This is a genomic window from Janibacter massiliensis (assembly GCF_900289115.1).
Taxonomy (GTDB): Bacteria; Actinomycetota; Actinomycetes; order Actinomycetales; family Dermatophilaceae; genus Janibacter_A; species Janibacter_A massiliensis.
Genome location: NZ_LT985196.1, coordinates 114,218 through 223,647 on the forward strand (window position 1 = coordinate 114,218; position 109,430 = coordinate 223,647).

At 72.0% G+C, this 109,430-nt stretch carries 124 protein-coding genes, 1 pseudogene and 1 riboswitch (2 of these 126 running past the window's edge); of the genes and pseudogenes, 31 read left to right on the plus strand and 94 right to left on the minus strand.

What is annotated here, in order from left to right:
- The 6 genes from DAA34_RS00510 to DAA34_RS00535 all read right to left on the minus strand — a co-directional run.
- On the minus strand, positions 1 to 1,751 hold the 5' portion of the coding sequence (locus DAA34_RS00510) for a glycosyltransferase family A protein (RefSeq protein ID WP_106817152.1). The gene continues 1 nt to the left of window position 1, outside the view; only the first 1,751 of its 1,752 coding nucleotides appear in the window; its start codon is at positions 1,749 to 1,751; the stop codon is cut by the window's left edge — 2 of its three bases fall inside, at positions 1 to 2.
- Between the two features lie 4 nt (positions 1,752 to 1,755).
- On the minus strand, positions 1,756 to 3,792 hold the full coding sequence (locus tag DAA34_RS00515) for a glycosyltransferase (RefSeq protein ID WP_106817153.1): 2,037 nt from the start codon (positions 3,790 to 3,792) through the stop codon (positions 1,756 to 1,758).
- Positions 3,793 to 3,795: 3 nt separating this feature from the next.
- Complete coding sequence (locus DAA34_RS00520; protein WP_106817154.1) at positions 3,796 to 4,851, minus strand: NAD(P)-dependent alcohol dehydrogenase; 1,056 nt, start codon at positions 4,849 to 4,851, stop codon at positions 3,796 to 3,798.
- A 43-nt stretch (positions 4,852 to 4,894) separates the two neighbouring features.
- Entirely contained in the window at positions 4,895 to 5,668 is a 774-nt protein-coding gene (locus tag DAA34_RS00525; protein WP_106817155.1) for a ParA family protein, read from the minus strand.
- Between the two features lie 104 nt (positions 5,669 to 5,772).
- Positions 5,773 to 6,669 carry a RecB family exonuclease gene (locus DAA34_RS00530; RefSeq protein WP_106817156.1) on the minus strand — a complete coding sequence of 299 codons (897 nt, stop codon included), beginning with the start codon at positions 6,667 to 6,669 and terminating at the stop codon, positions 5,773 to 5,775.
- A complete protein-coding gene (locus DAA34_RS00535; protein WP_325027404.1) occupies positions 6,650 to 7,486 on the minus strand; it encodes a PHP domain-containing protein in 837 nt (278 codons plus the stop codon). Before DAA34_RS00535 ends, DAA34_RS00530 begins: the two co-directional genes overlap by 20 nt.
- Before the next feature lie 48 nt (positions 7,487 to 7,534).
- On the opposite strand from DAA34_RS00535, the gene DAA34_RS00540 reads away from it, so the two are divergent.
- On the plus strand, positions 7,535 to 9,025 hold the full coding sequence (locus DAA34_RS00540) for an aminopeptidase P family protein (RefSeq protein WP_106817157.1): 1,491 nt from the start codon (positions 7,535 to 7,537) through the stop codon (positions 9,023 to 9,025).
- Positions 9,026 to 9,075: 50 nt separating this feature from the next.
- Here DAA34_RS00540 and metB read toward each other — a convergent pair whose 3' ends face one another.
- From metB to DAA34_RS00575, 7 genes are all read right to left on the minus strand, one after another.
- Positions 9,076 to 10,287 carry a cystathionine gamma-synthase gene (gene metB, locus DAA34_RS00545; protein ID WP_199847386.1) on the minus strand — a complete coding sequence of 404 codons (1,212 nt, stop codon included), beginning with the start codon at positions 10,285 to 10,287 and terminating at the stop codon, positions 9,076 to 9,078.
- Positions 10,288 to 10,368: 81 nt separating this feature from the next.
- Positions 10,369 to 10,487: riboswitch (SAM riboswitch) on the minus strand.
- Between the two features lie 125 nt (positions 10,488 to 10,612).
- A complete protein-coding gene (locus tag DAA34_RS00550) occupies positions 10,613 to 11,185 on the minus strand; it encodes a general stress protein (protein ID WP_106817158.1) in 573 nt (190 codons plus the stop codon).
- A gap of 80 nt (positions 11,186 to 11,265) precedes the next feature.
- Positions 11,266 to 12,465, minus strand: coding sequence for an acyl-CoA dehydrogenase family protein (locus DAA34_RS00555; protein WP_106817159.1), 1,200 nt, complete (start codon positions 12,463 to 12,465; stop codon positions 11,266 to 11,268).
- 115 nt (positions 12,466 to 12,580) lie between these two features.
- Positions 12,581 to 13,429 carry a L,D-transpeptidase family protein gene (locus DAA34_RS00560; RefSeq protein ID WP_234354044.1) on the minus strand — a complete coding sequence of 283 codons (849 nt, stop codon included), beginning with the start codon at positions 13,427 to 13,429 and terminating at the stop codon, positions 12,581 to 12,583.
- 105 nt (positions 13,430 to 13,534) lie between these two features.
- Complete coding sequence (locus DAA34_RS00565) at positions 13,535 to 14,203, minus strand: L,D-transpeptidase family protein (RefSeq protein ID WP_106817160.1); 669 nt, start codon at positions 14,201 to 14,203, stop codon at positions 13,535 to 13,537.
- 129 nt (positions 14,204 to 14,332) lie between these two features.
- Complete coding sequence (locus DAA34_RS00570; RefSeq protein ID WP_106817161.1) at positions 14,333 to 15,202, minus strand: HpcH/HpaI aldolase/citrate lyase family protein; 870 nt, start codon at positions 15,200 to 15,202, stop codon at positions 14,333 to 14,335.
- Between the two features lie 5 nt (positions 15,203 to 15,207).
- Positions 15,208 to 16,311 (minus strand): HpcH/HpaI aldolase/citrate lyase family protein, encoded by a 1,104-nt coding sequence (locus DAA34_RS00575; protein ID WP_106817162.1) that lies wholly within the window; start codon positions 16,309 to 16,311, stop codon positions 15,208 to 15,210.
- Between the two features lie 119 nt (positions 16,312 to 16,430).
- Here DAA34_RS00575 and DAA34_RS00580 point away from each other — a divergent pair, with 119 nt between their 5' ends.
- From DAA34_RS00580 to DAA34_RS00590, 3 genes are read left to right on the plus strand one after another with little or no spacing between them, the layout of a single operon-like run.
- Positions 16,431 to 17,777, plus strand: a complete 1,347-nt coding sequence (locus tag DAA34_RS00580; protein WP_106817163.1) for a magnesium transporter MgtE N-terminal domain-containing protein — start codon at positions 16,431 to 16,433, stop codon at positions 17,775 to 17,777.
- The gene (locus DAA34_RS00585) at positions 17,770 to 18,330 is read left to right on the plus strand and encodes a DUF1003 domain-containing protein (protein ID WP_106817164.1); all 561 of its coding nucleotides are present in this window, start codon (positions 17,770 to 17,772) and stop codon (positions 18,328 to 18,330) included. The genes DAA34_RS00580 and DAA34_RS00585 overlap by 8 nt, the downstream gene beginning before the upstream one ends.
- 59 nt (positions 18,331 to 18,389) lie before the next feature.
- On the plus strand, positions 18,390 to 19,532 hold the full coding sequence (locus tag DAA34_RS00590; RefSeq protein WP_106817165.1) for an Mrp/NBP35 family ATP-binding protein: 1,143 nt from the start codon (positions 18,390 to 18,392) through the stop codon (positions 19,530 to 19,532).
- A 46-nt stretch (positions 19,533 to 19,578) separates the two neighbouring features.
- Here the strand turns inward: DAA34_RS00590 and DAA34_RS00595 are convergent, their stop codons facing one another.
- From DAA34_RS00595 to sigE, 4 genes are read right to left on the minus strand one after another with little or no spacing between them, the layout of a single operon-like run.
- Positions 19,579 to 20,004, minus strand: a complete 426-nt coding sequence (locus DAA34_RS00595; protein ID WP_106817166.1) for a Sec-independent protein translocase family protein — start codon at positions 20,002 to 20,004, stop codon at positions 19,579 to 19,581.
- Positions 20,005 to 20,018: 14 nt separating this feature from the next.
- Entirely contained in the window at positions 20,019 to 21,263 is a 1,245-nt protein-coding gene (locus DAA34_RS00600; protein ID WP_106817167.1) for a S1C family serine protease, read from the minus strand.
- Between the two features lie 55 nt (positions 21,264 to 21,318).
- Positions 21,319 to 21,702: a hypothetical protein gene (locus DAA34_RS00605; RefSeq protein ID WP_106817168.1), complete on the minus strand. Its 384-nt coding sequence runs from the start codon at positions 21,700 to 21,702 to the stop codon at positions 21,319 to 21,321.
- Positions 21,702 to 22,325, minus strand: a complete 624-nt coding sequence (sigE, locus tag DAA34_RS00610; protein ID WP_106817169.1) for an RNA polymerase sigma factor SigE — start codon at positions 22,323 to 22,325, stop codon at positions 21,702 to 21,704. The genes DAA34_RS00605 and sigE overlap by 1 nt, the downstream gene beginning before the upstream one ends.
- 123 nt (positions 22,326 to 22,448) lie before the next feature.
- On the opposite strand from sigE, the gene DAA34_RS00615 reads away from it, so the two are divergent.
- Positions 22,449 to 23,081 (plus strand): O-methyltransferase, encoded by a 633-nt coding sequence (locus DAA34_RS00615; RefSeq protein ID WP_106817170.1) that lies wholly within the window; start codon positions 22,449 to 22,451, stop codon positions 23,079 to 23,081.
- 10 nt (positions 23,082 to 23,091) lie between these two features.
- Here the strand turns inward: DAA34_RS00615 and DAA34_RS00620 are convergent, their stop codons facing one another.
- Both DAA34_RS00620 and DAA34_RS00625 read right to left on the minus strand, forming a co-directional pair.
- A complete protein-coding gene (locus tag DAA34_RS00620) occupies positions 23,092 to 23,472 on the minus strand; it encodes a hypothetical protein (protein ID WP_106817171.1) in 381 nt (126 codons plus the stop codon).
- A 145-nt stretch (positions 23,473 to 23,617) separates the two neighbouring features.
- Positions 23,618 to 23,791 carry a DUF3117 domain-containing protein gene (locus tag DAA34_RS00625; protein ID WP_106817172.1) on the minus strand — a complete coding sequence of 58 codons (174 nt, stop codon included), beginning with the start codon at positions 23,789 to 23,791 and terminating at the stop codon, positions 23,618 to 23,620.
- 143 nt (positions 23,792 to 23,934) lie between these two features.
- Between DAA34_RS00625 and DAA34_RS00630 the strand changes: the two genes are divergently transcribed.
- Entirely contained in the window at positions 23,935 to 24,741 is an 807-nt protein-coding gene (locus DAA34_RS00630) for an enoyl-CoA hydratase/isomerase family protein (RefSeq protein WP_106817173.1), read from the plus strand.
- Here the strand turns inward: DAA34_RS00630 and DAA34_RS00635 are convergent.
- From DAA34_RS00635 to dapE, 4 genes are read right to left on the minus strand one after another with little or no spacing between them, the layout of a single operon-like run.
- Positions 24,728 to 25,195, minus strand: a complete 468-nt coding sequence (locus DAA34_RS00635; RefSeq protein ID WP_106817174.1) for an SRPBCC family protein — start codon at positions 25,193 to 25,195, stop codon at positions 24,728 to 24,730. The two genes, DAA34_RS00630 and DAA34_RS00635, sit on opposite strands and share 14 nt — an antisense overlap.
- On the minus strand, positions 25,146 to 25,514 hold the full coding sequence (locus tag DAA34_RS00640) for a DivIVA domain-containing protein (RefSeq protein WP_199847387.1): 369 nt from the start codon (positions 25,512 to 25,514) through the stop codon (positions 25,146 to 25,148). The genes DAA34_RS00635 and DAA34_RS00640 overlap by 50 nt, the downstream gene beginning before the upstream one ends.
- Positions 25,504 to 26,268 (minus strand): LOG family protein, encoded by a 765-nt coding sequence (locus DAA34_RS00645; RefSeq protein WP_234354045.1) that lies wholly within the window; start codon positions 26,266 to 26,268, stop codon positions 25,504 to 25,506. Before DAA34_RS00645 ends, DAA34_RS00640 begins: the two co-directional genes overlap by 11 nt.
- A 17-nt stretch (positions 26,269 to 26,285) precedes the next feature.
- Complete coding sequence (gene dapE, locus DAA34_RS00650; RefSeq protein WP_106817175.1) at positions 26,286 to 27,392, minus strand: succinyl-diaminopimelate desuccinylase; 1,107 nt, start codon at positions 27,390 to 27,392, stop codon at positions 26,286 to 26,288.
- Between the two features lie 70 nt (positions 27,393 to 27,462).
- Here dapE and dapD point away from each other — a divergent pair, with 70 nt between their 5' ends.
- Positions 27,463 to 28,395 carry a 2,3,4,5-tetrahydropyridine-2,6-dicarboxylate N-succinyltransferase gene (gene dapD / locus DAA34_RS00655; RefSeq protein WP_106817176.1) on the plus strand — a complete coding sequence of 311 codons (933 nt, stop codon included), beginning with the start codon at positions 27,463 to 27,465 and terminating at the stop codon, positions 28,393 to 28,395.
- Positions 28,396 to 28,409: 14 nt separating this feature from the next.
- Positions 28,410 to 29,285 (plus strand): hypothetical protein, encoded by an 876-nt coding sequence (locus tag DAA34_RS00660; protein ID WP_106817177.1) that lies wholly within the window; start codon positions 28,410 to 28,412, stop codon positions 29,283 to 29,285.
- Positions 29,286 to 29,345: 60 nt separating this feature from the next.
- Here DAA34_RS00660 and DAA34_RS00665 read toward each other — a convergent pair whose 3' ends face one another.
- The 3 genes from DAA34_RS00665 to fdxA all read right to left on the minus strand — a co-directional run bounded on the left by DAA34_RS00665 (position 29,346) and on the right by fdxA (position 32,247).
- A complete protein-coding gene (locus tag DAA34_RS00665) occupies positions 29,346 to 30,644 on the minus strand; it encodes a citrate synthase (protein ID WP_106817178.1) in 1,299 nt (432 codons plus the stop codon).
- 144 nt (positions 30,645 to 30,788) lie between these two features.
- A complete protein-coding gene (dapC, locus tag DAA34_RS00670; RefSeq protein ID WP_106817179.1) occupies positions 30,789 to 31,910 on the minus strand; it encodes a succinyldiaminopimelate transaminase in 1,122 nt (373 codons plus the stop codon).
- A 10-nt stretch (positions 31,911 to 31,920) separates the two neighbouring features.
- Entirely contained in the window at positions 31,921 to 32,247 is a 327-nt protein-coding gene (fdxA, locus tag DAA34_RS00675) for a ferredoxin (RefSeq protein WP_106817180.1), read from the minus strand.
- 21 nt (positions 32,248 to 32,268) lie between these two features.
- On the opposite strand from fdxA, the gene DAA34_RS00680 reads away from it, so the two are divergent.
- The gene (locus tag DAA34_RS00680) at positions 32,269 to 32,523 is read left to right on the plus strand and encodes a hypothetical protein (protein ID WP_234354046.1); all 255 of its coding nucleotides are present in this window, start codon (positions 32,269 to 32,271) and stop codon (positions 32,521 to 32,523) included.
- A gap of 18 nt (positions 32,524 to 32,541) precedes the next feature.
- On the opposite strand, the gene DAA34_RS00685 is transcribed toward DAA34_RS00680, so the two are convergent.
- Entirely contained in the window at positions 32,542 to 33,102 is a 561-nt protein-coding gene (locus DAA34_RS00685) for a 4'-phosphopantetheinyl transferase family protein (protein WP_158707539.1), read from the minus strand.
- Between the two features lie 23 nt (positions 33,103 to 33,125).
- Here DAA34_RS00685 and DAA34_RS00690 point away from each other — a divergent pair, with 23 nt between their 5' ends.
- The 4 genes from DAA34_RS00690 to DAA34_RS00705 are packed head-to-tail and all read left to right on the plus strand — an operon-like array spanning position 33,126 to position 39,364.
- Positions 33,126 to 35,762, plus strand: a complete 2,637-nt coding sequence (locus DAA34_RS00690; RefSeq protein ID WP_106817182.1) for an AMP-binding protein — start codon at positions 33,126 to 33,128, stop codon at positions 35,760 to 35,762.
- A 20-nt stretch (positions 35,763 to 35,782) separates the two neighbouring features.
- Positions 35,783 to 36,808: an iron ABC transporter substrate-binding protein gene (locus DAA34_RS00695; protein ID WP_106817183.1), complete on the plus strand. Its 1,026-nt coding sequence runs from the start codon at positions 35,783 to 35,785 to the stop codon at positions 36,806 to 36,808.
- A complete protein-coding gene (locus DAA34_RS00700; protein WP_106817184.1) occupies positions 36,792 to 38,333 on the plus strand; it encodes an ABC transporter permease in 1,542 nt (513 codons plus the stop codon). Before DAA34_RS00695 ends, DAA34_RS00700 begins: the two co-directional genes overlap by 17 nt.
- Positions 38,330 to 39,364: an ABC transporter ATP-binding protein gene (locus DAA34_RS00705; protein ID WP_106817185.1), complete on the plus strand. Its 1,035-nt coding sequence runs from the start codon at positions 38,330 to 38,332 to the stop codon at positions 39,362 to 39,364. Before DAA34_RS00700 ends, DAA34_RS00705 begins: the two co-directional genes overlap by 4 nt.
- A gap of 3 nt (positions 39,365 to 39,367) precedes the next feature.
- Here DAA34_RS00705 and DAA34_RS00710 read toward each other — a convergent pair whose 3' ends face one another.
- The 17 genes from DAA34_RS00710 to DAA34_RS00795 form a co-directional block, all read right to left on the minus strand.
- Complete coding sequence (locus tag DAA34_RS00710) at positions 39,368 to 41,173, minus strand: VanW family protein (protein WP_106817186.1); 1,806 nt, start codon at positions 41,171 to 41,173, stop codon at positions 39,368 to 39,370.
- A 3-nt stretch (positions 41,174 to 41,176) separates the two neighbouring features.
- On the minus strand, positions 41,177 to 41,686 hold the full coding sequence (locus tag DAA34_RS00715; RefSeq protein ID WP_106817187.1) for a flavin reductase family protein: 510 nt from the start codon (positions 41,684 to 41,686) through the stop codon (positions 41,177 to 41,179).
- A complete protein-coding gene (locus DAA34_RS00720; RefSeq protein ID WP_106817188.1) occupies positions 41,683 to 42,555 on the minus strand; it encodes a PIG-L family deacetylase in 873 nt (290 codons plus the stop codon). Before DAA34_RS00720 ends, DAA34_RS00715 begins: the two co-directional genes overlap by 4 nt.
- Positions 42,552 to 44,273, minus strand: coding sequence for an ABC transporter substrate-binding protein (locus DAA34_RS00725; RefSeq protein ID WP_106817189.1), 1,722 nt, complete (start codon positions 44,271 to 44,273; stop codon positions 42,552 to 42,554). The genes DAA34_RS00720 and DAA34_RS00725 overlap by 4 nt, the downstream gene beginning before the upstream one ends.
- A gap of 19 nt (positions 44,274 to 44,292) precedes the next feature.
- Positions 44,293 to 46,188, minus strand: coding sequence for a translational GTPase TypA (gene typA / locus DAA34_RS00730; protein ID WP_106817190.1), 1,896 nt, complete (start codon positions 46,186 to 46,188; stop codon positions 44,293 to 44,295).
- Positions 46,189 to 46,229: 41 nt separating this feature from the next.
- Entirely contained in the window at positions 46,230 to 46,781 is a 552-nt protein-coding gene (locus DAA34_RS00735) for a (deoxy)nucleoside triphosphate pyrophosphohydrolase (protein WP_325027405.1), read from the minus strand.
- A complete protein-coding gene (locus DAA34_RS00740) occupies positions 46,688 to 47,776 on the minus strand; it encodes an ABC transporter ATP-binding protein (protein ID WP_106817191.1) in 1,089 nt (362 codons plus the stop codon). The genes DAA34_RS00735 and DAA34_RS00740 overlap by 94 nt, the downstream gene beginning before the upstream one ends.
- On the minus strand, positions 47,773 to 48,855 hold the full coding sequence (locus DAA34_RS00745) for an ABC transporter ATP-binding protein (RefSeq protein WP_199847388.1): 1,083 nt from the start codon (positions 48,853 to 48,855) through the stop codon (positions 47,773 to 47,775). Before DAA34_RS00745 ends, DAA34_RS00740 begins: the two co-directional genes overlap by 4 nt.
- Positions 48,856 to 48,871: 16 nt before the next feature.
- Positions 48,872 to 49,876: an ABC transporter permease gene (locus DAA34_RS00755; RefSeq protein ID WP_234354047.1), complete on the minus strand. Its 1,005-nt coding sequence runs from the start codon at positions 49,874 to 49,876 to the stop codon at positions 48,872 to 48,874.
- A gap of 145 nt (positions 49,877 to 50,021) precedes the next feature.
- Positions 50,022 to 51,746 carry an ABC transporter substrate-binding protein gene (locus DAA34_RS00760; RefSeq protein ID WP_106817193.1) on the minus strand — a complete coding sequence of 575 codons (1,725 nt, stop codon included), beginning with the start codon at positions 51,744 to 51,746 and terminating at the stop codon, positions 50,022 to 50,024.
- A gap of 76 nt (positions 51,747 to 51,822) precedes the next feature.
- On the minus strand, positions 51,823 to 52,830 hold the full coding sequence (locus tag DAA34_RS00765) for an ABC transporter permease (protein WP_106817194.1): 1,008 nt from the start codon (positions 52,828 to 52,830) through the stop codon (positions 51,823 to 51,825).
- A 257-nt stretch (positions 52,831 to 53,087) separates the two neighbouring features.
- Positions 53,088 to 53,780 carry a hypothetical protein gene (locus DAA34_RS00770; protein ID WP_106817195.1) on the minus strand — a complete coding sequence of 231 codons (693 nt, stop codon included), beginning with the start codon at positions 53,778 to 53,780 and terminating at the stop codon, positions 53,088 to 53,090.
- Between the two features lie 65 nt (positions 53,781 to 53,845).
- Positions 53,846 to 55,981 carry a 4-alpha-glucanotransferase gene (gene malQ / locus DAA34_RS00775; RefSeq protein ID WP_106817196.1) on the minus strand — a complete coding sequence of 712 codons (2,136 nt, stop codon included), beginning with the start codon at positions 55,979 to 55,981 and terminating at the stop codon, positions 53,846 to 53,848.
- Between the two features lie 27 nt (positions 55,982 to 56,008).
- Positions 56,009 to 56,866 (minus strand): alpha/beta fold hydrolase, encoded by an 858-nt coding sequence (locus tag DAA34_RS00780; RefSeq protein WP_106819621.1) that lies wholly within the window; start codon positions 56,864 to 56,866, stop codon positions 56,009 to 56,011.
- A 104-nt stretch (positions 56,867 to 56,970) separates the two neighbouring features.
- Positions 56,971 to 57,363: a cupin domain-containing protein gene (locus DAA34_RS00785; RefSeq protein ID WP_106817197.1), complete on the minus strand. Its 393-nt coding sequence runs from the start codon at positions 57,361 to 57,363 to the stop codon at positions 56,971 to 56,973.
- Positions 57,360 to 58,340 (minus strand): alpha/beta fold hydrolase, encoded by a 981-nt coding sequence (locus DAA34_RS00790; protein WP_158707540.1) that lies wholly within the window; start codon positions 58,338 to 58,340, stop codon positions 57,360 to 57,362. The genes DAA34_RS00785 and DAA34_RS00790 overlap by 4 nt, the downstream gene beginning before the upstream one ends.
- 43 nt (positions 58,341 to 58,383) lie before the next feature.
- The gene (locus DAA34_RS00795) at positions 58,384 to 58,842 is read right to left on the minus strand and encodes a CehA/McbA family metallohydrolase domain-containing protein (protein WP_158707541.1); all 459 of its coding nucleotides are present in this window, start codon (positions 58,840 to 58,842) and stop codon (positions 58,384 to 58,386) included.
- Between the two features lie 232 nt (positions 58,843 to 59,074).
- Between DAA34_RS00795 and DAA34_RS00805 the strand changes: the two genes are divergently transcribed.
- Positions 59,075 to 59,419 carry a hypothetical protein gene (locus DAA34_RS00805; RefSeq protein WP_158707542.1) on the plus strand — a complete coding sequence of 115 codons (345 nt, stop codon included), beginning with the start codon at positions 59,075 to 59,077 and terminating at the stop codon, positions 59,417 to 59,419.
- A 62-nt stretch (positions 59,420 to 59,481) separates the two neighbouring features.
- On the opposite strand, the gene DAA34_RS00810 is transcribed toward DAA34_RS00805, so the two are convergent.
- Positions 59,482 to 60,096, minus strand: coding sequence for a DUF4304 domain-containing protein (locus DAA34_RS00810; protein ID WP_158707543.1), 615 nt, complete (start codon positions 60,094 to 60,096; stop codon positions 59,482 to 59,484).
- A gap of 127 nt (positions 60,097 to 60,223) precedes the next feature.
- Between DAA34_RS00810 and DAA34_RS00815 the strand changes: the two genes are divergently transcribed.
- The gene (locus tag DAA34_RS00815; RefSeq protein ID WP_106817203.1) at positions 60,224 to 60,958 is read left to right on the plus strand and encodes a HEAT repeat domain-containing protein; all 735 of its coding nucleotides are present in this window, start codon (positions 60,224 to 60,226) and stop codon (positions 60,956 to 60,958) included.
- 311 nt (positions 60,959 to 61,269) lie between these two features.
- The gene (locus DAA34_RS00825) at positions 61,270 to 61,716 is read left to right on the plus strand and encodes a histidine phosphatase family protein (protein WP_158707544.1); all 447 of its coding nucleotides are present in this window, start codon (positions 61,270 to 61,272) and stop codon (positions 61,714 to 61,716) included.
- Positions 61,717 to 62,031: 315 nt separating this feature from the next.
- Here the strand turns inward: DAA34_RS00825 and DAA34_RS00830 are convergent, their stop codons facing one another.
- Positions 62,032 to 62,631 (minus strand): cadmium resistance transporter, encoded by a 600-nt coding sequence (locus DAA34_RS00830; protein WP_106817206.1) that lies wholly within the window; start codon positions 62,629 to 62,631, stop codon positions 62,032 to 62,034.
- On the minus strand, positions 62,628 to 62,987 hold the full coding sequence (cmtR, locus tag DAA34_RS00835; RefSeq protein WP_106817207.1) for a Cd(II)/Pb(II)-sensing metalloregulatory transcriptional regulator CmtR: 360 nt from the start codon (positions 62,985 to 62,987) through the stop codon (positions 62,628 to 62,630). Before cmtR ends, DAA34_RS00830 begins: the two co-directional genes overlap by 4 nt.
- A gap of 190 nt (positions 62,988 to 63,177) precedes the next feature.
- Between cmtR and DAA34_RS00840 the strand changes: the two genes are divergently transcribed.
- From DAA34_RS00840 to DAA34_RS00850, 3 genes are read left to right on the plus strand one after another with little or no spacing between them, the layout of a single operon-like run.
- Positions 63,178 to 63,765, plus strand: a complete 588-nt coding sequence (locus DAA34_RS00840) for a recombinase family protein (protein ID WP_106817208.1) — start codon at positions 63,178 to 63,180, stop codon at positions 63,763 to 63,765.
- Between the two features lie 7 nt (positions 63,766 to 63,772).
- Positions 63,773 to 65,176: a Mu transposase C-terminal domain-containing protein gene (locus DAA34_RS00845; RefSeq protein ID WP_106817209.1), complete on the plus strand. Its 1,404-nt coding sequence runs from the start codon at positions 63,773 to 63,775 to the stop codon at positions 65,174 to 65,176.
- On the plus strand, positions 65,173 to 65,991 hold the full coding sequence (locus DAA34_RS00850; protein WP_106817210.1) for an AAA family ATPase: 819 nt from the start codon (positions 65,173 to 65,175) through the stop codon (positions 65,989 to 65,991). Before DAA34_RS00845 ends, DAA34_RS00850 begins: the two co-directional genes overlap by 4 nt.
- A gap of 281 nt (positions 65,992 to 66,272) precedes the next feature.
- Here DAA34_RS00850 and DAA34_RS00855 read toward each other — a convergent pair whose 3' ends face one another.
- Together DAA34_RS00855 and DAA34_RS00860 are read right to left on the minus strand one after the other, a co-directional pair.
- A complete protein-coding gene (locus DAA34_RS00855) occupies positions 66,273 to 66,677 on the minus strand; it encodes a type II toxin-antitoxin system VapC family toxin (RefSeq protein ID WP_106817211.1) in 405 nt (134 codons plus the stop codon).
- Positions 66,670 to 66,924: a prevent-host-death protein gene (locus DAA34_RS00860; RefSeq protein ID WP_106817212.1), complete on the minus strand. Its 255-nt coding sequence runs from the start codon at positions 66,922 to 66,924 to the stop codon at positions 66,670 to 66,672. Before DAA34_RS00860 ends, DAA34_RS00855 begins: the two co-directional genes overlap by 8 nt.
- A 141-nt stretch (positions 66,925 to 67,065) precedes the next feature.
- Between DAA34_RS00860 and DAA34_RS00865 the strand changes: the two are divergent.
- Positions 67,066 to 67,366: pseudogene (locus DAA34_RS00865) on the plus strand (integrase core domain-containing protein); the annotation flags it as partial.
- 326 nt (positions 67,367 to 67,692) lie between these two features.
- Here DAA34_RS00865 and ychF read toward each other — a convergent pair.
- Both ychF and DAA34_RS00875 read right to left on the minus strand, forming a co-directional pair.
- Entirely contained in the window at positions 67,693 to 68,802 is a 1,110-nt protein-coding gene (gene ychF / locus DAA34_RS00870; RefSeq protein WP_106817213.1) for a redox-regulated ATPase YchF, read from the minus strand.
- Between the two features lie 48 nt (positions 68,803 to 68,850).
- Positions 68,851 to 69,387, minus strand: coding sequence for an NUDIX domain-containing protein (locus DAA34_RS00875; RefSeq protein WP_106817214.1), 537 nt, complete (start codon positions 69,385 to 69,387; stop codon positions 68,851 to 68,853).
- Between the two features lie 64 nt (positions 69,388 to 69,451).
- On the opposite strand from DAA34_RS00875, the gene DAA34_RS00880 reads away from it, so the two are divergent.
- Positions 69,452 to 70,402 carry a DUF389 domain-containing protein gene (locus tag DAA34_RS00880; RefSeq protein ID WP_106817215.1) on the plus strand — a complete coding sequence of 317 codons (951 nt, stop codon included), beginning with the start codon at positions 69,452 to 69,454 and terminating at the stop codon, positions 70,400 to 70,402.
- Positions 70,403 to 70,440: 38 nt separating this feature from the next.
- Positions 70,441 to 71,673: a DNA recombination protein RmuC gene (locus DAA34_RS00885; protein WP_106817216.1), complete on the plus strand. Its 1,233-nt coding sequence runs from the start codon at positions 70,441 to 70,443 to the stop codon at positions 71,671 to 71,673.
- On the opposite strand, the gene DAA34_RS00890 is transcribed toward DAA34_RS00885, so the two are convergent.
- On the minus strand, positions 71,654 to 72,715 hold the full coding sequence (locus DAA34_RS00890) for a 4-hydroxy-3-methylbut-2-enyl diphosphate reductase (protein WP_106817217.1): 1,062 nt from the start codon (positions 72,713 to 72,715) through the stop codon (positions 71,654 to 71,656). The two genes, DAA34_RS00885 and DAA34_RS00890, sit on opposite strands and share 20 nt — an antisense overlap.
- A 152-nt stretch (positions 72,716 to 72,867) precedes the next feature.
- Here DAA34_RS00890 and pabB point away from each other — a divergent pair, with 152 nt between their 5' ends.
- The 3 genes from pabB to DAA34_RS00905 all read left to right on the plus strand — a co-directional run bounded on the left by pabB (position 72,868) and on the right by DAA34_RS00905 (position 76,002).
- A complete protein-coding gene (gene pabB / locus DAA34_RS00895; protein ID WP_234354048.1) occupies positions 72,868 to 74,379 on the plus strand; it encodes an aminodeoxychorismate synthase component I in 1,512 nt (503 codons plus the stop codon).
- Positions 74,380 to 74,458: 79 nt separating this feature from the next.
- Positions 74,459 to 75,709, plus strand: a complete 1,251-nt coding sequence (gene xseA / locus DAA34_RS00900) for an exodeoxyribonuclease VII large subunit (protein ID WP_106819623.1) — start codon at positions 74,459 to 74,461, stop codon at positions 75,707 to 75,709.
- Positions 75,710 to 75,720: 11 nt separating this feature from the next.
- Positions 75,721 to 76,002 carry an exodeoxyribonuclease VII small subunit gene (locus DAA34_RS00905; RefSeq protein ID WP_106817219.1) on the plus strand — a complete coding sequence of 94 codons (282 nt, stop codon included), beginning with the start codon at positions 75,721 to 75,723 and terminating at the stop codon, positions 76,000 to 76,002.
- 7 nt (positions 76,003 to 76,009) lie between these two features.
- On the opposite strand, the gene DAA34_RS00910 is transcribed toward DAA34_RS00905, so the two are convergent.
- The gene (locus tag DAA34_RS00910; RefSeq protein ID WP_106817220.1) at positions 76,010 to 76,591 is read right to left on the minus strand and encodes a DUF4245 domain-containing protein; all 582 of its coding nucleotides are present in this window, start codon (positions 76,589 to 76,591) and stop codon (positions 76,010 to 76,012) included.
- A 132-nt stretch (positions 76,592 to 76,723) separates the two neighbouring features.
- Between DAA34_RS00910 and glpX the strand changes: the two genes are divergently transcribed.
- On the plus strand, positions 76,724 to 77,755 hold the full coding sequence (gene glpX / locus DAA34_RS00915; protein ID WP_106817221.1) for a class II fructose-bisphosphatase: 1,032 nt from the start codon (positions 76,724 to 76,726) through the stop codon (positions 77,753 to 77,755).
- A complete protein-coding gene (locus tag DAA34_RS00920; RefSeq protein ID WP_234354049.1) occupies positions 77,752 to 78,681 on the plus strand; it encodes a carbohydrate kinase family protein in 930 nt (309 codons plus the stop codon). The genes glpX and DAA34_RS00920 overlap by 4 nt, the downstream gene beginning before the upstream one ends.
- Here DAA34_RS00920 and DAA34_RS00925 read toward each other — a convergent pair.
- Positions 78,651 to 79,412 (minus strand): SDR family oxidoreductase, encoded by a 762-nt coding sequence (locus DAA34_RS00925; protein ID WP_106817222.1) that lies wholly within the window; start codon positions 79,410 to 79,412, stop codon positions 78,651 to 78,653. The genes DAA34_RS00920 and DAA34_RS00925 overlap by 31 nt on opposite strands.
- A gap of 65 nt (positions 79,413 to 79,477) precedes the next feature.
- On the opposite strand from DAA34_RS00925, the gene DAA34_RS00930 reads away from it, so the two are divergent.
- Both DAA34_RS00930 and DAA34_RS00935 read left to right on the plus strand, forming a co-directional pair.
- A complete protein-coding gene (locus tag DAA34_RS00930; protein ID WP_106817223.1) occupies positions 79,478 to 81,196 on the plus strand; it encodes a fumarate hydratase in 1,719 nt (572 codons plus the stop codon).
- A gap of 2 nt (positions 81,197 to 81,198) precedes the next feature.
- Entirely contained in the window at positions 81,199 to 81,825 is a 627-nt protein-coding gene (locus DAA34_RS00935) for a carbonic anhydrase (RefSeq protein WP_106817224.1), read from the plus strand.
- Positions 81,826 to 81,846: 21 nt separating this feature from the next.
- Here the strand turns inward: DAA34_RS00935 and glmM are convergent, their stop codons facing one another.
- A complete protein-coding gene (gene glmM, locus DAA34_RS00940; RefSeq protein ID WP_106817225.1) occupies positions 81,847 to 83,196 on the minus strand; it encodes a phosphoglucosamine mutase in 1,350 nt (449 codons plus the stop codon).
- A gap of 138 nt (positions 83,197 to 83,334) precedes the next feature.
- Here glmM and DAA34_RS00945 point away from each other — a divergent pair, with 138 nt between their 5' ends.
- Complete coding sequence (locus DAA34_RS00945; RefSeq protein WP_106817226.1) at positions 83,335 to 84,471, plus strand: glutamate--cysteine ligase; 1,137 nt, start codon at positions 83,335 to 83,337, stop codon at positions 84,469 to 84,471.
- A gap of 84 nt (positions 84,472 to 84,555) precedes the next feature.
- Here the strand turns inward: DAA34_RS00945 and rpsI are convergent, their stop codons facing one another.
- Positions 84,556 to 85,062, minus strand: a complete 507-nt coding sequence (gene rpsI / locus DAA34_RS00950) for a 30S ribosomal protein S9 (protein ID WP_106817227.1) — start codon at positions 85,060 to 85,062, stop codon at positions 84,556 to 84,558.
- 32 nt (positions 85,063 to 85,094) lie between these two features.
- Positions 85,095 to 85,538 carry a 50S ribosomal protein L13 gene (gene rplM, locus DAA34_RS00955; protein WP_106817228.1) on the minus strand — a complete coding sequence of 148 codons (444 nt, stop codon included), beginning with the start codon at positions 85,536 to 85,538 and terminating at the stop codon, positions 85,095 to 85,097.
- A gap of 204 nt (positions 85,539 to 85,742) precedes the next feature.
- On the opposite strand from rplM, the gene DAA34_RS00960 reads away from it, so the two are divergent.
- On the plus strand, positions 85,743 to 86,312 hold the full coding sequence (locus DAA34_RS00960) for an ArsR/SmtB family transcription factor (protein WP_234354050.1): 570 nt from the start codon (positions 85,743 to 85,745) through the stop codon (positions 86,310 to 86,312).
- A gap of 244 nt (positions 86,313 to 86,556) precedes the next feature.
- On the opposite strand, the gene truA is transcribed toward DAA34_RS00960, so the two are convergent.
- From truA to fusA, 37 genes are all read right to left on the minus strand, one after another.
- A complete protein-coding gene (truA, locus tag DAA34_RS00965) occupies positions 86,557 to 87,528 on the minus strand; it encodes a tRNA pseudouridine(38-40) synthase TruA (RefSeq protein WP_106817230.1) in 972 nt (323 codons plus the stop codon).
- Between the two features lie 92 nt (positions 87,529 to 87,620).
- A complete protein-coding gene (gene rplQ / locus DAA34_RS00970) occupies positions 87,621 to 88,223 on the minus strand; it encodes a 50S ribosomal protein L17 (RefSeq protein WP_106817231.1) in 603 nt (200 codons plus the stop codon).
- Positions 88,224 to 88,287: 64 nt separating this feature from the next.
- Positions 88,288 to 89,328: a DNA-directed RNA polymerase subunit alpha gene (locus tag DAA34_RS00975; RefSeq protein ID WP_106817232.1), complete on the minus strand. Its 1,041-nt coding sequence runs from the start codon at positions 89,326 to 89,328 to the stop codon at positions 88,288 to 88,290.
- Positions 89,329 to 89,473: 145 nt separating this feature from the next.
- The gene (rpsD, locus tag DAA34_RS00980; RefSeq protein WP_106817233.1) at positions 89,474 to 90,082 is read right to left on the minus strand and encodes a 30S ribosomal protein S4; all 609 of its coding nucleotides are present in this window, start codon (positions 90,080 to 90,082) and stop codon (positions 89,474 to 89,476) included.
- A 30-nt stretch (positions 90,083 to 90,112) separates the two neighbouring features.
- On the minus strand, positions 90,113 to 90,511 hold the full coding sequence (rpsK, locus tag DAA34_RS00985; RefSeq protein WP_106817234.1) for a 30S ribosomal protein S11: 399 nt from the start codon (positions 90,509 to 90,511) through the stop codon (positions 90,113 to 90,115).
- 81 nt (positions 90,512 to 90,592) lie between these two features.
- On the minus strand, positions 90,593 to 90,964 hold the full coding sequence (rpsM, locus tag DAA34_RS00990) for a 30S ribosomal protein S13 (RefSeq protein ID WP_106817235.1): 372 nt from the start codon (positions 90,962 to 90,964) through the stop codon (positions 90,593 to 90,595).
- Between the two features lie 249 nt (positions 90,965 to 91,213).
- Entirely contained in the window at positions 91,214 to 91,327 is a 114-nt protein-coding gene (rpmJ, locus tag DAA34_RS00995) for a 50S ribosomal protein L36 (protein WP_006592630.1), read from the minus strand.
- Between the two features lie 84 nt (positions 91,328 to 91,411).
- Positions 91,412 to 91,633: a translation initiation factor IF-1 gene (gene infA, locus DAA34_RS01000; RefSeq protein WP_048549119.1), complete on the minus strand. Its 222-nt coding sequence runs from the start codon at positions 91,631 to 91,633 to the stop codon at positions 91,412 to 91,414.
- Positions 91,634 to 91,816: 183 nt separating this feature from the next.
- Complete coding sequence (map, locus tag DAA34_RS01005) at positions 91,817 to 92,665, minus strand: type I methionyl aminopeptidase (protein ID WP_106817236.1); 849 nt, start codon at positions 92,663 to 92,665, stop codon at positions 91,817 to 91,819.
- A 5-nt stretch (positions 92,666 to 92,670) separates the two neighbouring features.
- A complete protein-coding gene (locus DAA34_RS01010) occupies positions 92,671 to 93,243 on the minus strand; it encodes an adenylate kinase (RefSeq protein ID WP_106817237.1) in 573 nt (190 codons plus the stop codon).
- Entirely contained in the window at positions 93,243 to 94,556 is a 1,314-nt protein-coding gene (gene secY / locus DAA34_RS01015; protein WP_106817238.1) for a preprotein translocase subunit SecY, read from the minus strand. The genes DAA34_RS01010 and secY overlap by 1 nt, the downstream gene beginning before the upstream one ends.
- Positions 94,557 to 94,745: 189 nt before the next feature.
- Positions 94,746 to 95,246: a 50S ribosomal protein L15 gene (gene rplO / locus DAA34_RS01020; RefSeq protein ID WP_106817239.1), complete on the minus strand. Its 501-nt coding sequence runs from the start codon at positions 95,244 to 95,246 to the stop codon at positions 94,746 to 94,748.
- A gap of 2 nt (positions 95,247 to 95,248) precedes the next feature.
- A complete protein-coding gene (gene rpmD / locus DAA34_RS01025) occupies positions 95,249 to 95,431 on the minus strand; it encodes a 50S ribosomal protein L30 (protein WP_106819627.1) in 183 nt (60 codons plus the stop codon).
- Positions 95,431 to 96,120 carry a 30S ribosomal protein S5 gene (rpsE, locus tag DAA34_RS01030; RefSeq protein WP_106817240.1) on the minus strand — a complete coding sequence of 230 codons (690 nt, stop codon included), beginning with the start codon at positions 96,118 to 96,120 and terminating at the stop codon, positions 95,431 to 95,433. Before rpsE ends, rpmD begins: the two co-directional genes overlap by 1 nt.
- A 43-nt stretch (positions 96,121 to 96,163) precedes the next feature.
- On the minus strand, positions 96,164 to 96,538 hold the full coding sequence (gene rplR, locus DAA34_RS01035; RefSeq protein WP_106817241.1) for a 50S ribosomal protein L18: 375 nt from the start codon (positions 96,536 to 96,538) through the stop codon (positions 96,164 to 96,166).
- A 3-nt stretch (positions 96,539 to 96,541) separates the two neighbouring features.
- Positions 96,542 to 97,078, minus strand: coding sequence for a 50S ribosomal protein L6 (gene rplF / locus DAA34_RS01040; RefSeq protein ID WP_106817242.1), 537 nt, complete (start codon positions 97,076 to 97,078; stop codon positions 96,542 to 96,544).
- A gap of 12 nt (positions 97,079 to 97,090) precedes the next feature.
- Positions 97,091 to 97,489: a 30S ribosomal protein S8 gene (rpsH, locus tag DAA34_RS01045; protein WP_106817243.1), complete on the minus strand. Its 399-nt coding sequence runs from the start codon at positions 97,487 to 97,489 to the stop codon at positions 97,091 to 97,093.
- Positions 97,490 to 97,581: 92 nt separating this feature from the next.
- The gene (locus DAA34_RS01050; protein WP_106817244.1) at positions 97,582 to 97,767 is read right to left on the minus strand and encodes a type Z 30S ribosomal protein S14; all 186 of its coding nucleotides are present in this window, start codon (positions 97,765 to 97,767) and stop codon (positions 97,582 to 97,584) included.
- A 1-nt stretch (position 97,768) separates the two neighbouring features.
- Positions 97,769 to 98,344: a 50S ribosomal protein L5 gene (gene rplE, locus DAA34_RS01055; RefSeq protein WP_106817245.1), complete on the minus strand. Its 576-nt coding sequence runs from the start codon at positions 98,342 to 98,344 to the stop codon at positions 97,769 to 97,771.
- A gap of 5 nt (positions 98,345 to 98,349) precedes the next feature.
- Entirely contained in the window at positions 98,350 to 98,691 is a 342-nt protein-coding gene (rplX, locus tag DAA34_RS01060) for a 50S ribosomal protein L24 (RefSeq protein WP_106817246.1), read from the minus strand.
- A 2-nt stretch (positions 98,692 to 98,693) separates the two neighbouring features.
- Positions 98,694 to 99,062: a 50S ribosomal protein L14 gene (gene rplN / locus DAA34_RS01065; protein ID WP_106817247.1), complete on the minus strand. Its 369-nt coding sequence runs from the start codon at positions 99,060 to 99,062 to the stop codon at positions 98,694 to 98,696.
- Between the two features lie 116 nt (positions 99,063 to 99,178).
- Positions 99,179 to 99,499 (minus strand): 30S ribosomal protein S17, encoded by a 321-nt coding sequence (gene rpsQ / locus DAA34_RS01070; protein WP_106817248.1) that lies wholly within the window; start codon positions 99,497 to 99,499, stop codon positions 99,179 to 99,181.
- The gene (gene rpmC / locus DAA34_RS01075) at positions 99,496 to 99,732 is read right to left on the minus strand and encodes a 50S ribosomal protein L29 (protein ID WP_106817249.1); all 237 of its coding nucleotides are present in this window, start codon (positions 99,730 to 99,732) and stop codon (positions 99,496 to 99,498) included. Before rpmC ends, rpsQ begins: the two co-directional genes overlap by 4 nt.
- Entirely contained in the window at positions 99,732 to 100,151 is a 420-nt protein-coding gene (rplP, locus tag DAA34_RS01080; RefSeq protein ID WP_106817250.1) for a 50S ribosomal protein L16, read from the minus strand. The genes rpmC and rplP overlap by 1 nt, the downstream gene beginning before the upstream one ends.
- Positions 100,151 to 100,972: a 30S ribosomal protein S3 gene (rpsC, locus tag DAA34_RS01085; protein WP_106817251.1), complete on the minus strand. Its 822-nt coding sequence runs from the start codon at positions 100,970 to 100,972 to the stop codon at positions 100,151 to 100,153. Before rpsC ends, rplP begins: the two co-directional genes overlap by 1 nt.
- Positions 100,972 to 101,349 carry a 50S ribosomal protein L22 gene (gene rplV, locus DAA34_RS01090; RefSeq protein WP_106819629.1) on the minus strand — a complete coding sequence of 126 codons (378 nt, stop codon included), beginning with the start codon at positions 101,347 to 101,349 and terminating at the stop codon, positions 100,972 to 100,974. The genes rpsC and rplV overlap by 1 nt, the downstream gene beginning before the upstream one ends.
- 26 nt (positions 101,350 to 101,375) lie before the next feature.
- Positions 101,376 to 101,657, minus strand: coding sequence for a 30S ribosomal protein S19 (gene rpsS, locus DAA34_RS01095; RefSeq protein ID WP_106817252.1), 282 nt, complete (start codon positions 101,655 to 101,657; stop codon positions 101,376 to 101,378).
- 15 nt (positions 101,658 to 101,672) lie between these two features.
- Complete coding sequence (rplB, locus tag DAA34_RS01100) at positions 101,673 to 102,509, minus strand: 50S ribosomal protein L2 (protein ID WP_106817253.1); 837 nt, start codon at positions 102,507 to 102,509, stop codon at positions 101,673 to 101,675.
- A 28-nt stretch (positions 102,510 to 102,537) separates the two neighbouring features.
- The gene (rplW, locus tag DAA34_RS01105; RefSeq protein WP_106817254.1) at positions 102,538 to 102,837 is read right to left on the minus strand and encodes a 50S ribosomal protein L23; all 300 of its coding nucleotides are present in this window, start codon (positions 102,835 to 102,837) and stop codon (positions 102,538 to 102,540) included.
- The gene (gene rplD / locus DAA34_RS01110; RefSeq protein ID WP_106817255.1) at positions 102,834 to 103,481 is read right to left on the minus strand and encodes a 50S ribosomal protein L4; all 648 of its coding nucleotides are present in this window, start codon (positions 103,479 to 103,481) and stop codon (positions 102,834 to 102,836) included. The genes rplW and rplD overlap by 4 nt, the downstream gene beginning before the upstream one ends.
- Position 103,482: 1 nt before the next feature.
- The gene (gene rplC, locus DAA34_RS01115; protein ID WP_106817256.1) at positions 103,483 to 104,142 is read right to left on the minus strand and encodes a 50S ribosomal protein L3; all 660 of its coding nucleotides are present in this window, start codon (positions 104,140 to 104,142) and stop codon (positions 103,483 to 103,485) included.
- A 13-nt stretch (positions 104,143 to 104,155) separates the two neighbouring features.
- Entirely contained in the window at positions 104,156 to 104,464 is a 309-nt protein-coding gene (rpsJ, locus tag DAA34_RS01120; protein ID WP_012867945.1) for a 30S ribosomal protein S10, read from the minus strand.
- A gap of 379 nt (positions 104,465 to 104,843) precedes the next feature.
- The gene (locus DAA34_RS01125) at positions 104,844 to 106,148 is read right to left on the minus strand and encodes a YihY/virulence factor BrkB family protein (RefSeq protein WP_106817257.1); all 1,305 of its coding nucleotides are present in this window, start codon (positions 106,146 to 106,148) and stop codon (positions 104,844 to 104,846) included.
- Between the two features lie 118 nt (positions 106,149 to 106,266).
- Positions 106,267 to 106,884: a hypothetical protein gene (locus DAA34_RS01130; protein ID WP_106817258.1), complete on the minus strand. Its 618-nt coding sequence runs from the start codon at positions 106,882 to 106,884 to the stop codon at positions 106,267 to 106,269.
- A 187-nt stretch (positions 106,885 to 107,071) separates the two neighbouring features.
- Positions 107,072 to 107,722 (minus strand): hypothetical protein, encoded by a 651-nt coding sequence (locus tag DAA34_RS01135; protein WP_106817259.1) that lies wholly within the window; start codon positions 107,720 to 107,722, stop codon positions 107,072 to 107,074.
- A gap of 180 nt (positions 107,723 to 107,902) precedes the next feature.
- Entirely contained in the window at positions 107,903 to 109,096 is a 1,194-nt protein-coding gene (tuf, locus tag DAA34_RS01140) for an elongation factor Tu (protein WP_106817260.1), read from the minus strand.
- Between the two features lie 128 nt (positions 109,097 to 109,224).
- Positions 109,225 to 109,430 carry the 3' end of an elongation factor G gene (gene fusA, locus DAA34_RS01145; RefSeq protein ID WP_106817261.1) on the minus strand. 1,912 nt of this gene lie beyond the right edge of the window, so only the last 206 of its 2,118 coding nucleotides appear in the window; the start codon falls outside the window, past its right edge; its stop codon occupies positions 109,225 to 109,227.

Here is a 109,430-nt window from a genome sequence, read left to right on the forward strand (position 1 = left end):
CAGACCTCGACGTGCTCGCGCGGGTCGCCGAAGAAGGCGACGTGCCCGGCCCGGTTCATCAGCGCCGTGTCGGCGATGGGCCACGTGTGGGCGTGCCGGTCGACGCCGCGGACGGACACGAAGTTGAACCGGTCGCCCGACCACGTCCGCACCCCGGCCTCCGTGGCGCGGGTGAGGATGTCGGTGTCGACGGCGCGCGGCAGGTCGCCGAAGCGCAGGTCCGTGACGACGTCCCGGTCGAGGATGATCGTCCCGCCCTGGACGAGCTTCTCGAAGCGGTGCTCGGCGTACGGGAACCGCAGGACGACGGCGCCGGAGCTGCGCAGCCACGTGTAGTGCGCCCACTTCCCCACGATCCCCGCCCCGGAGTGGGTGAAGCAGTCGAGCAGGTCGGTGAGGTAGTGCCGGCCGTAGAAGTTGTCGTCATCGACCTTGGCGACGTACTTCCCGTCGCTCGCATCGACGCCGAGGTTGAGGCACGCGCCGAGGGTCAGCTCCTTGTCGGCCGCGATGACCTCGACGTTCGTCACGCCCTTGGCCCGCAGGTCCTTGCGGACGGCGGCCGGGTCGAGGTCGAGCCCGTGGAGGACGAGGACGAGCTGGACCGTCCCGTTCGCGTGCTCGGCCTGGCGCAGGACGTTCTCGGTGACGTTGTCCAGCTCGTGCGCGCGGTTCGTCGAGACGACGAGAGAGACGTCCCGGCAGACGTGGGAACCGGTGATCGCGGCGTCCTGCTCGATGACGTGCGCGCGGTGGCCGAGGGTGTGACCGGTGCGGGCCGCGCGCGCGGCGACGAGGGCCTCTCGCTCGACGACCTCGTCCTGCCACAGCCGGGCGATGACGTCGAGCCGCAACGCCTCCTCGTCGTCGGCGAGCGTCACGTGCGGCCGCAGGCGAGCCGGGAGCAGGGGTGCGGTCGCGGAGTCGACGACGATCGAGGTCCCGGCCATGGCGGCCTCGACGACGGACCACGCGAGGCCGGGGTGCCCACCGGTCGCGGCGACGGCGCGGTAGTGGCCGAGCACCGGGCGGTCGCCGGGCAGGTCGTCGATGGAGCGGACGACGCGGGCATCGAGCCGATCGGCCGGCGCCGGGGCGTACGTCGCGACGTCGGGTCGCTCGCCCGCCACGAGGGCGATGCCCTCCTCGCGGTGCGCCAGGCGCCCGACGTGCCGGGGCGCGTGGATCTCCGGGGCGGCGGCCGGCGGAAGGAAGGCGGTCGGCAGCCCCGAGACCTCGGCCCACTGCGTCGCGCGGGCCTCGTCGTCGACGTAGAGCCGGATGCCCTCGCGGCGCTCGGTGTCCGCCAGGAGCGCCTCGAGGGCCTCGGGGTCCCACTCGTGGAGCGCGGCCTCGGTGGACCACAGCGCGACGGGCACCCCGGCGGCCCGGGCGCGGGCGATGAGGTGGACGACGGTCGTCAGGGTCGCGGTGGCCGGGGCCGCGCCGCGCAGCTCGACGAGGAAGAGATCGGCGCGCTCGACCGCGTCGACCCCTTGGAGGACGAGCACCTCCGTGACGTCCCACCGGCCGCGCAGCCCGACGGCCAGCCGGGGGGTGGCGCACACGGCAGCGGAGACCCGGGTCTCGCCGGACGGGGGTGTCGGAGCGTCGGCCTTCGCCTCGACGCGGCGGCGCCGGCGCGAGGCCGCCCAGCCGCTGCGCTGCCCCGCCGTCGCGTCCCGGACGGCGTCCCGCACCCGGCGGGCGGGGCCGACGAGCGGGTCGGGGACGGACGAGCGCAGCGACATCGGTTCAGCTCCTCAACGGCGGGGACTCCAAGGATGACAGGTGCGCCTGCACGACCCGGACGGTCTCGGCCGGGGTGTCGCCGGGTCCGCACCACGCGAGCGGCGTGGCGACGGCCCAGCGGCCGAGCTCGGTCTCGACGGACTCGCGGGTCCAGGCGACCGGCACCCGCCCGACCCGTGCCGACCCCGGGTCGCGGACGACGACGGCGTCCGCGGTGAGCGAGGGTGCCACGCGGCCCGTGGCGACGCAGGCGGGGGTGCGGACGTGCACGAGTCGGGCATGGCCGTCGGCCTCCGGCTCGACGACGACCAGTCGCCCATCGTCGACGAGCGCCTGCACGTCCGACCGGATCATCACGCGGTGCCGGCGCAGGCGGGCCTCGTTCTCGCGCGGCAGGAGCCCGACCCGCAGGCCGGCGTCCGCGAGCCCCCGGAGGATCCCGGCGAGGGCGCCGGGGGCGTCCATCGTGTCGGCCGGGTCGTCGACGAGAACGACGTCGAGGTCGAACGGCGCGTCGGTCACCCACGTCCGGGGCAGGGCGAAGCGGCGCTGCCCCGAGCCGTCGAGCCGCGGCCACACGCCAGCCCCGCCGTCGGCCTCCCGAGCGGCGACCTCCCCCGCGCCGCCCGCCACCGCGGTGGGCGGGCCCGCGGGGAGCCGTCCGTGCCAGGCGCGGTACGCCGACTGGTGGACGATCCACGGCGCGCGGGCCCAGCCCACCCGGAAGTCGGCCCGCGACAGCGAACCCTCCCGCAGCCGGGTGATGCTGAGGACCTCGTCGACGACGTGCCGCCCGCCGGGGTACCGGCGGTCGATGCGTTCCTGGAGCTCGGCGTCCCCGCCGCGGCGGGCCGAGTCGAACCAGCCGATCGCCTCGTGGACCTCCCGCCGGACGAGGGTGCTCGAGGCGTTGACGCGGGTGGCGGGGTAGCCCAGCCACGTCGTCCGCAGGTCGGGAAGGGCTCGCAGCGCGCCCGACTCGGTCGCGACGACCGCGGGGTCGTCGAGCATCGGCAGGACCTGGCGCTCGACCCGCTCGGGGTGGTTCCAGTCGTCGGAGTCGAGGTTGCCCAGGAGGTCTCCGGTCGTGGCCGCGAAGCCGGCGTTGCGGGCCGCGAAGGCGCCGACGTTCCGCGGCAGGTGGAGCACCCGGCAGCCGGGGACGATCGCCGCGGCCTCCTCGACCGCCGAGGCGCCCTCCGGCGAGGACCCGTCGTCGACGAGGACGACCTCGAGGTCGGGCCAGGTCTGGTCGCGCAGCGAGGCCATCGCGGTCGCGAGGAAGGGGCCCGGCTCGTGCGTGCAGACGACGATGCTCACCCGCGGCACGTCCCGGCCGGCGGCGGTGAGCTCCGCAGCCAGGGCGTCCCGCCGGGCGGCCACGACGTCGGCGGGGGCGGTGAGCCGGTCGAAGGCGGTGTCCTCGGGGCCGGTCGGCTCGCGCAGCGCGGGGACGATCCGGCCGGTCGCGGCCCACCCGGCCGTGAGCAGGTGCCACCACGCGTCCGGGTCGCCCCCGGCCTGCGGGTGGGCGACGTCGGCCCGCAGCGCGCGGACCGAGTCCTCCTCGAGGCGGGTCAGCGCGGGCAGGTCCCGGGCGAACCGGTCGGCCGCCCCGGCGAGGACGAGGCCGTGGGCGTGGAGCAGCTGCTGGCGGGCGGTGAGCCGTCGGGCACCGTCGCGGTCGACGACCTCCGCGAGGATCGCGAACCCCTCGTCCGCGCGGTCGTCGGAGACGGCGAGGACCTCACCGAGCGCTGCCCGCCAGTGGACGGCCCCGGTGCGTCGGGCGAGGAGCTCGACCGCGTCCCGGGCGATCGCCGAGCGGGTGCGCAGCGCGGTCGCGACGAGCGCCTCGCTGCCGGTGATCTCCGCGCCGCGGGCGTACCCGGCGACGAGTCGGTCCGCGCCGGTCGTCCGCGCCCCGCGCACGAGCGCCGCCGGAGGCGCGAGCACGCGGGTGCGGTCGACGGGATCACCGCTCGCGAGGAGACCGACGGCCTGGCGGCCGAGGGCGAGGAGCCGGGCGGGGCTCGGCACGGATCAGGACCCGATCGTCGAGGTGTCGATGACGTACCGGTAGCGGACGTCGCCCGCGACGACCTTGTCGTACGCCTCGGTCACCTCGTCGGCGGTGATGACCTCGATCGTCGCGCCGATGCCGTGCTCGGCGCAGAAGTCGAGCATCTCCTGCGTCTCCTGGATGCCGCCGATCATCGACCCGGCGACGACCTTGCTCTGCCCGATGACCGCGCTGGGCGGGAAGGCGTAGTCGTCGTTCGGCAGACCGACGTTGACGAGGACGCCGAAGGGCTTGAGCAGACCGAGGAGCCCGCCCAGGTCGAGGTCGGCGCTCACCGTGTTGAGGATGACGTCGAAGCTGCCCCGCAGTGCCTTCATCGACGCCTCGTCCTTGGTCGAGACGTGGTCGCTCGCACCGAGCTCCCGGCTGTCGTCGGCCTTGTCGAGGCTGCGGGAGAGGACGGTGACCTGCGCGCCCATCGCGGCGGCGATCTTCACCCCCATGTGGCCCAGGCCGCCCATCCCCACGACGGCGACGGTCGAACCGGGGCCGACACCCCAGCGCTGCAGCGGGGCGAAGGTGGTCACGCCCGCACACATGAGCGGGGCGGCGACGTCGAGCCCGATCCCCTCGGGGATCCGGCAGACGAAGCGCTCGTCGACGACGATCTGCTGGGCGTACCCGCCCTGGGTGATCGCACCCTCGCCGCGCTTGGGGTCGGGGCTGTTGTACGTGAACGTCGCACCCCTGCGGCAGAACTGTTCGGCGCCGTTCTTGCACTGCTCGCACTCGCCGCAGCTCTCGACCATGCAGCCGACGCCGACGCGGTCACCGACGCCGTGCCGCGTGACGGCCGAGCCGACGGCCGAGACCGTGCCGGCGATCTCGTGCCCCGGGGTGAGGGGGTACCGGATCTCCCCCCACTCGCCCCGGACGGTGTGGATGTCCGAGTGGCAGATGCCGGCGAAGGCGATGTCGATGAGGACGTCGTGCTCGCCGACGTCGCGCCGTTCGATCGTGCCCTGCTCGAAGGCGGCGTCGGGTCCGGGTGCCTGCAGCGCGAGGGTCGTCATCATGCGAGCAGACTCTCACGGTGCGCCGACAGCGGGAGCCCCGCCGTCAGAGCCGCGGCAGGAGGCCGGTCGCGACCTCGCGGTAGGCGATCGCCCCCTTCGAGCGTCGCGAGGTCGACAGGATCGACCGGCCGATGGCGGGGGCCTCGGCGAACCGGACGGTGCGCGGGATCGGCGGGTCGAGGACCGGCACCCCGTACCGCCCCCCGAGGTCGGCGAGGACCTCCCGCGCGTGGCTGCTGCGCCCGTCGTACATCGTCGGGAGGATCCCCCACACGGTGAGCTTCTTGTTGAGCAGGCGGCGGACGTCGGCGACCGTGTCGAGGAGCTGGCCGACGCCGCGGTGGCTGAGCATCTCGCACGACATCGGGATGATGAGCCCCTGGCTGGCGGTGAGGGCGTTGAGGGTCAGCACCCCGAGCGAGGGGCTGCAGTCGACGAGGATGACGTCATAGTCGCCGAGCACCTCGTCGAGGGCGCTCTGGAGCGCGTACTCCCGACCGGGCCGTGGGAGCAGCTGGGCCTCGGCCCCCGCGAGGTCGATCGTGCTCGGGACGAGATCGATCCCCTCGTCGCAGCCGATGATCGTGTCGGCGAGCGCGCACTGCCCGAGCAGCGCCTCGTTGATGCTCGTCTCGACGAGGTCGGGGTCGACCCCGAGGCTGAAGGTCAGCGACGCCTGGGCGTCGAGGTCGACGAGCAGCACCCGCTTGCCGCCCTCGGCGAAGGCCGCACCGAGCGAGGCGGTGCTCGTCGTCTTCGCGACGCCGCCCTTCTGGTTCGCGACGGAGACGACGACCGCCTTCTTCTTCCGCGCCACGTGGCCACCCTTCGTTCTCGGACGGGCGCCCCGTGGCGCCGTCGCCCCGACGATCCTGTCACCCGGAGGCAACCTCCGCACCCATGCCGCGTGATCCGTGGAGCTCAGGCCGGGTTGTCCGCCTCGTCGAGGTCGGGCAGCCCGGCCCAGTCCGGGTGCTCGGGGCCGACCGCCTGCCCCTCGGGGCAGTGAGCTCGGACGTCGCACCACCGGCACAGCGGGGATGGGTTCGGCTCGAACATCGCCGACTCGCTCCCCGTACGGGCGTGGTCGGCATCGGCCCGTCCGGCGTCGGTCGCGATCTGTCCGGCTTGGGCGACCTTCCTCGCGAGCGAGTCGTCGGTGTGCTCGTGACGGACGACGGTGCCGCTCGGGACGTGGTGGAGCTCGACCGCGACGCACCGGCGACGGAACATCTTCCACACCGCCGCGGCGTACAGCGCCAAGGGCAGGGACGTCCGCGCCTCGTCCTCCCCCGGCGGGGTCCGGCCCGTCTTGTAGTCGACGACGACGAGCTCCCCGTCGCGGTCGTCCAGCCGGTCGATCCGCCCGAACATCCGCAGCGTCCGGGTCCGGTCGACGAAGGCGACGGACCGTTCGACCCCGAGCGGCTCGACGTGCGGGTCGACCCCGGCGAGGTAGTCCGCGACCCAGCGCATCGCCGCGGACCGGTGGCGCGCCGACTGGTCGAGGTCGAGGAAGCCGACGTCGCTCCACCCCTCCCGGACCAGGCGCGCCCCCGCCGACGGGGTCCGGTCGACGACCGACAGGTCCCACCAGTCCCGCAGCGCGTTGTGGATCGTCACGCCGACCGCGGTGTGCGCCCGCTGCGCGCGACGCTCGGGCCGGGGCCGGTCGAGGTAGACGAGCCGGTAGCGGCGCGGGCAGTCGAGGAAGGTCGTCAGGCGGCTGGGCGACCCGCCCCACGTCGGAGCCGGGACGCCCTCGAGCGGGAGCGCCTCTCCCCCGCCGGCCGGGACCTCAGCCTCCGACGAGCCCACGGATCGCCTCGAGGACCTCGGGCTCGGTGGTGTGCTCCGCGAGCCGGTTGTGCTTGCCGGTCCCGTGGTAGTCGCTGCTGCCCGTCACCAGGAGGCCGAGCCCCGCGGCCAGCTCGCGCAGCCGCCGGCGGTCGGCCTCGTCGTGGTCGCGGTGGTCGACCTCGATGCCCGCCATCCCGGCGGCGGCCATCTCCTCGATGAGCCGCTCCTCGTGCCGGTGCCCACGGGAGACCGCGAACGGGTGCGCGATGACCGCCACCCCGCCGGCGGCGCGGACCACCTCGACGCCACGGACGGCAGGGATCGCGTAGTGATGGACGTAGTACGGGCTGTCGGTGCCGAGCATCCGCGCGAACGCCTCGTCCCGGTGCCCGACGACGCCCGAGGCGACGAGCGCGTCGGCGATGTGCGGACGCCCCGGGGTCGCCCCCGGGCCGATCTGCGCGGTGACCTCGTCCCAGCTGATCGGGATGCCGTCCTCGATCATGAGCTCGACCATCCGCTCCAGCCGGGTCTCCCGGGAGGTGCGGGCCTTCGCGAGCTCGGCGACGAGCTCGGGGTGCTCGGGGTCGAGGTGGTAGCCGAGCAGGTGCACGCTGCGCCCGTCGTCGGTGCAGGACACCTCGATCCCGGGGACGATCTCGATCCCGACGCGCTCGGCCTCGGTCTGCGCGTCGGCCCAGCCGAGCGCCGTGTCGTGGTCGGTGACGGCGAGGACGTCGACCCCCGCGGCCGCCGCCGCACGGACGAGCTGCGCCGGCGAGTCGGTGCCGTCGCTCGCGCTCGAGTGGCTGTGGAGGTCGATCACGGGGCGCACCCCCCGCACCCTACGGCCGCGCTCCCCCACCCGTGCCACGATGAGCCGATGAGCGAGGAGCAGACCCAGGCCGACAACCGCCCACGCCCGACGACCGATCAGTTCCGGGAGTTCGTCGCGCAGGACTGGGCTCCTCGGCCGCCGGGGGCTTCGACCGCGGACGAGGTGGCCGCGTACACCCCGGCCCGCCGCGATGCCCTCTCCCAGCGGTTCCCCGGGGATCGTCTCGTCGTGCCGGCCGGCGGGCTCAAGGTCCGCAGCAACGACACGGACTACGTCTTCCGGCCGCACTCGGCGTTCGTCCACCTCACCGGGTGGGCCGCCGACGCCGAGCCCGACGCCGTGCTCGTCCTCGAGCCGCGCGAGGACGCCGGGCACGACCCGGTCCTCTACTTCCGGCCGATGGCGCCGCGGGAGGACGAAGAGTTCTTCGCCGACCCCCGGTACGGGGAGTACTGGGTCGGCGTCCGACCGACGCTGGAGGACCTCGCCGTGCGGCTCGGCATCGAGACCCGGCACCTGTCCGAGCTCGACGCCCACGTCGGCAAGGACGCCGGTGCGACGACGGTCCGGCTCGTCCGCGACGCCGACCGGGAGCTGACGCAGCGGCTCGACGGGGTCCGCGTGCAGGAGGGGGCGGACCAGGAGTCCTTGGCCGAGGCCGACGACGCGCTCGCCGCCGCCTGCAGCATCCTGCGCCTGACGAAGGACGCGTGGGAGGTCGGGCAGATGCAGCGGGCCGTCGACGCCACGAAGGTCGGCTTCGAGGCGGTCATCGCCGACCTGCCGGAGGCGGTGCGCCGCGGCCGCGGCGAGCGCTGGGTCGAGGGCGTCTTCGGCCTGCACGCCCGGCACGAGGGCAACGGGGTCGGGTACGACTCGATCTGCGCGGCCGGCGACCACGCGAACACGCTGCACTGGATCAAGAACACCGGCGAGCTGCGCGAGGGCGACCTCCTGCTGCTCGACGCCGGGGTCGAGGTCGACTCGCTGTTCACCGCGGACGTCACGCGCACCCTGCCGGTGTCGGGACGGTTCAGCGACGCCCAGCGGGAGATCTACGACGCGGTGCTCGCCGCGCAGGAGGCCGGGATCGCCGCGGCCCGCCCGGGCAACCGGTTCAGCGACGTCCACGCGGCGGCGATCCGGGTCATCGCCGAGCACCTCCACGCCTGGGGCCTGCTGCCCGAGGGCGTCGACGTCGAGGGCACGCTCGACCCGTCGACCGGCCAGTACCACCGGCGGTGGATGGTCCACGGCACGAGCCACCACCTGGGCATCGACGTCCACGACTGCGCGCTCGCCACGCGCGAGGAGTACATGGACGCCGAGCTCGTCCCCGGCATGGTCCTCACCGTCGAGCCCGGGCTCTACTTCAAGGCCGACGACCTCAAGGTGCCCGAGCGCTTCCGCGGGAACGGGGTGCGGATCGAGGACGACGTCGTCATCACCGAGGACGGCTGCCGCAACCTCTCGGCGGACTTCCCCCGGACGGCCGACGACGTCGAGGCCTGGATGGCGCGGATCCAGTCCCGCTGACCTGCTCGGCGACCGCTGAGTCCGCGGCGAACCAGAGCAGCCGAACCGGCTCAGGTCGTCGCGTCGGCCGCGCGGTCGAGCGCCGCGACGAGGTCGGCGACGAGGTCGGCGGGGTCCTCGATCCCGATCGAGAAGCGCAGCAGGCCCTCGCCGATCCCGGCCGTCTCCCGCGCCTCAGCGGTCATCGACGCGTGGGTCATCGTCGCCGGGTGCGCGACCAGCGACTCCACCCCGCCGAGGGACTCGGCGAGGCTGAAGTAGCGCAGCCCGTCGAGGAACGCCCGGACCGCCGGCTCGCCCCCGGACAGCTCGACGCTGAGCATCGCGCCGAACCCGTCCTGCTGCCGGGCGGCGATCTCGTGACCGGGGTGCTCGGGCAGGGCAGGGTGGTTGACCCGCGCGAGCGCCCGGTGCCCGCGGATCGCCTCGAGCACGGCAGCCGTGTTCTCCTCGTGCTGCCGCAGCCGGACGTGGAGGGTCCGCAGGCCCCGCAGCGTCTGGTAGCTGTCGAACGGGCTGCCGGTGAGGCCGAGGACGTTGGCCCACCACGCCATCTGCTCGTGCAGCTCGGCGGTCGCGCTGACCACCGCGCCGCCGACGACGTCGCTGTGCCCGTTGAGGTACTTCGTCGTCGAGTGGACGACCACGTCGCAGCCGAGCTCGATCGGCCGCTGCCACACCGGGGACAGGAAGGTGTTGTCGGCGACGACGAGCGCCCCGACCTCCTTCGCGGCGGCGGCGACCTTCGCGACGTCGGTGATCCGCAGCAGCGGGTTCGAGGGGGTCTCGAGCCAGACGACCTTCGGGGCCTGCTCGGCACCCAGCGCGGCGGCGACGGCCTCCTCGTCGGTGAAGTCGACGCTGATGACGGTGAAGTGCTCCTTCGCGCCGAGCGAGTCGAAGAGGCGCCACGTGCCGCCGTAGCAGTCGTGCGGGAGCAGGACGGTGCCCCCGGGCGACAGGAGGGCGTGCACGGCGATGGTGATCGCGCCCAGGCCCGTCGCGGCGACGACGCCGCCGGCCCCACCCTCGAGGTCGGCGAGCGCGTCGCCGAGCAGGTCCCGGGTCGGGTTGCCGCTGCGGGTGTAGTCGTACTTCCGGGGTTCGGCGAAGTCGGCGAACGTGAAGTTGCTCGACAGGTGCAGCGGCGGCACGACCGCGCCGAACTGCGTGTCGGACTCCAGCCCCGAGCGGACGCCGCGGGTCATGCCCGAGCCGCGGGTCGCGTCAGTGGTGGTGGGGTTCGTCTCGCTCGTGGTCATCGGGTGCACCTTTCCGTGGTTCGAGGGGCGCCTCGACCTGCGGGTACCGGGTGCATCGCGACGACCGCGGGGGCCGCTCGCGATCCATCTGCCGGCCGGTCCGAGGACCACCGCAGGACTTGGCACCGTGACCGCGGATCGCTCCGCGGGTGGTTGCCCCGGCGTCGTCGGGCCTGTCCCTCAGCCGGTCGTGATGGATGTCGGGAGCACCGTACAACCGGCACCACCCGCAGGCGAAACCCGGGTCCGGCACCCGGACACACCAGCAGACGGCGAGGCCCCGCGCGCCGTGGTGGCGTGCGGGGCCTCGTCACGGGTCGGCCGGTCAGACCCGCGGCTGGCCCGGCCCCCCGGACTGCTGCGGCCGGGCGGCCTCCTGGGCGGCCCGGATCCTCTCCTGCGCCGCCGCCCGAGGGTCGAGCTTCGCGAGCAGCTCCCGGCCCATCGCCGCGTGCTTGTGCTCGGTGAGCACCTCGTACCGGGTGGCGACGACCTGGCTGACCGACGTGAAGTCACGGCGGCCGCGGGTCACGGCATAGCCGATCGCCGCCCAGACGATGCCGAAGACCGCACCGGTGAGCACGGTCGACAGCAGGATCGCGAGGATCGGGCCCTCGTCGAAGAGCGAGAGGATCACACCGATGAACAGACCGAGCCACATGCCCGACAGCGCGCCACCGGCGATGACGGAGCCCCACGTCAGCCGGCCGGTGACCCGCTCGATCTGCTTGAGGTCGGTGCCGACGATCATCACGTCGGCGACGGGGAACTCGTGGTCGGCGAGGTGGTCCACCGCGCGCTGGGCGTCCTCGTAGGCGTCGAACACCCCGAGGCTCATGGGGTAGGCGAGGCGGAGACGGGAGGTCGGCAGGGACGCTGCGGTCGTCTGGGCGGTCATGCCCCGATCCTCTCAGAGAACGTCGGAACCCCGCACCGTTCGGTGCGGGGTTCCGACGTCCGGGGCTCCGGCGTGCGGGCTCAGCCCTTGAGCTTGTAGTCCTTGAGCAGCGCCTTGCCGATGATCATCTTCTGGATCTCCGCCGTGCCCTCACCGATGAGGAGCATGGGCGCCTCACGGTAGAGCCGCTCGATCTCGTACTCCTTCGAGTACCCGTAACCACCGTGGATGCGGAAGCTCTGCTCGACGACGTCGGCGCAGTACTCGGCGGCGAGGTACTTCGCCATCCCGGCCTCGAGGTCGTTGCGCTCGCCGCGGTCCTTGAGCTTGGCGGCCTTGACCATCATCTGGTGCGCGGCCTCGACCTTCGTGCCCATGTCGGCGAGCCGGAAGAGGATGCCCTGGTGCTCGGCGATCTTCTTGCCGAAGGTCTCGCGCTGCTGGGCGTAGGAGATGCCGAGCTCGAACGCACGACGGGCCAGGCCGCACGCGCGCGCGGCGACGTTGACGCGACCGACCTCGACGCCGTCCATCATCTGGTAGAAGCCCTTGCCCGGCTCGCCGCCGAGGATCTGGGCCGTCGTGGTCTTGTGGCCCTCGAGGACGAGCTCGGTCGTGTCGACGCCCTTGTAGCCCATCTTCGCGATCTTGCCCGGGACGGTGACGCCCTGCGCGGTCTCACCGAAGCCCGACTCCTTCTCGACGAGGAACGTCGTCATGTTCTGGTGCGGCCGCTCGCCCCCGAGGTCGGTCTTGACGAGGACGGCGACGAGGTTGGCGGAGCCACCGTTGGTCAGCCACATCTTCTGGCCGGTGATCGTCCACTCGTCGCCCTCGCCCTGGACGGCCTTGGTCCGGATGCCGGCAACGTCGGACCCCAGGCCCGGCTCGGACATCGAGAACGCGCCCCGGATCTCACCCGTGGCCATGCGGGGGAGGTAGCGCTGCTTCTGCTCGTCCGTGCCGTGCTTGAGGAGCATGTAGGCCACGATGAAGTGGGTGTTGATGATCCCGGAGACGCTCATCCAGCCGCGGGCGATCTCCTCGACGCACAGCGCGTAGGTGAGGAGCGACTCGCCGAGACCGCCGTACTCCTCGGGGATCATCAGGCCGAAGATCCCCATCTCCTTCATCGCCTCGACGATCTCGGTGGGGTACTCGTCCTTCGCCTCGAGCTCCTGGGCGACGGGAATGATCTGCTCCTCGACGAACTCCCGGACGAGCTTGATCAGCTCGGTCTGCTCCTCGGTGAGGCCGTCGGTCGTCTGCAGTCGGGACATGCGGTGGTTCGCCGCCTTCGGGTCGGGGATGGGGCTGCCTACCAGTATCCCGCGTCGACCGCGGCCATCGGAAGGCTCCCCGCGGTGACATCGACCACCGCCAGGCCCCGGGGCGTCAGTCGTGGACGAGCACCCGGCTGCCGACCGGCATGAGGTCCTTCGCCCAGATCATGTCCATCGCCGCGTTGCTCAGCCGGGCGCAGCCGTGCGAGGCGGGGTACCCGGGGATGTACGGGGCACCGTGCACCGCGTACCCGCCGTTGAAGTAGCGCGGCCGGTACAACGTCCCGAGCGGCCCCGTGTCCGGACCGTTCACCGTGCGACCGACCCGGTAGTCGCCCCGGGGGGTGTACGCGACCCGGGTCTCGCCCTGACTGACGTACGTCTCGCCCGAGGCCGTGCTCGTGTTGAACGTCATGGCGACGCGGCCGTCGCGGACGACGAGCAGCAGCTGGGAGCTGATGTCGATCTCGACGAGATCGCCCGAGGCCGTCGTCGTCGGGCGGACGCCCTCGGCGAGCGCCTTCATCGTCTTGCTGCCGGCCACCCCGTCGGGCGCGAGGTCGGCTGCCTTCTGCAGCGCGAGCACCGCCTGGGAGGTCAGCTCGCCGTACGTGCCGTCGGCCTTCCCGTTCCAGTACCCGAGCTCGGTCAGACGCTTCTGCAGGCGGATCACCCGGGCCCCGCGGTCGCCCGGCCCCAGCGGCGTGCGGCCGACCGTCGTCGCGGGTGGGGATGCCTGGACCTCCGGGACGTCGCCGCCGGTGGACGAGGTCGACGACGTCCCGGTCGGGCTCGAGGTCCCCGTGATGCGGTCCCATGCGGCAGCGTCCGTCGATGTGCTGCCCGCGACGGCCGCGCCGCCGATCCCGACGCCCACGGCAAGCGCTCCCCCGAGCGCAGCCTTCGCCAGCCGTGCCGTCATCCCCATGATGAATCCGGTCCCCTCGTCCTGCCCGGGCATGCCCCGTCGTCCAGTATCACCCGATCCGACGCCGACGCGCCGCATCCGGTTGCCCGGGCGGCCCCGGTCGTTGCCGACCTGTGACCGCGCCCGGGGGTCGACCGGTCAGTAGATCCAGATCTGGCGGCCGATCGGCGCGAGGTTGTGCGCCCAGATGAAGTCGATCGCCTTGTTGTGCAGGCGGGCGCACCCGTGGGAGGCCGGGTAGCCGGGGATCGAGCGCGACCCGTGGATCGCATAGCCACGGTAGAAGTACCGCGGCCGCCACAGGGTCCCAAGCGGCGACCGGTCCATCCCGTTGATCGCGCGCTGGAAGCGCCAGCGCCCGACCGGCGTCGGCGTGCTCGGCGCTCCGGTGCTCGTGTTGAAGACCCACGCGACGCGACCGTTGACGACCGCGATCATCACCTGGCGGCGCTTGTTGACCTCGATGATGCTGCCGCTCTTGGTCCGGGCGACCGGTCGGGTGATGCTGTCGAGCGCCCGCCACGTCGCCGGGCCGCAGATGCCGTCTCGGGTCAGGCCCCGCATCTTCTGGAACGCCATGACCGCCTGCGCGGTCGTCGTGTCGAAGTAGCCGGGGTAGCGCCGGTCGAGCCAGTAGCCGTGGCTGTAGAGGCGCCACTGGAGCTTGCGCACCCACTGGTTGCGCGAGCCGACGCGCAGGGTGGGGCGGGTGACGGCGGCCGCGGGATCCATCCCGGTCGCGACGAGCGCGCCGGTGACGGTGGCAGCGCCAGCCCCGCGCAGGAGGACTCGACGGGACAGGCTCATGGCGGTCACTTCTCTCGATCGGCTCAGGACGGGTACTCGGTTGCGGCCGTCCACCCCGTCGGACGCGGCAGCGGCCGGTCCGGCGGCACCGTCAAGGATGCCACGAACCGGCCGCTGCGAGGGGCGCGGTCAGGCCGTGCGCGAGATGATCGCCTCGTGGGTCGCGAGCACGCGGCGGGCGATGTCGACGTGGAGGTTCTCGATCATCTTGCCGTTGTAGGTGACGACGCCGGTGCCGGCGCCCGCCTCCCACGCCTGCAGGATCCCGCGGGCCTCCTCGACGTCCTTCTCGCTCGGGGCGTAGGTCTCGTTGCAGACCTCGACCTGGCCGGGGTGGATGAGCGTCTTGCCGTCGAAGCCCATCTCGCGGCCCTGCCGGCACTCGGCGGCGAAGCCCTCGGCGTCCTTGACGTCGTTGTAGACGCCGTCGAGGATCGCGACCCCGGCCTCGCGGGCGGCGAGCAGCGCCCACGAGAGCGACGTGATCAGCGGGGTCCGACCCGGGACGTGCGCGGCCTGGAGCTCCTTGACGAGGTCGTTCGTCCCCATGACGAGGACGGCGAGCCGGTCGGAGGCGGCGGCGATCTCGCGGGCGTTGAAGATCGCCTGCGGGGTCTCGACCATCGCCCACAGCCTCGTGTGCTCGGGCGCGCCGGCCTGCTTGATCGCGGCGACGAGCTGGCGGACCTCGTCCGCGGTCCCGACCTTCGGCACGACGATCCCGGCGGGGCCGGCCTTCGCGGCCGCGGCGAGGTCCTCGTCGTGCCACTGCGTGCCGATCCCGTTGATCCGGATCGTCAGCTCGCGCTCGCCGTACTCGCCGGAGGTGACGGCGGCGCAGGCGGCCTCTCGGGCGGCCGGCTTGTCGTCCGGCCCGACGGCGTCCTCGAGATCGAGGATGAGCGCGTCGACCGGGAGGGTCTTGGCCTTCTCCAGGGCGCGGGCGTTGCTGCTCGGCATGTAGAGGACCGAGCGGCGGGGGGTGTACTCGTTCGTCATGGCGCTCAGCCCTTCGCGTTGTCGGTGTTCTCGGTGGTCTCGGGCGTCGCGTAGAGCTCCGCCAGCTCGGGGTCGTTGGCCGACAGTCGGTCGGCGAGCTCGAGGATGACCAGGCACTGCTTGAGGCTCGCGTCGTCCTCCATCTTCCCGTCGAGCATGACGGCGCCGGTCCCGTCACCCATCGCCTCCTTGACGCGGCGGGCGTGCGCGACGTCCTCGGCCGAGGGGGAGAAGACCTTTTTCGCGATGGCGATCTGCACGGGGTGGAGGGTCCACGTGCCGACGCACCCGAGGAGGAAGGCGTTGCGGAACTGGTCCTCGCACGCGACGACGTCCTTGATGTCCCCGAACGGGCCGTAGTACGGGAAGATCCCGTGCATCGCGCACGCGTCGACCATGCGCGCGATCGTGTAGTGCCACAGGTCCTGCTGGAAGACGGTGCGCTCGGCGTCGTACTGCGGGGCGCCGTCCGCGTCCTTCGGCGGGTCCTGGCGAACGAGGTAGCCGGGGTGGCCGCCGCCGACGCGCGTCGTCTTCATCCGCCGGTCGGCCGCGAGGTCGGCCGGGCCGAGCGAGATGCCCTGCATCCGGGGGCTCGCCCCGCAGATCGCCTCGACGTTCGCGACACCCCGCGCCGTCTCGAGGATCGCGTGGACGAGGATCGGCCGCTGCAGGCCCGCCTTCGCCTCGAGCTGGGCCAAGATCCGGTCCACGTAGTGGATGTCCTCGGGGCCCTGGACCTTCGGGACCATGATCACGTCGAGCTTGTCGCCGATCTGCGTGACGAGCGTCGTGAGGTCGTCGAGCACCCACGGGCTGTCCAGCGCGTTGACCCGCGTCCACAGCTGGGTGTGCTCGCCGAAGTCGGTCGCCTTGGCGATGTCGACGAGGCCCTGCCGGGCCGCCTCCTTCTTGTCGGCCTTGACGGCGTCCTCGAGGTTGCCCAGGAGGACGTCGACGGTCCCGATCATGTCCGGGACCTTCGCGGCCATCTTGGGGTTGCTCGGGTCGAAGAAGTGGATCATCCGGCTCGGGCGGGCCGGCACCTCTCGGACCGGTGCCGGAGCACCCACCGCGAGGGGGGCGAAGAAGTCCTTGGCGCTGCGCATGGTCGACCTTCCGGTGCGGGGACGAGGATCCGCTCGAACGTAGCAGCGCACCCGCGCCGCCCGCCGTGACGGCCCGCACGGCGGACCGCTCGACTTGCGCGCGTCGTTAGCCTTGCCGCGTGAGCGCCCCCACCCGTGTCTACGTCGCCAGGCTGGCCAGCCTTGACGTCTTCGACCCGCTCGGGGACCGCGTCGGCCGGGTCCGGGACGTCGTCGTCACCTTCCCGCCGAAGCGCCGCCCGCGGGTCATCGGGCTCGTCGTCGAGGTCCCCGGACGTCGCCGGGTCTTCGTCCCCATGACGAGGGTGACCTCGGTCGAGGGCGGCCAGGTCATCACGACCGGGCTGGTGAACATGCGCCGGTTCGAGCAGCGGCGCACCGAGACCCTCGTCCTCGCGGAGCTCGTCGAGCGCCCCGTCACCGCCCTCCAGGACGGCGAGCTCGTCGCCGCGACGGTCGAGGACGTCGCGATCGAGCGTGGCCGGACGCGGGACTGGGAGATCGTGCGGGTGTTCTGCCGCCTCGGGCGCTCGCGCACGACGCTGTCGCGGCTCTCCCGGCGGCGTGGCGACACCTTCGTCGTCCCGGTCGAGGACGTCACGGGCCTCGCCGCGACCCCGGGCCAGCAGTCCGCCGACCGGCTCATCGAGTCGTGGGGCGACCTCAAGCCCGCCGACATCGCCGAGCAGATCCACGACCTCTCGCCGCAGCGCCGCGCCGAGGTCGCCGCCGCGCTCGACGACGACACGCTCGCCGACGTCCTCCAGGAGCTGCCGGAGGACGACCAGGTCGAGATCATGGCGACCCTCAAGCAGTCCCGCGCCGTCGACGTCCTCGAGGCGATGGAGCCCGACGACGCCGCCGACCTCCTCTCCGAGCTCACGCCCGAGAGCGCCGAGAGCCTCCTGCGTCTCATGGAGCCGGCCGATGCCGGCTCGCTGCGCCGCCTGCTGTCGTACGACGAGAACACCGCCGGCGGTCTCATGACGACCGAGCCGGTCATCCTCGGCCCGGACGCGACCGTCGCGGAGGCGCTCGCCGTCGTCCGGCGCGAGGAGATCTCCCCCGCGACGGCCGCGGCCGTGTACGTCTGCCGGGCGCCGCACGAGACCCCGACGGGCAAGTACCTGGGGATGCTCCACATCCAGCGTCTGCTCCGCGAGCCGCCGCACGCCGCGGTCGGCGACTTCCTCGACAAGGACATCGAGCCGGTCGCCGTCGACGTCCGCATCGGCGAGGTCACCCGGACGCTCGCGACGTACAACCTCGTCTCGCTGCCCGTCGTCGACGAGGACCAGCGCCTGCTCGGCGCGGTGACGGTCGACGACGTCCTCGACCACATCCTCCCCGAGGACTGGCGCGAGGACCGGCACGAGGAGATCTCCGAGGACGACATCGACCCCGACCAGGACGAGCCGGGCGCGGCGCCCGCGCGGGACGGAGCGAGCGTGGTGACCCGTGGCTGACCGTCCCTCCTCCCGGCTCGACCAGCCGCTGCCCACCCGTCGGCGGTTGATCCGGCGCCCGTCGGTGTTCTCCGAGGAGGCCTTCGGGGTCCTGTCCGAGCGGTTCGCGCGCTTCATGGGGACCCCGACCTTCCTCATCTGGATGTCGGTCTTCGTCGTCGTGTGGCTCGCGTGGAACACCTTCGCGCCGGAGTCGGTCCAGTTCGACCCGCGCTCGCTCAACTACACCCTGCTCACGCTCATCCTCAGCCTGCAGGCGAGCTACGCCGCGCCGCTCATCCTCCTCGCGCAGAACCGGCAGGACGACCGCGACCGGGTCGCCATGGAGAGCGACCGCGTCCAGGCCGAGCGCAACCTCGCCGACACCGAGTTCCTCACCCGCGAGGTCGCCGCGCTGCGCCTGGCCCTCCGTGATGCCGCCACCCGCGACTTCGTCCGGTCCGAGCTGCGCTCGCTGCTCGAGGAGATGGAGGAGCGTGGCCTCGAGGTCCGCCGTCGCGAGGGCGTCGAGGACGGGACCTCGGACACGCCGGAGAGTCGCGACCCGCGCTGAGCGTCCGCACCCCCGGGGTCGGGCCGGACGGTGGACCCGGACGACCTACGATGGCCGCCATGCCCGAGTCGACCGTTCCCACCCAGGACCAGCTGCACGCGGCCCTCGCGACCGTCATCGATCCCGAGATCCGCAAGCCGATCACCGAGCTGGGGATGGTCGAGAGCGCCGAGGTCGACGCCGACGGCCGCGCCACCGTGAAGATCCTCCTCACCGTCGCCGGCTGCCCGATGAAGCAGACCCTGACGAAGGACACCGAGGCCGCCGTGCGTCGCCTGCCCGGGGTCACCGACGCCACCGTCGAGCTCGGGGTCATGGACGAGGAGCAGCGGGCCGCCCTGCGTCAGCACCTGCGCGGTGGCCAGGCCGAGCGCGAGATCCCCTTCGCCAAGCCCGGCTCCCTCACCCGCGTCTACGCGATCGCCTCCGGCAAGGGCGGCGTCGGCAAGTCCTCGATCACGGCCAACCTCGCGGCCGCGCTCGCCGACGAGGGGCTCAAGGTCGGGGTCGTCGACGCCGACGTCCACGGGTTCTCGATCCCCCGGATGCTCGGGGTCGAGCACCGGCCGACGCAGGTCGACGACATGATCCTGCCGCCCGTGGCCCACGAGGTGAAGGTCATCTCGGTCGGGATGTTCGTGCCCGGCAACCAGCCCGTCGTCTGGCGCGGCCCGATGCTGCACCGCGCGCTCCAGCAGTTCCTCGCCGACGTCTTCTGGGGCGACCTCGACGTCCTGCTGCTCGACCTCCCGCCCGGCACGGGGGACATCGCGATCTCCGTCGCCCAGCTCATCCCGGGGGCCGAGATCCTCGTCGTCACGACCCCGCAGCAGGCCGCGGCCGAGGTCGCCGAGCGTGCCGGGTCGATCGCCGTCCAGACCCATCAGCGGATCGTCGGCGTCGTCGAGAACATGTCGTGGCTCGAGCTCCCGGACGGCTCGCGGCAGGAGATCTTCGGCGCCGGCGGCGGTCAGCGCGTCGCCGAGTCCCTCACGCGGACGATCGGCGCGGACGTGAGCCTCCTGGGCCAGGTCCCGCTCGACACCCGCCTGCGCGAGGGCTCCGACACCGGCACCCCCGTCGTCCTGGGCGACCCGACGAGCCCGGCGGCGGTCGCCCTGCGCGGCGTGGCCAAGGGCCTGGCCCAGCGCTCCCGTGGCCTCGCGGGACGCTCGCTCGGGCTCTCCCCCAGCGGCCGCTGATCAGCGGCCGCCGCACGCGCGGCGCGCCGTCCCGTGACTCGAGGCCTCAGGTGGCCTCGATGTCGTAGGGCACCGCGAGGTCGGGGTCGTACGACGTCGACCGCGTCGGCACCGCGTGCGCGGCGGCGTCGTCATCCGCGTCCTGCGCCGACATCCCCGTGGCCCCCGCGGTCGCGGCGGTCCCGACGGCCGTCGCTCCGACAGCCGTGGCCCCGGGCGATGGCTCGAGGAGGGCCTCTCGGACGATCCGACGCGGGTCGTACTGGCGCGGGTCGTACTGGCGCCAGTTGATGTCCTCGAACTCCGGACCCATCTGGTCCTTGATCTGGCCCTTGGCGTCGTTGGCCATGTCCCGGACCCGCACGACGAGCCGGGCGAGCTTCGCGGCGTACTCCGGCATGCGCTCGGGGCCGAGGACGACGACGGCGAGGACGACGAGGACCACCATCTCCCAGCCGTTCATGCCGAGCATGCGCGTGTTCTCCCTCAGTCGCCGGATGCCTCGAGGGTCATCTTGACATCCTTCTCGGCACCCCCGCGCCGGATGGTCAGGGCGACGGTCTCCCCGACCTTCCGCGAGCGGATGAGCACGACGAGCGCGTCGGGGCTCGAGACCGGCCGGCCCTCGAAGGCGGTGATGACGTCCCCCGGCTCGATGCCGGCCTTGGCCGCCGGCCCGGACGCCTCGACGGCCTCGGGGCGGTCGAGGACCCGGACGCCCTCCCCGGAGTACTGGAGATCGAGCTGCACGCCGATGACGGGGTGCACCGCCCTGCCCGTACGGATGAGCTCATCCGCGATGCGGACGACCTGGTCGCTGGGGATGGCGAACCCGAGGCCGATGCTCCCGCCCTGGCCGCCCGAGGCGCTCGGCAGCTGGGCGATCGCCGAGTTCACGCCGATGACCCGACCGTCCATGTCGAGCAGCGGGCCACCGGAGTTGCCCGGGTTGATCGCCGCATCGGTCTGGATCGCGTTGAGGTACGAGCGGTCGTCGTCCCGCCCCGCGGTCACGGGACGGTCCAGCGCGCTCACGATCCCGGAGGTGACCGACCCCGACAGCCCCAGCGGCGCACCGACGGCGACGACCTCGTCGCCGACGACGACGTCGGAGGATCGTCCCATCGTCACCGGCTGCAGCCCCTCCGGGTCGACCTCGAGGACCGCGAGATCGTAGGAGGCGTCGCGACCGACGACCTTCGCATCGAGCTGCTCGCCCTTCGAGGTCTGGACGGTGACCCTCCCGCCGTCCGCCGCCGCGGCGACGACGTGGTTGTTGGTCACCACGTGCCCCTGCCGGTCGAGGACGAAGCCGGACCCGACGCCCTGCTCCCCCGATCCGCTCGCCCGGATGGTCACGACGCTCGGGACGACCTCATCGGCGATCCGCGCCACCGACCCGGCGGTGCTGGACCCGGCGCCGGACGGCCGCCCGGACGCCACGCTGACGCTCGTCGTGCCGGCGTCGTCGTCCTGGTCCTCCAGCCAGCCGCCGGTGTACCCGCCGAGCAGGCCGGCGACCGTCGCCGAGGCGACGGCCATCGTCAGCGCGCCCGCCCAGCCCGGGCCGCGTCGTGCGCGGGGCGCCGCGGTGGCGCGCGCGGGCGGCGTCGAGGTCGCGTGCGCGGGCGGCGTGGAGGGTGCAGGCTCGGTCACCGGCAGCGGCGTCGTCGCGCCGGTGGGGATCTCCTGCGTGGGGTCGTGCGGGCGGGGCTCGTCAGTCTCGGGCACGGGGCGATTGTGCCGGGCGGACCAAGGCTGGTTCTCGGGAGGCGTCGTCATGGGCTCAGCACCACCCCGAGGGACCGGAGGAGCACCGCAGCCGGGCCGGACGGACGTCGACGGCTCCCGCCGGCCCCGCACCGCCGGCAGGGCGCGACGGGGCAACCGTCGGGCCGGCCGGGGCGGGCGATCCCTGGGGCACCGCGACGCCTGCGACCCACGCCGCGGCGACCGACGAGGCGCCGACGACGATCGCGCACACCCCGGCCCGGACCGGGGACTGGTGCGCCGGCGGCTCGCCCGGCGCCACGCGCGGGAGGGCATCGTGCGGACGGTCGACGATCGGACGCCCCGGGTCCTCCGCGAGCGCCAGCAGGCGGGCGACGAGCTCCTCCCTCGGCTCGGGCCCGGCCACGGCACGGGGGGTGGGGACGGTCGGCGCGCTCATCAGATCCCCGCCAGACGGACGGTCGGCAGCGTCGAGACCGGCGTCGAGGGACGGGTGCGGGTCCCGCGCCGCGGGCTCGTCGACCGGGCCGGGTCGCGGTGCGCGAGCGCCTCGCGCAGGCGCGCGCGGCCGCGGTGGATCCGCGAGCGCACCGTGCCGAGCTTGATGCCGAGCGTGGCGCTCACCTCCTCGTAGGTCAGGCCCTCGATGTCGGAGAGGACGACGGCGGCGCGGAACTCCGGGGGGAGGGCGTCCAGCGCGCGCTGCACGTCGTCGTCGAGGGTCGCGTCGAGGACTGTCTGCTCCGGGCCACGGCCCGTGCTCGGCAGCCGCGCCGAGGACTCCTCGCTCAACGCGTCCATCCGGATCCGCTGGCGGCGGCGGGCGCGGTCGAGGAAGGCGTTCGTCGTGATGCGGTGCAGCCAGCCCTCGAAGGTGCCGGGCTCGTACGTGTGCAGGCTCCGGAAGACCTTGACGAAGACGTCCTGGGTGAGGTCCTCGGCGTCGTGGACGTCTCCGGTGAGGCGGTACGCGAGCCGGTAGACCCGGCCGGAGTGCTCGCCGACGATCTCCTCCCACGACGGGGCCGACCACGTCGTGGGTGTGTGCTCCGCTCTCTGCACTGCATCCTCCTCGGCCCGGGACCGGCCGCTCGCTGCGCCGGGCGCTCCGCCCGGCCTGCGCCATCGTCACGGGAGCCCCTGTGAGGCGGCTGGGACCGGGCCGTCGACGTAGGGTGTGCCGCCATGAGCGCGTCACGAGCGGCCAGCTGGGCCCATGCCGAGTCCTTCGTCGAGGAGGCGCCGGTGGTGGAGCGCGCCCGCCGGGACGGCGAGCGTCTCGGGGCCGCGCCGGTCGGGACGGGGACGGGCGCGGCGCTGCGGGTCATCGCCGCCATGCTCCGCGCACGGCACGTCATCGAGATCGGTACGGGCGCGGGCACGTCGGGGGCGTGGCTCCTGGACGGCATGCCGTCGGACGGGGTCCTCACGACGATCGACGTCGAGCCGGAGCACGCGAGCCGCGCGCGCCGCACGTTCGCCGAGGCCGGGATTCCGCCGCAGCGGACCCGGGTGATCACCGGCCGGGCGCTCGACGTCCTGCCCCGGCTCAACGACGGCGCCTACGACCTCGTGCACGTCGACGCCGACACGGAGGGATACCCCGAGTACGCCGAGCACGGCATCCGGCTGCTGCGACCGGGAGGGGTCCTCGCGCTCGAGAACATGCTGTGGCACGACACCGTCGCCGACCCGGCCTCCCGGGACGCGACGACCGTGCTGCTGCGCGACCTGGGCAAGAGCCTCCGGGACGACGAGCGTCTCGCGAGCGCCCTGCTGCCCGTCGGGGGCGGGCTCCTGGTCGCGGTGCGGCGCTGAGGCCGAGCCGTCAGTCGTCGCTGTCCATCGACCCCGGGCCGGGGCCGCGGCGGAACCCGGCCGGGCCCTCCGCGATGGCGACGACCTCGAAGTCCTCGATGCTGACCGGGGCCGAGCCGATGATCTGCGAACCCGGGGAGTCGGCCGCGCCCTCGACGAACTCGTCGCGGAACAGGTCGCGCTCACGCGCGGAGTCGAAGACGTAGGTCCCCTCGAACCACTCCCCCTCCCGCATCCGCCACGTCTTGAAGCCGAGCCCGTCGAGGAACATGAACTTCGCCATCGAGGTCCCGACGACGTACTCGCGCAGCCGGTCCGCGACGTCGGTCGGCGCATCGGCGAGGGACCAGCGGACCGCGAGCCCGTAGCCGGCGTTCATCGAGTGGTTCATGACGGCCTTCCGAGAGGGGATGGACCGGCACCGTAGGCCGACGCGCCGCGTCGCCGGTGAGCCGTGTCACGATGCGGTCTGGGGAACGACCACGGGCCCCGACCGAGCACGTCGGTCGGGGCCCGGCGTCCGGGGCGTCAACGGATCACTTGAGCCCGTCGCAGCTGTCGATCGCCGCGCCGAGGGCGCGGACCTCGTCCGGCGTCATCTCGACGACGAGCCGTCCGCCACCCTCCAGGGGCATGCGCAGGACGATGCCGCGTCCCTCCTTGACGACCTCGAGGTCGCCGTCTCCGGTCCTGGGCTTCATCGCCGCCATCGTCTGTCCTCCATCGTGCCGGGCATCACCGGTCCCGACGCGTTGCGCGACGGGTCTGACGTCCATTATCGCCCGACGCCGGCCGCCCGGCGAAATCAGGTGCCGACGACCGCCGACGCCGGGTCCTCGGGGAGGATGGGTCCATGAGCGAGAACGCAGCCACCTCCCCCGTCCGCCTCGACCGGGCGGGCGCCGTCGCGACCGTCGTCCTCGACCGGCCTGAGGCGATGAACGCCCTCGACACCGCGACGAAGGACGGGCTGCTCGACGCCCTGCGCGAGGTCGCCGAGGACGGGACCGTGCGCGTCGTCGTCCTCACCGGCGCCGGGGATCGTGCCTTCTGCGTCGGGCAGGACCTGCGCGAGCACGCCGCCGGGCTCGCCGACCCCGACACCGACCTCGGCTCCACGGTCCGCGAGCACTACAACCCGATCGTCGAGCTGCTGTCGACGATGCCGAAGCCGGTCGTCGCAGCCGTCAACGGGGTCGCGGCGGGCGCGGGGGCGGCGTTCGCCTTCGCGTGCGACCTGCGGATCGCAGCCGACACCGCGGCGGTCAACCTCGCGTTCGCCGGGGTCGCGCTCTCGTGCGACTCCGGGGCGAGCTGGACGCTGCCACGCCTCGTCGGTGCCGGGCGCGCGCTCGACCTCCTGCTCCGCCCGCGGACGATCTCGGCGGCCGAGGCGCTCGACCTCGGCATCCTCACCGAGGTCGTCCCGGCGCCCGAGCTGTCCGACCGGGTGGCGCAGGTCGCCGCCGAGCTCGCCGCCGGGCCGACCCTCGCCTACGCCTCGATCCGCGCCGCGGTGCGCTTCTCTGCCACCCACGGCCTGGCCGAGTCCCTCGAGAACGAGGCGCGGGGCATGGACCGCACCGGGGCCAGCGCCGACCACCGCGAGGCCGTCGCTGCCTTCCTCGAGAAGCGCCGCCCGGAGCTCACCGGCCGCTGAGGACCTCGGTGTCCATCCCCGCGTCGGCCAGCAGGCGGTCGACGACGCGACCGAAGACCACCGATCCGGCCCGGGCGAAGACCCGACGGCTGACGGCCTGCGTGCCCGGCACCCGGAGCGCGAGCGTCTCCCGCCACGTCAGGAGCGTCCCCGACGGGCGTCCGACGACGAGGATGTCCGCGTGCCCGGAGAGGAACCCCGTCTTCAGCAGACGGGCGCTGCCGGGGCACCCCGGAGCCGGCGGCCGCCACTGCCGCACGAGCATCGCGTCGTCGAGGACGAGCGGCCCGAGCCGGGTCAGGGCGTGGACGGTCGACCCGACGACGACCGGGTCGGGCATCCTCACGGTCGTCAGAGGCACGTACCGCCCGTGCGCCCCCAGGTCGGTGACGACGTCCCAGACGTCATCGGGCGGCGCCTGGACCAGGCGACGCAGCACGAACTCGGTCGGCACCGGGGTCCTCCTCTCGGGACGGGTCGGTCCCGGCGCGCAGCCGGGCGATGAGGCGGTCGCGGTCTGCGATCTCGCCCTGGAGGCGGTCGAGCACACGGTCGACCTGGTCCATCCGGTACCCGCGCAGCGCCGTGTCGAAGGCGATGACGGGCACGTCCCCGGCGGTCACCGGGCCGTCCGGCAGGCCCTCGTCCGGGACGGTCGAGGTGGCCGGCGCCATCGGGTCGTACGGCAGCCGACCGGCGAGCAGGGCGCCGATCACCCCGAGGACGACGATCGCGGCGGCACCCAGGACGACCCAGACGACCTCAGGCCCCATCGTCGATCACCGCGGCGAGCCGGGCCGCCTCCTTCGGGTCGTCCGTCACCTGGATGAGCGCGAGGTCCTTCTCGGACACCACCCCGGCAGGCAGGAGCGTGCTGCGGAACCAGTCGAGCATCCCGCTCCAGAACTCCGTCCCGACGAGGATGATCGGGAAGGAGGTGACCTTGCCCGTCTGGACGAGGGTCACGGCCTCGAACAGCTCGTCGAAGGTGCCGAACCCGCCGGGCAGGACGACGAAGCCCTGGCTGTACTTGGCGAACATCGTCTTCCGGGCGAAGAAGTATCGGAAGTTCACGCCGATCTCGACGTACTCGTTGAGGCCGGACTCGAAGGGCAGCTCGATCCCAAGACCGACGGAGGTGCCACCAGCCTCGAGGGCGCCCTTGTTCGCCGCCTCCATCGCGCCGGGGCCGCCGCCGGTGATGACGGCGTACCCCTGCTCGACGAGCGCGTCGCCGAGCCGGACGCCGAGGTCGTACGTCGGGGAGTCCCGCGGCGTGCGGGCGGAGCCGAAGACGGAGATCGCCGGGCCGAGCTCGGCGAGCGCGCCGAACCCCTCGACGAACTCGGCCTGGATGCGCATCACCCGCCACGGGTCGGTGTGCACCCAGTCGCTGGGGCCCCGGCTGTCGAGGAGGCGCTGGTCCGTCGTCGTGCCGGGGACCTTCGACCCCCGGAGGGTGACCGGGCCCTTGAGGTGGGTGTGCCGGCGGCGCGCGGGCTCGGGGGGCGGCGGCTGGATGCTCATGCGGGCATCCTTCCCCATCACGCGAGGACCCACCGCACGAGCGCGGACGCGCACGAGCGCAGCTGGTCCACCGGCACGTGCTCGTCGTCGTGGTGCGCCAGGCCGGGGTCACCGGGCCCGAAGTTGACGGCCGGCATCCCGAGCGCGGTGAACCGGGCGACGTCGGTCCAGCCCTCCTTCGGCCCGACCTCGACCCCGAGCCCGTCGACGAGGGCGCGGGCGGCGGGCCGGTCCAGGCCGGGGCGGGCACCCGGGGCGAGGTCGGTGACGACGAGCTCGTGGTCGGGGAAGAGCCCCCGGACGTACGCGAGCGCCTCCTGCCCGTCCCGGTCGGGCGCGAAGCGGTAGTTGATCGTCACGACGCACTCGTCAGGGATGACGTTGCCCGCGATCCCGCCGCGGATCCCGACCGCCTGCAGCCCCTCGTGGTACGTCAGGCCGTCCACCTCGACGACGCGTGCGAGGTGCTGCGAGAGCAGGGCGAGCACGTCGGCCGCGTCGTGGATCGCGTTGTGCCCCTTCCACGGTCGCCCGGAGTGCGCGGCGGTGCCGGTGAGCGTCAGCTCGACCCGCAGCGTCCCCTTGCAACCGCCCTCGATGGTGCCGCCCGTCGGCTCGAGGAGGACCGCGAGGTCACCGGCGAGCAGGTCGGGGTCCGACGCGACGAGGTGGCCCAGGCCGTTGTGCTCGCTCGCGATCTCCTCCGCGTCGTACAGGACGACGGTGAGGTCCCGTGGGATGGACCGTCCGGCGGAGAGCGCCTCCTCGACGGCCTGGACGACGGCGAGCTGGACGGCCACCCCGCCCTTCATGTCGACGGTGCCGCGCCCCCACAGGACCTCCGCCCCGTCCCGGTCCTCGCGGCGGGTGGGCAGGTTCGGCGGGTCGGCCAGGGGCACGGTGTCGACGTGCCCGGCGAGGACGACGCGCTCCGGGGCCCCGGTGTCCGTCCGGGCGACGAGGACGTTCCCGCGCCGGGTGACCGACCAGCACGACAGCGCGGCCAGGGCCGCCTCCAGAGCGTCGACGAGGGGCCCCTCGTGGAGGCTGACCGACTCCGCGTCGCACAGGGCGGCAGCGAGGTCGACGACGTCCGCGGACAGGTCGAGGCGGGCGATCGGCATGCCGGCCACTCTACGGACGCCCCGCCGCCCGATTCGTGGTCCGCCCGTGCCCTCCTTACCCTTGGGCACCATGACGAGCGACGCACGCACCGCCTGGGGCCACGGCCTCGCCACGACGACCGACACCGGCCAGGTCCTCGACACGTGGTTCCCCGCGCCCGCCCTCGGCGCCGCCGACGGCACCGCCGCCCCGGCCGAGCTCGCGGCGCTCGTGACCACCGACGGGGCCCGTGGGGTGCGCACCGCGGTCGTCACCATCGAGATCGACCTCGACGCCGCCCCCGCCTCCACGAGCGACGCGTACCTGCGCCTGCACCTGCTCTCCCACCGTCTCGTCGAGCCGAACACGATCAACCTCGACGGCCTGTTCGGGGTGCTGCCGAACGTCGTGTGGACCGATCGCGGCCCGTGCGCCGTCGAGGGCTTCGAGTCGACGCGCGCTCGGCTGCGGGCGACCGGGCACGTCACCGTCCTCTCGGTCGACAAGTTCCCGCGGATGGTCGACTACGTCACCCCGTCGGGCGTGCGCGTGGCCGACGCGGACCGGGTCCGGCTCGGGGCGCACCTGGCCCCCGGCACCACCGTCATGCACGAGGGCTTCGTCAACTTCAACGCCGGCACGCTCGGCAGCTCGATGGTCGAGGGACGGATCAGCCAGGGCGTCGTCGTCGGCGACGGCTCCGACATCGGTGGCGGCGCGTCGACGATGGGCACCCTGTCCGGCGGCGGTACCCAGCGCGTCTCGATCGGTCGGCGGTGCCTCGTCGGCGCCGAGGCGGGCGTCGGCATCGCGCTCGGTGACGACTGCGTCGTCGAGGCCGGCCTCTACCTCACGGCCGGTACGAAGGTGACGATGCCCGACGGCTCCGTCGTCAAGGCCCGGGACCTGTCCGGGGCGAGCAACGTCCTCTTCCTGCGCGACAGCGTGAGCGGGACGGTCCTCGCCAAGGAGCGTGAGGGCCACGGCATCGTCCTCAACGACGCCCTCCACGCGAACGACTGAGCCTCCCGGGACCGATGGACCACCGCGACACCCACCGCGACCCGGACGGCCCCGGGTGGCGCCGCTGGTTCGTCCCGCTCGTCGCCGCTCTCGTGGTCGTCGGGCTGATCGGCCTCGGGGTCCACCTGGGTGTCGAGCGCGTCCGCGGCCTCGTCACCCCGACGTGCCGGGCGGCCGCAGCGGGGCGGACCGCGGCGCTCGACCCGGAGCAGACGCACAACGCGGCCGTCATCGCCGCCGTGGCGCAGCGGCGGGGGCTGCCGCCGCGGGCCGTGACGATCGCGCTCGCGACGGCGATCCAGGAGTCGAAGCTGCGGAACATCACGTACGGCGACCGGGACTCGGTCGGCCTGTTCCAGCAGCGGCCGAGCCAGGGCTGGGGCAACCGCGCGCAGATCCTCGACCCGGCCTACGCCGCCAACCGCTTCTACGACGCCCTCGTGCGGATCGAGGGCTACGAGGACATGCGGATCACGGAGATCGCCCAGCGGGTCCAGCGCAGCGCCTATCCCGAGGCCTACGCCGACCACGAGTGGGAGGGGCGGGTGTACGCCTCCAACCTCACCGGCCACACCGAGAGCGGTCTCGGCTGCCGGCTCAAGGACCCCGACGGCCCCGGGGACGCCTCCCGCCTGAGCGCGGCGTTGTCGGAGGAGCTCGGCGTCCGGGGGACGGCCACCGGCCGTGACGTCACCGTGGCCGCGGCCTCCCGGCGGCAGGCGTGGGCCGTGGGCACGTGGGCGGTCGCGCAGGCGCAGGCCCGTCGCACCACCTCGGTCACCGTCGGCGACCGGGTGTGGACGCGGGCGCGCGGCGAGGAGGCGTGGTCGTGGCAGCAGGCCTCCGACCCGCTGCCGGAGCAGCAGGTGCGGATCACCGTCGCCGGATGACCGGACCCCGGTCGTGACCGGGGCGGTCACGACCGGGGTCCGGTCCTGCAGGGGGATGGGTCAGCGCTGGTCGAGCGCCACGTAGTCGCGCTCGGTGGCGCCGACGTAGATCTGGCGCGGGCGGCCGATCTTCGTCTCCGAGTCCGCGATCATCTCGCGCCACTGGGCGATCCAGCCGGGCAGTCGGCCCAGGGCGAAGAGCACCGTGAACATCTTCGTCGGGAAGCCCATGGCCTTGTAGATCAGACCCGTGTAGAAGTCGACGTTCGGGTACAGCTTGCGCTCGACGAAGTAGTCGTCCGCGAGGGCGATCTCCTCGAGGCGCATCGCGATGTCGAGCAGCTCGTCCTGGACGCCGAGCTTCCCCAGCACGCTGTGGGCCGTCTCCTTGACGATCGCCGCGCGCGGGTCGTAGTTCTTGTAGACCCGGTGACCGAAGCCCATGAGCCGGACCCCGTCCTCCTTGTCCTTGACCTTCTGCATGAAGGTGTCGACGTCGTACTCGGCGCCCTGGATCCGCTGGAGCATCTCGAGGACGGCCTGGTTGGCACCACCGTGGAGGGGACCGAAGAGGGCGTTGATGCCGGCCGAGACCGACGCGAAGAGGTTCGCGTGGCTGCTGCCGACGAGCCGGACCGTCGAGGTCGAGCAGTTCTGCTCGTGGTCGGCGTGGAGGATGAGGAGGAGGTCGAGGGCCTTGACGACCTCCGGGTCGGCCTCGTACGGCTCAGCCGGGAAGCCGAACGTCATCCGCATGAAGTTCTCGGTCAGCGTCTGGCTGTTGTCCGGGTAGAGGAACGGCTGCCCGACGCTCTTCTTGTACGCGTAAGCGGCGATCGTCGGGAGCTTGGCCAGCAGGCGGATCGTGCTGATCTCGACCTGACGCTCGTCGAAGGGGTCGAGGCTGTCCTGGTAGAAGGTCGACAGCGCCGAGACGGCCGAGGACAGGACCGGCATCGGGTGCGCGTCGCGGGGAAAGCCCTGGAAGAAGGCCTTGAGGTCCTCGTGGAGCATCGTGTGCCGACGGATGTCGTTCTCGAACGTCGCCAGCTGCTCGCTCGTGGGGAGCTCGCCGTAGATGAGCAGGTAGGAGGTCTCGACGAAGCTCGAGGACTTCGCGAGCTGCTCGATCGGGTAGCCGCGGTAGCGCAGGATTCCGGCGTCGCCGTCGATGTACGTGATCGCGCTCGTGCACGAGGCCGTGTTGACGAAGCCGGCGTCGAGGGTGACGTTCCCGGTCTCCTTGAGGAGGCTGCTGATCGAATATCCGTCGTTGCCCTCGGCCGCCTTGACGAGCGGGAGGTCGATGGTCCTGCCCTCGGCCGAGAGGGTCGCTCCGGCGGGTCCGTTGTCCGTCATGTCATCCGTCCTTGTCGCGGGCCGCCCGGTCGGCGGCGGGTGCGTCGTACCCCCGGTCGCGCGGGGCACGGGATCACCTCGAACCTACACCTGACGTGGCGCGGCCCACGCCCGACCGCCGCCGACGGGCACCGCACGGGCTGCTCAGCGCCGACGGGTGAGCCGCTCCACGGCGGTCGCGATCCGCTCGTCGGACGCGGTGAGCGCGACACGGACGTGCCGACGGCCGGCGGCGCCGTAGAAGGCGCCCGGCGCCACGAGGATGCCGGCGGCGCACAGCCGGTCGAGCGTGTCCCAGCAGTCCTCGTCCGCCGTAGCCCAGAGGTACAGGCCCGCCTCGGAGTGCTCGATCCGCAGGTCGAAGGCCTCGAGAGCGGGCCGGAGCGCATCGCGGCGGGCGCGGTACCGCTCCTTCTGCTCGGCCACGTGGGCGTCGTCGGTCACCGCGGCGAGCAGCGCCGCCTGGACCGGTGCGGGCACGATCATCCCGGCGTGCTTGCGGACCTCGAGGATCCGCCTGACGAGCGCGGCGTCGCCGGCGACGAAGGCCGCCCGGTACCCGGCGAGGTTGCTCTGCTTGCTCGTCGAGTACACGGCGAGCAGGCCGGTGTGGTCACCGTCGCAGACCCGCGGGTCGAGGATGCTCGGGGTGCTCGGGCCGTCCGCATCCGGGCGCCAGTCGAGCGCTGCGTAGCACTCGTCGCTCGCGACGACGACGCCGTGCTGCCGCGCCCACCCGACGACCTTGCGCAGGTGATCGACACCGAGGACCTTGCCCGTCGGGTTCCCCGGGCTGTTGACCCACAGCAGCTTCGGCGTGCGGGACGGGGTCGGCGGCCCGAACGCCGCGAGGCCGTCGACGACGACCGGATCGGCACCCGCGAGGCGCGCGCCGACGTCGTAGGTCGGGTACGCGACGGCGGGGATGCCGACGACGTCCCCGGGGCCGAGGCCCAGGAGCGTCGGCAGCCAGGCGACGAGCTCCTTGCTCCCGATCGTCGGCAGGACCGAGTCGGCGTCGACCCCGGGGCAGCCGCGGGTGCGCTCGAACCAAGCGGCAACCGCCTCCCGGAGCGCGGGCGTCCCCCACGTCGTCGGGTACCCGGGGGCGTCGGCGGCCCGCCGCAGGGCGTCCTGGAGGACGGCGGGCGTCGGGTCGACCGGGGTCCCGACGGAGAGGTCGACGATCCCACCGGGAACGGCACTCGCCCGCTCCTTGTACGAAGCGAGCGAGTCCCAGGGGAAGTCGGGGAGCGTCAGCGCCACGGGGCGCCTGTCACTCGTCGTGCGACTGCGGCGGGAGCGCCTTGATCAGGGGGTGGTCCTTGGCGATGAGGCCCATCTTCGCCGCGCCGCCGGGGCTGCCGAGGTCGTCGAAGAACTCGACGTTGGCCTTGTAGTACTCGGCCCACTCCTCGGGGACGTCGTCCTCGTAGTAGATCGCCTCGACGGGGCAGACGGGCTCGCACGCACCGCAGTCGACGCACTCGTCGGGGTGGATGTAGAGGCTGCGCTCACCCTCGTAGATGCAGTCGACCGGGCACTCGTCGATGCAGGCCTTGTCCTTGAGGTCGACACAGGGCTGCGCGATCACGTACGTCATGCCGCACATACTATTCGGGCCGTGCGCGACGCCGACGACGGACCGGCCCCGGCACGTCGCGACCCCGCAGACGGCCTCGTACCAGGCCTGCGCGCCGCCGTCCGGCACCGTCTGCCCGAGCGGGACCCGGCGACCGGCGCCTCGCTCACGGACACCGTCGGGGACGTCATCACGATCGATGCTGAGACGGTGACGCTGCGGACCCGGCGACGCGGTGACGTCGTCGTCGAGCGCTCCCGCATCACCGCCGCCCGGGTCGTGCCCGCCCGCGACTGACCCGCACCCGGCGCGGTGTCACCCCTCGCGCCGCAGCCGGGCGAGCGGCTCGTTCGCCCGGCGGTGACGGACCGTCGGCGGGGCCGGGGCGACCACGGCGAGCGCGCCGGTGTACCCGGGCAGGGGCGCCTCGAGCGCGACCAGCGCCCCCTCGTCGCCGGCCTTGAGCACCGCCTCGTCGACCACCCAGCGGTCCCGGCGCCGGCGTTCCCCGGGGTCGGCACCGTCCTCGACGCGCTCGAGGTCGACGCCGACCGGGACGTCCGCCGCGGCGACGACGACGAGGACACCCGCGTGCGACAGCGACAGGTGCGGGCCGCCGGCGACGACCGGCCTCCCGTGGGGCTCACCGCAGTCCGGGCAGGTCCGGGTGAGCTCGACCTCGCCCGCCTTGCGCCCGCGTCGGTCGGCCGCGGCGATCCGCAGCAGCGCGGAGCCGACGAGGAAGCGACCGGCGGCGGCTCCGGCCCCGAGCCCCTCGAGCCTCCGGCTCTCGGCCGCCGTGAGGCAGCCAGCGAGAGCGATGTCGGCAGACGTCAACGTGGCCCACCACACGTCCACCTGCGCACCGTTCGTCATGGGGCAAGGTTAGGCTTACCTACATGACGGTGGTCGAGGAGGTGCGCCCGCTGGCGGCGCCGACGGCGGGGCCGTCCCTGGACCTCCTCGGCGAGCAGCACGACGACGTCCGCTCCGCGGTCGTCCTGCCCGGCGGACGGGTCCTCGACCGCGGCCAGCTCCGCACCCGGGTCATCGCTGCCGCCGCCCACCTGCCGGACGCGGCGGACGGGCGCCGCCTCGTCCACGTCCCCCTGAGCCGGGACCTCGACGCCGTCGTCGCCCACCTCGCCGTCCTCGCTGCCGGGCACGTGGGTCTCGTCACCGCCCCCGACGCACCGCAGGACCTCCTCGACCGCTGGTCACCGGACGTCCGTGCGACGGGCGAGGGCGCCATCCCCTTCGAGGTCGACCGCGGCGGCCCGCGCCATCTGCTCCACGACGACCTCGCGCTGCTCCTCCCGACCTCGGGCTCGACCGGCTCACCGAAGCTCGTCCGCCTGTCGCGCGAGGGCCTCCTGTCCAACGCGCGGGCCATCGCCGCCTCGCTCGGGCTGCGGGAGGGGGACGTCGCGCTGACGACGCTCCCGCTGCACTACTGCTTCGGCCTCTCGGTGCTGCACAGCCAGCTCGTCTGCGGCGGCGGCATCGCGCTCACCGACGCCTCGGTCACCGACCCGGCCGCCTGGGACCTGGCCCGGACGGCGGACGTGTCCGTCGTCCCGGCCGTCCCGCACACCCTCCGGCTGCTCGAGCACACCGACCACCTCGACACCCTCCCGAGCCTCCGCCTGGTCACCCAGGCCGGCGGCGGGCTGCCCGCCGAGGAGGTCCGCGCCTGGTCCCGCCGCGGCCGGGCCGCCGGGTGGGGCCTGGCCGTCATGTACGGCCAGACGGAGGCGACGGCACGGATCGCCGTCCACCGGCCGGAGGAGGTCGCCGCCGCCCCAGGGCTCGTCGGTCGCCCCGTCCCCGGGACGACGGTGCGGCTGGACGGGTCGGTGGACGGGGCAGCCGAGCTGAGCGCGCGCGCCGGACGACCCGTCGGCGAGCTCGTCGTCGAGGGCCCCGGGGTGATGCTCGGCTACGCCCACGAGCCGGCCGACCTCGCGCTCGGTCGGATGGTGCCGGAGCTGCGCACCGGCGATCTCGCCTCGGTCACGCCCGACGGCCGCCTCCGGATCCACGGGCGGCGCAGCGGGTTCGCGAAGATCATGGGCCTGCGCATCGACCTCGCCGCCGTCGAGTCACGGTTGCGCGCCGCCGGCCTGGAGACCTGCGTGACGAGCGACGACGCCGTCCTGCGCGTCACCACCACGTCCGGGCCCGACCGCGCCGCGCGGGTGGCGGCCTCCGCCGCAGGGCTCGCCCCGGCCAACGTGTCGGTCGCGCTCGTCGACGAGCTGCCCCGGCTGCCCAGCGGCAAGGTGGACCGGATGGCGGCCGCGGCCGCGCACGACCGACCGCCCGCCCGCGGTCGGCGGACCCGGCACGCCGGCCGCGAGGGCGCCGTGCCAGCGGCGGAACGGGTCGCCGCCGTCGTCGAGGGGGCGCTGGGCCGCCCGGTCGACCTCGAGCTCTCGTTCGCCGCCCAGGGCGGCGACTCGTTCACGCTCGTGCCGGTGAGCCTCGGCCTGACCGACGTCCTCGGCCCCCTCCCGCGCGGTTGGCAGCACCGCCCGCTGCGCGAGCTCCTCGAGCGCCCGGCCCCGACCGGCTCAGCGCGCTGGAGCACGGTCGAGACCTCCATGGTGCTCCGTGCGCTGGCGGTCCTGACCATCTGCGCAACCCACGCGACGGTGGTCGACGTGCCCGGCGGGGCGCACACCCTCCTGGCGATCGCCGGCGCGAACCTCGCCGGGCTCACCCTGTCCGCACCCTCGGTCGGCGAGCTGCTCGCCCGGACGGCCCGGTCGGTCCGCGCCATCGCGATCCCCTCGATGCTTGTCGCCCTGCTGGTCCATCTCGCCACCGGGGCCTACGGCTGGGAGAACGTGCTCCTGCTCAACTGGGCCATCGGAACCGTCGAGTGGGGCCCGCGGATCGAGCTCTGGTTCGTCGAGGCGATGCTGGCGTGCACCGTCGCCGTCGCGGGCGCGGTCGCGCTCGTCCGGGCCCTGCCCGATCTCGTCCCGACTCGCTGGCGGGATCCGGTCCGCAGCGCCGTGGGACTCGCCGCGCGCCACCGTTGGGCGCTCGCCCTCGGGTGCACCGCGATCGCCCTCGTTCCCCGCTTCGCTCTCGTGCCCGACGGCACGGGCCCGACCCGCGGCACGCCGCCCACCGTGCTGTGGCTCGTCCTCGCCGGGGTGACCCTCGGTCTCGCCCGCCGACGTCGCGAGTCCCTCATCACCCTCGCCGTCGTCGCCGCGGGGGGCGCCACCTTCTTCCCCGACCCCCAGCGCAACGCGACCGTCCTCGCTGGGATCGCGCTCCTGGGGCTCGTCCCCCACGTGCGGGTCCCACGAGCCCTCGTGCCCGCGCTCGGAGCGCTCGCCGCCGCCTCGCTGCACATCTACCTCGTCCAGTTCCACGTCCTGGGGCGCGTCGGGCACTCCTGGACCGGCGTCGTCGCCTCGCTGGCCGTCGGCCTCGCGTACTGGGCGCTCGCCCGTGCCGTCAGCACCGCCTGGCGCACCGCTCGGGTCCCGTCCCCCTCCCCGACCCCGACCACCACCTGATTCCCGAAGAAAGGCCCTCCATGCGCCGCCGCACCCTGCTCGCCGCCGCCGTCGTCTCGGTCCCTCTCGCCCTGTCGGCGTGCGGGTCCTCGAGCGACGCCGGCTACTCCCCCGACCCCGAGGCGCTGCAGGTCTACTCCGCGCAGCACGACGCGGTGACGACGGCGTGGGCCGAGGGATTCACGAAGAAGACCGGGATCAAGGTGCAGATCCGCGACGGCGAGGACGGCTCGATGGGCCACCAGATCGTCGAGGAGGGTGAGCGCTCGCCCGCCGACGTCTTCCTCACCGAGAACAGCCCGGCGATGACGCTCGTCGAGGACGCGGGCCTGTTCGCCCCCGTCCCGGCGAAGGTCGCCGCCCAGGTCCCGGCGGGGCGCCGACCGAGCTCGGGGGCGTGGACGTCCGTCGCCGCCCGCTCGACCGTGATCGTCTACAACCCGGAGAAGATCGCGGAGAAGGACCTGCCGGCCTCGCTCATGGACCTCCAGGAGCCGGAGTGGAAGGGCCGCTGGGGCGCCGGGGCCGCCAAGCCCGACTTCCAGGCGATCGTCGCCGGGATGATCGTCCAGCGCGGCGAGGACGAGACGAAGGCGTGGCTCGAGGGCCTGAAGGAGAACGCGAAGATCTACGAGAACAACATCGCCACGATGAAGGCGGTGAGCGCCGGCGAGGTGCCCATGGGGGTCATCTACCACTACTACTGGTACAAGGACCAGGCCGGCACGAAGGAGAGCTCGGGCAGCACGAAGCTTCACTACCTGAAGAACGAGGACCCGGGCGCCTTCATCAGCTTCTCCGGCGGCGGGATCCTCAAGAACGGCAAGCACCAGGCCGAGGCGAGGAAGTTCCTCGAGTACGTGACGAGCGTCGAGGGGCAGCAGGTCCTGGCCGACTCGGGATCGATGGAGTACGCCGTCTCGAAGGGCGCGACCTCCGACCCCGCCCTCCCGCCGCTCGACAGCCTCGACCCGCCGACCGTCGACCCGAGCAAGGTCGACTCGGAGAAGGTCGCCACGCTCATGACAGATGTCGGCATCCTCTGACCTCCGCGCGACGGCCGGGCGGGCCACCGTCTCGACAGCAGCCCTCGCCGTCGCGGCGATCAGCCTCGCCCCCCTCCTCGTCGTCGCCTCGCGCGCGTTCGGCGCCCCCTGGCACGAGGTGACCGCCTACTTCCTGCGTCCGCGGATGGGCGAGCTCGTCGGTCACACCCTTGCGCTCGTCGGGGTCACCGTGCCCGCGACGGTCGTGCTCGGCATCGGCTGCGCGTGGCTCGTCGAGCGCACCGACGTCCCGGCGCCGAGCCTGTGGCGGATCCTCCTCACCGCCCCGCTCGCGGTCCCCGCCTTCGTCAGCAGCTACGCGTGGACCTCGGCGGTCCCGGGTATGGAGGGTCTGGGCGGGGCTGCGCTCGTGACGACGCTGGCCTACCTGCCGTTCGTCCTGCTGCCGGTCGCGGCCGTGCTGCGCGACCTCGACCTCGCCGACGAGGAGGTCGCCCGGTCGCTCGGCCTGGGACCCCGCGCCGCCGTGCTGCGCACCGTCCTGCCCCGTCTGCGTCCGGCCGCGAGCGGCGGTGCGCTCCTCGTCGCGCTCCACCTGCTCGCCGAGTTCGGCGTCCTCGAGATGATGCGCTACCCCACGGTGACGACCGCGATCCTCACCCAGTACTCGATGGGCTTCAGCAACGACGAGGGCGCGATGCTCGCCATGGTCCTCGTCGTCATGTGCCTGGCCCTGCTCGGCCTCGAGATGCTCCTGCGGGGCCGGGCGCGCACCGCCCGGCTCGGCCGCGGTGTCCACCAGCGCGCCGGACGCTCCGCACTAGGCCCCTGGCGCTGGCCCGCCACGGCCCTCCTCGCCGTCGTCGTGCTGCTGGCCGTCGCGGTCCCCCTCGGCCAGGTCGGCCGGTGGCTGGTCCGATGGGTCGACCGGGGCGCACCCGGCGCCGCGGAGCTGCTGGCGGCAGCCGGGTCGACCCTCCTGCTCGCCGCCGCCGCCGCGGTCGTCGCGATCCTCGCCGCCCTCCCCGGCGCGTGGCGGCTCGACCGCCACCGCAACGTCGGGACCATCGCCATGGAACGGGTGACCTACCTCGCCAGCGCCCTGCCCGGCGTCGTCGTCGGCCTGGCGATGGTGACGATCGCCGTGCGCTGGTTGCCCGCGCTGTACCAGAGCGCCGGCATGCTCGTCGTCGCCTACTCGGTGCTCTTCGTCCCGCGCGCGATGGTCACCCTGCGCTCGGGACTCGCCGCCGCGCCGCCGGAGCTGTCCGAGGCCGCCCGGGCCCTGGGGTCCGACGGCTTCGACACCTTCCGCCGGGTCGTCGCCCCGCTCGTCCTCCCCTCGGCGCTCACCGGCGCGGCGCTCGTCTTCATCGCCGCGAGCACGGAGCTCACGGCGACCCTCCTGCTCGCCCCCACCGGGACCGAGACGCTCGCCACCGGGTTCTGGGAGGCGACCTCCGAGATCGATTACGTCGCCGCCGCGCCCTACGCTGCCCTGATGATCGTCCTCTCCGCGCCGGTCACCCTGCTCATGCTGCGGCAGTCCGGGGCCTCCCGGTGAGCGCCGTCCGCGTCCGCGGCGTCACCGCCTCCTACACCCCCGGCGTCCCCGTCCTGCACGCGGTCGACCTCGACGTCCCCGCAGGGTCGACGACCGCCGTGCTCGGCGCCTCCGGGTGCGGGAAGACGACGCTGCTGCGGATCATCGCCGGCTTCGTCCGTCCCGACGCCGGCGAGGTCGAGATCGGCGACCGGCTCGTCTCGGGCCCCGGCCGCCACATGCCCCCGGAACGGCGCGGCATCGGGTACGTCCGCCAGGACGGCGGGCTGTTCCCCCACCTCGACGTCGGGGGGAACGTCGCCTTCGGCTGGGACCGGCGCCGACGACGCCGGCGCGAGGGCGTGGAGGACCTCCTCGAGCTCGTCGGGCTCGACCCCCGGCTGGCCGCACGCCGGCCCGACGAGCTCTCCGGCGGGCAGCAGCAACGGGTCGCCCTCGCCCGCGCGCTGGCGCTCGAACCGGACGTGGTCCTCCTCGACGAGCCGTTCTCCTCCCTCGACACCGGCCTGCGGGCGCAGACCCGTGCCGCGGTGGCGCAGGCGCTCGCCGAGCGCGGCGCGACCGCGGTCCTCGTCACCCACGACCAGGGCGAGGCCCTCTCCTTCGCCGACCAGGTGGCGATCCTGCGCGGCGGCCGGCTGACCTCCGTCGGCGCGCCCCGCACGGTCTACGAGCAGCCGGCCGACCTTGCCGAGGCGGCCTTCCTCGGCGACGCCGTGCGGCTGGAGGGTGTCGCCGACGCAGGCGTCGTGCGCACCGCGCTCGGTGACCTCACGGTGGACGGTCCTCCCAGCCGCGGGGAGGTCGAGGTCCTCGTCCGCCCTGAGCAGGTCCGGCTGCGCCCGCCGGGCGACGGGGCGGTCGGCGCCGTCGTCGAGCGGACCTCCTACTTCGGTCACGACGCCCTGGCGATCCTGCGAGCCGGCGACGTGGTCGTCAGCGCGCGGGTGCGCGGCAGCGAGCTGCCCGAGCCGGGGGACGCGGTGTCGCTGACCGTGGAGGGGCCGGTGCGGACCTTCGCCCGCGCCTGAACGTCAGTCGGAGCTACCGCCGCCGCCGGTCGGGCCGGCGCACACGACGTGGTCCTCGGGGATGTAGCGGGTGACGAACGAGCTCGTACGCACCTGCTTGCCGTCGCGGCTGAAGATCCGCCCGATCGTCACCTCGAAGCCCTCCGACGGCGACTGCGGGACGCAGCCGGGCGACCGGTCGACGATCCGCTTCGGCTGGCGGATGTTCCGGCGCGGGCTCTTCGTCGCCTTCACGTCCCACGTCTTCGTGCCCCACAGCTCGACCGTCACGGCGTTGCCCGAGACGAAGGACCGCACGAGGATCCCACCCTTGGTGTCGTTCGTGAACCGGTTGTCGACGTCGGGCCAGGAGATCGTCGCCTCCCGCCCCTCGGGATAGCGGGAGATGTAGAACGAGTGCGGGTGGAACTCCTCGATCTTCGCGCCGGAGAAGAAGACCGCGTTGAAGAGGGTCGTCGACAGCTGTGAGATGCCGCCGCCGTAGCTGTTCGTCAGCCGGCCGGCGTTGATGACCGGCGCCTTGTTGTAGCCCTTCGCGGCCGTCCGTTCGCCGAGGACCGCGTTGAGGCTCAGGGTCTTGCCGCGCGGGACGTAGGTCCCGTCGAGCGTCCGCGCGGCAATGACGATGTTCTCCGTCCGCGGCGGGTTCGGCGGCATGTACGTCGTGAAGGTGGAGATCTTCTCCTTCGGCAGGTCCGCCTTGGCCTGCGCGGTCGTCAGCTCCGGCTCGAGACGGGTGACGCGCACCCGTGCCGTCCGGGCGCCGGTGTCCGTCATCGCACGCCACACGGACTTGGAGACGCTGGCGCGGTCGATGCCGTGGCCGACCTTCGAGGGGGTCACGGTCGGCGTCCGCCCCGTGAACGCGACCGTCGCGTCCTGCGCGGGTCGCACCACGCCGGCCCGCTCGCCCGCCGCGACGACCGCGGCCGCGAGCTTCTTGTCGTCGACCCTGGCACCGAGCGCGCCGCCCTCCTCCTCGACCGAGAGCGCGGGCGTCACCTCGGCGGGCTGGACCTGGAAGGACCGCGCCCCCGCACGGATGGTCACCGGTCCGGAGACGACGCGCTCGGCGACGTCCCGGACGAAGGCGTCCACCGCCTCCTTGCCGATGCGCGGGCGGGTGACCTCCGTCGTCGCGGTGAAGGAGTTCACCGCGGGCCACCCCTCGGCGATCCGGTCCCGGGTCGCGGTCGTGTCCACCGACAGCCCCTCCACCGGCTGGGTCGTGACGACCTTCCCGCCCGAGAACCGGACGGCGCCGTCGACCGACCTCCGCTCGGCGGACGCCGTCCGCTTCTCGACCGCGTCCGTGAGGGTCTGCTCGTCGATCCGGGTCTCGATGTCCCGGCGCACTCCCCCGCGGTAGTGGTGCCACAGGTCGGCGGGCGCGAGGCTGAACCCCGTGAGGCCGGACAGCGAGGCCTCGGTGTCGATGGCCAGTCCCGCCTCGTCGGGATCGATGCGGACCCGCTTGCCATCCACGTCGACCGTGACCGGGGCGTCCACGCGGTCGGCGAGACCGTCGCGCAACGCCTGCTTCGCCTCGTCGTGCGTCATCCCACCGACGGCCACGCCGGAGATGCGGGTGTCCCGTGGGACGCGGTCGCCGCCCAGCAGGGCGAGGCCCACGTAGAGCCCGGCGAGCAGAGCGATACCGGCGAGGACGGCGACGCACCCGGGGGCACGGCCCGGCCGTTCGGCGGCGGGGGCGGTCTCCCAGAAGACGTCGTCCTCCCGAGGCCCGGCCCCGTGCCGGGGGCCGGGGTCGTCCGCGACGGCACCATCGACGTCGTAGTCGTCTCTCACTGCTCAGCCCACGCTTCCGTACGTGCTGCGGTGCCGTACCAGGGCTGCGCCGGCACGGTCGGGTCGGTCGACGAAGAGTACGTCTCCGACGACGATCTCGTGGTCACCGTCGCGGTGCGTCGCCCGGGTCCGGCACTCGAAGGCGGCCAGCGCGCCCTCGACGAGGGCGACCCCGGTGCGAGGTCCGCGGTGGTGCGGGACGCGGTCGAGCTGACCGAGGACCGGTCGACCCGGGGCCGACAGCCAGTCCGCGACGGACCGCTGCCCGCCACCCAGGACCGAGACCCCCCAGACGCCGGCGCTGAGCACGGCCTCGTGGAAGCGGGACCCGACCGCCACGCAGAACAGCAGGGCCGGTGGTTCGAGGGAGAGCGAGACCACCGAGCTCGCGGTCATCGCGTGGTCGTGACCGTCGGCGATCGTGGTCACCGTGGCCACGCCGGTGGGGAAGCGCGCGATCGCGTGGCGGAACTCGTCCGGCGTCGGGAGCCGGTCGTCGGCGGCCCGGGTCATCCGGCGCTCCGGTGCTCGCCCGTGACCGGGTCGATCTCGGCGTAGCCCTCCCGGTCGGGCAGCCGGGCGGCGACGAGGTTGGACAGGGCGTGGGCCTGCCCGTCGGCCGTGACGATCACCTGGGTGCGGTGGTGGCGGAGGGCCTCAGCGCGGCTCCGGGCCGCAGCAGGATCGACGACCCGGATCGGGACGAGCGCGTCGTCGACGACGGAGACGGGGTACCCCTCGTCCTCGGCGGGGATGCGCCAGCCGAGCGCCTCGAGCTGCTCCGCGTGCTCCCGGACCCACGCGCGGTCCTCACGCGCCCACGAGGCGGGGGTGAGGGCGATCTCGAGGCGGATCGGTGCCCGGCCGTCGGCGGCCAGCTCGGCGTTCTCGGCGATGACGGCGGCACGGGTCACGGCATGGGTCCGGACGTGGTCGGGGTGCTGGTACCCGCCGCCGGCGTCGTAGGTGACGACGACGTCGGGGGCGACGCGGGCGAGGACCTCCCGGACCGCGTCCACAGCCTCGTCGTCGTCGGAGCCGACCCAGGCGTCGGGGTGGTCCGCCGCGGCCGAACCGGCCATCCCGCTGTCGCGCCAGCGCGCGCGACCGTCGGCCTCCGCCAGGACGTGGCTCGTGGCCCCCGCCGCGGCGAGGGCCGCCCGCAGCTCCCCGAGGCGGTGGGACGCGAGCGCGCCCTCACGCCCCGCGACCAGGTGCGCGAGCCCGGGGGGGATGACCTCGCCCTCGTCCCCGAGCGTGCACGTGAGGACGTGCACGTCACGACCGGCGGCGACGTCGTGGCAGAGGCGGACGCCGGTCGAGAGCAGCTCGTCGTCAGGGTGGGCGTGGACGAGCAGGACGGTCCCCGCCGCGACGGTCACCTCGCCACCCGGATCGTCGCGAGGTCGACCGCACCGCCGTAGGCGTCGTTCGTCGTCACCTCGGAGACGTCGGGGCCGTGGACGAGGACCGAGCGCCGCTGCGCGATCGGCACGTACATCCCGCGCTCGAGCAGCCGGATGTCGGCCGAGGCCCACAGCCCGGCACGTCTCCGGGAGGAGCGCATCGCGCTCGCACGGTCGAAGGTCGCGTTGGTCCGCACGTCCTTCACCGCGCCGTAGTCACGGCCGTTGCTCGTCGACGTGAGGTTCGTGCGCGAGTCGAACAGGGGCGGGAGGACGGTCGAGGCCGAGGGCCAGTCGGCACCCCAGTTCGACCAGAAGACGTCCACGGTCCGGGCAGTCGCCGGCTGGGCGGCCTTCGCGAAGTAGTCCTTGCCGAACGGCTCGAGGGTCACCTCGAAGCCGGCGGACTCCCATCCCTTCTCGAGCGCCTTCATCCCCTCGGTGACCTGCGGGCTGTCCCGGTAGGCGACGACGATGCGCGGGGTACGGTCCTTCGCCTTCCGCAGCTCGGCCCGCGCCCTGGCGGCGTTCCCGTGCGCGCCCCTCTCCAGCCGCGGGGGGTGGCTCGAGGGGAGGGCGGGGGTGAGCAGCGACCACGTCGGCTCGGCCGCGCGGTCTCCGCCGAGGGCGTCGACGAACGCCTGACGGTCGGTCGCCAGGGCGAGGGCCCGCCGGGTGTGCTCGTCGGCCATCGGGCCGCGGCGGACGTTCGGCGCGAGGTAGTCGACGAGCTGGTTGGGCGTGACGACCGTGCTCAGGCCGGCCGCCTGGTCGACGACGGGCCACAGCGCCCGGGGGACCGGCTCGATCGCGATCGCCGCCCGGTTCGCGCCGCCACCGACGAGGTCCTCGACGACGGCCTGCGGGTCGAGCCCCTCCCGGTGGAGGACCCGGTCCGGCTGCGCGCGACGGATGGGGTCGGCGGACGGCGTCCAGTACCGGTTGCGCACCCACGTGCCGCCCTTCGAGGGCGTCCACCGCCCGTCGAGCCGGTACGGCCCCGTCGAGAAGGCGTCGTAGAGGCTGTCCTTCTTCCGCTCCCGGCTCTTCTTGAACGGGGCGAACGCCGGTGTCGAGACGACCTGGTCGAAGTCACCCATCGGCTCCGCGAGCCGGAAGGTGATCGCCCGGCCCGTGCAGGTCACTGCCCGGTCGAACGCCCGCCGACCAGCGGCGGACCCCTTCGCGGTCTCCCACGGCCCACGGTAGATGCTGCGGCCCGACGCGCTGCGCGGGACGTCGAGGAGGACCGGGGGGTAGGCGCCGGCCATCTCCCGGGCGAAGGACCGGCTCACCCCGTACTTGACGTCCGCGCACGTGACGCGGGAACCGTCCTGCCACCGCACGTCCTTGCGGAGGGTGAACGACCACCGGGTGCGGGTGCTGTCCGCGGTCCCCGTCCCGGTCGCGAGGTCCCCGACGAGCCGCGGGCGCCCCTGGCCGTCCGCCACCGCGGTGTAGCCCGTGAGGCTGCGCAGGAAGAGGCGGTTGGCGTACCCCGCCGTCTCCCGCCCGCTCACCCGCTGCGGATCCCACGCCAGGACCGGCCCGAGCGACAGGAGCGTGAGCTCGCCGCGGCGGGGCTCCTCCGTCGGGAGCGCGGGCCCGGTGCCGCCGTCCTGGCACCCCGACAGGGGCAGGAGGGCGCCGGCGAGGGTGGCGGCGAGGAGGGGCAGGCGGAGGCGTGCGATCACGGCGGTCCCGGGCTCGGGGTCAGGAGTTGCGCGCCCGCGACGCGGCGCGGGAACGGGTGTTCTGGTCGAGCTCGACCTTGCGGATGCGGACCGCGTCGGGCGTGACCTCGACGCACTCGTCCTCCCGGCAGAACTCGAGGGACTGCTCGAGGGAGAGCTTGCGCGGCGGGACGACCTTCTCGAAGTTGTCGGCCGACGACGCGCGCACGTTCGTCAGCTTCTTCTCCTTCGTGATGTTGACGTCCATGTCGTCCGCCCGGGAGTTCTCGCCGACGATCATCCCCTCGTACACCTCGGTGCCCGGCTCGACGAACAGCGTGCCGCGCTCCTGGAGGTTGACCATGGCGTACGACGTCACGGGCCCCGAGCGGTCCGCGACGAGCGAGCCGGAGACACGGGTCTGGATCGGCCCGAACCACGGCTCGTAGTCCTCGAAGACGTGGTGCGCGATGCCCGCGCCGCGGGTCTCGGTGAGGAACTCGGTGCGGAAGCCGATGAGGCCACGGGAGGGGACGAGGAACTCCATGCGGATCCAGCCCGTGCCGTGGTTGGTCATCTGCTCCATCCGGCCCTTGCGGGCGGCGAGGATCTGGGTGATCGCGCCGAGGAACTCCTCCGGGGTGTCGATCGTCAGCCGCTCGACCGGCTCGTGGACCTTGCCGCCGACCTCGCGGGTGACGACCTGCGGCTTGCCGACGGTGAGCTCGAAGCCCTCGCGGCGCATCTGCTCGACGAGGATCGCCAGGGCGAGCTCGCCGCGACCCTGGACCTCCCACGCGTCGGGGCGCTCTGTCGGCAGGACCCGGAGGCTGACGTTGCCGACGAGCTCCTTGTCGAGCCGGTCCTTGACGAGGCGGGCGGTGACCTTCGTGGCACGGGTCGGGCCGCGGCCGACGAGCGGCGAGGTGTTCGTCCCGATCGTCATCGAGATCGCCGGCTCGTCGACGGTGATCACCGGCAGCGGGACGGGGTTCTCGGCGTCGGCGATGGTGTCGCCGATCATGATCTCGGGGATGCCGGCGATGGCGATGATGTCGCCGGGCAGCGCGGGCTTGTCCTCGAGCGGCTTGCGCTCCAGGCCCTCGGTCATGAGCAGCTCGGTGATCTTCACCCGCTGCTGGCTGCCGTCGTGGCGGCACCACGTCACCTGCTGGCCCTTGCGGATCTCGCCGTTGAAGACCCGCAGGAGCGCCAGGCGGCCGAGGAAGTTCGAGGAGTCGAGGTTCGTCACGTGCGCCTGGAGCGGGGCGTCCTCGTCGTACGACGGCGCCGGGATCGTCTCCATGATCGTCGCGAACAGCGGCTCGAGGTCGTCGTTGTCCGGGAGGGTGCCGTCCGCCGGGCGGGTGAGCGAGGCGGCGCCGGCCTTGCCCGAGGCGTAGACGATGGGGAAGTCGATCTGGTCCTCGTCGGCGTCGAGGTCCATGAACAGCTCGTAGGCCTCGTCGACGACTTCGGCGATCCGACTGTCGGGCCGGTCGACCTTGTTGATGCAGAGGATGACCGGCATCTTCGCCGCGAGCGCCTTGCGCAGCACGAAGCGGGTCTGCGGCAGCGGGCCCTCGGAGGCGTCGACGAGGAGGACGACCCCGTCGACCATCGACAGGCCGCGCTCGACCTCACCGCCGAAGTCGGCGTGGCCGGGGGTGTCGATGATGTTGATCGTCACCCCGTCGGGGGCGCCGTGCTCCGCGGCCGACGGCCCGGTGTACCGGATCGCGGTGTTCTTCGCGAGGATGGTGATGCCCTTCTCGCGCTCGAGGTCGCCGCTGTCCATCGCGCGCTCGTCGACGTGGTCGTGCTCGCCGAAGGTGCCGGCCTGCCAGAGCATCTTGTCGACGAGGGTCGTCTTCCCGTGGTCGACGTGGGCGACGATGGCGACGTTGCGGACGTCGGACCGATGGGTCATGGGCATTGCCGCATTGTCGCAGCCGAGCCCCGCCAGCCCCAATCCGGTCAGCCGCGCAGCAGCTCGCCCAGCGCGTCGACGATCGGCAGGTCGGCCTCGATCCACGGGACGTCGCGCAGCTCGTGGGCGGCGAGCCAGCGCAGCTCGTCGTGGTCCTCGAGCGGGCGCGGGGCGCCCTCGGCGATCGCGACGAGGGTCACGGCCATGACGTACCGACCGGTCAGCGGCCACGTGCGGTCCGCCAGCGGACCCGGCACCTGCTCACCCACCCGCACGCGCACCCCGAGCTCCTCGGCGAGCTCCCGGTGCAGCGCGTCGGTCGGGTCCTCCCCCGGCTCGACCTTGCCCCCGGGCAGCTCCCACCGTCCGGCGAGCGCCTCCGGGGCGGTGCGCCGGGCGGCGAGCAGCCGAGTCGGTCGGTCGAGGTCGTCGACGATCGCCGCCCCGACGACGAGGACCCGGTCCTCGCTCGGGGCGTGGACCGGGTCCCGGGGTCGCTCGGCGGTCAGACGATCGCCTTGTCGGTCGTCGCCGCGAAGTGGCAGGCGACCTCGTGGTCGGCCCCGATCCGCCGCTGCTGGGGGACCTCGCCGGTGCAACGGGCCTTGTCCGCGTCGCTCAGCTCGGTGCGGAACTTCGGGCAGCGGGTGTGGAAGACGCAGCCGCTCGGCGGGTTGATCGGGCTGGGCAGGTCGCCGGTGAGGAGGACGCGCTCGCGCTTGTCCTCCTTGCGCGGGTCCGGCAGCGGGACGGCAGACAGCAGCGCCTGGGTGTACGGGTGCTGGGGGTTGGCGTACAGCTCGTCGCGGTCGGCGATCTCCATGATCTTGCCCAGGTACATCACCGCGACGCGGTCGGAGATGTGCCGGACGACCGAGAGGTCGTGGGCGATGAACATGTAGGTGACGCCGAACTCCTTCTGGACGTCCTCGAGGAGGTTGACGACCTGCGCCTGGATCGACACGTCCAGCGCGGAGACCGGCTCGTCGCAGACGATGACCTCCGGGCGCAGCGCCACGGCGCGGGCGATGCCGATCCGCTGGCGCTGACCGCCGGAAAACTCGTGGGGGTAGCGGTTGTAGTGCTCGGGGTTGAGCCCGACGCGCTCCATGAGGCTCTGGACCTCGGCCTTCACCCCGCCCTCGGGCGTGATCCCCTGGATGTCGAAGGGGGCGCCGATGATCGAGCCGACCGTCTGGCGCGGGTTGAGCGAGCCCACCGGGTCCTGGAAGACCATCTGCATCTCGGTGCGCATCTTCCGCAGGCGCTCGCCCTTGATACCGGTGATGTCCTGGCCCTTGAAGGTGATCGTCCCCGAGGTCGGCGGCAGGAGCTGGAGCGTCGTGCGCCCCGCGGTGGACTTCCCGCACCCGGACTCGCCGACGACGCCGAGCGTCTCTCCCGGGTAGAGGTCGAAGGAGATGCCGTCGACGGCCTTCACCGGGTCGTCGGCCCGGCGGATGATGCCGCGGGTCTTGCGGGGGAAGTGCTTCCTCAGGTCGCGGACGGAGAGGATCGCCTCGCGCGGGTCGTGGCGCGCGTCCGACCGGTCCGTCGTGCCCGCCGTGGTCGCGCTGGTGATCGAGCTGCTCATAGGGTCGGCTTCACCTTCGTCTGGAAGATCTCGCGGCGGGTCTCGTGCGGGATGTGGCACCGGACCGGGTGCGGCGAGCTCTCGTCGAACGCCGGGGGCTTCGACACGCAGCCGAGCCGGGCCTCGTCGACGTACGGGCAGCGCGGGTTGAACACGCAGCCGGCCGGCGGGTTGATGAGCGAGGGCGGGTTGCCCGCGATCGGCCGCAGCCGCTCCTCGCGGACCCGGTCCATGCGGGGCATCGACGAGAGCAGACCCCAGGCGTACGGGTGCTCCGGGGCGTAGAAGATGTCGTCGACGCTCCCGCGCTCGACCGCCCGCCCGCCGTACATGACGAGGATCTGCTCGGCCATCTCCGCGACGACCCCGAGGTCGTGGGTGATGATGATGATCGAGCTGCCGAACTCCGTCTGCAGGCCCCGCAGCAGGTCGAGGATCTGCGCCTGGACCGTGACGTCGAGCGCGGTCGTCGGCTCGTCGGCGATGATCAGCCGCGGGTCGTTGATGAGGGCCATCGCGATCATCGCGCGCTGCCGCATGCCGCCGGAGAACTCGTGCGGGTACTGGTCGACGCGAGCCGAGGCGTTCGGGATGCCGACGCGGTCGAGCATCTCGACGGTCCGCGTCCGGGCGGCCTTCTTCGACACGTCGTGGTGGACGCGGTAGGCCTCCATGATCTGGTTGCCGACCGTGTAGTACGGGTGGAGGGCACTCAGCGGATCCTGGAAGACCATCGCGATGTCCCGGCCGCGCAGCTGACGCAGCTCCTCGTCGCCGATCGTCAGCAGGTCCTTGCCGTCGAAGATGATCTCCCCCGACAGCTGGGCACGGGTGCCCCGGTGAAGACCCATGATCGCCTGGCTCGAGACGGACTTGCCGGACCCGGACTCGCCGACGATGCCGATCGTGCCGCCCTGGGCGAGGTCGTAGGACAGGCCGTCGACGGACTTCACGAGGCCGTCGTCGGTCGGGAAGTGGACCTTGAGGTCCCGGACGGACAGCAGGGGCTCGCCGACGGTGTGGTGCGTCGGGCGCGCGCCGGCGGCGGTGGCCGCGGAGGGGGTGCTGGAGGGTGTCACAGGCGGTCCTCGGCGATCAGACGTACTTCACGCGCGGGTCGATGACCGCGTAGAGCACGTCGACGATGATGTTGGCGATGATGACGAACGTCGCGAGCAGCAGGACGATCCCGACGGTGATCGGCAGGTCCCAGGTCGTCGCGGCATCTCGGGCGAGCTTGCCCAGGCCGTCGTAGTTGAACACCGACTCGGTGATGATCGCGCCGCCGAGCAGGGCCGCGAAGTCGAGCCCGGCGATGGTGACCAGCGGCGTGAGCGCCGCGCGCATCGTGTGCTTCCACAGGATCTTGCGGGGCTGGAGCCCCTTGGCCTTCGCCGTCCGCAGGTAGTCCTCGGACATGGACTCCAGCACGTACGCGCGGGTGATGCGGACGTACCCGGCCATGTAGAACAGCGCGAGGGTCAGCGCCGGGAGGAAGAGGCCGAGCGCCCAGGCGCCGACACCCCCGTCGGCGATCGACACGTACTCGGGCACGGGGAGCAGCTCCCACCGCACGGCGATGAAGCGGTAGGCGAAGCTGCCGATCCAGAACGTGGGGAAGGCGAAGAAGAGGAGCGAGCCACCGACGAGCAGCTTGTCGAGGAACTTCCCCTTGTTCAGCGCAGCGATGACGCCGAAGAGGACGCCGAACACGATCCACAGGATGAAGGCGGCGATGGCGAGGGAGACCGACACGGGGATCTTGTCCCCGATGACGGAGGTGACGGTCGCGCTCTGCTGCGGGGAGTAGCCCAGGCAGGGCGCGTCGCAGCGGGCGATCGTCTCTGGGGAGGTCTTCGCGAGCTCGGGGTCGTCGGGGTAGTTGCGCCCGACGAAGATGCCCTTGACGAACTTGCCGTACTGGACCGGGACCGGGTCGTCGAACCCGAGGGTCTTGCGGTTCGTCTCGAGGACCGTGGGCGTGCAGGCCTTGCCGCACGTGAAGCGCACCGGATCGACCGCGCCGTTGAAGAAGAGCAGGAACGTCACGAAGCTCATCACGACGAGCATGATCAGTCCGGAGAACATGCGTCGGATCACGTAGGCGAACATGGCACCAGCCGCGGGGGCTCGACCTCTCGGGTGGAGGGGCAGAAGGGGTGGGCACCCGGGCCGGGCGCCCGAGGTGGGGGCCGCTCGTCGCGGCCCCCACCCAGGTCAGGCGTCGTTCATGCGGGACGCTGCGTCACTTGGCGACGCCGATGGTCCCCAGGTCCGGGAACATCGAGGTGGCCTCGGTCTGCTGGTACCCCGTGACCTTCGAGCCGCGGAGGAAGTAGAACTTCTGGATGTCGAGCGGGATGTAGGCGTAGTCCTCACCCAGCGTGACGTCCACCTTCTGGTAGGCGGCCGCGGCCTCCTTCGGGTCCTCGATCGTCAGGGCGTCCTCGAACGCCTTGTTGACCTCCGGGTTGTCGTAGCGGCCGTAGTTGTTGCCGACGTTGGCCGCAGACAGCTGACCGCCGTCGAAGAGCAGCGGCAGGACCGTGGCGAGCGACGGGTAGTCGGCACCCCAGCCGCCCTGGAAGACGTCGGAGTCGTTGCTCGGCTTGTTGATGACGTCGTAGTACGTGTCCGCCAGCGGGTTGAGCTGGGTGTCGAACCCGGCCTTGTCCCAGCCCTCCTTGAGGGCGCGGAACGCCTTGTCCATGATCGGGGACTTCTGGTACGTCACCTTGAGCTTGACCGGCGTCTTGACGCCCGACTCCTCGAGGAGCTTCTTGGCGGCGGCGGGGTCACCGGCGGCGGGGATGTCCTTGAACGCCGGGTTCTCCGCGTAGCCCTCCATCGAGGGGTTGATGATCGAGACCGCAGGCTCGGAGGCCTTGCTGCCACCCTCGGCCGCGATGTAGGCCTCCTTGTCGGTCGCCGTCGCGAGCGCCTGACGCACCTTGACGTTCGGCATGTTCTTGACGTTCGGGACCAGGTAGAAGACGTACGGCGAGGTGACGTTCGTCGTCCGGGACTCGGCCGGCTTGACGGTCGCGAACTTCGACGGCGGGATGTTGCGGTCGGTGATCGCGTACTTGTCGTCGCCGGAGTCCTTCACGAGGCGGTCGGCGATGATCTCGTTCTCGAGGCCCTGGGTGAAGACGATCTTGTCGGGGTTCGCGGCGCGCGTGCCCTCGTCCGTCTTCGGGTCGTACTGGTCGTTGCGGACGAACGTCCCGCCCTTGTTCTTGCTCCAGGCGCCCTCGAGCTTGTAGGGGCCGTTGGAGAACACGACGAGCTTGTTCTTCGCGCCCTGGTCCTTGTCCTCACGGTAGGGGGCGAAGGCGTGCAGGCCCGCGACCGCGGCCGGGAAGTCGGCCCACGGCTTGTTGAACTTGTAGGTGAGCTCGTTGCCCTTGCAGGTGACGGCCTTGTCGAAGAGGTCCTGGCCGGTCTTCTTGTAGGGGCCCTTGTACCTCGAGGAGCCGTCCTTGTCCTTCGGGATGTCGAGGTAACCCGTCGGGTACTGGAACGGGCCGCCGTCGAGGACGTCCGAGGCGAAGTTGCGCGAGACGCCGTACTTGAAGTCCTCGCAGGTGACGTCCTTGCCGTCCTCCCACTTGACGCCGGACTTGAGCTTGAACGTCCAGGTCTTGCCGTCCTTGGACGTCGGGACCTCCTCGGCGATGTCCGGGATCGGCGTCTGGGCCTTGATCGGGTCCTGCTCGCCCACGGGGAACTGGAGCAGGCCGCGGTAGACCAGGCGGCTCGTGTTGAAGATGTCACGGCCGATGTAGATGCGCTGCGGGTCGAGCGACTCGGCGGGACGGAAGGTCAGGTAGTGGAGGGTGCCCCCCTTCTCCGCCTCTCCCCCGGCGGCCTCGCCGCCGTCCTTGCTGCCGCCGCCACAGGCGGCGAGGGAAAGCGCGGCGACGGCGGTGAGCGCCGCGGCGCTCGTGGCCTTCGTCTTGCGGATCATGCGATCTCCTTCGAATCTTGCGCCGCATGAGCGGTGCACTTTCCCCGAGCTGATGGCCCAGGGGGTCTGGTGGGGGTCAGCGGTTCGACTTGGGGTCGAGCGCGTCCCGGAGCCCGTCGCCCAGCAGGTTGAGGCTGAGGACGAGGGTGGCGATGACGAGCGCGGGGATCGTGAAGAACACCGGGTCCGCGTCGGCGTAGTTCACCGAGTCGGCGAGGATGTTGCCGAGGGTGGGCATGGGGGGCTTGATGCCCACGCCGAGGTAGGACAGCGCGGCCTCGGCCGAGATGAACGAGGGCAGCAGGAGCGTGAAGTACACGAGCACCGGCGCCCACAGGTTGGGCAGCAGCTCCTTGAAGTAGATCCGGCCGGGCTTGGCCCCGAGGCTGCGCGCGGCCTCGACGAACTCGCGCTCGCGCAGCGAGAGCACCTGACCGCGAATGATGCGGGCGAACCCGGGCCAGCCGAAGATGCCCAGGACGAGGGCGACGTAGAGCCCGTTGACGAGCGCACCGTCGGAGAGGTGGAGCACCCGCTTGAGCAGCTCGACGGCGACGCCGGAGAGGGCGATGAGCATGAGGGTCTGCGGGAACGTCAGCGTGAGGTCGATGAGGCGGCTGAGGGCGAAGTCGACCCACCCTCGCGAGTAGCCGGCCACGATCCCCAGCACGGTGCCGAGACCGACCGCGATGAAGGCGGCTGCGAGGGAGATGACGAGGGAGAGCGAGACGCCGACGATGACGCGAGACATGACGTCCGCGCCGGTCCCGGGCTCCACGCCGAAGGGGTGCGCCGCGCTGATCCCGCCCCACGGGGCCTTCGGGATCGACCCCTCCTCGATGTTGAGCAGGGAGATGTCACCCTTGGTCGGGTTGATGACGCCGAGCTTCCACAGCAGGGGTGCCAGAACGGCGAGGACCAGCGCGAAGACGACGATCCCGAGGACGACGAGGGTCGGCTTGTCCTTGAGGAGGCGGGCACGGAAGAGCTCCCACGGGCTGCGGCCCTCGATGGCCTTCGCCTTCCCGTCGGTCTCCGTGACCTGGACCGATGCAGGATCGATCTCCGTCGGCGTCGTCGCCATGTGCGGTCCTCCTGGATGGCGCCGGACTCACGGGTGTGCGGGTCGGGACCACCGTCGGTCTGTCTGAATGGTCGGACGTTAGTGCCCTCACCGCGCCGACTCAAAGGCGCCCCCGTCGCGGTGATCAAAATGAGACCTCCGGAGGCGGATCCGCCACCGCTGCACGCCATTTCGCCCGACCCGCGGTCACCCGGCGGGAACGGGTCGGCCGGCCGCCCCTCAGGACGACCGGCCGACGCGCGACCCGACAGGGCAGATCAGCCCTCGCTGATCCAGTTGCTGTACTTGCCCCACGTGTTCGACGTCGACGACGTGCGCAGGTGGAAGTCGTAGCCGTACGGCGCGTAGGTGGTGAACGAGACGCGGCCGTAGCGGTCGGCGTTCTTGCTCGACCGCAGGACCCACGGGCTGCTCGAGCTCTTGCGGACGTAGAGCTTCACCTTCACCCCGCTCCACGCGCGGTAGGTGTTGGCGGCGGGCGAGTAGCGCTTCGCGCGGCCGCGGATGACGACCTTGTCACCGGGGTCGTAGGCCGTGCCGCTGATGGACAGGAGCGAGCGCAGACGGATGAGGGTGTAGTCGTAGTTCTGCTCGAGACGGGCGCCGGTGGCCTGGTTGATCGCACCGCCGGCCGACGACTTCCAGCGGCCCAGGCGCGAGCCGTCGGTGATGCTCGCCGAGCGACGGGCACCCGAGCCGTCCGAGTCGTAGATCCAGTGGTCGCGCTTGACCCCGCCCGGGTCCACGGCGTACCAGAGCGCCCGAGCGTTGTACGTCTTGCAGGAGTCGCTGAAGACCGCGCGGACCCACTCGGTGGAGGAGTCGACGTAGACCCGCGGCGTGACTGCCGTGTAGCAGGCGCCGCCGGCTGCCTGGCTCGGCGCGGCGGTCGAGACCGCCAGCCCGGCGGAGAGGGCGACGGCCGAGGCCGCCGCAAGCATGGTGCGCATCTGAGAACCAACCCCTTCTGATGACTGCGGGGCCCCTCCCCGCGCCCACAGGGTAGCCCCGCGGGTCAGGCGCGTCGCGGCAGGACGTCGCGCGCGGCGACGGCGCGCGGGACGTCCTCGAGCGCGAGCACCCGGCCGTCCGCGCCGGTGAGCGCGAGCGACCAGTTCGGGTACTCCCGGTGGGTCCCGGGCTGGTTGATCGGCCGCCGGTCGCCGACGAGGTCGGTGAGGGCGTACGCCACGAGCCGTGACGGGGTCCGGGCGACGTAGGCGTGCAGCGCCCGCACGCCGGGAGCCCCCTGCAGCGACTCGTCGTCACCGAGGACGCCCTCGGCCCGGAGGGCATCGGCCATGAGCCGGTGGGCGGCCTCCTCGTCGGCGCGTTCCTCCTCGACGGGCCGGGTGAGCTGGCCGAGCTCGTCCCGCAGGTCGACGTGGACGAGGTCGAGGAAGCCCTCGGTCGGAGGAAGGTCGTGGGTCGTCACGGTCGCCAGGCACAGCTCGCGGTAGGCGGCTGGCGGGATGACGGCGCCGGCGTCGTCGTGCTCGAACCACACGATGGATGTCCCAAGGATCCCGCGCTCGCGCAGGTGGTCGCGCACCCACGGTTCGACGACACCCAGGTCCTCCCCGACGAGGACCGCGCCGGCCCGGTGCGCCTCGAGCGCGAGGATCCCCACGAGCGCCTCGTGGTCGTAGCGCACGTAGGTCCCGGCCGAGGGCTCCTGGTCCTCCGGGATCCACCACAGCCGGAAGAGGCCGATGACGTGGTCGACGCGGATGCCCCCGGCGTGGGCGAGGATGGCGCGCACCATGTCGCGGTACGGCGCGTACCCGGCCTCCGCGAGGCGGGTGGGGTGCCACGGCGGCTGGCTCCAGTTCTGGCCCTTCTGGGTGAACTGGTCCGGCGGCGCGCCGACGGTGACACCGCGGGCGAGGACGTCGGGCAGCGCCCAGGCATCGGCCCCCTCGGGGTGCACCCCCACGGCGAGGTCGTGAAGGATCCCCAGTCCCATCCCGGCGTCGGTGGCGGCGGCCTGCGTGGCGCCGAGCTGCTCGTCCGCGAGGAGCTGGAGCCACAGGTGCAGGTCGACCCGGTCGGCGTGCTCGAGCGCGAACTCCTCGACGGCCGGCGACGTCGGTGAGCGCAGCTCCTCGGGCCACTCGGGCCACGTCGCGCCGTGGACCTCCGCGATCGCGCACCACCGCGCCCACCGCACGAGGGCCTCGCCGCGCGCCTGGACGAGGTCGTCGAGATCGGCCTGCCGGTCGGCCGAGCGGGGCAGGCGGTGGAGCAGCTCGAGGGCCTCGGACTTCACGCGCCAGACGGCGTCCCGGTCGACCGTGTCGTCCGCGTGGAGCCGGTGGCCCTCGGCCGCGAGCGCGAGGACGCTCGCCCGGGTCAGACCGTCGGCGCCGTCGAGCTCCGGGACCTCGTCGACCGCGATGTACAGCGGGCTGACGAACGAGCGGGTGCTCGGCAGGTACGGCGAGGGCTCGATCGGGGCGATCGGATCGCTCGCGTGCAGCGGGTTGATGAGGACGAAGTCCGCGTCGAGGTCCGCCGCCGCCCAGCGGGAGATCTCCCGGAGGTCGGCGAGGTCCCCGATCCCCCACGAACGAGCGCTGCGGACCTGGTACAGCTGCGCGGCGAGCCCGGTGCCCCGCTCCCCCAGGGTGTCGGGCAGCTCGAGCTTCTGCGGGGTGACGACGAGGGTGGCGGACGCCGTCGGGTCGTCCTGCGGGTCGCGGCCCTCGACCTCGGCGACGAGACGGTGCCACCCGAGCGGGAGGTCGGCGTCGAGCTCGAAGGTCGCCTCGCCGACGAGCTCGCCGTCGATCTCGCTCGGCTCGACCCAGTGGTCGAGCTGACGAACCCGGCGCCGGCCCCCACCCTCGAGCTCGACGTGGAGGGCGACCCCGGTGCCGTGCGGGACGTGCACCGCCACCCACGGCGTCCAGCCCGCGCGCGTGACGACGGTCGGGGGGAGGGTGCACCGCCACGGTGCGTCGTCGAGGTCACGGTGGGCGCGGGCGACCGCGTCGTCGTCGGAGGCGTCGATGCCGAGCGCGTCGAGCACGGCGACGAGGGTGGACGCGGGGACGCGGACGTGATGCTGCTGCCAGTCCCAGTAGTCGGTAGCGACACCGCGGCGGTCGGCGAGCCGGACGAGCTGGTCGGACGCGGGTTCGGCGCTCACACCCGCAACCCTAGTCACGGGCCGGGGTCATCCTGTCGAACGGACCCGCTGCAGGACGAGGTCGGCGACGGCGTCCGGCTCGTTCTCCGGCAACCAGTGGTTCGCATCGAGCTCGACGAAGCGATACGGCGCGGTGACGAAGCGGCCGCAGCGCTCGGCGGCGGCCCGAGAGATGAACTGGTCGTGCAGGCCCCAGGCGAACGTCGTGGGGATGCGCACGGCGCCTGCCGTGGGCGGGCCGGCGAGCGGGCGGAGGTGCGCGACACGGGACCGTCGCGCGGCGCTCCACCCCATCGCGCGGTACCAGGCCAGCGGTCCGGTGAACGAGGACGGGTCGGGGAATCGCTCGGCGTAGCCGCGGGCCGCCGCGGGGTCCAGCCCGCTGCGGTGGAGCCGGCCGCGGGCGTTCGCGAGTGCGCGCTCCGGCAGGACCGGGAGGCAGAAGGCGCCGATGTACCAGCTCCGCACGAGCTGCGGGCCCTTCCGCGTCGCCCATGCCATCGCCCCGGGCGCCGGTACGGACAGCGCGGTGAGGGTGGCCACCCGGTCCGGGTGCCGGAGGGCCATCTCCCACGCGACGACCGCACCCCAGTCGTGGCCGACGACGTGCACCCGATCGGCGCCCGCGGCGTCGGCGAGCGCGCGGACGTCCGCGACGAGCTCGCCGATCTCGTACCGCTCGATCTCCCGCGGGGTGGCTCCCGGGCAGTACCCGCGCTGCCACGGCGCAAGGGTGCGCAGGCCCGTGCCGCCGAGCACGGGGGTGACCGCGTCCCACGCGTGCGCGTCCTGCGGGAAGCCGTGAAGGAGGATGACGACGTCACCGTCCACCGGCCCGGCGTCGAGGACGTCGAAGGTCAGCCCGTCCCGGGTGAAGGTGTCCACCTCGACGACGGTACCGAGGTCTCGGGCGCCGCGCGCCACGGCTCCTCTCCGGGTGGGGCACCACGGAGCGAGCCCACCACCGCCGAGGGCCCGCCGTCCGGGCGTCAGTCGTGCGGCAGGAGCATCGTGACGGCGAGGGTGCTCGGCTCGAGCGCCTTCACGGCGTGACGCAGCATCGGGGTGAGGTGGATCACCGCGCCGGGTGTGAGCTCGACCTGCCGGTCCGGCAGCTCGAGCTCGACCCGGCCGCGCACGACCTGGATGAGGACGGGGTGGCGAGCTGCGTGGTCGTTGAGCACGTCGCCGGTGTCGAACTCGAACGTGACGACCTTGGCCGACGCGACGTCGAGGACTGCCTTCGCACCCGGCCGACCACCCCGAGGGCTGGCGCGTCCGAGCAGCTCGACAAGGGTCGCGCTGCCGTCCCTCCCGCCGGCCTCGCTCCCCTGCTCGACCGCTCCGGCGGTGACCACCTCCGGCGACTCCTGCTCGCTCATGGCTCGCCCCCTTCAACGGTCAACGTACCCATGCGGTCGATGACGAGCTCAAGGGCGTGGGCGAACCCCTTCGGGTCGGCGACCACCGGCAGGTGACCGGCATCCGGGATGACGACCGTCGGTGGGTCCCCGAGGGCGGCACGGGCGCCGTCGAGCGAGCCGCCGGAGGTGGTGTCCTCCTCGCCCCAGACGATCCCGCGCGGCACCCGGATCTGCCGGACCTGCTCGGGCGTCATCGCGACCATCGGCTGGCTCGCCATCGTCCTCAGGGCGTTCTCGGCAGCGCCTTGGCGCATGGGCCGGACCCACGCATCGATCAGCTCGTCGGTCGCCGCGGGGCAGACCGACCCGCAGGCCTGCTCGAAGAACTCGCGCCGCACCCACCGGGACCGCAGGCCCAGGCGCAGCGCCGAGGTGGCGTAGGGCGACCCGACGACGACCTCCGCCGCCCGCGACGGACGGTCGCGGCCCTCGAAGGCGAGTGCGTCCCCGTCGGCGAAGACGACGGCGGAGACGAGGTCGGGACGGCGGCGCGCCAGCTCCCCGACGACACCGGCACCCATCGAGTGGCCGACGAGGATCGGGCGACCGATGCCGAGCGCGTCGAGGAAGGCCTCCAGCGCCGCCACCTCGTCGTCGAGGGTGTAGCGGCCGGTGTACTCGCTGTACCCGAAGCCGGGCAGATCGAGCGCGTAGACCCGGTGGTGACGCGCGAGCTCGGGGGCGGTGAGGGACCAGGCGAGCGTCGACTCGGCGAACCCGTGCACGAGGACCACCGGGGTGCCGTGCTCGCCCCACCGTTCGTAGTGGATCCGACCGACCGAGGTCTGGACGTCGCGCCCGCCGGGAGCCGGCAGCGTGCGCTCCGGGGTCGTCGCCGCGTTGAACGTCAGCGACGCGAGGGTGAGCGCCACGATGACCGCGACGACGGCGACCAAGGCACGACGCCCGCGCCTGGCCCACCTGCGCTCGTTCACGGCGATGATTGTCCCCCGGTTGCGGGGGGGCGACCGGCAGCGGTCAGACCGTGCGCCGCGGGCCGACCCGCTCCGGCACCGGCGGGACATCGCTCACGGCGCCCGCAGGGGCGTCCCCGACCCGCAGACAGACCGGGTTCGTGATCGCCTCCATGCCGCCCTCGGGCCCGTTCGGCCGGCCACGGACCTCGGCCCGGACGTAGCCGCCGCCCTCGGGGATGCTCACCCGGATCCGAGCCGTCTCGTCGTCGGAGGTCAGCCAGCGCAGGTGGAGGAGCGTGCCGCCCTTGCCCTTGACGAGCAGCCGCATGCCACCGGCGTTGCGGACGCGGACCGTCACGGTCACCCGGTCGCCGACGTCCCCGTGGACGGCGCCGCCCATGCCCGCCGACAGCCCGCCGTGGGTGACGACGGGGTCGGCCGGCAGGACGCGGACTTCCAGGACGAGTACTGGGAGCAGGTGGTCGGGGCGACCGGGCCGCGGCTCGTCGTGCCGATCCACTGGGACGACTTTGGCCGACCCCTCTCGCGCGGCCTCCGGCCGATGCCCTTCCCCCTCGACCGGCCCCGGCGTACCCGTGCCTTCGTCACGCGCAAGGCCCGCGCGTCGGGCGTCACGGTGCACGTGCCACAGGCCTTCGAGACGATCCTCCCCTTCCGGTCTGGCATGGAAGCCACGTCGTCACGTGCTGCAGCGACCCGGACGAGGCGCTGACGACGGCTACGGTCGGGGGATGGACCGTTCGCCGCGCGAGTACTCCCTACGAGGCCCCGAGGGTGTGCTGACGGCATGCTCGGACGGGGACCGCGCTTGGCTGATGTACCTGGGCGACGACGACGCCTGCTGCTTCGTCTCGCGCGACCCGGACGGTGAGAGCTCCACCGCGGTACGGCGGTTCCGGCTGGAGAACGGGCAGGTCGACGAGTACCCGGAGTCGTGGACCGTCCCGGTGGCGGTCGCGGAGGATGTGCTCGCGACCTTCCGTCGGAACGGGTGGCTCAGCGACGCAGTGCTGTGGGTCGACGACTACGGGACGGGCGCGCGCCCCCCTGATCCGGTCGGTGGGCACGACACCTGACGCCGGCCCGGGTCGCGACCCGGGTGATCGCCCCCCGAGGCTCCGTGACGGCCCGCGGGTCCTCAGGGATCGAGGCCGTTGCGCGACGCCAGCTCGTCGACCGCGTCGAGGTGCCCCGCGAGGATCGACCAGCGTCTTGCGTCGCTGACCGAGGCCCGAAGCTCGGCCCGGAGGTTCGCGGCCTCGGCCGGGCGACCGGTGCGGAGGTACCAGCCGTAGACCGCCTCATAGGCGGCGAGGGACTGCGTGCGCGCGACGTCGACGAGGTCGTCGACCGATCGGATGCGATCGAGCGCCTCGAGAAGGAGGGTGAGGTCAGCGACGGCGAGGGCGGCGAGGGCGGCGGCGTCCGCACCGGGCTCGAGGTCGTAGGACCTGGCCGCTCCCCCCACGTCGTCGGCGCGCCACCGGAGCTGACAGTCCGGTTCACGGGGTGCATCCTGCACCGGCAGGCCCAGGATGTCGTCGAGGACCCCGGCGTACACCGCGCCGTTGAGGTAGAAGCGCGCCCCGAACGGGCCGTTGTAGGTGCTGCGCTGGACCTGCACCACATGGACGACCTCGCTCGACGAGCGACGCCAGGTCGGGCCCCGACCCTTGTACCCGCGGGCGCGGATGATGGGTGCGAGGTGGTCCCGCACGACCCGGTCGACGATCTCGCTCGGGCTGGTCGTCATGCCCTGCCTTCCCCGGTCGGCGGCTCGGTCGTCATGGGACATGATCCCAGACACCTCCAGCCTCACCTCCCCGGTTCTCCGCCCCGGCACGCGACGCGGCTGGCACGCGGGCTCCTAGTCTACTCGCGTGACCTTCGTCGAGCGGCTCGTACATGCCCTCTCCTCGACCGACCCGAACCGCCGCCAGCGCGCGGCGATGCAGCTCGGTGCGCTCGACGTGTCGCCGGTGATGCCCCGGCTCGTCGAGGCGATGGCCTCGGAGGCCGACGACTTCGTCCGCGAGACCCTCATCTGGGCGGTCGTCGCCCGTCCCGCGGCCGCGGCCCCGGCGCTCGTCGACGCGCTCGGGCACGACCTGCCGCACGAACCGGTGCTCCACGCGCTGAGCAAGATCGGCGACCCGGAGACGGCGGAGGCGATCGTCCCCTGGGCGCAGCACCCCGACGACGCCGTCGCGGCGAAGGCGTGGTGGGCCCTCGCGAGGATCGGAGCTCCGGTCGCGCTGCCGACGCTGCTGCCGCACCTGGGCGCCGAGCGGGCCGAACGCCGGCACGGCCTGACCCGCGCCCTCCTCGAGCTCGGTCAGACCGTGATCGACCCGCTCGCCGACGCGTTGGCCGACCCGTCACCGGCGGTCCGGTCGCACGCCGCCGAGGTCCTCGTCGCCCTCGCCGACCCGACCCGCTACGGCGTCATGGAGCGTCAGTCCGGCGAGAAGCACGCAGGCCGCGCGGCCGCCGTCCTGCGGTCTGCCACCGCCTCCGAGGTCGATGGTGCACTCCTGCTCGCGACCGTGAGCGACGACCGGCCCGGTCTCGTCGCGGTGGCCCAGCGGCTGCGCAAGGAGCGCGCACGGGGGTAGCCACGGAGTTCACCCGGCAGGGTGGGCCTCATGCGCTCTTCAATCATGGCGGCACTGGCCCTGCTCGCGGCCACCGCCACGGCGGGCTCCGCCCCGGCCGACTCCCCTACCTCGACCGACGCCTCGACGACGTCCATGACGAGCGCATCGTCGAGTTCCTCGTCGAGCTCGACGTCCGGCACGAGCTCATCCCCGGCGTCGCCCGACCGACGTGCGGACGCGGCCTCGCAGAACTTGGTCCGTGCGACCACCTCAGACGTGCGCTTCGAGCGCATCACTCCCCCGGCGCAGCTCGCCGAGGACCTGCGCCGTTGCCGAGCTCGTTGCAGGGCAAGGTGAAGGACGACGGGCAGCGCATCTCCGCCGAGAGCGTCGAGCGGATGAGGGCCTACGGCTCCGCGTACCGCACGAAGCGGATCCCGGTCAGCCGGGTCGTGAGCTCGGAGTACTACTTCGTCTGGCAGCACGCCGAGGCGGCCTTCGGCGCCCCGATCGACATCCACCGCGACCTCACGGGCTCCCTCGACTTCTCCGACGAGCGGGAGCTCGAGGCGTCGCTCCAGGGGCTCCGGAACCGCACCGTCACCCCGCCGGATCCGGGGAGCAACACGGTCCTGTTCACCCACCAGGGCAAGTTCGACAAGGCCTACGGCTACTGCCCCGACGCGGGCACGACGATCATCTTCCGGCCGGACGGGAGCGGGACCCCACGTGTCGTCGCGGTGCTCGACCTCGACAGCTTCTTGAACTTGAGCTGAATCACACGGCGAACCGGTGCTGACCGTCCATCCGACGCGCGCGACTCGAGCGACCTGCACGACACGCTGCGCGACCCGCCGGTCACGAGCCATGTGGTCTTGGCGTTCAGGTGGCGGGGCCTTGTCGGTGTTCTGTGGCGGTCGGGTCAGCTGGCGCCGACAACCAGGGGGTGATCGCGGGTCTACCGCGAGATCTGCCAGCGCGGCCACGCGATGGCAACACCGGCGCGGCTATCCACCATGCCTCTCCTCGGAGCTCTTCGCTCCGTGCGTGCAGTCTCTCAACCGAGATGCGTCATGGGCCGGGGCAGGGCGTCAGAGGCCGAAGGCTCCGCCGCTGACGAGGATGACGATGCCCAGGCCGATCAGAACGATCGGGAACAGCACGTGTTCCCAGCGTTCGAGGACTTCGGCGATCGGTCGGCGCGTGGCGGTGAACTTGGCCAGCATGACGAGGATCGCGACGAGCAGGAGGAAGACGACACAGTAGGCGACCACGGCTACAGGTCCCACGTTGAGGAAGACCGGGACGTAGACGCCGATGTTGTCTCCTCCGTTGGCGAAGGTGACCGCGGCGACGGTCAAGACGCCGACGTTCTTGCCCTCAACCTTGGCGTCATCGTCATCGTCGTCGCTCCCGCGCCAGGCCCGCCATGCGGCCCACAGGCCTAGGGCCAGGGGGATGAGCCCGAAGTAGGGGATGGCTTCTTCAGGAAGGAATGCTCCCGCGCCCAGTGACACGAGCACGGCGGTGCCCAGGATGCCGGCGAACCCGAGGTACTGGCCTGCGGTGATCCGGGCCGTCGTCCCGCGTTGCCCTGCGCCCCGGGCGAAGAACAGCGAGAGCACGATGATGTCGTCGATGTTGGTGGCAACGAACAGGCCGATCGCCTGCAGGACCGAGGAAACGATCACGCGTCAGGCTCCGCGTTGGCGCACCCGGGAACAGGGCAGGCAGGATCGATGCAGGGAGCGTTCTCGTTCACGGCGAGGGTGACCTCGACCAGTGCGTTGAGCGCCCGTGCCAGGTGCGGGTCGGCGATCTCGTAACGTGTCTGGCGGCCCTCGGGCTCGGCGACCACGATGCCGCAGTCGCGCAGGCAAGCCAGATGGTTCGACACGTTCGAGCGCGTCAGCCCGAGGTCGCGTGCCAGCTCTGCCGGATAGGCGGGCCGCTCCAACAACGCCATCAGGAGCCGTGACCGTGTTGGGTCGGCCATTGCCCGGCCCAACCGGTTCATCACGTCCAGGCGAGTAGCAATGATCAGCATGTGCTGAACTATACAGCACTGACTGAACCGGCAGCCTGTGCCGCAAACGAACGATTCCGCTACACGCGCCGGAGGGCCGGGCGGCGCGCGTCGTCGACGAGGCGCCTGATGTAGCGGAACTGCGTGCCGAAAACTACGGCGCGATACTTCCCGTGTCGGACGGGTTTCGCGTCGACGCGAGGGGCATCTCCTGGGGTACGCGCGCGTGTCGACAACCGATCAGGACGCGTCGCTGCAGGTCGATGCGCTGACCAAGGCCGGGTGCTACCGGGTGTTCGTCGACACCGGCTCCGGGTCGCTGCAGCACCGGCCGGAGCTGGACAAGCTGCTGGACCAGCTGCGCCCGGGGGACACCCTGGTGGTGTGGCGGCTGGACCGGCTCGGCCGGTCGATCCGCCACCTGATCGACCAGCTGCAGGTCCTGGCCGACCGCGGCGTGGGGTTCCGGTCGTTGCAGGAGACCATCGACACCACCTCCCCAGGCGGACGGTTGGTGTTTCACGTCTTCGCGGCACTGGCCGAGTTCGAGCGCGACCTGATCCGAGAGCGCACCAACGCCGGCCTGGCGGCCGCTCGTGCTCGGGGCCGCAGCGGTGGGCGGCCGTCGGCGTTGTCCGCGGACCAGGTCCGGGCGGCCCGACGGATGTATGAGCAGAAGGACATGACCGTCGCCCAGATCGGGCAGGTGCTCGGCGTCTCCCGCACCACCATCTACCGGGCCCTGAACCGCGCGCCCGCCGCAGCGGCCCCGTCACGACGAGCCACGAGCGCCGTGTAGGCCGGCCGTGGACGCGGACGGGCGATGGCAGATCCTGCGGCTGCATGTCGAGGACCAGGTCCCGCTCGCCGCGCTGGCCCGTCACCACGGCCTGGGAGTGCGCACGCTGGAACGCTGGCATGCCCGCTACCGCGCCGGCGGCCTGTCGGCCCTGGGCCGAGTGCCGCGGGCGGACGCGGGCGGGCATCACCTGCCGGCGGACCTCATCGCGCTAATCGAAGGGCTCGGGCTGACCCGGCCCCGCCCACCGATCGCCGCGATCCACCGGACGGTGGTGAAGGTCTGCGCCGGCACCGCGTGGCCGGTCCCGTCCTACGGCGTCGTCCGGTCGATCATCACCGCCCTGGACCCCGGCATGGTCACCCTCGCCCTCGAGGGAGCAGGCTCCTACCGGGACAAGTACGAGCTCGCGTTGCGGCGGACGGCCGACCGCCCCAACGCGATGTGGCAGGCCGACCACACCTTGCTGGACATCGTGCTCGTCGGCACGGACGGCAAGCCGGCCCGGCCGTGGCTGACCGTCGTGATGGACGACTGCTCCCGCGCGATCTGCGGCTACACGGTCTTCTTCGGTGCGCCGTCAACGATGCACACCGCCCTGGCGCTACGGCAGGCGATCTGGCCCAAGGCCGACCCCCGGTGGCCGATGTGCGGCATCCCCGACCTGTTGTACGTCGACCACGGGTCGGACTTCACCAGCGACCACCTGGCCCGCACCGCCGTCGACCTGCACATCCGCCTGATCCACTCCGCCGTCGCGCGACCCCAAGGGCGAGGCAAGGTCGAGCGCTTCTTCGGCACGGTCAACACCGAGCTGCTCACCACCCTGCCCGGACACCTCCACAGCGGCGCGGAGCGCTGGCCCGCGCCAGCCCTGTCCTTGGCTGACCTCGACGCCGCCGTCGGGGCGTTCGTCCTGGACTACAACGACCGCGCCCACGGCGAGCTCGGCGTCTCGCCGCGGTCGGCGTGGATCGCCGACGGCTGGCTGCCACGCCTTCCCGACAGCCTCCAGGCGCTGGACGGGCTGCTGCTGACCGTGGCCCGATCCAGGACGGTGCGCCGCGACGGCATCCACTTCCAAGGCATGCGCTACGTCTCACCGACCCTCGCCGGCTTCGTCGGCCGCCCCGTGGTCATCCGCTACGACCCCAGAGACATCACCGAGATCCGCGTCTTCGACCACGACCAGTTCCTGTGCACCGCCGTCGATCAGGAACACCACGCCAAGCAGATCAGCCTCAAGGACGTCCAGGCCGCCCGCAACGCCCGTCGCCGCGCCCTGCGCCGAGGCATCAACGAGCGGATCGCCGTCGTCGCCGCCCACACCCCCGACGCCCCTGCCAGGCCCGTGCCGCCGCGCGTGCCGACCGTGGCGCGGCTCAAGGTCTACAAGGAGGAGCTCAGGTGAGCGAACGCTTCATCGTCACCAAGGAGCACCGCCGCTTCACCGAGTTCGCCGACTCCGTCCGGCGCGGGCGCACCATCGGGCTGTGCTTCGGGCCGGCCGGGGTCGGCAAGACCGTCTCCGCACGCCGCTACGCCCACTGGGACCAAGCCCACGAGCTGCTCACCGACTGGGGCCCGCGCTGCGATGACGACGCCAAGATCTACGCCGCGCTGGCCAAGAACCGCACCGCCCTGTACACCCCCGGGGTCCTGACCACCCCGCGGCTGCTGCGCGAGGACCTGGACCGGATCATCACGCGCACCAGCATCTGCATCCAGCAGCACGTCGAAGCCCCCGACCGCATCCCCTTGGACCGGTGGGGCACCCGGCGCACCAGCAACTACGTCCAGCTCGTTATCGTCGACGAGTCCGAACGCCTGAGCCCCACCGCGCTCGAGCTCCTACGGGACCGCTGCGACCGCGACCAGATCGCCCTGATCCTCATCGGCATGCCCGGGCTGGAGAAGCAGTTCAGCCACTACCCCCAGTTCTACAGCCGCGTCGGCTTCGCCCACCAGTACCGGCCCCTGAGCACCGACGAGATGCTCTTCGTCCTCCAACGCCACTGGCGCTCCCTGGGCAAGACCCTCAACCCCGACGACTTCACCGACGCCCAGACCATCGCCGCGATCAGCCGCATCACCCGCGGCAACTTCCGCCTCCTGGAGCGACTCTTCCCCCAGATCGAACGCGTCCTGAAGATCAACGAGCTGCAGACCATCACCAACGACGTCGTCGAAGCCGCCGCCAGCACCCTCGTCATCGGAGTCAACTAACCGTGCCCCTGAGCGGCTGAAGACCGCCGCCACTCACCGGAGAAAGTCACACACGAGCCACGCCCGTCACGGCCCGTCGGGGCCGTGCCGAGCCCATGGGCGCCCCGGTTGTGCACGCCCAACTCGGACGTTGAGCGGAACTCCACCCAGTTCCGTACCCGATTGGCACCACGCCGAGCGCCGGAGCACGAAGTCGTCACCAGAGGGCGTTCACCGCTCACCGACCTGCTCCAGCGCCCCGCCGTCCCCCTCCCACCGGCTGTCATGGGGTGGTAGGGCCTTCATAGGGCCACGACGTCAAGGACTGGCTCAAGGCCGGAGAAATCGTCCGGATTGCGCGTGTAGAGAGGCAGATCCTCGGCGACGGCCACACTGGCGATCAGGAGGTCAACAAAGCGTCGGCGGGGTTGACGACCCGCCGCGACCACTGCGGCGTAGACACGCCCGTACGCTCGGGCGGCTTCCGCTCCAAAGGCAATGGGCTCAAACGCCGCCTCCACCCGTTGCAGGCGATCCTGCCGACGGGCTCGCTCGGCGCGGTCCTCGGTGGCCGCGGGACCGGCGGACAGCTCCGCCAGGGTGACCGCACAGATCGCCACCCGCTGCGGCAGCAGCGCGGCGTCCAAGTGGCCCAGGTCGATGACGACGGACGTATCCAGCAGGCCGGCCTCACGCGGCTCAGGCACGAGGTTCCATGTCCTGGTCCGTTGCGGCATCGAGGTCGTTCACGAACCGTCGTCGGTCGATCTCGGGTGCGCCGCGGAAGATCTCCGCCACGACCGCCCGGTCGACCAGTCGATGGCGGCGCAGCGGACGCAGCTCGCCAACGGGGGCTGCATGTCGCGTGACGACGAAGGATCGCCCGGCATCCAGCTCACGCATGATGCGCCCACTGTCGTTGCGCAGCTCCCGCTGGCTGATCGTCTCGGACATGTATCCAGCGTAGCGCCCTGTGCTACGGAGATCGCCACCGTGCAGCCACCAGTTCGGTGTGAGCCGATCTGCCTCACGACGCGGTCGGGACGACACTTACGAGCCTCCACCGAACCCGGAGCGATTCACTGCAGACCGGCAAGGGGGTCGCAATCTCGAAGCCGGAAGTTCGTCCACGCTCTGCACCGCCGCAGCACGGATCTGCGGCAGGCGACCCGTCGGCGCAGCCGGCGACAACGCCGCGATGGAGTCCTTCTTCGCCCTGCTCCAGAAGAACGTCCTGGACCGCCGGCCCTGGACGACCCGTCAGGAGCTGCGCATCGCCATCGTTACCTGGATCGAGAGGACCTACCACCGCCGTCGCAGGCAAGACGCTCTCGGCCGATTGACCCCCATCGAGTACGAGACCATCATGACCACACCGGCCGCTCACGCAGCCTGACCCAACCTGTCACCTACCCGTGCAGCGGTCCCGAGCGCCCGAGCCCGGGACGGCAATGAGGGGCTTCGCGCAATCGTTCACGAGCCGCTTCATCGCAGCATCGAGAACGGCGGAGGTGAAGACGATCGCGGACCGTACAGCATCCTGCTCCACCGTCGCCTTTCGGCCGACCGGTGACTGATGTCAAGACCGGAGGTTCTGTTCGAGGACCGCTGCCGCGCCAGAAAGCCCCGTCACGGACACGTGTGCCCGCCCTAGGATCCGATGTGCAACACGGATCTGCGGCAGGCGACCCGTCGGCGCAGCCCCAAGAGCGGGAAGGTGGCTCACTTCTTACTCCCAGACGTCAGTCCCGTTCGGAACTCGACGACGTCACCGTCCTGCATGACGTAGTCCTTGCCCTCCATGCGCACGCGGCCTGCCTCCTTGGCCTTGACCATCGACCCGGCGGCGTCGAGGTCGTCGAAGGAGACGACCTCGGCCTTGATGAAACCGCGCTCGAAGTCGGTGTGGATGACCCCCGCGGCCTGCGGCGCCGTCCACCCCTTGCGGATCGTCCACGCCCGCGACTCCTTCGGCCCCGCGGTGAGGTAGGTCTGCAGCCCGAGGGTGTGGAACCCCTTGTGCGCGAGCTGGTCGAGGCCCCGCTCGCTGACGCCGACCGACTCGAGCAGCTCGGCAGCGTCCTCGTCGTCGAGCTCGGCGACCTCGGACTCGAGCTTGGCGTTGAGGAAGATCGCCTCGGCCGGCTCGACGAGCGCCTGCATCTCCGCCTGGAACGCCTCGTCGGTCAGCTGGTCCTCGTCGACGTTGAAGACGTAGAGGAACGGCTTGGTCGTCAGCAGCCCGAGGGTGCGGGCGTGCACCGGGTCGATGTCGGAGGCGCCGCCGGCCATCGCCTGGAAGAGGGTCCGGCCCTCCTCGAGGACGGTCCGCGCAGCGAGAGCGGTGTCGAGGACGGCCTTGTCGGTCTTCTTGCCCTTGACCTCCTTCTCGATCCGCGGGATCGCGTTCTCGAGGGTCTGGAGGTCGGCGAGGATGAGCTCGGTGTTGATCGTCTCCATGTCGGAGGCGGGGGCGACCTTGCCGTCGACGTGGGTGACGTCGTCGTCGACGAAGGCGCGGACGACCTGGCAGATCGCGTCGGCCTCGCGGATGTTCGCGAGGAACTTGTTGCCCAGGCCCTCACCCTCGCTCGCGCCGCGGACGATGCCGGCGATGTCGACGAAGCTCACCGTCGCCGGGAGGACCTTCTCGCTGCCGAAGATCTCCGCGAGGCGCTGCAGCCGCGGGTCCGGCAGCGGGACGACGCCGACGTTGGGCTCGATCGTCGCGAACGGGTAGTTCGCGGCGAGGACGTCGTTCTTGGTCAAGGCGTTGAACATCGTCGACTTGCCGACGTTGGGGAGCCCGACGATTCCGATGGTGAGTGCCACGGGGACGAGAGTCTAGTGCGCTGCCGGTCCACCGCGGCCCGCGCGACGTCAGGCCCGCGGGAGGCCGTCCTCGAGGTAGACCGTGCCCGGGCCGGCGGCCAGGACCGAACCGAGCATCCGGGCGACGTACGGCGCCACGTGCTCGCCCAGCTCCTCCGGCGGGCACCAGTGGACGGCCTTGATCTCCTTGGCCAGCAGCGTCATCCCCGCGACGACGTCGGCCGGGCGTTCCCCGAGGTCGAACAGGCACAGCACCGCGTCGTCCCAGCCGCGGTACGGCGGCAGCCAGTTCACGGCCCGCAGCTGGCCCACCGGCCACTCGACGCCGAGCTCCTCGGAGATCTCCCGCCGCACGCACGTCGCAGGCGACTCCTTCGGGTCGACGACGCCGCCCGGCAGGTCCCACTCCTTCTTGTACGCCAGCTCGCACAGGAGGATCTCGCCGCGCTCGTTGCGCACGAGGCCCTGGGCAATGTTCCGCTTCTTCGGCAGCCGCGAGTTGAGGATGCCGATGAACCGTCGCCGCCCGTCCTCGGTCGCGAGGTCGGGGCGCCGGGCGCCGGGGGGTGCTGCGTCATCGGCCATGCGTCGACGCTACCCGCGGGCCCGGACATCGGCGAACGCACCGGCGCCGCCCTAGGCTTCGCGCGTGATCGTGCACCTGCGGCTGTCGACCCCCGCCGACATGACGGACCCGGTCGTGGGCCTGCTCGTCGAGGACCCGCGCGTCACCGACGTCACCCTCGTCCGCGGCGCCGGGATCGAGCCACCCCGAGACGTCGTCGAGGCCGACGTCGCCCGTGAGGCGGCCTCGGACGTCCTCGGGACCCTCACCCGCATGGGGCTGGGGACCCGGGGCGGCATCTCGATGACTGAGACGACCGTGGCACCGTGCGAGTCCGCCCGGGAGCTCGAGCGGCAGGCGGTCGGCTCGCCGGACGACGCGGTCATCTGGGACGTCGTCCTCTCCCACGCCGAGTCGGCCACCCGCCACACCGTGTCCTTCCACGCCTTCCTCACCCTCGCGACCGCCCTCGCCGCGATCGCCGTCATCACCGACTCCCCCGTCCTCGTCGTCGGCGCGATGGTCGTCGGGCCGGAGTTCTCCACGATCGCCGCGATCTGCTGCGGCCTCGCGTTCGGGCGCTGGCTGCTCGCGTGGCGGGCCCTGGTGATGCTCGTGATCGGATTCGCGGGCGCGATCGCCGTCGTCACCCTCGTCTCGTTCGTCTCGCACGAGCTGGGGATGTTCACGCGGGAGCAGGTGACCGCCCCGCGTCCGCTCACCGGCTTCATCTGGCACCCGGACCGGTGGTCGTTCGTCGTCGCGCTGCTCGCCGGGGCGGCCGGCGCGCTCGCCGCGACCATCGGCCGGGCCGAGGCGATGGTCGGAGTGTTCATCTCCGTGACGACCGTCCCGGCGGCTGGGAACCTCGCGCTCGCCCTGGGCGCCCGGGCGCCGGAGGAGATCACCGGCTCGGTGCTGCAGCTGATCGTCAACGTCACGGGCATGGTGCTCGCCGGGACGGCCGTCATCCTCGCCCAGCGACTCGTCTGGTCCCGGCTCGGACGGATGGGGCGCAGCACCGCTGGCCATTGACCCGCGGCGTTGTCGGACGTCGGCGGGACGCTGTGCGCATGACTCCGACGTGGACGCTGACGCTGGCCATCGCCCTGGTCTCCGCCCTGCTCGCCGGGGTGGTCTCCGCCCTGCTCGCCCGGGCGTCGGCGACCGCCTCGACGCGGGTGCGTCTGGCGGCCGCCGAGACCGAGCGGGACGTCCTGCGCGATCGGGTCGTCGACCTCGAGGCCAGCGTCGCGGACTCCGCGGAGACGTCAGCAGCGCTGGCGCCGGTGCGCGAGGCACTGACCCGCGTCGAACGGCACGTCGACCGGATCGACCGCGAGCGCGTCGACCAGTTCGCGGCGGTCCGGGAGGCGCTGGTCCGGGTCGGCGAGTCCTCCGACGCCGTCGGCCGGGAGGCCGCCTCGATCGCCGGGTCGTTGCGCGCGTCGTCGGTACGCGGTTCCTGGGGCGAGGTGCAGCTGCGCCGGGTGCTCGAGGCCTCGGGGATGCTCCACCGCTGCGACTTCGACACCCAGGTGTCCCTCCCCCACCCTGCGGGCGGGGTGGTCCGGCCCGACGCGATCGTCGCGCTGCCCGGAGGGCGACGCTGCGCGCTCGACGCCAAGGCCCCGATGGAACGCTTCCTCGCCGCCCAGGCGGCCGACCTGCCCGATGCCGAGCGTGCGCAGCACCTGAGGGCCCACGCGGACGCGCTCGCGGGGCACGTCAAGGCGCTGGCGGGCAAGGCGTACTGGCGGGCCATCGAGCCTGCGCCGGAGTTCGTCATCGCCTTCGTCCCGTCCGAGCCGGTGCTGGCCGTCGCGCTCGACCACCGGCCGGGGCTGGTGGAGGAAGCCCTCGACGCGCGGGTGGTCCTCGCGTCGCCGGCGACGTTGCACGCCGTGCTGCGGGCGCTGGCGTTCGCCTGGCAGCAGGACGCCCTCGCCGACAACGCGCGCGAGCTCCTCGCCGTCGGTGCCGAGCTCCACTCGCGGATCGGGACGCTCGCCGAGCACACCGGACGTCTGGGCCGGTCGCTGAGGTCGAGCGTGGAGGCCTACAACAAGTTCGTCGGCACCTTGGAGTCCCGGGTGCTCATCACCGCTCGGTCGATGCGCGATCTCGGCACCGGCGGTGACGAGATCGGTTCGCCCCCCGCCGTCGAGGCCACACCCCGGGTCCTCACCGCGCCCGAGCTCATCGCCCCCGAGATGTCCGACCCGCGGGGTGTGGCCGCGGAGCCGTCCGCCCAGGAGCAGGATGCGCTCCGACCTCGGCTCGAGGTCAGTGGAGCGGGTCGGTGACGCCGTCGGTGGCCGCGGCCGCGTCGTGGGTCATCTTGTCCGACATCCCCGCGGCCTTGAGGTCGCGCCGGATCTCGTTCGGCAGCGCGAACGTCAGGGACTCCTCCGCGGCGATGACCGGCTCCGGGTCCCCGAACCCGCGCTCGGTGAGGAAGGCGAGAACGTCGCGGACGAGGATCTCCGGCACCGAGGCGCCGGAGGTGACGCCGACGGTCGACACGCCCTCGAGCCACGCCTCGTCGATCTCCTCGGCGTAGTCGACGAGATGACCTGCCCGCGCGCCGTGCTCGAGCGCGACCTCGACGAGCCGGACCGAGTTCGAGGAGTTCCGCGACCCGACGACGAGCATGAGATCGCAGTCCGCTGCCATCTGCTTCACCGCGAGCTGACGGTTCTGCGTCGCGTAGCAGATGTCGTCGCTCGGCGGGTCCTGCAGGTTCGGGAAGCGCTCACGCAGCCGCCGGACGGTCTCCATCGTCTCGTCCACCGACAGGGTGGTCTGGGAGAGCCACACGACCTTGTCCGGGTTCCGGACGACGACGTTGTCGACGTCGTCCGGCCCGTCGACGAGCGTGATGTGATCGGGTGCCTCGCCCGAGGTGCCGATCACCTCCTCGTGGCCGTCATGGCCGATGAGGAGGATGTCGTGGTCGCTCTCGGCGAACCGCACGGCCTCCCGGTGGACCTTCGTCACGAGCGGGCAGGTCGCGTCGATCGTCCGCAGGGACAGCGCCCGGGCCTCCTCGTGGACGACCGGGGCGACGCCGTGGGCGGAGAAGACGACCGTCGCGCCCTCGGGCACCTCGTCGGTCTCCTCGACGAAGATCGCGCCGCGCTGCTGCAGCGTCGAGACGACGTGCTTGTTGTGGACGATCTCCTTGCGGACGTACACCGGCGGGCCGTACAGCTCGAGGGCCTTCTCGACGGTGACGACCGCCCGGTCGACCCCGGCGCAGTACCCCCGTGGCGCAGCGAGGAGCACCCGCTTCGCGGTCTCGGCGGCACTCTCGGGCGCGGTCGGTACGGTCGCGGCGTCGGTCATGCCCCCATCGTAGGGATGGTTCCGCAACGCCCCCTGAACCCGCCACCCTCCCCCGCAATTGCGCGCGCAATTGACATCCACGCGCGATATCTCACGCGCAGATGCCCCGTTTCGCGCGCGCACGTGGTGCGCCGCCGGGTGACCATGGACCGATGATCCCCGGTGACGAGTACCCGCGAGCGAGCCGCGCGCGGCACCCGGGACCGCACCGGCGCGTCGAGTGGCGGCGCATCGAGGGCGCCCCCGACCCCGAACGGCTCCACGCCGCGCTCGCGCTCGACCCGCGGGCCTCGTTCTGGCTCGACAGCTCCGACGCCGGCGCCGCCGTACCCCCGGACGGGCGGATCTCGATCATGGGTGATGCCTCCGGTCCGCTCGCCGAGGTCCTCCGCTACGACGTCGCCGCTGCGCGGTGGGACGTGCGCACGGCCGCGGGCCGCCACACCGTCCGCGCCGCCTTCCACGACCACCTCCGCTCACTGCTGGCCAGCTGCCCCGTCGCCGTCCCGGAGGACCTCCCCATCGACTTCGCCCTCGGCTGGGTCGGCGCGCTCGGGTACCAGCTCAAGGACGAGCGGATGCACCCGCCGCCCCACCGCTCGACGCATCCCGACGCGGCGCTGATCCTCGCCGACCGCGCCGTCGTCCTCGACCACGCCAGCGCGACCGTCCTGCTCCTGGCGCTCGTCGACGACGCCCTGCCCCACACCGCGTCCGCCGCCGCCGAGTGGTTCGCCCGCACGTCGGCGACGATCAAGGCCACGCCCGCAGCCACCGCCGAGCCCCTAGAACCCCCGCCACCGTGCCTCGACCGCACCCCCGCAGCAACCCCGCCCCGGTTCCGCCTCGACCAGGACGAGGCCTCCTACATCGCGAGCATCGAGCGCTGCCTGGAACACATCCGCGCGGGCGACTCCTACGAGATCTGCCTGACGAACATGGCGACCGGTGCCCCGTTGGCCGACCCGGCAGCCGCCTACCGCGCCCTTCGCCGCACGAGCCCCGTCCCGTACGGCGCGCTCCTGCGATTCGACGACCTCGCGATCCTCTCCGCCTCGCCCGAACGCTTCCTCCGCGTCACCGGCGACGGCACGGTGCAGACCCGGCCGATCAAGGGCACCCGCCCGCGCGGCTCGACCAAGGCCGAGGACGCGCGCCTCCGGCAGGACCTGGCCACGCATCCGAAGGACCTCGCCGAGAACCTCATGATCGTCGATCTGCTGCGCAACGACCTCAGCCGCGTGTGCGTCCCCGGCACCGTCCGCACGGACGACCTCTTCCGCGTCGAGACCTTCTCCCACGTCCACCAGCTCGTGAGCACGGTCTCCGGCACGCTCCGCGCCGGCCGAAACGCCGTCGACGCGCTCGAGGCCGCGTTCCCCGGCGGTTCGATGACCGGCGCGCCGAAGATCCGGACGACGGAGATCTCGGACTCCCTCGAGCATCGCGCGCGCGGCTTCTACTCCGGCGCGATCGGGTGGATCTCCTTCACCGGCACGGCCGACCTCGCCATCACGATCCGCACGCTCGTCAGCGACGCGAGCGCCACCACCTTCGGTGTCGGGGGCGCGATCGTCGCCGACTCCGACCCCGGGGCCGAGGTGGAGGAGACGCGGGTCAAGGCGCGCGCCCTGCTCGCGGCCCTCGGTGCCGAGCTCGTCTGAACCGACCGGGGACGAGCGCCTCGTCCTCGGAGCAGGGGCCGCTGTCGGTGAGCACGCCTAGGGTGACCGCGTGGACGCGATGCAACCGAGCCCGGGGACCGCCCTGCCCGCGCGCGCCGCGGACACCAGCCCCGAGCGCCCGTGGCCGGTCCGGTACCTCTCGCTCAAGGTCGGCGAGTACATCGACCGCATGCCGGTGACCTGGGTCGAGGGCCAGGTCGTCCAGCTCAACCGCCGCCCCGGCGCCCGCACCGCCTACCTCACCCTGCGCGACACCGACGCCGACATGTCGCTCTCGTGCAGCGTCCGCGTCCTCGCCCTCGACGCGATGCCCGCGCCGCTGACCCAGGGGTCGCGGGTCGTCATCCAGACGAAGGCCGAGTACTGGGCCGGCCGCGGCTCCCTCACCTTCGACGTCCGCCAGATCCGCCCCGTCGGGGTCGGGGAGCTGCTCGCACGGATCGAGTACCTCAAGCAGAACCTCGCAGCCGAGGGACTCTTCGACGCACGCCGCAAGCGTCCGCTGCCCTTCCTGCCGCGCCGCATCGGCATGATCTGCGGGCGCGCGAGCGCGGCCGAGCGGGACGTCGTCGAGAACGTCCGCCGCCGGTGGCCGTCGGCCCGGTTCGAGGTGCGACAGGTCGCGGTCCAAGGGGTCGGGGCGGTCGAGGAGGTCGCGGGCGCGTTGCGGGAGCTCGATGCCCACCCCGAGGTCGACGTCGTCGTCATCACCCGCGGCGGCGGCAGCGTCGAGGACCTGCTCCCCTTCAGCAACGAAGCCCTCGTGCGCGCCGTCTCCGCCGCCCGCACCCCCGTCGTCTCGGCGATCGGCCACGAGGTCGACACCCCGCTGCTCGACCTCGTCGCCGACCTGAGGGCATCCACACCGACCGACGCCGCTCGAGCGGTCGTCCCCGACGCCGTCGAGCAGACGCGCACCATCGCCGACCTCCGAGCCCGAGCCCGCGCCGCCCAGGAGCGCCGGATCGACGCCGGACGCCGCGCCGTCGCCGCGCTCGTCGAACGCCCCGTCATGGCGGACCGGGTGGCGGTCTTCGACCGGCACCGGGAACGCCTCGAGCACCTCACGGCGCGGCTGCGGCACCTGCGGGCCGTACGGCTCGACCGCGAGCGCGACCGCACCGTGCACCTCCTGGCCCAGGTGCGTCTGCTCGCCCCCCGCTCGACCCTCGACCGCGGGTACGCAATCGTCCAGCACCCGGACGGCACCATCGTCCGCAGCCGCGAGCAGGTCTCCCCCGGCGAGCTGCTCCGCGTGCGGGTCGGCGACGGCGACTTCACGGTCCGCGTCGTCGGTGCCGACGGCTAGGGTCGGGCGCCATGAGCCGGACGAGCGACCAGCCCGAGACCTCCGACGCCACCACCCCGGACGCCGAGACCACGGACTCCGAGGCCCTCGACGCCGACGTCGCCGGTCTGGGGTACGAGGAGGCCAGGGACGAGCTCTCCGCCATCGTCGCGCGGCTCGAGTCGGGGCAGGTCGGGCTCGAGGAGTCGATGCGGCTGTGGGCCCGCGGCGAGGCCCTCGCGGCGCGGTGCACGGTCTGGCTGGACCGGGCCCAGGCATCCCTCGACGGCACCCCCGAGCCGGCCGGGGAGTGACGCCGGATCAGCGGTCGGGCGTCGACCCCGGCGTCGGCCGCACGTCGGTGAGCGCCTCCGCGAACCTCTCGAGCTGTTCGTAGCTCGCGGTCCCGGTGACGAGGGTGGTCACGGCCTTGGGGTCCTTGGGCCGGTCGAGCAGCGAGCGCTGGTCCTTGTCGACCCGCTCGAGCCGCTCCCACCGGCGTCCGTCCGCACCCGTCCACACCCCGCCCGGCGGCGGGTCGATCGTCTGCGCCGAGACCCAGTTGTCCGTGGCGCCGACGACCTGCTGGACGGCGACGTGGCGGCCGTCCGGCGTCGTGTACCCGGCGTGCCACATCATCAGCCCGTCGGTGGACCGGACGTACCGGGCGCTCGTCGCGGTCCACCCGTCGCCGAGCCCGTCCGGGACGGCGACGGCACGGCCGGTCCGGTCGGCGACCCCCTGGGCCGCGACGCGGTCGTCGACGGTCTGCGGGGTCACGCTGTTCACCCGTCCGACGCCGAGGAAGGCCACCGCGAGGATCGCGCAGATGACGAGCAGGGACCGCAGCATGTTCGCCACGGACCCGTTCGCATAGCTGCTGCGCTGCGGGGCGGTGCTCATGGCCCCATCGTCCCCGATCCGGCGCCTCCTCCGGACACCGGGTCCGAGCACCGGACAGGGCCGATGTCACACCGGTCGGCGGCCGCCTCGTCGATAGGGTGGTGAGGAAGCCTCGCCGACGAAGGAGACGCCATGAGCGACCCGACCGCCACCACCCCCGGACGGACGGGAGAGCGTCCCGACCGCAACCTCGCCCTCGAGCTCGTCCGCGTCACCGAGGCTGCCGCGCTCGCGGCCGGCCGCTGGGTGGGACGCGGCGACAAGAACGGCGCCGACGGGGTGGCCGTCGAGGCGATGCGCGAGCTCATCTCGACGGTGCACATGAGCGGGGTCGTCGTCATCGGCGAGGGCGAGAAGGACGAGGCCCCGATGCTCTTCAACGGGGAGCAGGTCGGCGACGGTCAGGGCCCCGAGTGCGACGTGGCGGTCGACCCCATCGACGGCACGACGCTCACCAGCAAGGGCATGTCGAACGCCGTGTCCGTCCTCGCCGTCTCCGACCGCGGCGCGATGTACGACCCGAGCGCGGTCTTCTACATGGACAAGCTCGTCACCGGGCCCGAGGCGGCGGACGTCGTCGACATCCGGCTGCCGGTCAAGGAGAACCTCCGCCGCATCGCCAAGGCGAAGAAGGAGTCGGTCGAGGACGTCACCGTCGTCCTCCTCGACCGCCCGCGCCACGAGGGCCTCGCGCAGGAGATCCGCGACGCCGGCGCGCGCATCCGGTTCATCTCCGACGGTGACGTCGCCGGCGCGATCATGGCAGCGCGCGAGACGACCGGCATCGACCTGCTCCTGGGCATCGGCGGGACGCCCGAGGGCATCATCACGGCCTGCGCGATCAAGTGCCTCGGCGGCGTCATCCAGGGCCGCCTCGCGCCGCGCGACGACGAGGAGCGGCAGAAGGCGATCGACGCCGGTCACGACCTCGACGCCGTCCTGTCGACCGACGACCTCGTCCGCAGCGAGAACTGCTTCTTCGTCGCCACGGGCATCACCGACGGGGAGCTCCTGCGCGGCGTCCGCTACCGGGCCGGCGGTGCGACGACGCACTCGCTGGTCATGCGGAGCAAGTCGGGCACCATCCGCGTCATCGAGAGCCACCACCAGCTGCGCAAGCTCAGCTCGTACAGCGCCCTCGACTTCGGCGGCGCTGGCGCGTGAGCACCGACCGGCCGGGCGTGCTCGTCGTCGGCGAGGCGCTCGTCGACGTCGTCACCCCGGCCGCGTCGCCGACGACGGAGCACGTCGGCGGATCGCCGGCGAACGTCGCGCTCGGCCTCGCGCGACTGGGCCACCCCACCGGGCTCGTCGCGTGCCTCGGGAACGACGCGCGGGGCGCGGCCGTGCGTGAGCACCTGGCTCGTGGCGGCGTCGAGCTCGACGCGCGGCCGATCGCCACGACGGGCACGGCGAGCGCGCGCCTCGACGTGCACGGTGCTGCCGAGTACGCCTTCGACCTCGCGTGGGCACCCGGACCGATCGCGCTCCCGCCCGGGACCGGTCACGTCCACACCGGGTCCCTGGCCGCCGCGCTCGACCCGGGCGCGGCTGACGTGCTGCGCCTGCTCGACGAGGTCCTAGCCACCGGGACCGTCTCGTTCGACCCGAACGTCCGTCCGTCGATCACGCCGGACCGCACGGTCGTGGCCGAGCGGGTGGCGGAGGTCGCTCGCCGCGCCGACGTCGTCAAGGCGTCGGCGGAGGATCTCGCGTGGCTCCACCCCGACCGACCGGAGGACGCGGTCGTCGCCGAGCTGCTCGACACCGGCCCCTGGCTCGTCGTCGTCACCGACGCCGGTGCCGGGGTGCGCTGGTGGACGGCCGCGGCGCCGGACTCCCCCGGCACGCGAGCCGCCCGGGACGTCGACGTCCTCGACACCGTCGGCGCGGGCGACTCGTTCATGGCGGGGCTCGTCTCCGGCCTCCTCGACGCCGGGCTCCTCGGCGCGCCCCGCGGGTCGGCGCACCGCGGCATCGGCGCCGACGACACCCGCATCGTCACGGCGATCGAACGTGGCCTGGCGACGTCGGCCGTCACCGTCTCGCGTGCCGGGGCCTACGCCCCCGTCCGCACCGAGCTCTCCTGAGCTCGCTCACCCCGGCGGGCGGCCGGCCCGGGACGGATGGACAGCATGTCGATGTTCGCGTCGGGCCCGATCGTCAGGGCGAGCCGGACCGCGGCCGCGACCGACTCCGGGCGCAGGAACTCCTCGGCGTCGTACTCCCGCCCCTCCTGGGCCACGAGCTGGCGCTGCATGTCGGTGTCGACCCGGCCGGGGTGGATCGAGGCGACCCGGATCCCGTCGGGTCGGAGCTCCTCCCGCAGGACGTCGGTGAGTGCGGTGAGCGCGAACTTCGAGGCCGGGTAGCTCCCACCCGTCCCGCTCGCCCGCAGCCCGCTGCCGGAGTTAATCGTCACGACGGTCCCGCGACTGGCCCGCAGCGACGGCAGGAGGAGTCGGGTGAGGTCGGCGACCGCCACGACGTTCGTCTCGAGCACCCCTCGCCAGTCCGAGCGGCGCAGCTCGTCGGTCGCGCCGAGACCCACGACCCCGGCGGAGTGGACGATCGCGTCGAGCCGCGGGTCGTCGGCGAGGAACGCCTCGACCGCCGCCGTCGTCGCCGCCTCATCGTCCAGGTCGACGACGAACGGGGACACCGCCGCGCTCCGGTCGCCGACCTCGACGGCGAGCGTCTCGACCGCGTCGGCGGACCGCCCGCCGAGCACGAGGTCGTGGTCCGCCGCCAGGTCGAGGGCGATCGCCAGGCCGATCCCGCGGGTGGCGCCGGTGACGAGGACACGGGGTCGGGAGGTCATGGGTCGATCGTAGGAGCGCACCCCGCCGTAGGCTGGCCGGTGGCCCTGACAGAAGGAGATCGACGATGGCCGAGTTCGCGTACGAGGACCTGCTCCCGGGGGCCGGTGGCAACGGTGAGCCCCAGACCCCGTGGCGCCTGCTGACGACCGAGGGCGTCGAGGTCGTCGAGGGCCCGGGCGGCCGCCGCTTCCTCCAGGTCGCGCCCGAGCCCCTGCGCCTGCTCGCCGAGACCGCGATGCACGACATCGCGCACTACCTCCGCCCGGGCCACCTCGGACAGCTGCGGAAGATCCTCGAGGACCCCGAGGCGAGCGACAACGACAAGTTCGTCGCCCTCGACCTGCTGAAGAACGCGAACATCGCCGCGGGCGGGATCCTGCCGATGTGCCAGGACACGGGCACGGCGATCGTCATGGGCAAGCGCGGGCAGCACGTCCTCACCGAGGGCCATGACGAGCGCGCCCTCTCCCGCGGCATCTACGACGCGTACACCCGCCTCAACCTGCGCTACAGCCAGATGGCGCCGGTGACGATGTGGGACGAGAAGAACACCGGCAGCAACCTCCCCGCCCAGATCGAGCTCTACGCCGACACCGACCCCGAGCACGAGCTCATGTACAAGCTGCTGTTCTTCGCCAAGGGCGGAGGCAGCGCGAACAAGTCGTTCCTGTACCAGGAGACGAAGGCCGTCCTCAACCCGGACGGGATGATGCGTTTCCTCGACGAGAAGCTGCGCGCCCTCGGCACCGCGGCCTGCCCGCCGTACCACCTCGCCGTCGTCATCGGCGGCACGAGCGCGGAGTTCGCCCTGAAGACGGCGAAGTACGCCAGCGCCCGCTACCTCGACCACATCCCCACCACCGGCGACCCCGCCACGGGGCACGGCTTCCGCGACGTCGAGCTCGAGGCGAAGGTCCACGAGCTGACCCGCTCGTTCGGTATCGGCGCGCAGTTCGGCGGCAAGTACTTCTGCCATGACGTCCGCGTCATCCGGCTCCCCCGCCACGGCGCCTCGCTGCCCGTCGCCGTCGCCGTCTCCTGCTCCGCGGACCGTCAGGCCGTCGCGCAGATCACCCCCGACGGCGTCTTCCTCGAGCAGCTGGAGACCGAGCCGGCGCACTACCTTCCGGACGTCACCCACGAGGCGCTCACCGGGGCGGGCGCCGACGGATCCGTGACCAGCGACGAGGCCGTCGCGATCGATCTGTCCCGCCCGATGGACGAGATCCGCGCGGAGCTGAGCAAGCACCCGGTCAAGACCCGCCTGTCGCTCACGGGCACGCTCGTCGTCGCCCGGGACATCGCTCACGCGAAGATCAAGGAACGGCTCGACGCCGGTGAGCCGATGCCCGCGTACCTGCGCGACCACCCGGTGTACTACGCGGGCCCGGCGAAGACCCCCGAGGGCATGGCGAGCGGGTCGTTCGGCCCGACGACCGCCGGCCGGATGGACTCCTACGTCGACCAGTTCCAGGCGGCGGGGGGCTCGATGGTCATGCTCGCGAAGGGCAACCGCAGCCAGCAGGTGACGGACGCGTGCGCGACGCACGGGGGGTTCTACCTCGGCTCGATCGGCGGCCCGGCCGCACGACTGGCCCAGGACTGCATCAAGAGCGTCGAGGTGCTGGAGTACCCCGAGCTCGGGATGGAGGCCATCTGGAAGATCGACGTGGAGGACTTCCCCGCCTTCATCGTCGTCGACGACAAGGGCAACGACTTCTTCGCCGCGGTCCGGCAACCATCGGTGCCGACCATCGGCGTGCGCCCGGGATTGGAGAAGTGACCATGGCACGGCCCACCACCCCCGCCGAGGCCTGGGCGGAGCTCGCCGCGGGCAACGACCGGTTCATCGCCGGCGACCGCGAGCACCCGCACCAGGACGTCCACGACCGCGAGGCGCTCGCCGACGGGCAGGCACCCTTCGCCGTGTTCTTCGGCTGCGCGGACTCGCGCGTGGCGGCGGAGATCATCTTCGACCAGGGCTTGGGCGACCTCTTCGTCGTCCGGACCGCCGGGCACGTCGTCGACCCGGCCGTGCTCGGCTCGCTCGAGTTCGGCGTCGGGGTCCTCGGCGCACCGCTCATCGTCGTCCTCGGACACGACTCGTGCGGTGCCGTCAAGGCGACGATCGACGCCGAGGCGACCGGAGACCTGCCGCCGGGCTTCCTGCGCGACATCGTCGAGCGGGTCATGCCCTCGGTCCTCACCTCGCACCGCGAGGGCGACGCCGAGCCGGACGACGTCATGCGCCGTCACGTCCGCGAGACCTGCCAGCTCCTCGCCGAGCGTTCGACGGTCATCGCCGACGGCGTCCGCAACGGGACCCTGGCGATCGTCGGCGCCGAGTACGCGCTGGCCGAGGGCCGCGCGCGCGTCGTCACCGAGGTCGGCACCGCCGGCGCGACCGCCTGATCGACACCGGCCGCCGGGGCGTCAGAGCGCGAGCCGCTCCCGGACGACCCCGGCGAGCCGGTCGGCGACCTCCCGGGCGTGCTCCTGCGTGCCCGCCTCGACCATGACGCGGACGACCGGCTCGGTCCCGGACTTGCGCAGCAGCACGCGACCGCCGTCGCCGAGCGCCGCGGACTCGGTCGCGACCGCCTCCTGCACCCCGGCGTCGGCCTCGACCCGGTCCTTGTCGACGCCCTTGACGTTGACGAGCACCTGGGGCAGGCGCGTCATCACCCCGGCGAGCTCGGCGAGCGAGCGCCCAGTCTCGGCGACCCGACTGGCGAGGAAGAGCCCGGTGAGGACGCCGTCGCCGGTGGTGCCGTGCTCGAGCATGATGACGTGGCCGGACTGCTCCCCGCCGAGGGAGTGGCCGCTCGCGCGCATCTCCTCGAGGACGTAGCGGTCGCCCACGGCCGTCTGCTTCACCGTGACACCCGCGGCGGTCATCGCGTTGAGCAGGCCGAGGTTGGACATCACGGTGGCGACGAGGGTGTCCTCGTGCAGCTGCCCGCGGTCCTTCAGCGCGAGCGCCAGGATCGCCATGATCTGGTCCCCGTCGACCTCGGTGCCGCTGGCATCGACGGCCAGGCAGCGGTCGGCGTCGCCGTCGTGGGCGATGCCGAGGTCGGCGCCGCGGTCGACGACGGCGGCCCTGAGCTGCTCGAGGTGGGTCGACCCGTAGCCGTCGTTGATGTTGAGGCCGTCGGGGCTCGCGCCGATGACGTCGACCGTCGCACCGGCCAGCCGGAAGACCTCCGGGCTCACCTGGCTCGCCGCGCCGTGGGCCGCGTCGATGACGACGTGCAGCCCGTCGAGCCGGTGCGGCACGGCGGCGAGGAGGTGGGTGATGTACCGGGTCGCGCCGTCCACCATGGGGACGATCCGACCCACCGCGGCACCCGTGGGGCGCTCACCGACCTCGCCCATCCGGGCCTCGATCGCGTCCTCGACTGCGTCGGGGAGCTTGTGCCCGCCACGGGCGAAGAACTTGATGCCGTTGTCCGGCATCGCGTTGTGCGAGGCCGAGAGCATGACGCCGAGGTCGGCGTCGAGGTCGGCGGTGAGGAAGGCGACCGCCGGGGTCGGCACGACGCCGACGTCGTGGACGTCGACGCCCGCCGAGGCGAGACCGGCGACGACGGCGGCGGAGAGGAACTCGCCCGAGGCGCGGGGGTCGCGACCGACGACGGCCTTGGGCCGGCGTCCCGCGGCGGGCTCGGCGTCGCGCAGGACGTGGGCGGCGGCGACGGCGAGGGACATCGCGGTCTCGGCCGTGACGACGGGGCCGTTCGCGAGGCCGCGCACGCCGTCCGTTCCGAAGAGTCGAGCCATGGACGAACCTTCCGTGCAGGATCCGGGGTGACCGGCGGCAGCAACCGCGACCGGCCGGGGCCTGCGCGACGATACCCGCCGGGCAGTGAAGAATGGCGCAGGTCCGGCGCCATCGCCGGGCCCGTCGAGGAGGCCCCGTTGATCGAGTTCGCCCCGTCCGCGCGCGGCAGCCTGGGCGTCGAGTGGGAGATCGCCCTCGTCGACCGCGCCACCCACGATCTCGCCTCCCGTGCCGAGGAGGTCCTCGCCGGCCTCGAGGGGCGACCGCGCGCGGACCACGTCCACCGCGAGCTGCTGAGCAACACCGTCGAGCTCGTCACGGACGTCTGCGGCACCGTCGGCGAGGTCGTCACGGACCTCGGCGCGACGCTCGAGGAGGTCCGAGGCGTGACGGACGGCCTCGGGCTCGAGCTGCTGAGCGCGGGCACCCACCCGTTCGCCCGCTGGGAGACCCAGGAGGTGAGCGCGGGCGAGCGCTACGCGACCCTCATGGACCGGACCCGCTGGTGGGGTCGGCAGATGGTGATCTACGGCGTGCACGTCCACGTGGGGCTGCCGCAGCGCGAGCGGGTCCCTGCGGTCCTCGACGGCCTGCTGACGTTCCACCCGCACCTCCAGGCGCTCGGCGCCTCGTCCCCGTTCTGGGAGGAGGACCAGACCGGGTACGCGAGCAACCGCGCGCTCCTCTTCCAGCAGCTGCCGACCGCAGGCCTGCCGTTCCAGTTCCGCACGTGGCAGGAGTACGAGCGGTACGTCGACGACCTCATGACGACCGGGGTCATCGAGGAGCTCAAGGAGCTGCGCTGGGACGTGCGACCTGCGCCGCACCTGGGGACGATCGAGGTCCGGGTCTGCGACGGGCTGCCGACCATGGCCGAGGTCGCGGCCGTCACCGCGTTCACCCAGTGCCTCGTCGTCGACCTCGACGAGCGGGTCGAGCGCGGCGAGCCCGTCGTCACGCTGCCGCCGTGGCACGTGCAGGAGAACAAGTGGCGCACCGCGCGGTACGGCACCGACGCGATCATCATCTGCGACCCCGAGAACGCCGAGCGGCTCGTGACCGACGAGATCGTCCGGCACGTCGAGCGCCTGGCCCCGGTGGCCGAGCGCCTCGGGTGCAGCGCAGAGCTGGCCTCGGTGCTCGATCTGCTGGCCACCGGCGCGAGCTACCGACGCCAGATCGCGGCGTTCGAGGCCGCGGGCGGGGACCTGCGCGCGGTCACGGGCCAGCTCGTCGAGGAGATGCGCAGCGGCCGCCCCACCCGGCGCGCCTGATACCGGGCTCCACCCGGTGTCCGCGAACGGCGACGGCCCGCCGCGTGCGGTGCACGTGACGGGCCATCGGTCGGCGCGAGCAGGTCAGCGCTTGCTGTACTGCGGCGCCTTGCGGGCCTTCTTGAGACCGGCCTTCTTGCGCTCGGGGACGCGCGCGTCCCGCGTGAGGAAGCCGGCCTGCTTGAGGGCGGGGCGGTTGAGCTCGGGGTCGACGCCGTTGAGCGAGCGGGCGACACCGAGGCGGACCGCGCCGGCCTGGCCCGAGGGGCCACCGCCGTGGACGCGGACGAGGACGTCGTACGAGCCGTCGAGCTCGAGGACCTTGAGCGGCTCGTTGACGAGCTGCTGGTGGACCTTGTTCGGGAAGTACTCCTCGAGCGAGCGGCCGTTGACCTTCCACTCGCCGGTGCCCGGGACGATCCGCACGCGGGCGACGGCCTGCTTGCGGCGGCCGGTGCCGGCGCCGGGGGCCGAGGCGGAGGGCCGGGCGACGGTGCCGTCGGCGCCGATCGGGCCCTCGGACTCGGAGGTGTACTCGGTCAGCTCGACCTCATCGCCGTCGAGCTCGGGGTTCTCAGTGAAGTCAGACACGGTGGTTCCTCAGTTCCTGTTCCGGTCGGCGCTCACTGGGCGACCTGGGAGATCGTGTACGGCTGGGGCTGCTGGGCAGCGTGCGGGTGCTCGGACCCGGCGTAGACCTTGAGCTTGGCCAGCTGCTGGCGGCCGAGGGAGTTGCGCGGGAGCATGCCGCGGACGGCCTTCTCGATGGCCTTCTCGGGGAAGCGGTCGAGCATCTCGGCGTAGCTGCGCGAGCGGAGACCACCCGGGTAACCCGAGTGGCGGTAGGCGCGCTTCTGCTCGAGCTTGGCGCCGGTGAGGGCGACCTTGTCGGCGTTGATGATGATGACGAAGTCGCCGGTGTCGACGTGCGGGGCGAAGATCGTCTTGTGCTTGCCGCGCAGGAGCGCAGCGGTCTGGCTGGCGAGGCGGCCGAGAACGACGTCGGTGGCGTCGATGACGTGCCACTGCCGCGTGATCTCGCCCGGCTTCGGGGTGTAGGTACGCAAAGGATTGCCTTCACTCGGATGGATCGGGGCTTCGACCGCGCAACGGGGCGCGGCCGATCTCCACAAGGATACGAGCCGGAGGCGGCCGGAGCCAAAGTCATCGATGGCGCGAACTCTTCTGTTGCACAACAGTTTTGGCAATCCCGCCCTCCCATGCAGTGGCACCGCACGCCTTTTGCACAGAAGTTGTGCGATTCTGGCGCGGTGAGCTCACCCGATGCGGCGCCGCCCGAGGACCGATGGCGCACCCTCGCCCACCCGCTGCGTTCTCGGCTCCTGGCGCACCTGCGGCTGCACGGTGCGGCGAGCGGGGCGGAGCTCGCGCGCGAGCTCGGGACCAACACAGGGGCCACGAGCTACCACCTGCGGGTCCTCGAGGACGCGGGCCTCGTCGAGGACACCGGACTCGGGGACGGCCGCAGCCGGATGTGGGCCGCGAGCGAGACCGATGACGACGGGTCGCCGACGACCACACGGGTGGCCACGGAGGACGACGACCCCGAGACGGCGGCCTGGCTCGCGCACGACTACGTCGACCTCTGCGCGCAGCGGAACCATGCGTGGATCGACGGCGCCGACGCGTGGCCGGCGGGGCTCATCGACGAGTGCGGGCTCAAGGACGACCTCGTCATCGTCACGACGGACCAGCTGGCGGCCCTTCGCTCGGAGATCGACGCCGTCGTCGCACGCTACCGACGCGCCGGGGGCGGTACACCGGGCGCGCTGCGCGTCGCCGTGTGGAGCTCGCTCCTGCCGGTCGACCGGCCACGCTAGGCCCCGCGAGACGCAGCTGCCCGCCCCCATCGGGGACCGGGCAGCTGCAGCGCTCGCGACGGAAATGGGTCGGTCAGAACGTGCCGTTGTCCGAGCCGAGGTCGCCCGCCTGATCCGCGTATGCCGTTGTGGCCGAAGATCTGGGCGCGGGTGAACCCGCCCTGGTTGAAGCAGTCGCGCGTCGGGTCCGTCGCGACGATCCAGATGATGCCCAGGCGACCCTCACCCGTCGTGATCCACGTGTTCACCCGGCGGAGGTAGTCGTCGGAGCACGTCCGTGACGATCGAGTTCATCGCCTTGACCTGCTCCCGCGCCAGCGGCGCGGAACCGAGGGGCACCGGCTGGCAGGTCGCGATGACTGGCATTGCCGGTGCTCGGCTGCGGGGCACGTCGTGCTCGCGACTCGCTCGCCCGGGAGCCGAGCTCCTCGACCGGCGGGTACCCCACCTCCAGGAGGGTCAGTCCGTGCGCCGGCATGACCTTGACGCGCGGGTCGCGGTCACGTGCCGTGAGGACCTCGGCGGCGAAGGTTGGCTTCTGGCGTCGCTCGCCGACGGGCACCACCGCACCGACGAGCGCCCGAACCATGCTGTGGCAGAACGCATCCGCGACCACCTCGCCGACGAGCACCCCGTGCTCGTCCCGCGCCCACCGGTACCGCAGCAGCGTCCGGATCGTCGTCGCCCCCTCCCGCCGCTTGCAGAACGCTGCGAAGTCGCGCAGACCGAGCAGCGCCTCCGCCGCCTCGTTCATCCGTGCCTCATCCAGCGGCCGACCGGTCCGGACGGTGTCCGCCCGGCGCAGCGGGTCCCACGCCAGCGGATCGTCTGCCAGCCGGTACGCATATCGGCGGTAGGTCGCCGAGAACCGTGCGTCGAAGCCCTCGGGTGCGGGTCGCGCAGTCCGGACGTCGACATCGGGCGGCAGGACCCCCCGCAGGCGGGACACGAGAGTCTGCCCTGGCGACCGGTCCGGCCTGCCGGGAAGCGACGCCCACGCCTCGTCGGGGAGATCGACGTGAACGACCTGGCCTCGCGCGTGGACCCCCGCGTCCGTGCGGCCCGCCACGGTGAGGACGGGCGGTTGGTCGAGGCGGAGCACCCGGGCCAAGCCCACGGCAAGAGCCCCCTCGACGGTCCGCAGCCCCGGCTGCGCCGCCCACCCGTGGAAGTCGGTGCCCTCGTAACCCAGGTCGAGTCGGACGCGGATCGACATGGCAGGACCGTAACCGCCCGGCAACCCTCACTCCAACGACCGGGGCGGCACCCGCAACGCGCGGGTGCCGCCCCGGTCGTGGCGGTGCGAGGTCAGGCCTTCTCGGGGGCGTCCTCGACGGCCTCCTCGACGGACGTGTCCGTCAGGGGGGCGACCTCCTCCTCGGTCGGCGCCGTGGCGCCCTCGGACGATTCCTGGGCCTCGACCGCGGGTGCCTCGTCGGCCTCGACGACGGCGCCGTCCGTGGCCTGCGGCGCCTCGTGCTCGGCGCCCTTCGCGGCGCGGGCCGTCGTCGCCTCGGCCTCCGCGACGACCGCGCGCTTGGGCTTGGCGTTCACGGGCTCGCGGACGAGCTCGATCACGGCCATCGGCGCGTTGTCACCCTTGCGGGGGGCGATCTTCGTGATGCGGGTGTACCCGCCCTCACGCTCGGCCATGTCGGGCGCGATCTCGACGAACAGGCGGTGCACGACACCCTTGTCGCGGATCACGGTCATGACCTTGCGTCGCGCGTGCAGGTCACCGCGCTTGGCGAAGGTGATCATGCGCTCGGCGAGCGGACGGAGCCGCTTGGCCTTCGCCTGCGTCGTCGTGATCGAGTCGTGCTCGAACAGCGACTGCGCGAGGTTGGCGAGCATGAGGCGCTCGTGCGCGGGACCGCCACCGAGGCGGGGGCCCTTCGTGGGCGTGGGCATGTGGTTCTCCTTGAGGTTCCGACCTCACCGAGCGTGGCGCGCTCGGGCGGTCACGAGGGGTGGGTCAGAGCTGCTCGTCCTCGGCGAACGACCGGTCCTCGTCGGCGATGTCGCCGGACTCGTCGTAGTCGCCGTAGGAGTCGATGATCGCGCTCGGGTCGAACCCGGGCGGGCTGTCCTTGAGCGCCAGGCCGAGCTCGTGGAGCTTGACCTTGACCTCGTCGATCGACTTCGCGCCGAAGTTGCGGATGTCGAGCAGGTCGGCCTCGCTGCGACCGACGAGCTCGCCGACCGTGTGGATGCCCTCCCGCTTGAGGCAGTTGTACGACCGCACCGTGAGGTCGAGGTCCTCGATCGGCAGGGCGAGGTCGGCAGCAAGCGCCGCGTCCGTCGGCGACGGGCCCATGTCGATGCCCTCGGCCTCGACGTTGAGCTCCCGGGCGAGGCCGAAGAGCTCGACGAGCGTCGAGCCGGCCGAGGCCATGGCATCGCGCGGGGAGATCGCGTTCTTCGTCTCGACGTCGACGACGAGGCGGTCGAAGTCGGTCCGCTGCTCGACACGCGTCGCCTCGACCTTGTAGGTCACGGCGAGCACCGGGCTGTAGATCGAGTCGACCGGGATCCGGCCGATCTCCTGGTCGCCCGACTTGTTCTGCGCGGCGGAGACGTACCCACGACCGCGCTCGACCGTCAGCTCCATCTCGAGCGTGCCCGAGGTGTTGAGGGTCGCGATGTGCAGGTCCGGGTTGTGGATCTCGACACCGGCCGGCGGGGCGATGTCCGCGGCCGTGGCCGCGCCGGGGCCCTGCTTGCGCAGGTAAATGACGACCGGCTCGTCGTGCTCGGAGGAGACGACGAGGCCCTTGAGGTTGAGGATCATCTCGGTGACGTCCTCCTTGACCCCGGGGACCGTCGAGAACTCGTGGAGCACGCCCTCGATGCGGATCGACGTCGTGGCCGCACCGGGGATGCTCGACAGGAGCGTCCGACGGAGGGAGTTGCCCAGGGTGTAGCCGAAGCCGGGCTCGAGGGGCTCGATGGTGAACCGCGAACGGTTCTCGGCGATGACCTCTTCGCTGAGGGTGGGGCGCTGTGCGATGAGCACGATGGTGTCCTTCCCACGGGCGACCGCTATATGACGCCACGTGTCGGTGCCGGTTCGACCCGGCGGCGGCCCCGGCTCGGTCCCCGGGGCCACCCTGGTCCTCCGGGACCGGCCACGGGTGCGGCCGGTCCCGGAGGGTGGTGGATCAGTTCTTCGAGTAGAGCTCGACGATCAGCTGCTCGGTGAGCGGGGTGTCGATCTGCTCGCGGGTCGGGAGCGAGTGGACGAGGATGTCCAGCTTGCCCGGGATCACGTGCAGCCACGCCGGGACGGGACGCTCGCCGAAGGTCTCCCGCGCCAGCTGGAACGGGAAGCTCTCCACCGACTGCTTGCGGATGCTGATGATGTCGTACTGCTCGACGCGGTGGCTCGGGATGTCCGTGCGGACCCCGTTGACCTCGAAGTGGCCGTGCGTGACGAGCTGGCGGGCGTGCCGACGCGTGCGGGCCAGCCCCGCGCGGTAGATGACGTTGTCGAGCCGCGACTCGAGGATCGTCAGCAGGTTCGAGCCGGTCTTGCCGGGGCGGTTGGCCGCCTCCTTGTAGTACCGGACGAACTGCTTCTCCATGACGCCGTAGGTGAAGCGGGCGCGCTGCTTCTCCTGCAGCTGGTTGAGGTACTCCTTCTCCTGGATCCGGCGCCGGCCGTGCTGGCCGGGCGGGAACGGGCGGAGCTCGAAGTTCTTGTCGCCACCGACGAGGTCGAGCTTGAGGCGGCGGGACTTCTTGGTGATCGGGCCGGTGTAACGGGCCATGTCAGGTTCTCTCTTTCCCCGTGCTCAGACTCAGTTGCGACGCGGCTTGGGCGGACGGACACCGTTGTGCGGCTGCGGCGTGACGTCGGCGATCGCGCCGACCTCGAGACCGGCCGCGGTGAGCGAACGGATCGCGGTCTCACGACCAGGACCCGGGCCCTTGACGAAGACGTCGACCTTCCGCATGCCGTGCTCCATGGCACGGCGGGCGGCGGCCTCGGCGGCCATCTGGGCCGCGTACGGGGTGGACTTGCGGGAGCCCTTGAAGCCGACCTGTCCGGCGGACGCCCACGAGATCACGGCACCGGTCGGGTCGGTGATCGAGATGATGGTGTTGTTGAACGTGCTCTTGATGTGGGCCTGGCCCACGGCGACGTTCTTCTTGACCTTCCGGCGGACCTTCGCGCCGGTGCGGCTCTTGGGGGGCATGCTTCTCCTACGTTCTTCTTCGGTGGAGGCGAGGGATCACGCGAGCGCCGCGGTCAGGACCGCAACGACCGGTCGCGGTCCTCAGGCCTTCTTCTTGCCGGCGACGGTGCGCTTGGGGCCCTTGCGGGTCCGGGCGTTGGTCTTGGTCCGCTGCCCGCGAACGGGGAGACCGCGACGGTGGCGAAGACCCTCGTAGCTGCCGATCTCGACCTTGCGGCGGATGTCGGCGGCGACCTCCCGGCGGAGGTCACCCTCGAGCTTGCAGTTCGCCTCGAGGTAGTCGCGAAGGGCCACGAGCTGCTGCTCGTCGAGGTCCTTCACGCGGGTGCTCGGGTCGACACCGGTCTCGGCCAGCGCGGCCTTCGACGTCGTCCGGCCCACACCGAAGATGTAGGTCAGTGCGACCTCGACGCGCTTCTCGCGCGGGAGGTCGACTCCAACAAGACGTGCCATCTTGTTCGGGTTCCTTGTCTGTCTCGTCCGGAGGTGTGCGGGGGCGGCGCCGTTCCGAGGTGGTGACCCGCACTCCGTGCGGACCTGCGGTCCCCGGCCTCCGGGCCGGGGGTGACGTCCCGAGCGGGCTCGGGGGTCGGGCGCTGCCAGTCATTCAGCTGTCGATGTTCAGTTGTGCTTCCCCGCGAGCGCGGGGCGCGTGCGATCGAAGTCCACGCGGTGCGGCCGGCGCGAGCCGGCGGCGGCTGCTCAGCCCTGGCGCTGCTTGTGGCGCAGGTTCTCGCAGATCACCATGACCCGCCCGTTGCGGCGGATCACCTTGCACTTGTCGCAGATCTTCTTGACGCTCGGCTGGACCTTCATGCCTGTGCATCCTTGATCTATCCGTCCCACCACCGCGGTTCGGTGGCGGGTCCTGCTCTGCGGTCGACGGCCGGGGCCCTCGACTCAGCGGTAACGGAAGACGATCCGGCCGCGGGTCAGGTCGTACGGGCTGAGCTCCACCACGACCCGGTCCTCGGGGAGGATCCGGATGTAGTGCTGGCGCATCTTGCCCGAGATGTGGGCGAGAACCTTGTGACCGTTCGTCAGCTCGACGCGGAACATCGCGTTCGGAAGAGCCTCGACGATCGTGCCCTCGACCTCGATGACACCGTCCTTCTTGGCCATACCCTCTCGATCCGTCGTGCGACCCCGCCGGGATGGTGGGGTCTGCGTGGCCCTCCGGGCACACGCCGCCCCGGGCCGTTCGGCGGCGAGGCGGTGGGTGGTGCCGTCCGCTGGACGGACGGCATGGAGGACCGACGTAAAACGATACGCGATACGGGCACTCCCCGGCGAATCGAGCCGGGGTCAGCCGAGGTCGACGGCGGGGACACCGAGCGTCCGCAGACGATCGGTGCCGCCGTCGACCGCCGTGAGGACGCAGATCCCGTCCGACGTCAGCGCCACCGAGTGCTCCCAGTGAGCTGCCCGGGCGCCGTCGTCGGTGGAGACCGTCCAGTCGTCGTCCTCGACGTGGTTGGCCTGGTCACCCAGGGTGACCATCGGCTCGATGGCGATCGTCGTCCCGTCCCGCAGCTCGGGCCCGCGACGGTCCATCCGGTAGTTCGGGACGTTCGGGGGCTCGTGCATCGATCGCCCGATGCCGTGGCCGACGTAGTCCTCGACGATCCCGTAGGTCCGGCCGTCGCGTCGCCCGGCCGCCCGGATCGAGTCCTCGATCGCGGCCCCGACGACGTGGAGGTCTGCCCCCACCCGCAGCGCGGCGATCCCCGCCCACAGGCTCTCCTCGGTCGTGCGGGACAGCTCGAGGTCCTCGGCACGGCCGGCGGCCTCGCCGCCGACGACGAGCGTCATCGCCGCGTCACCGTTCCACCCCTCGAGCTGGGCGCCGCAGTCGATCGACACCAGGTCACCCTCGAGCAGGACCCGCTCCCCCGGGATGCCGTGGACGATCTCGTCGTTGACGGAGGTGCACAGCGTGTGCCGGTACCCCGGGACGAGCTGGAAGTTCGGCACACCACCGTGGTCGCGGATGTGGGTCTCGGCGAGCGTGTCGAGGTCGAGCGTCGTCATACCCGGGCGCAGCTGCGCTGCGAGCAGCTCCAAGGTCCGCCCGACGAGGAGGCCGGCCGCCCGCATCCGCGTCAGCTCGTCCCGACTGCGTCGCGGGATCCGCTCCCGGCCGAACAGGCCCACCCCGCTCAGCGCTCGAGGCGGTCGAGCGCCGCGAGCACGCGGGTGGTGACCTCGTCGACCTCGCCCATGCCGTCGACCTCGACGAGGAGGCCCTTGGCGCGGAAGACGGCCGCGAGCGGCTCGGTCTCTCGGCGGTAGATCGCCTGACGCTCGCGGATGACGTCCTCGGTGTCGTCCGGTCGGTTCTCGACCTCGGCGCGCTTGAGCAGGCGACCGACGACCTCGTCCTCGTCGACCGTGAGCATGAGGACGCCGTCGATGCGATGCCCCGTCTCGGCGAGCATGCCGGCGAGGGCGTCGACCTGCGCCTCGGTGCGCGGGTAGCCATCGAGCAGGAAGCCGTTGGCCGCGTCCGGCTCCGCGAGGCGGTCGCGCACGATCTCGTTCGTGATGTCGTCGGAGACGTAGCCGCCGCTGGCGGTGATCTCCTTGACCTTCAGGCCCAGGGGGGTCTCCGCCTTGATGTTGGCCCGGAAGATGTCGCCCGTGGAGATCGCGGGGATGCCGTAGTGCTCGGCGATCCGGGAGGCCTGGGTGCCCTTCCCGGCACCGGGAGGACCGAAGATGATGAGGCGCATCAGCGGAGGAACCCTTCGTAGCGCTGCTGCTGCAGCTGGGACTCGATCTGCTTCACCGTCTCGAGGCCGACCCCGACCATGATGAGGATCGAGGTGCCACCGAACGGGAAGTTCTGGTTCGCCCCGACCAGCACGAGCGCGATGAGCGGGATGAGCGAGATGAGGGCGAGGTAGATGGCACCGGGCACCGTGATCCGGGTGAGGACGTAGTTCAGGTACTCGGCCGTCGGCCGGCCCGCGCGGTAGCCCGGGACGAAGCCGCCGTACTTCTTCATGTTGTCCGCGACCTCGACGGGGTTGAACGTGATCGAGACGTAGAAGAACGTGAAGAAGAGGATGAGGGCGGTGTAGGTCGCCATGTAGATCGGATGGTCGCCCTGGACGAGGTGGGCGTTGATCCAGTCGACCCAGCCGGGATTGTTCCCGTCCGGGCTCGAGCTGAACTGGGCGACCATCGTCGGCAGCGCCAGCAGCGAGCTGGCGAAGATCACCGGGATGACACCGGCCATGTTCACCTTGATCGGGATGTACGTCGACGTGCCGCCGTACATCTGTCGGCCCACCATCCGCTTGGCGTACTGGACCGGGATCCGCCGCTGGCTCTGCTCGACGAAGACGACGAGACCGATGATGAGCAGGCCGAGCGCGATGACGCCGAAGAAGATGTCCCAGCGGCCCTCTCGCTGCTGGATGGCCCACAGCGAGCCGGGGAACGTGGACGCGATGGAGGTGAAGATGAGGAGGGACATGCCGTTGCCGACACCCTTCTCGGTGATGAGCTCACCGAGCCACATCACCAGCCCGGTGCCCGCCGTCATCGTCAGAACCATGAGGGAGATCGTCACCCAGCCCTCGTCGTAGAGGATGTTCTGGCAGCCGGTGCCGAAGAGGTTCTCGGGGTTGCGGGCGAACGTGATCAGCGTGGAGGACTGCAGGACGGCCAGGGCGATCGTCAGGTAGCGCGTGTACTGGGTCAGCTTCGTCTGGCCCTGCTGGCCCTCCTGCTTGAGGGTCTCGAACCGCGGGATGACCACCGTCAGCAGCTGCACGATGATGCTCGCGGTGATGTACGGCATGATCCCGAGCGCGAACACCGACAGCTGGAGCAGCGCCCCACCGCTGAAGAGGTTGGCGAGCCCGAGGAAGGTGTTCGACCCCTCGGACCGGGCGATGCACCCCTGGACAGCGCCGTAGCTGACGCCAGGCGTCGGGATGACGCTGCCGAGCCGGAACAGCACGATGATGCCAAGGGTGAACAGCAGCTTCCTGCGCAGGTCCGGCGTCTGGAACGCGCGGCCGAAGGCTGAGAGCACTGGTCCTCCATCTGGCGCGGCGGTGCCGCGGTCGGTGTACTGGCGAAATCTACCCCGTGGTGCCGTGGGGGCCGAAGCGGGTCGTTCACGCCCCCCCGCGGCCGTGCCGGGACACCCACGCCGGAAACGACGGTGCCGCAGAGCGGGTCCCCGGACGGGGATCTGCCCTGCGGCACCGGTCGCACGGGATCAGCCGGCGGTGATGCTGCCGCCCGCCGCCTCGATCTTCTCCTTGGCGCTCGCCGAGAACGCGTCAGCCGTGACGTCGACCTTCACGGTGATCTCGCCCGAGCCGAGAACCTTCACCGGGTGCCCGCCGCGAACGGCGCCCTTCTCGACGAGGTTCTCGACGGTGACGGTGCCACCCTCGGGGAACAGCGTCGAGATCCGGTCGAGGTTGACGACCTGGTACTCGGTCTTGAACGGGTTCTTGAACCCGCGGAGCTTCGGCAGGCGCATGTGCAACGGCGTCTGCCCGCCCTCGAACCGCTCGGGGACCTGGTATCGGGCGCCGGTTCCCTTGGTGCCGCGGCCGGCGGTCTTTCCCTTGCTCCCCTCACCACGACCGACGCGGGTGCGCGCGGTCTTGGCGCCGGGGGCCGGACGAAGGTGGTGGACCTTCAGGGCGTGCGCCCGGCCGTCGGCCGAGCCGGCCGCGGCCTGGGCGGCCTTCTTCGTGGAGTCAGCCATGCTCACTCAACCTCCTCGACGGCGACGAGGTGCGCCACCGTACGGACCATCCCCCGGATCTCGGGGCGGTCCTCCTTGACGACGACGTCGCCGATGCGCTTCAGACCGAGCGTGCGCAGCGTGTCCCGCTGGTTCTGCTTCCCGCCGATCTCGGACTTGACCTGGGTGACCTTCAGACGAGCCATCACGCACCCGCCTTCTCGGCCTGCTCGGCCTTCTTCTTCTCGGCGGCCTCGGCGCGACCGGCGGCCTGCGCACGAAGCATCGCCGAGGGGGCGACCTCGTCGAGCGGGAGACCACGGCGGGCGGCCACGGACTCCGGGCGCTCGAGGTCACGCAGGGCCTGGACCGTCGCGTGGACGATGTTGATGGCGTTGTCCGACCCGAGCGACTTGCTCAGGACGTCGTGGATGCCGGCGCACTCGAGCACTGCGCGGACCGGACCACCGGCGATGACACCGGTACCGGGCGCGGCGGGACGGAGCAGGACGACGCCAGCGGCGGCCTCACCCTGGACCGGGTGCGGGATCGTCCCCTGGATGCGCGGGACGGTGAAGAAGGCCTTCTTCGCCTCCTCGACACCCTTCGCGATGGCGGCCGGGACCTCCTTTGCCTTGCCGTAGCCGACGCCGACGGTGCCGTCACCGTCGCCGACGACGACGAGGGCGGTGAAGCTGAAGCGCCGACCACCCTTGACGACCTTGGCGACACGGTTGATCGTGACGACCCGCTCGAGGTACTGGCTCTCCTGCTGGCGGTCACGGCCGCCGCGACGGTCGTCGCGACCGCCCCGGCGGTCGTTGCCGCGCTGGTTGTCGTTCGTCGAACCGCGACCGTTGTCGGGTCCGGTGCCTCGACGCTGCGGTCCGGGCATCAGATGCTCCTCGTCTCGGTGGCGGTGGTGTGCTGGGCGGACATCACAGGGCCAGTCCCCCCTCGCGGGCGCCGTCCGCGATGGCGGCGACCCGGCCGTGGTAGCGGTTGCCGCCGCGGTCGAAGACCACGGCGTCCACCCCGGCGTCTTTGGCCCGCTGGGCGACGAGCTCGCCGACCTTCTTGGCCTTCGAGGTCTTGTCGCCCTCGAGGGCGCGGACGTCCGCCTCCATCGTCGAGGCCGACGCGACCGTCTTGCCGACGGTGTCGTCGACGACCTGGACGAACATGTGGCGCGCGGAGCGCGTCACGACGAGGCGGGGCCGGACGGCGGTGCCGGTGATCCGCTTGCGGACGCGCGTGTGCCGGCGACCGCGCGCGGCGGACTTGCCCTTGGCGCGCTTGACGATCAGTGCCATGGCTTACTTACCAGCCTTTCCGACCTTGCGACGGATGTGCTCGCCCTCGTACCGGACACCCTTGCCCTTGTACGGGTCGGGCTTGCGCAGCTTGCGGATGTTCGCGGCGACCTCGCCGACGAGCTGCTTGTCGATGCCCTGGACCGAGAACCGCGTGGGGTTCTCGACGGCGAACGTGATGCCCTGCGGCGGCTCGACCGTGATGGGGTGGCTGTACCCGAGCGCGAACTCGAGGTTGCCGCCCTTGTTCTGCACGCGGTAACCCGTGCCGTGGATCTCGAGCTTCTTCTCGTAACCCTCGGTGACGCCGGTGACCATGTTCGCGATGAGCGAGCGGGTCAGGCCGTGCAGCGCGCGGTTCTGCCGCTCGTCGTCGGGGCGGGAGACCTGGAGGCCCTCCTCGCCGCGCTCGACGCTGATGGGCGCGGCGACCACGTGGGTCAGCTCGCCCTTGGGGCCCTTGACCTTGACGGTCTGGCCGTCGACGGACACGTCGACGCCGGAGGGCACGGTGATGGGAAGTCGTCCGATTCGCGACATGTCAGTCCTGCCTCACCAGACGTAGGCGAGGACTTCCCCGCCCACACCCTTGCTCGCGGCCTGCTTGTCGGTGAGCAGACCGGACGACGTGGAGATGATCGCGACACCGAGACCACCGAGAACCTTGGGGAGGTTGGTGGACTTCGCGTAGACGCGGAGACCGGGCTTGGACACCCGGCGGACACCGGCGATGGAACGCTCGCGGTTGGGGCCGTACTTGAGCTCGATGGTCAGCGTGCGGCCGACCTCGGCGTCCTTGACGGACCAGCCGGCGATGTAGCCCTCCGCCTGGAGGATGTCGGCGATGTGCGACTTCAGCTTGGAGAACGGCATGTCGACGGTGTCGTGGTGCGCCGAGTTGGCGTTGCGCACACGCGTCAGCATGTCCGCGATGGGATCGGTCATGGTCATGGGCTTGATCTGCCCTCTCTCACCGCGGTTTCACCCGGCTGACGCCGGGCGACCTGCGATGTAGATGGTCGGGATGTGGGAGGAAGGCTGGGTCACCAGCTGGACTTGGTCACGCCGGGCAGCTGGCCCCGGTGCGCCATCTCGCGCAGGCAGATCCGGCACAGGCCGAACTTGCGGTACACCGAGTGCGGCCGGCCGCAGCGCTGGCAGCGGGTGTAGGCGCGGACCTTGAACTTCGGCTTCTTGTTCGCCTTCTCGATCAGGGCGGTCTTGGCCATGTCAGTTCTCCTTGAAGGGGAAGCCGAGCGCCTTGAGCAGCGCACGTCCCTCGTCGTCGGTGGCGGCGGAGGTGACGACCGTGATGTCCATGCCGCGGACGCGGTCGATCTTGTCCATGTCGATCTCGTGGAACATCGACTGCTCCGTGAGGCCGAACGTGTAGTTGCCCCGGCCGTCGAACTGCTTCGGCGACAGACCGCGGAAGTCGCGGATGCGCGGGAGGGCGACCGACACGAGCCGGTCCAGGAACTCCCACATCCGGTCGCCGCGCAGCGTCACGTGGCAGCCGATGGGCATGCCCTCGCGGAGCTTGAACTGGGCGATCGACTTGCGGGCCTTGGTCACGGACGGCTTCTGACCGGTGATGGCCGTGAGGTCACGGACGGCACCCTCGATGAGCTTGCTGTCCTTCGCGGCGTCTCCGACGCCCATGTTGACGACGACCTTGACGACGCCCGGGACCTGCATGACGTTCGCGAAGCCGAACTGCTCCTGCAGCGAGCCCTTGATCTCGTCGGCGTACCGCTGCTTGAGGCGCGGGGCGACCTTCTGCGTGGTGGTTGCGGTCTCAGTCATCTCTCTCACAGGTCCTTGCCCGAGCGCACACCGACGCGGGTGCGGCTCGTCTTGGAACGACCGTCGCGCTCGACGGTCTCGGTCCGCGTGCGGACGCGCGTCGGCTTGTTGTCCTCGGGGTCGACGATCGCGACGTTGCTCACGTGGATCGGGGCCTCCTGGACGACGAGGCCGCCGGCCTGACCACGGACGCCCGCCTTGACGTGGCGCGTGACGCGGTTGACGCCCTCGACCGTGACCCGCTGGGTCTCGGTGTCGACGGCGATGACCTTGCCCTGCTTGGTCCGGTCCTTGCCGGACAGGACCTGGACGAGGTCACCCTTCTTGATCTTCATGATCTTCGCCATGGTCAGAGCACCTCCGGCGCGAGCGAGATGATCTTCATGAACTTCTTGTCGCGCAGCTCGCGGCCCACCGGGCCGAAGATACGGGTCCCACGCGGGTCGCCGTCGTTCTTGAGGATGACGGCAGCGTTCTCGTCGAAGCGGATGTACGACCCGTCCGGGCGACGGCGCTCCTTCGAGGTCCGGACGATGACGGCCTTGACGACGTCGCCCTTCTTGACGTTGCCACCGGGGATCGCGTCCTTGACGGTGGCGACGATGGTGTCACCGATGCCGGCGTAGCGCCGACCGGAACCGCCGAGCACGCGGATGCAGAGGATCTCCTTCGCACCCGTGTTGTCGGCGACACGCAGTCGCGACTCCTGCTGGATCACTTCTCACTCCTGTCGTCGAGCTGGTTCTCGCCGCCGTGGCGGCGAGCCTGGCCGAACTTCCTGGTCTGGGTGCCGCGGCGGGGCGCTGGGCCCCGTCGGCAGCGGGTCGAGTCGGCTTACTTGGCCTTCTCGAGGATGGTCACGAGGCGCCACCGCTTCGTGGCGGACAGGGGCCGGGTCTCCATGATGAGGACGCGGTCGCCGACACCGGCGACGTTCTCCTCGTCGTGGGCCTTCACCTTGCTGCTGCGGCGCAGGACCTTGCCGTACAGCGCGTGCTTGACGCGGTCCTCGACCTCGACGGTGATGGTCTTGTCCATCTTGTCGCTGACGACGTAACCCTGGCGCGTCTTGCGGTAGTTGCGGTCGCCGCCGTGGCCCTCGAGGGCCTCGGTGTGGTCGACGTCGACCTCGGGCGTCTGGGTGGTCTCGCTCACTTGCTGGCCTCCGTGCTGCCGATGCCGAGCTCGCGCTCACGCATCTCGGTGTAGATCCGGGCGATGTCCTTCCGGACCGCCCGCAGCCGTCCGTGGCTCTCCAGCTGGCCGGTCGCCGACTGGAAACGGAGGTTGAAGAGCTCCTCCTTGGCCTTCCGCAGCTCCTCGACGAGTCGCTCGTCGTCGAGACCCCGCAGCTCCTTGCTCGTCAGGTCCTTGGATCCGATCGCCATCAGATGTCACCACCCTCACGCGCGACGAAGCGGCACTTCATCGGCAGCTTGTGCATCGCCAGGCGGAGCGCCTCGCGAGCAACCTCCTCGGACACGCCGGAGACCTCGAACATGACGCGGCCCGGCTTGACGTTCGCGACCCACCACTCCGGCGAACCCTTGCCGGAACCCATGCGGGTCTCGGCCGGCTTCTTCGTCAGCGGGCGGTCCGGGTAGATGTTGATCCAGACCTTCCCGCCACGCTTCATGTAGCGGGTCATGGCGATACGGGCCGACTCGATCTGACGGTTCGTCACGTAGGCCGGCTCGGTCGCCTGGATGCCGAAGTCGCCGAAGGCGATCGTCGTGCCGCCCTTGGAACGGCCCGAGCGCTTCGGGTGGTGCTGCTTGCGGTGCTTGACTCGACGGGGGATCAACATCAGGACTGCACTCCCTCGGTGGCCGGGGCCGCCTGCTCGGCGGTGGCCTGCTCCTGCGACGGCTGCTGCTGCGGCGCGTCGGTGCGCTCGCCACGGCGGGCGCGGGCGGGACGGTCGTCACGGTCGCGGCGCGGGCCACGACGCGGGCCGGGGGCGGTCGCCTGCTGGGCGGCGAACTCCTTCTCCGTCATGTCGCCCTTGTAGATCCACACCTTCACGCCGATGCGGCCGAACGTCGTACGGGCCTCGTAGAAGCCGTAGTCGATGTTCGCGCGCAGGGTGTGCAGCGGGACACGGCCCTCGCGGTAGAACTCCGAGCGCGACATCTCGGCACCGCCGAGACGGCCGGAGCACTGGATCCGGATGCCCTTGGCGCCGGCGCGCAGCGAGGACTGCATCCCCTTGCGCATCGCGCGACGGAAGGTCACGCGGGCCGCGAGCTGCTCGGCGATGCCCTGGGCGACCAGCTGAGCGTCGATCTCGGGGTTCTTCACCTCGAGGATGTTCAGCTGGACCTGCTTGCCCGTGAGCTTCTCGAGCTCGCCTCGGATGCGGTCGGCCTCGGCCCCGCGGCGCCCGATGACGATGCCCGGGCGGGCGGTGTGGATGTCGACGCGGACCCGGTCGCGGGTGCGCTCGATCTCGACGCGGCTGATGCCGGCGCGCTCCATGCCCGTGGACATGAGCTTGCGGATCGCCACGTCCTCCTTGACGTAGTCGCGGTAACGCTGACCCTCCTTGGTGGAGTCGGCGAACCAGCGGCTCTTGTGGTCGGTGGTGATGCCCAGACGGAAGCCGTGCGGGTTGACCTTCTGACCCATCAGCGGGTCCCTCCCTTCGCGGCCTTCTCAGGCTTCGGTGCGACGAAGACGGTGATATGGCTCGTGCGCTTGTTGATCCGGCCGGCGCGACCCTGGGCCCGCGGACGGAACCGCTTCATCGTGGGGCCCTCGTCGACGAACGCCCGGGTGATGACGAGGTTGCGCTCGTCGAACGCGCGCCCCTCCTGGTCGGCCTTGACCTTGAGGTTGGCGATCGCGGACTCGACGATCTTCAGCACCGGCTCGGACGCGCCCTGCGGCGAGAACCGCAGCGTCGCCAGAGCGGTGGTCGTGTCCTGGCCGCGGACCATGTCCACGACGCGGCGGGCCTTCTGCGGCGTGACGCGGAGGAACCGCGCCCGGGCCATGGCTTCCATCGTGTTCTCTTCGGTGGTGGCGGACATCAGCGGCGCTTGCCCTTCTTGTCGTCCTTCACGTGACCCTTGAAGGTCCGCGTCGGGGCGAACTCGCCGAGCTTGTGGCCGACCATCGACTCGGTGACGAACACCGGCACGTGCTTGCGACCGTCGTGGACGGCGAGGGTGTGACCGAGCATGTCCGGGCTGATGACCGACCGGCGCGACCAGGTCTTGATGACGTTCTTCGTGCCCGCTTCGTTCTGGGCGTCCACCTTCTTCTGGAGGTGGTCGTCGATGAAGGGGCCCTTCCTGAGGCTACGAGGCATGTCGATGAGCTCCTATCAGCGCTTCTTGCCCGTACGGCGGCGGCGGACGATCAGCTTGTCGCTGGCCTTGCCCGGCTTGCGGGTCCGGCCCTCCGGCTGACCCCACGGGGACACCGGGTGGCGTCCACCGGAGGTACGACCCTCACCACCACCGTGGGGGTGGTCGACCGGGTTCATGACGACACCACGGACGGTAGGGCGCTTGCCCTTCCAGCGCATGCGGCCGGCCTTGCCCCAGTTGATGTTGGACTGCTCGGCGTTGCCGACCTCGCCGACCGTCGCGCGGCAGCGGATGTCGACCCGGCGGATCTCGCCCGAGGGCATGCGGAGGGTGGCGTACTGCCCCTCCTTGCCCAGGAGCTGGATGCTCGAGCCGGCCGAGCGCGCGATCTTCGCGCCGCCGCCCGGACGGAGCTCGACGGCGTGGACGGTCGTACCCGTCGGGATGTTGCGCAGCGGCAGGTTGTTGCCCGGCTTGATGTCGGCACCGGGGCCGTTCTCGATCGGGTCGCCCTGGCGAAGGCGGTTCGGCGCGAGGATGTAGCGCTTCTCGCCGTCCGCGTAGTGCAGGAGCGCGATGCGCGCCGTGCGGTTGGGGTCGTACTCGATGTGCGCGACCTTCGCGGGCACGCCGTCCTTGTCGTTGCGACGGAAGTCGATGACGCGGTAGGCGCGCTTGTGACCGCCACCGATGTGACGCGTCGTGATGCGGCCGTTCGCGTTGCGACCGCCGGACTTCGTCAGCGGACGGACGAGGGACTTCTCCGGCGTGTCACGCGTGACCTCGACGAAGTCGGCGACCGACGAGCCACGACGGCCCGGGGTGGTCGGCTTGTACTTGCGGATACCCATGCTCAGATTTCCTCTTCCCGTTCCCCGGTCAGGCCTGGCTGCCGAAGATGTCGATCGTGCCCTCGCGGAGGGTGACGATCGCGCGCTTGGTGTCCTTGCGGCGGCCCATGCCGAACCGCGTGCGGCGGGCCTTGCCCTTGCGGTTGAGCGTGTGGACCGAGTCGACCTTGACGTCGAAGATCCGCTCGACGGCGATCTTGATCTCCGTCTTGTTCGCTGCCGGGTCGACGATGAACGTGTACTTGCCCTCGTCGAGGAGGGAGTACGACTTCTCGGAGACGACCGGCGCGATCAGGACGTCGCGGGGGTCCTTGACGGTGGTGCTCACTTGGTCTCCTCCGTGCTCTTCTGCGGACCGGCGAGGAACGCGTCCAGGGCGGCCTGCGTGAAGACGACGTCGTCGGCGCACAGGACGTCGTAGGTGTTGAGCTGATCGGCCCACAGGACGTGGACGTCGGCGAGGTTGCGGACCGACTTCGTCGCCACCTCGTCGGCCCGGTCGAGCACGACGAGCAGGTTCTTGCGCGTCGAGAGCCCGCCGAGGACGCCGGCGACGGCCTTGGTGCTCGGGGTCTCACCGGCGACGAGGCTCGAGAAGAGGTGGATCCGGCCGTGACGGGCGCGGTCCGAGAGCGCGCCGCGCAGGGCGGCGGCCTTCATCTTCTTGGGCGTGCGCTGGCTGTAGTCGCGCGGCTGCGGACCGTGGACCGTGCCACCACCGGCGAACTGCGGGGCGCGGGTCGAACCCTGGCGGGCGCGACCGGTGCCCTTCTGCTTGTACGGCTTGCGCCCACCACCGCGGACCTCGCCGCGGGTCTTCGTCGCGTGCGTACCCTGCCGCGCAGCGGCGAGCTGGGCGACGACGACCTGGTGGATGAGCGGGACGTTCGTCTGGACGTCGAAGACCTCGGCGGGCAGCTCGGCCGTGCCGGTCTTCGTGCCCTCCGGGCTGAGGATGTCGATCGTCGGCATGTCAGGCTCCCTTGGCAGCCGTGCGGACGAGGACGATGCCGCCGCGGGGGCCGGGGACGGCGCCCTTGATCAGCAGCAGGCCCTTCTCGGCGTCCACGGCGTGGATCGTCAGGTTCTGCGTGGTCTGGCGCTGGCCGCCCATGCGACCGGCCATGCGCATGCCCTTGAAGACGCGACCGGGGGTGGCGCACCCGCCGATCGAGCCGGGCTTGCGGTGGTTGCGGTGCGCACCGTGGCTGGCCGAGACACCGGCGAAGCCATGGCGCTTCATGACACCGGCGAAGCCCTTGCCCTTGGTCGTCCCCGTGACGTCGACCTCCTGGCCGGCCTCGAAGATCTCGGCCGTGACCTCCTGGCCGAGCGAGTACTCGGCGGCGTCGGAGGTCCGCAGCTCGACGAGGTGGCGGCGCGGGGCGACCCCGGCCTTCTCGAAGTGGCCGGCGGTGGGCTTGCTCACCTTGCGCGGGTCGATCGCGCCGTACGCGATCTGGACGGCGGCGTAGCCGTCGGTGGCCTCGTCACGGACCTGCGTGACGACGCACGGGCCGGCCTGGACGACGGTGACGGGGACGAGCTTGTTGTCGGCGTCCCAGACCTGGGTCATGCCGAGCTTCTCGCCGAGGACGCCCTTGAGCGTCCGCGTGGTGGTGGCGGTGGTCATCGTTCCCTCCCGCTCAGAGCTTGATCTCGATGTTGACGTCCGCCGGCAGGTCGAGACGCATCAGCGAGTCGACGGCCTTCGGCGTCGGGTCGATGATGTCGATGAGGCGCTTGTGCGTCCGCATCTCGAAGTGCTCGCGGCTGTCCTTGTACTTGTGCGGCGACCGGATGACGCAGAAGACGTTCTTCTCCGTCGGGAGCGGCACGGGGCCGACAACGGTCGCGCCGGCACGGGTCACCGTGTCGACGATCTTGCGCGCCGAGGAGTCGATGACCTCGTGGTCGTACGACTTCAGTCGGATGCGGATCTTCTGTCCCGCCATATCCGTTACGTCTCTCTCTCGCCGTCCAGCTGGTCTGTGTGGTCTGCCGACACCGACCCCCGAGGTCGGGTGTGTCGCACCCGCTCCGCGGGATCGGGACGCGCGCGTTCCCGCGCCGTCCCGATGGTCGGTTCTCCGGCAGCACCGGAGCTCGTCGACGTGGATGTGTCGCCCCGGGGACATGCGCCCGGTTCGATTCGTTCTCACCCACGGTTGCGCCACGTGGTGCACCCCTGGCCGGGATGCGCACGCAGGCGCTCATCAAGCAACCGCTCTAGTGTGCCAGAGGATGCGTCGCCATCACAAATCGCGCTACCAGCGGCGTGCACGGCGGGCCGGAATGGCCCGCACCGAGGCGTGTCGCTTCTCCGCGGGCCGCTCAGCGGCCGCGCTGCATCCCCTTGACGACCGCCCAGATCACCGTCGGGAGGGTGAGCAGGCCGCCGATCTTCGAGGCGGCGTCGCTCGTCTCCGGGGCGTCGTCGCGGACGCGGTGATCACCAACCCCGACCGTCGGCCGGGAGCTGCCGGCACGGCGGGTACCTCGGCCCTCTCGCCGCTCGCCGCCGATCGGGCGACCGTGACCGGGCACCGTGTCGTGGCCCAGGTTGCGGGCGACGCTCTCGGTGGGGTCGGCCTCGAGCCGCAGGCGGCGGCCCTCGGCGATCTGCTCCTCGCGCTTCTCCGCGGCCTTCTCCGAGGCCTTCGTGTCGCGCGGGGGCAGCTGGAGGGTGTCCTCGGCCGGGATACCCGCCTGCAGCTCGCGCGAGCGCTCGAGCTCCGAGTCGAACTCCGCGCCGAGCAGGAGGACGTTGTTGACGATCCACACCCACAGCAGGGCGACGATGACACCGGCGAGCGAGCCGTACGTCTTGTCGTACGAGGAGAAGTTCCGCACGTAGAGCGCGAAGCCGAACGACGCGAGGAGGATGACGACGAGCGCGAGGGCCGCGCCCGGGCTCATCCACCGCATCCTCGGCTGCCGGACGTTGGGCGTGAAGTGGTAGAGCATCGCGATCATCAGGACGACGACGCCGAGCATCACCGGCCACTTGGCGATGTTGAAGATCTCGACGGTCCCCGCCTCGAGGCCGATCCGCTCCCCGACCCCCGCCGCGAGGTCGCCGCTGAGGACGAGTCCGAGCAGCAGGACGACCGCCATGAGGACGAGGACGGCTGTGAGGAGGAGGTTCGCGGGGCGCAGCTTCCAGAACGGGCGACCCTCGTCGACCTGGTACACGCGGTTGAGCGCACGGCCGAACGCGCCGACGTACCCGGAGGCCGACCACAGCGCACCGACGACACCGATGACGAGGCCGAGGCCCGCGCCCTTGGACTGGGCGATCTGGCTCACGGGCCCGGCGAGTTGGTCCGCGACGTCACCCTGGCCGACCTGCCGGATGAGGTCGAGGACCGCGGTCGTCGTCTCGTCCGCCTGGCCGACGACGCCGAGCACCGACACGATGGCCAGGAGCGCCGGGAAGACGGAGAGCACCGAGTAATAGGTGAGGGCCGCGGCGAGGTCGGTGCACTGGTCCCGGGTGAACTCGCTGAAGGCCTTCTTGGTCGTGTAGACCCACGAGGGCTTCTTGATCTCCTTCAGCTCCCCCGGCTTGAACTCGGCGTCGGGGTGCGGGGCGTTCTCGGCCTTCTCGACGGCCGTTCCTTCGCGAGGGGTGGGCATGGCGGTGCTCCTGGGGGGGCGGGCGGCGCGGTTGGGCGAAACCCTATGCGATCGCCCCTCCCCCGCCCGGCGACGGCCCGCCGGCGGGGTTGCCGGCGGGCCGTCGGGCTCGAGATCGTCAGCGGCCGTGCGGTCCGCCCGCGGGGCCGCCGCGCAGGACCCCGGCGTCGAACGCCTTGAGGACGCTCGCCTTGTCGCCCGACGTGAGGGTCCCCTTCTTCACCGCCGAGTCGAGCCGGGTGGCGAGGTCGGTGCGCTCCTGGGCCTCGTGGGCGTCGCGGACCGCGTCGAGGGCCGCCGTGACCTTCGACTCGCTGATGCCCAGCTGCTTCGCCAGCGCTGCGGCCTCGGCGGTGCGGTGGGCCTTCATGTCGGCCTGGGTCGGCGGCGTGGCCGGGCGGGACGTCGGCCGGTTCGCCTCGTGGACCTTCTGCATCGCGGCGGTCAGCTTCGCCTCGGTGATGCCGAGCTTCTTCGCCAGCGCGGCCGCGTCCTCGCGCGGACCGCCCGGCCCGCCCTCACCCGGGCGGCCCGGACCGGGGCGGCCGTGGTCCGGCGCCTTCGCCGTCCCGTTCCCGGCGGACGACTGGTCGGTCGTCGTGGACGAGGTGGTCGCGCCTGCGGTCGACGGGGACGTGTCGGCCTGGGCGCCGGCGACGCCGATCGCCGTCGCTGCGGCGGCCAGGCCGCCGACGGTGGCGATCTTCAGGCTGGTGGGGATGTTCGTGGGGGTCATGCCGTCACTCCTCGGTGCGCGGGCCGGGCTGGTCCCGGCCTCGACGACACCTACGATCGGCGGCTCGGCTGGCACGGCCCGATGGCCGACCTGTGCCCCACCTGTCGGTCGCACGACCCCGGGACGTGGGCGGCCCATCACCCCCCGGGGGGGGGGTGATGGGCCGTCCGACACGCGTCGTGTCGCGTCAGCCGACGTCGGCGATGGTGTACGTCACGAGGCCGAGGCCCGTGATGAGGCCAACGTCGCCGACGGCGGCGATGATCACCGGGTCGACGCACACCTTGGCCTGGCACTCCTGAGGCGGAAGTCCCCCACCCAGGATCCGGGTGTAGCGGATGTAGAAGCAGATCTTCGTCGGCCGCGACGGCAGGAGCCCGATGTTCGCGACGCCGGTGTACAGGCCGAGCTGCACGTTCGGCACCCCGGAGACGTTGATGAGGGCCGTCGGGATCACCAGGAGACCGAGGGCGTTCACACCGAGCGCGAGGTTCAGGTTCGTCGTGGTGGTCGTCGTCCCGGCCGGCACCGGCGAGCCCGGTCGGGCGTTGCTCGTCCACTGGATCTCGACCTGGGTCAGGGTGGCGACACCCAGCGAGAACAGACCGGTGCACTGGCCGATCGTGGCCGTGATCGCGCCGGTGAACGTGATGTTCGCCTTCCCGTCGATCCCTCGCGCCGCGAGGACCTGAACGGCGGACAGGCGCGGGTGGGCACAGGTCTCCGGCTGGCAGGTCGTCGACGCCGCGAACGCGGGTGCGGCAGCCCCGACCGTGACGGCGGGGACGGTCCAGGCCGCGCCCTTCGCGAGCGTGCGGCGGCTGATCGTGCTGGTCACGTGGGTTCCAATCCGTGGGGCAGGCGCAGGAGGACGCTTCGCGTCAAGTTTACAGGGGTTTTCGGTGTCAGGGGGTGGAACGACAAAAGTAGTTCCGCGTACGTCACGCACGGACCCGGGGACGACGGACGGCCCGTCTCCCGGTGGGGAGACGGGCCGTCCGTGGGATCGGTCAGAGCGTCACTTGAGGATCTTCGTGACGCGACCGGCGCCGACCGTGCGGCCACCCTCACGGATGGCGAACTTGAGGCCGTCCTCCATGGCGATCGGCTGGATGAGCTCGACCTTCATGTCGGTGTTGTCGCCGGGCATGACCATCTCGGTGCCCTCGGGGAGGCTGACGACACCCGTGACGTCCGTGGTCCGGAAGTAGAACTGCGGACGGTAGTTGTCGTAGAACGGCGTGTGACGGCCGCCCTCCTCCTTGCCGAGGATGTAGACCTGCGCCTCGAACTCGGTGTGCGGCGTGATCGAGCCCGGCTTGCAGATGACCTGCCCGCGCTCGACGTCCTCACGCTTGGTGCCACGGAGGAGGAGACCGACGTTCTCACCAGCGCGACCCTCGTCGAGCAGCTTGCGGAACATCTCGATGCCCGTCACCGTGGTGGTCTGCTTCTCGTCGCGGATACCGACGATCTCGATCTCCTCGTTGACGTTGAGGATGCCGCGCTCGATACGACCGGTGACGACGGTGCCACGACCGGTGATCGTGAAGACGTCCTCGACCGGCATGAGGAACGGCTTGTCGATTTCGCGCTCCGGCTCCGGGATCGCCTCGTCGACGGCGTTCATGAGCTCGAGGACCGACTCGCCCCACTGGGCGTCGCCCTCGAGGGCCTTGAGCGCGGAGACCTTGACGACCGGGACGTCGTCGCCCGGGAAGTCGTAGTCGGACAGGAGCTCACGGACCTCCATCTCGACGAGCTCGAGGATCTCCTCGTCGTCGACCATGTCGGCCTTGTTCAGCGCGACGACGATGTACGGGACGCCGACCTGGCGGGCGAGGAGGACGTGCTCCTTCGTCTGCGGCATCGGGCCGTCCGTCGCGGCGACGACGAGGATGGCGCCGTCCATCTGGGCGGCACCCGTGATCATGTTCTTCACGTAGTCGGCGTGACCCGGGCAGTCGACGTGCGCGTAGTGACGCTGCTCCGTCTGGTACTCGATGTGCGCGATGGAGATGGTGATACCGCGCTGCTTCTCCTCGGGCGCCTTGTCGATCGAGTCGAACGGGGACGCCTCGTTGAGGTCCGGGTACTTGTCGTGCAGGACCTTCGAGATCGCAGCCGTCAGCGTCGTCTTGCCGTGGTCGATGTGACCGATCGTGCCGATGTTGACGTGCGGCTTCGACCGCTCGAACTTTGCCTTCGCCACTTGAATGTCCTCCTCAGGACTTCTCTTCTGTGATTACGCCGTACGACCGGGCAGGACGTGGCGTCGTTCTGGGGGTGGTGCTGGTGCTGCGTGGTGCCCTTAGAGGCGGGAGCGGTTGAGTGTACCGCTCACTCCCCGCGGGTCTTCTTGATGATCTCCTCGGCCACGGCCTTGGGGACCTCGGCGTAGGAGTCGAACTCCATCGAGTAGTTCGCGCGACCCTGGGTCTTGGACCGCAGGTCGCCGACGTACCCGAACATCTCGCTCAGCGGGACGAGGCCGCGCACGACCTTGGCACCGCTGACGTCCTCCATGGACTGGATCTGTCCACGGC

Bases quoted from the DNA above. Each gene is read 5' to 3' on its own strand.
- DAA34_RS00520 (WP_106817154.1), bottom strand. From the start codon at position 4,851: ATGATGACGACCCTCGCGCTGCAGGCACCCGGACCCGACGCCGCCTTC.
- DAA34_RS00540 (WP_106817157.1), top strand. From the start codon at position 7,535: ATGAGCGAGGAGCAGACCCAGGCCGACAACCGCCCACGCCCGACGACC.
- metB (WP_199847386.1), bottom strand. From the start codon at position 10,287: ATGACCACGAGCGAGACGAACCCCACCACCACTGACGCGACCCGCGGC.
- DAA34_RS00550 (WP_106817158.1), bottom strand. From the start codon at position 11,185: ATGACCGCCCAGACGACCGCAGCGTCCCTGCCGACCTCCCGTCTCCGC.
- DAA34_RS00555 (WP_106817159.1), bottom strand. From the start codon at position 12,465: ATGTCCCGACTGCAGACGACCGACGGCCTCACCGAGGAGCAGACCGAG.
- DAA34_RS00560 (WP_234354044.1), bottom strand. From the start codon at position 13,429: ATGCCCGGGCAGGACGAGGGGACCGGATTCATCATGGGGATGACGGCA.
- DAA34_RS00565 (WP_106817160.1), bottom strand. From the start codon at position 14,203: ATGAGCCTGTCCCGTCGAGTCCTCCTGCGCGGGGCTGGCGCTGCCACC.
- DAA34_RS00570 (WP_106817161.1), bottom strand. From the start codon at position 15,202: ATGACGAACGAGTACACCCCCCGCCGCTCGGTCCTCTACATGCCGAGC.
- DAA34_RS00575 (WP_106817162.1), bottom strand. From the start codon at position 16,311: ATGCGCAGCGCCAAGGACTTCTTCGCCCCCCTCGCGGTGGGTGCTCCG.
- DAA34_RS00590 (WP_106817165.1), top strand. From the start codon at position 18,390: ATGCCCGAGTCGACCGTTCCCACCCAGGACCAGCTGCACGCGGCCCTC.
- DAA34_RS00595 (WP_106817166.1), bottom strand. From the start codon at position 20,004: ATGCTCGGCATGAACGGCTGGGAGATGGTGGTCCTCGTCGTCCTCGCC.
- DAA34_RS00605 (WP_106817168.1), bottom strand. From the start codon at position 21,702: ATGAGCGCGCCGACCGTCCCCACCCCCCGTGCCGTGGCCGGGCCCGAG.
- DAA34_RS00615 (WP_106817170.1), top strand. From the start codon at position 22,449: ATGAGCGCGTCACGAGCGGCCAGCTGGGCCCATGCCGAGTCCTTCGTC.
- DAA34_RS00620 (WP_106817171.1), bottom strand. From the start codon at position 23,472: ATGAACCACTCGATGAACGCCGGCTACGGGCTCGCGGTCCGCTGGTCC.
- DAA34_RS00625 (WP_106817172.1), bottom strand. From the start codon at position 23,791: ATGGCGGCGATGAAGCCCAGGACCGGAGACGGCGACCTCGAGGTCGTC.
- DAA34_RS00630 (WP_106817173.1), top strand. From the start codon at position 23,935: ATGAGCGAGAACGCAGCCACCTCCCCCGTCCGCCTCGACCGGGCGGGC.
- DAA34_RS00640 (WP_199847387.1), bottom strand. From the start codon at position 25,514: ATGGGGCCTGAGGTCGTCTGGGTCGTCCTGGGTGCCGCCGCGATCGTC.
- DAA34_RS00645 (WP_234354045.1), bottom strand. From the start codon at position 26,268: ATGAGCATCCAGCCGCCGCCCCCCGAGCCCGCGCGCCGCCGGCACACC.
- dapE (WP_106817175.1), bottom strand. From the start codon at position 27,392: ATGCCGATCGCCCGCCTCGACCTGTCCGCGGACGTCGTCGACCTCGCT.
- dapD (WP_106817176.1), top strand. From the start codon at position 27,463: ATGACGAGCGACGCACGCACCGCCTGGGGCCACGGCCTCGCCACGACG.
- DAA34_RS00660 (WP_106817177.1), top strand. From the start codon at position 28,410: ATGGACCACCGCGACACCCACCGCGACCCGGACGGCCCCGGGTGGCGC.
- DAA34_RS00665 (WP_106817178.1), bottom strand. From the start codon at position 30,644: ATGACGGACAACGGACCCGCCGGAGCGACCCTCTCGGCCGAGGGCAGG.
- fdxA (WP_106817180.1), bottom strand. From the start codon at position 32,247: ATGACGTACGTGATCGCGCAGCCCTGTGTCGACCTCAAGGACAAGGCC.
- DAA34_RS00685 (WP_158707539.1), bottom strand. From the start codon at position 33,102: ATGACGAACGGTGCGCAGGTGGACGTGTGGTGGGCCACGTTGACGTCT.
- DAA34_RS00690 (WP_106817182.1), top strand. From the start codon at position 33,126: ATGACGGTGGTCGAGGAGGTGCGCCCGCTGGCGGCGCCGACGGCGGGG.
- DAA34_RS00695 (WP_106817183.1), top strand. From the start codon at position 35,783: ATGCGCCGCCGCACCCTGCTCGCCGCCGCCGTCGTCTCGGTCCCTCTC.
- DAA34_RS00700 (WP_106817184.1), top strand. From the start codon at position 36,792: ATGTCGGCATCCTCTGACCTCCGCGCGACGGCCGGGCGGGCCACCGTC.
- DAA34_RS00715 (WP_106817187.1), bottom strand. From the start codon at position 41,686: ATGACCCGGGCCGCCGACGACCGGCTCCCGACGCCGGACGAGTTCCGC.
- typA (WP_106817190.1), bottom strand. From the start codon at position 46,188: ATGCCCATGACCCATCGGTCCGACGTCCGCAACGTCGCCATCGTCGCC.
- DAA34_RS00740 (WP_106817191.1), bottom strand. From the start codon at position 47,776: ATGAGCAGCTCGATCACCAGCGCGACCACGGCGGGCACGACGGACCGG.
- DAA34_RS00760 (WP_106817193.1), bottom strand. From the start codon at position 51,746: ATGATCCGCAAGACGAAGGCCACGAGCGCCGCGGCGCTCACCGCCGTC.
- DAA34_RS00765 (WP_106817194.1), bottom strand. From the start codon at position 52,830: ATGGCGACGACGCCGACGGAGATCGATCCTGCATCGGTCCAGGTCACG.
- DAA34_RS00770 (WP_106817195.1), bottom strand. From the start codon at position 53,780: ATGCGCACCATGCTTGCGGCGGCCTCGGCCGTCGCCCTCTCCGCCGGG.
- DAA34_RS00785 (WP_106817197.1), bottom strand. From the start codon at position 57,363: ATGAGCGAGCAGGAGTCGCCGGAGGTGGTCACCGCCGGAGCGGTCGAG.
- DAA34_RS00805 (WP_158707542.1), top strand. From the start codon at position 59,075: ATGGACCGTTCGCCGCGCGAGTACTCCCTACGAGGCCCCGAGGGTGTG.
- DAA34_RS00810 (WP_158707543.1), bottom strand. From the start codon at position 60,096: ATGACGACCAGCCCGAGCGAGATCGTCGACCGGGTCGTGCGGGACCAC.
- cmtR (WP_106817207.1), bottom strand. From the start codon at position 62,987: ATGCTGATCATTGCTACTCGCCTGGACGTGATGAACCGGTTGGGCCGG.
- DAA34_RS00860 (WP_106817212.1), bottom strand. From the start codon at position 66,924: ATGTCCGAGACGATCAGCCAGCGGGAGCTGCGCAACGACAGTGGGCGC.
- DAA34_RS00875 (WP_106817214.1), bottom strand. From the start codon at position 69,387: ATGGCCGATGACGCAGCACCCCCCGGCGCCCGGCGCCCCGACCTCGCG.
- DAA34_RS00885 (WP_106817216.1), top strand. From the start codon at position 70,441: ATGACTCCGACGTGGACGCTGACGCTGGCCATCGCCCTGGTCTCCGCC.
- DAA34_RS00890 (WP_106817217.1), bottom strand. From the start codon at position 72,715: ATGACCGACGCCGCGACCGTACCGACCGCGCCCGAGAGTGCCGCCGAG.
- pabB (WP_234354048.1), top strand. From the start codon at position 72,868: ATGATCCCCGGTGACGAGTACCCGCGAGCGAGCCGCGCGCGGCACCCG.
- xseA (WP_106819623.1), top strand. From the start codon at position 74,459: ATGCAACCGAGCCCGGGGACCGCCCTGCCCGCGCGCGCCGCGGACACC.
- DAA34_RS00905 (WP_106817219.1), top strand. From the start codon at position 75,721: ATGAGCCGGACGAGCGACCAGCCCGAGACCTCCGACGCCACCACCCCG.
- DAA34_RS00910 (WP_106817220.1), bottom strand. From the start codon at position 76,591: ATGAGCACCGCCCCGCAGCGCAGCAGCTATGCGAACGGGTCCGTGGCG.
- glpX (WP_106817221.1), top strand. From the start codon at position 76,724: ATGAGCGACCCGACCGCCACCACCCCCGGACGGACGGGAGAGCGTCCC.
- DAA34_RS00925 (WP_106817222.1), bottom strand. From the start codon at position 79,412: ATGACCTCCCGACCCCGTGTCCTCGTCACCGGCGCCACCCGCGGGATC.
- DAA34_RS00930 (WP_106817223.1), top strand. From the start codon at position 79,478: ATGGCCGAGTTCGCGTACGAGGACCTGCTCCCGGGGGCCGGTGGCAAC.
- DAA34_RS00935 (WP_106817224.1), top strand. From the start codon at position 81,199: ATGGCACGGCCCACCACCCCCGCCGAGGCCTGGGCGGAGCTCGCCGCG.
- glmM (WP_106817225.1), bottom strand. From the start codon at position 83,196: ATGGCTCGACTCTTCGGAACGGACGGCGTGCGCGGCCTCGCGAACGGC.
- truA (WP_106817230.1), bottom strand. From the start codon at position 87,528: ATGTCGATCCGCGTCCGACTCGACCTGGGTTACGAGGGCACCGACTTC.
- rplQ (WP_106817231.1), bottom strand. From the start codon at position 88,223: ATGCCCACGCCCACGAAGGGCCCCCGCCTCGGTGGCGGTCCCGCGCAC.
- rpsD (WP_106817233.1), bottom strand. From the start codon at position 90,082: ATGGCCCGTTACACCGGCCCGATCACCAAGAAGTCCCGCCGCCTCAAG.
- rpsK (WP_106817234.1), bottom strand. From the start codon at position 90,511: ATGCCCCCCAAGAGCCGCACCGGCGCGAAGGTCCGCCGGAAGGTCAAG.
- rpsM (WP_106817235.1), bottom strand. From the start codon at position 90,964: ATGGCACGTCTTGTTGGAGTCGACCTCCCGCGCGAGAAGCGCGTCGAG.
- rpmJ (WP_006592630.1), bottom strand. From the start codon at position 91,327: ATGAAGGTCCAGCCGAGCGTCAAGAAGATCTGCGACAAGTGCAAGGTG.
- infA (WP_048549119.1), bottom strand. From the start codon at position 91,633: ATGGCCAAGAAGGACGGTGTCATCGAGGTCGAGGGCACGATCGTCGAG.
- DAA34_RS01010 (WP_106817237.1), bottom strand. From the start codon at position 93,243: ATGCGCCTCATCATCTTCGGTCCTCCCGGTGCCGGGAAGGGCACCCAG.
- rplO (WP_106817239.1), bottom strand. From the start codon at position 95,246: ATGGCTGACTCCACGAAGAAGGCCGCCCAGGCCGCGGCCGGCTCGGCC.
- rpmD (WP_106819627.1), bottom strand. From the start codon at position 95,431: ATGGCTCGTCTGAAGGTCACCCAGGTCAAGTCCGAGATCGGCGGGAAG.
- rpsE (WP_106817240.1), bottom strand. From the start codon at position 96,120: ATGCCCGGACCGCAGCGTCGAGGCACCGGACCCGACAACGGTCGCGGT.
- rplR (WP_106817241.1), bottom strand. From the start codon at position 96,538: ATGGCACTGATCGTCAAGCGCGCCAAGGGCAAGTCCGCCGCGCGCGGT.
- rplF (WP_106817242.1), bottom strand. From the start codon at position 97,078: ATGTCGCGAATCGGACGACTTCCCATCACCGTGCCCTCCGGCGTCGAC.
- rpsH (WP_106817243.1), bottom strand. From the start codon at position 97,489: ATGACCATGACCGATCCCATCGCGGACATGCTGACGCGTGTGCGCAAC.
- DAA34_RS01050 (WP_106817244.1), bottom strand. From the start codon at position 97,767: ATGGCCAAGACCGCCCTGATCGAGAAGGCGAACAAGAAGCCGAAGTTC.
- rplE (WP_106817245.1), bottom strand. From the start codon at position 98,344: ATGACTGAGACCGCAACCACCACGCAGAAGGTCGCCCCGCGCCTCAAG.
- rplX (WP_106817246.1), bottom strand. From the start codon at position 98,691: ATGGCGAAGATCATGAAGATCAAGAAGGGTGACCTCGTCCAGGTCCTG.
- rpmC (WP_106817249.1), bottom strand. From the start codon at position 99,732: ATGGCGATCGGATCCAAGGACCTGACGAGCAAGGAGCTGCGGGGTCTC.
- rplP (WP_106817250.1), bottom strand. From the start codon at position 100,151: ATGTTGATCCCCCGTCGAGTCAAGCACCGCAAGCAGCACCACCCGAAG.
- rpsC (WP_106817251.1), bottom strand. From the start codon at position 100,972: ATGGGTCAGAAGGTCAACCCGCACGGCTTCCGTCTGGGCATCACCACC.
- rplV (WP_106819629.1), bottom strand. From the start codon at position 101,349: ATGGAAGCCATGGCCCGGGCGCGGTTCCTCCGCGTCACGCCGCAGAAG.
- rpsS (WP_106817252.1), bottom strand. From the start codon at position 101,657: ATGCCTCGTAGCCTCAGGAAGGGCCCCTTCATCGACGACCACCTCCAG.
- rplB (WP_106817253.1), bottom strand. From the start codon at position 102,509: ATGGGTATCCGCAAGTACAAGCCGACCACCCCGGGCCGTCGTGGCTCG.
- rplD (WP_106817255.1), bottom strand. From the start codon at position 103,481: ATGCCGACGATCGACATCCTCAGCCCGGAGGGCACGAAGACCGGCACG.
- rplC (WP_106817256.1), bottom strand. From the start codon at position 104,142: ATGACCACCGCCACCACCACGCGGACGCTCAAGGGCGTCCTCGGCGAG.
- rpsJ (WP_012867945.1), bottom strand. From the start codon at position 104,464: ATGGCGGGACAGAAGATCCGCATCCGACTGAAGTCGTACGACCACGAG.
- DAA34_RS01125 (WP_106817257.1), bottom strand. From the start codon at position 106,148: ATGCCCACCCCTCGCGAAGGAACGGCCGTCGAGAAGGCCGAGAACGCC.
- DAA34_RS01130 (WP_106817258.1), bottom strand. From the start codon at position 106,884: ATGACCCCCACGAACATCCCCACCAGCCTGAAGATCGCCACCGTCGGC.